Source organism: Pseudomonas moraviensis subsp. stanleyae, from assembly GCF_036283065.1.
GTDB lineage: Bacteria > Pseudomonadota > Gammaproteobacteria > Pseudomonadales > Pseudomonadaceae > Aquipseudomonas > Aquipseudomonas stanleyae.
In genome coordinates, this window is the sequence record NZ_JAADJI010000004.1 from 402,146 (window position 1) to 505,137 (window position 102,992).

Consider the following 102,992-nt stretch of genomic DNA (forward strand, 5'->3'; position numbering starts at 1 on the left):
GCAGCATCAGAAAGCTGCCGCCGGGCAGTGGCTTGGCGAAAAGCTTGCTCACCGCAACTTCTCCGCGACACGCATGACAGCGCTTCGGGAACGTGGGTTGGCTTTCAGCTCGGCGTCGGAGGCCGTCTGCGCTTTGCCGTGGATTTTGATTTTCGGTTCGAAGGCGACATGGCGAACCGGCAGATTGCGCGGCAGGTTGTCGGCTTCGCCTTTCACCAGTTTGCGCATGAACAGTTTGACGATGCGGTCTTCCAGCGAGTGGAAACTGATCACCACCAGACGGCCGCCGATTTCCAGCGCTTCCAGCGCGGCGTCGAGGCCGGCCTCGAGGTCGCCCAATTCATTGTTGACGTGAATGCGCAGACCCTGGAACGCACGGGTGGCCGGGTTCTTGCCCTTTTCCCAGGCCGGGTTGGCGACTTTCAGTACTTCGGCCAGATCCGCGGTGCGCTCGAACGGCTTGATGTCACGACGCTCGGCGACGGCACGGGCCATGCGCCCGGAGAAACGTTCTTCGCCGTATTCCTTGAACACCCGGGCGATTTCTTCCACCGGCGCGGTATTGACGAATTCGGCAGCGCTGATGCCACGGGACGGGTCCATGCGCATGTCCAGCGGCCCGTCATTGAGGAAACTGAAGCCGCGCTCAGCGTCGTCGAGCTGCGGCGAAGACACGCCGAGGTCGAGCAGAATGCCGCTGACCTTGCCGGTCAGGCCTTGCTCGGCAACCACCGAACCGAGCTCGGCAAAGCTGCGCTGCACAACGACAAAGCGGCCGTCTTCGGCCGCTAGCGTTTGCCCGGTGGCAATCGCTTGAGGATCCTTGTCGAACCCGATGAGTCGACCGTCCGGCCCGAGCTGGCTGAGGATCAACCGGCTGTGCCCGCCACGCCCGAACGTGCCGTCCAGATAGCAGCCATCAGGACGTACGGCGAGAGCCTCGACGGCTTCGTCAAGCAGTACGGTGATGTGGTTAAAGCCGCTATCAATAGTCACAGGATCAAATCACGCAGTTCATCAGGCATCGCGCCCGGTTGTTGAATAGCAGCAAGGTCAGCGGCAGACACCGCGTTCCATGCATCCTCGTCCCACAATTGGAACTTGTTCAGTTGGCCGACCAGCATTGCGCGCTTGTCCAGCTTGGCGTACTCGCGCAAACGCGGCGGAACCAGAAAACGTCCACTGCCATCGAGTTCGAGGTCGACGGCATTACCAATCAATAAACGTTGCAGGCGACGGTTCTCTTCGCGAAGCGAAGGAAGCGCGCGCAACTTGGTTTCAATAATTTCCCACTCATCGAGCGGGTAGACACACAGACACGGATCAACGGCATCAATGGTCACGATCAACTGGCCGGAACTACGCGAATCGAGCTCGTCACGGTACCGGCTCGGCATGGCGAGACGGCCCTTTGCATCGAGACTGATAGCGTTAGCTCCGCGAAACACGTCAGCGTTTCTCCAATTTTTATCGTTTTGAGCTCAAAAAACCCACTTCATGCCACTTTCCGCCACTTGCGCACACTATAGGAATGCGCCCACCACACCGTCAAGGCGCGGATTAAAGGAAAAGCCTTACAGAACGGAGATTTAGCGACGTAAAAGGAGGCTCAACGAGAATCTGACGTGAAGTTTCGACCAATAACTTGATGCAGCACTGAAAGCTGCGCTCGAAAGTTAAAGTAGTTTGTTAAGAGTAAGATTTTTTCGGTATTACAAATGCGCTTCGGCTGTTGATTGAAGCAGGGTGGGAAAAGGCTATTACCGCGTTTGCCGCTGCCGGAATTTCAGACCAGGCCGGCTGATATTACACAGCCGCGTCTTCTTTGTTTCAAGGAGGGAAAGAAAAAGGTGGAGAGTCGATCTGTAAGCCGGGTTCTGTCTTGAACAGTCATTCGTCTACGATGGCCATCACTGGACATCTTTAGCAACCTACCCGGTCCCAGCGCGGGCCACGCCTTGGGACCCTATTTGGTCTTGCTCCAAGTGGGGTTTACCTAGCCACGAACTGTTGCCAGACGTGCGGTGCGCTCTTACCGCACCTTTTCACCCTTACCGGCGCTTGCGCGCTTAGGCGGTTATTTTCTGTGGCACTTTCCGTAGGCTCACGCCTCCCAGGCATTACCTGGCACTTCGCCCTATGGAGCCCGGACTTTCCTCCCCCCCCTAATTTTCATAGAGGGCAGCGACTGTCCGATCGACTCTCCGCCGCGAAGGTTAACGGCAGAGCGCCGGAAGAACAAGCGCTAAAACCCTCAAGAGCGCCATGGGCGACGGCTTACACGCCTTTCTGTTTATCCAGCGCCACTTGATACAGCACGTTTTTGCGCTCGCCAGTGATCTGCGCTGCCAGTGCGGCGGCGCGCTTGAGCGGCATTTCTTCCAGAAGCAGATCGAGGATGCGCATGGCTTCGCTGCTGACCGCGTCTTCCGACTCCGGCGCGGTCCACCCAGCCACCAGCACCACGCACTCGCCGCGCTGCTGATTGCTGTCGGACTCGACGAATGCACGCAGCTCGCTGAGCGGCAGGCCTTTGAGGGTTTCGAAGGTCTTGGTGATTTCCCGCGCCAGCAAAGCCTGACGCTCGCCGCCAAACACCGCTTCCATATCCTGCAGGCATTCGAGAATGCGATGCGGCGCCTCATAGAAGATCAACGTGCGCGGTTCCTCTTTGACCGCTTCCAGGCGCGCCTTGCGCCCGACCGACTTGGCCGGCAGGAAACCTTCGAAGATAAAACGGTCGGACGGCAATCCCGCCGCCGACAGCGCCGCGATCAAAGCGCAGGCACCTGGCACTGGCACTACGTTGATGCCGGCCGCACGGGCCTGACGGACCAGGTGATAACCCGGATCGGAGATCAGCGGCGTGCCGGCATCGGAAATCAGCGCCACGTTGTCGCCCGCCAGCAACCGGGTAATAAAGCGGCTACCCTCATCCCGTTCGTTGTGTTCGTGACACGCGGCCAGCGGCGTGCCAATGCCGAAGTGCTGCATCAGGCGCGCCGAGTGCCGTGTGTCTTCCGCCGCAATCAACGCCACTTCACGGAGGATCTTCAGGGCCCGGGCGCTGATGTCGTCCAGGTTGCCGATGGGCGTCGCCACCACATAAAGCGAGCCAGCAGCGGAATTCAAAGGACCTGGAGCAGTCAAAGCGCACACCTCGTGATCGGTAAAAGCGGCCATTGTAGCGCGTCACGAGGCTGGCGATGCGCTCCAGCCGAACGCGGTTTTTCCCACGGTTGTGCGCTTGCGCAACATTTACCCCAGCTAAATTGATCGATTCACGCCAGTAACATCGCGCCCCGGCCAGTGCTTGGGTACAATTCCACGCTAATTTGATCGAGTATCAGGAACACTTACATGATCGCTTGCCTGCGGCTGTTCACTGCCCTCTGCCTCGCTGCCTTATTGGCCGCGTGTGCCAGCTCCCCTTCCTCCAGCCTTGGCGAACTTCCACGGACTCCGGACGCCAGCATCGAGCAACTGCTCGAACAGGCTGCCCAGGCTAAAACCCCGGAACAAGCCGCCCTGTTGCGCCTGAGCGCAGCAGACCAGGCTTATCGCCAAGGCAATGCCGGCCAGTCCGCGCAAATCCTGCAACAAGTGCCGGTTGAGCAACTCAAGCCAGGCCAGCAGATTTTCGCCAACACGCTGTCCGCCGAACTGGCCATGACCCGCAATCAGCCGAAAGCTGCGCTGACTGCCCTGAGTCATCCAAGCTTGCAGAAGCTCGGTGAAATGCCAGAAGAGCAGCAAGTGCGCACCGGCACCGTTCACGCCCGCGCCCTTGAAGCCGATGGCCAGACACTGGCCGCTGCCCGCGAGCGCGTGTTCATCGCGCCGATGCTGGAAGGCGAAGCCGCGAGCAAGAACAACGAAGCGATCTGGACCCTGATCGCCTCGCTGCCAACCGATCAACTGCAACCCAACACCACCGACGATCTCGGCGGCTGGATGGCGCTGGCGCAAGCGGTGAAAACCGCCGGCACGCTGGAACAGCAGCAAGCCGCGATCGATAACTGGCGCGCGCAAAATCCAAAGCATCCGGCCGCAATCAACCTGCCGCTGCCGCTGACCAAGCTCAAGGAACTGGCCAGCCAGCCACTGAGCAAAATTGCCCTGCTGCTGCCACAGGACGGCCAGTTGGCGTCGGTCGGCAAAGCGCTGCGTGAAGGCTTCATGGCCGCGCACTATCAGGCGCAACAGGCCGGGCAGAACCCACCTGCCATCGAGTTCTACGACAGCTCGAAGCTGACCTCGATGGACGAGTTCTATCGCAAGGCCCAGGCTGACGGCGTGCAACTGGTGGTCGGCCCGCTGGAAAAACCACTGGTCAAGCAACTGAGCACTCGCCCGCAACTGCCGATCACCACCCTGGCGCTGAATTACAGCGAAGGCGAGCAAGGTCCGGCGCAATTGTTCCAGTTCGGGCTGGCGGCTGAAGACGAAGCTCGCGAAGTTTCCCGTCGCGCCCGTGCCGACGGCCTGCATCGCGCCGCGATCATGGTGCCGAAGGGCGAATGGGGCGATCGCGTTCTGCGCGCCTTCAGCCAGGACTGGCAAGCCAACGGCGGCAGCATCGTTGCCACCGAGCGTGTCGATCAGCCAGTGCAACTGGCCCAGCAGATTGCCGACATGTTCCAGCTGCGTCAGAGCGAAGCCCGCGCCAAGAGCCTGCAAAATGTTGCTGGCACCAATGTCGCCGCGCAGCCGTCGCGTCGGCAGGACATCGAATTCATCTTCCTGGCCGCTACGCCGCAACAGGCCCAGCAGATCAAGCCGACCCTGAACTTCCAGTACGCCGGTGACGTTCCTGTCTACGCAACTTCCCATGTGTACAGCGCCAGCGGCGACGTCAACCAGTACAACGACATGAACGGCATTCGCTTCTGCGAAACCCCTTGGCTGCTGGAAACCAGCGATCCGCTGCGCCAGCAAGTGGCTGCGCAATGGCCGCAAGCCAACGGCAGCCTCGGTCGCCTGTACGCCATGGGCGCCGACGCCTATCGACTCGCCCCACGTCTGGGCCAGCTCAAGGCCCTGCCGGACAGCCGCATCGAAGGTCAGTCGGGCAGCCTCGGCATGACCCAGACCCAGCGCGTCGTACGTCAGTTGCCTTGGGCGCAGTTCGTCAGCGGTCAGGTGCAGCGCCTGCCGGACACCCCGCGCTGATGCCCGACAGGTCACGCTCGCAAAGCGGCAAGGATGCCGAGCGCCAGGCGCTCGAACATCTGCAACAACAGGGGCTGCGCCTGCTGGCGCAGAACTGGTTATGCAAACGCGGCGAGCTTGATCTGGTCATGCTTGATGGCGATACAGTAGTATTCGTTGAAGTTCGCTACAGAAAAAACACTCAATGGGGTGGCGCGCTCGCCAGTATCGACGAGCGCAAGCAGCAGAAACTGATCTTTGCAGCACAGTATTTTCTTCAGCGCGAGTCGCGTTGGGCCAATTCCCCCTGCCGCTTCGATGTGGTGGCGATCGACAGCCACCCGAATCAGCTGAACTGGTTGCAGAATGCTTTCGACAGTTGATCGCCTGCACCCTGCCCTGTTTTCGTCCGACACATTTTGCTCTTTGCTTTGCCGGCTGCACATTCACGTGCCGAACAGCCGCGCCACTTAAGGTCACACAGATGGACATGCAATCCCGAATTCGCCAGCTTTTCCAGGCCAGTATCGACACCAAGCAACAGGCGATGGACGTACTTGCACCGCACATCGAGCAAGCCAGCCAGATCATGGTCAACGCCCTGCTCAACGAAGGCAAAATGCTCTCGTGCGGCAACGGTGGCTCGGCCGGCGACGCCCAGCATTTTTCCTCGGAGCTGCTCAACCGCTTCGAGCGCGAGCGTCCGAGCCTGCCGGCGATTGCGCTGACCACCGATACTTCGACGATCACTTCGATCGCCAACGACTACAGCTACAACGAAGTGTTCTCCAAACAGATACGCGCCCTCGGTCAGCCGGGCGATGTGTTGCTGGCGATTTCGACCAGCGGCAACTCGGCGAACATTATTCAAGCGATCCAGGCCGCACATGATCGCGAAATGATTGTCGTAGCTTTGACCGGACGCGATGGCGGCGGCATGGCGTCGCTGCTGTTGCCCGAGGACGTCGAGATTCGCGTACCGGCCAACGTCACTGCACGTATTCAGGAAGTCCACTTGCTGGCGATCCATTGCCTTTGCGATCTGATCGACAGCCAACTGTTCGGGAGTGAAGAATGACCCCTAATCGCCTTGGCCTTCTGGCCTTGACCCTGTGCCTCGGCATCAGCGGCTGCACCTCGGTGGTGAATGCCAGCCGTGAAGCGCCGATCGAAGATGACCGTGGCACGCGCACCTTCGGCAGCAAGATCGACGACTCGCTGATCGAAACCAAAGTGGGCGTGAACATCGCCAAGGCCGACCCGGCCCTGGACAACGATTCGCACATCGTCGTCACCAGCTTCAACGGCGTGGTCCTGCTCGCCGGCCAGACTCCGCGCGAAGACCTCAAGGCCAAAGCCGAACAGGCCGCCGCCAACGTCCAGCGCGTGAAGAAAGTGCACAACGAACTGCAAGTGCTGCAACCGTCCTCCCTGCTCGCTCGCCAGAACGACGCGTGGCTGACCACCAAGATCAAGACCCAGATGCTCACCGACGCCAGCATCCCCGGCTCGCGCATCAAGGTCGTGACCGAGAACGGCATCGTCTACCTGCTGGGCCTGCTGACCAAACAGGAAGCCACTCAGGCAACCAATCTGGTTCAAGGTGTGTCCGGCGTGCAGAAAATCGTGAAGCTGTTCGAATACATCGACTGACCGCAAACGTCAGGCATAAAAAAGGCGATCCATCCGGATCGCCTTTTTTTATTTCACAACCTTCAAACTTGGCCGGCCACTTGGGCGCGGTGGCTCGCTGCCCGGTGGCGGCGTGTCGTCATCCGGATCGATGTCTTCCTCGTCATCCATCGGCAACTCGAGGTCAAACACCATGCCCTGACCGTTCTCCCGGGCATAGATGCCCAGAATCGCGCTGATCGGCACGTAGAGACTGTGCGGAACACCGCCGAAGCGGCCCTCGAACGTCACCACGTCGTTGTCCATGTGCAGATGACGCACGGCACTCGGCGAGATGTTCAGGACGATCTGGCCGTCACTGGCAAAGCCTTGTGGCACCTGCACCGCCGGGTACTCGGAGTTGACCAGCATGTGTGGGGTGCAATCGTTATCCACAATCCACTCGTAGAGCGCGCGGACCAGATAAGGTCGACTGGAGTTCATAGCGGCTCCTTAAGCCTTAGCGCATATCGCGTTCGACACCAGACAGACTCGCCTGGAAAGCCTCACGCGCAAACTGACGCTCCATATAATCAAGCAGCGGCTTGGCCGGCCGCGGCAGTTCAATACCCAGAATCGGCAAACGCCAGAGTATGGGTAATAGGCAGCAATCCACCAGACTTTGTTCCTCACTGAGGAAGAACGGCTTGTCGGCGAACAGCGGCGAAACGCCGGTCAGGCTTTCGCGCAATTCCTTGCGCGCAACGACCCGTGCGGGCTCTTTGCTCTTGGGATCCAGAATCAGATCCACCAAACCGCACCAGTCCCGCTGAATCCGGTGGATCAGCAGACGGCTATTGGCCCGCGCCACCGGATAAACCGGCATCAGCGGCGGGTGCGGGTAACGCTCATCCAGATACTCCATCACCACGGTCGACTCCCACAACGCCAGGTCACGATCGACCAGCGTCGGCAGACTGCCGTAAGGGTTCACCTCAATCAGTTTAGGCGGCTGGCGGCCCGCTTCCACGTAAATGATTTCGGCGCTGACACCCTTCTCTGCAAGCACGATGCGCACTCGGTGGGAATAGTGGTCGGCGGGGTCGGAGTAACAGGCCAACCGATTGGTCACGCCCATGGCGATCCTCCTCGCTTGTTGAATTTGTCGGAACCGGAAAAACGCGCGCGCCCAGAGGGCACCTCCCGCAGGGTCTGACTGAGCAGACCCTGCCTTAGCGGAGGCGCCCTTGGGCGCGCGCGATTAACAGCAATGCTTGAAGCGTATCAGTGCACGTCTTTCCAGTATTCACGCTTGAGCAGGTAGGCGAACACAAAGAAGAACGCCAGGTACAGCAAGACATAAGTACCGATGCGCTGATGTTGCAGCTTAACCGGGTTAGCCGAGTAAGCCAGGAAGGTTACCAGATTCTTGACCTTCTCATCGAACTGCTCTTCGTTCAGAGCACCGGTCTTCGGCACGATGGTCAACTGATCGCACGCTTCATGGGTCAGCGGCGTGCCGGTCAGCGGATCGTATTGCTTCTTGCCGTCCTCGACGATCTGCACCTGCTTGCAGCCGACGACCTGACGACCTTGCAGGCCGACCAGCACGTTAGGCATGCCGACGTTCGGGAAGACCTTGTTGTTCACGCCCCATGGACGCGCTTTATCTTCATAGAACGACTTCAGGTAACCATAGAGCCAGTCGGTGCCGCGCACCCGCGCTACGAGCGTGAGATCCGGTGGCGCTGCGCCGAACCAGGTCTTGGCGTCGGCCGGCTGCATGCCGATGTTCATGTGGTCGCCGATCTTGGCACCGGTGAACACCAGCTTCTCCAGCATCAGCTCGTGCGGGATGCCGAGGTCATCGGCGACGCGCTCGTAACGCTGGAACTTGGCACTGTGGCAACCCATGCAATAGTTGGCGAAAGTCCGCGCACCATCCTGCAGGGCGGCTTTGTCGGAGACGTCGATATCGACATGTTCCAGTTCCGGACCATGACCCTCGGCAGCAAAAACCAGGGAAGGCAGCGCAGCAAAAATCAGAGCAAGAAATAACTTTTTCATCAGCCAGTCACCCTTTCCGGAACCGGTTTGGTCTTCTCGAGCCGGGTGTAGAACGGCATCAGAATGAAGTAGGCGAAATACAGGAAGGTGCAGACCTGCGACAACAACGTGCGGCCCGGCGTTGGCGCAAGAACACCGAGAACGCCGAGAATCACGAAGGAAATACAGAACACCACCAGCCAGATTTTGCTCAGCCAGCCTTTGTAGCGCATCGACTTCACCGGGCTGCGATCCAGCCACGGCAGTACGAACAGCACCGCAATCGCTGCGCCCATGGCGATAACACCCAACAGCTTGTCCGGCACCGCGCGCAGGATTGCGTAGAACGGTGTGAAGTACCAAACCGGAGCAATATGCTCTGGAGTCTTGAACGGGTTGGCCGGCTCGAAGTTCGGTTTTTCGAGGAAGTAACCGCCCATTTCCGGGAAGAAGAACACAATGAAGCAGAAGATGAACAGGAATACCACAACGCCGACAATGTCCTTCACCGTGTAATACGGATGGAACGCGATGCCGTCCAGCGGGATGCCGTTTTCGTCTTTGTGCTTCTTGATATCGACGCCGTCAGGGTTGTTCGAACCGACTTCGTGCAGCGCCAGAATGTGCAACACCACCAGACCCAGAATCACGATCGGCAGCGCGACAACGTGCAAGGCGAAGAAGCGGTTCAGGGTGATTCCGGAGATCAGATAGTCACCACGAATCCACTGGGTCAGGTCATCGCCAATCAGCGGGATTGCCCCGAACAGCGAGATGATTACCTGGGCGCCCCAGTACGACATCTGGCCCCACGGCAGCAGGTAACCCATGAAGGCTTCGGCCATCAACGCCAGGTAAATCAGCATGCCGAATACCCAGACCAGCTCGCGCGGTTTTTGGTACGAGCCATAAAGCAGGCCGCGGAACATGTGCAGATAAACCACGATGAAAAACGCCGAAGCACCGGTCGAGTGCAGCAGACGCAGGATCGAGCCGTACTCGACGTCGCGCATGATGTATTCAACGGAGGCAAACGCCTCTTCCGCCGACGGCGTGTAGCTCATCGTCAGCCAGACACCGGTGACTATCTGGTTGACCAGGACCAGCAGCGCCAGAGAGCCAAAGAAATAGAAGAAATTGAAGTTTTTTGGTGCGTAATACTTGCTGAGATGGTCTTCCCACATCTTGGTTGCAGGAAAGCGCGCATCAACCCAATCCATGAACTTGCTCATCACGCTTTCTCCGTATCGACGCCAATGACAATCAGGTCATCGGTCTCATAGGAATGCGGGGGAACTGGCAGGTTCAAAGGCGCAGGTTGCGACTTGTAGACGCGGCCAGCCAGATCGTAGTGGGAACCGTGGCACGGACAGAAATAGCCGCCTACCCAGTCTTTGCCCAGATCCGCAGGTGCCACTTCGGGACGGAAGGTCGGTGAGCAACCCAGGTGCGTACAAATCCCGATCAGCAGCAGAATTTCCGGCTTGATCGAGCGTACTTCAGGGTCGACATAAGTAGGTTGCGTGGAGTTTTTGGAGGTTGGATCGGAGAGTTGACCCTCGATCTTCTTGAGATTCCCCAGGATTTCCTCGGTACGGCGGACAATGAACACCGGCTGGCCGCGCCATTCAGCAATCATTTGCTGGCCTGGCTCGATTTTGCTGACATTCACTTTCACCGGTGCACCGGCGGCCTTCGCCTTGGCACTGGGAAACCATGACCCCACGAACGGGACCGCAGCCCCCACCGCTCCTGCAGCACCCACCACGGATGTGGCTGCCACCAAGAAGCGACGCCGGCCTGCATTCACGCCGTCATTGCTCATTCAGTCCTCTCCCATCAGCTTTTTTGGCCTGTTAAATCAGGCGTCTACTAAATAAATCAAATGTTACTTATAAAAATTTTGCCCGAATGGTAATGAAAACCCCCAATTCTGACAAGGTTAATTCCCCGGGGCTCACCCCCTCAAGCCTTGGAGTATAGGGGGTCTACGGCTGTGGCAAGTTGTCACAACGCAATTCTTTGATAAATCGCAGGCATAAAAAAACGCCCGCTTCCGTGAGGAGGCGGGCGTTCTTTTTTGAACGTGGAAGCGGAATTAACGCTTCGAGTACTGCGGACGCTTACGCGCTTTACGCAGACCAACTTTCTTACGTTCAACTTCACGGGCGTCGCGGGTAACGAAGCCAGCTTTGCGCAGAGCGCTACGCAGGGTTTCGTCGTAGTCCATCAGAGCGCGAGTGATGCCGTGGCGGATTGCGCCAGCCTGACCACTTACACCACCGCCGATCACGGTGACGTAGATGTCGAACTTCTCGACAGTCTCGGTCAGCTCCAGCGGCTGACGAACTACCATGCGGGCAGTTTCGCGGCCGAAGAAGTTATCCAGCGAACGGTTGTTGATGGAGATGTTACCAGTACCCGGACGCAGGAAAACGCGTGCGGTTGCGGTCTTGCGACGGCCAGTGCCGTAATTTTGAGTCGCCGACATAATGAACTATTCCGTTAAATCTTCAGTTCTTGGGGCTGCTGAGCAGTATGAGGGTGTGCAGCGCCCGCATAGACTTTCAGCTTACGGTACATGTCGCGACCCAGTGGGTTTTTAGGCAGCATGCCTTTAACCGCGGTCTCGATCACGCGCTCAGGGGCTTTGGCGATCAGCTTTTCAAAGTTGATCGACTTGATGCCGCCCGGGAAACCGGAGTGGGAGTAGTACATTTTGTCAGTGGTTTTAGCGCCGGTAACACGGATCTGCTCGGCGTTGATGACGACGATGTAGTCGCCGGTGTCAACGTGAGGAGTGTACTCAGGCTTGTGCTTGCCACGCAGACGGCTCGCGATTTCGGTGGCCAGACGACCCAGGGTCTGACCAGCAGCGTCGACGACAAACCAGTCGCGCTTTACTGTTTCCGGTTTAGCAGTAAAAGTTTTCATTCTTTATAGCCTCAGGGGCCGCCTGTAAATAAGACGGCGGATCTTACTGAATAGTGCGTACTTTGACAAGTCAAAGGCAGCCGGATACAGACGCTTTCGGGGGCTCGGGTCGGCGCGTCCGTTCAACGGCAAGATTCTTCGGCGGCGGCGCATCACTTCCACTGCAGAAAGAGGTCGGCAATTATGCAGATTGCGAAAAATTTTTCAACCTGCTTTTATGATTGTTTTGCCCAAGGAGCACCCGATGGACTATCGCCAGCTAGGCCGTACCGACCTGAACGTGAGTGCAATCTGCCTCGGCACCATGACCTGGGGCGAGCAAAACACTGAGGCTGAAGCCTTCGCCCAGATTGAACGGGCGAAAGAAGCGGGGATCAATTTCCTCGACACCGCCGAAATGTATCCGGTGCCGCCAAAAGCCGAAACCTACGCCACCACCGAGCGCTATATCGGCAATTACTTCAAGAGTCGCGGCGACCGTGCCGACTGGATCCTCGCCAGCAAGATCGCCGGTCCCGGCAACACCATCGATTACATCCGCGACAAGAACCTGCGCCACAACCGTCAGCACATCACCGAAGCGCTGGACGGCAGCCTCAAGCGCCTGCAGACCGATTACATCGATCTGTATCAACTGCACTGGCCGGAACGCAGCACCAACTTTTTCGGACAGTTGGGCTACAAGCACAAGATCGAAGCCAACCTGACGCCGCTGGAAGACACCCTCGAAGCCCTCGACGAACAAGTGAAGGCCGGCAAGATCCGCCATATCGGGCTGTCCAACGAGACGCCGTGGGGCACCATGCGCTTTCTCGCTCTGGCCGAAGCCCGTGGCTGGCCGCGTGCGGTGTCGATCCAGAACCCGTACAACCTGCTCAACCGCAGCTTCGAGGTGGGTCTGGCGGAGATCGCCATTCGCGAACAGTGCGGCCTGCTTGCCTATTCGCCACTGGCGTTCGGCTTCCTCTCCGGCAAGTACGAGGGCGGCGCCCGTCCACCGAAAGGCCGCCTGAGCCTCTACAGCCGCTTCAGCCGCTATTTCAACCCGCAATCGGAAGCGGCGTGCAGCCGTTACGTGGCCCTGGCCCGTGAACACGGTCTGGACCCAGCGCAAATGGCCCTGGCCTTCGTGACCCAGCAACCGTTTGTCACCAGCAACATCATTGGCGCGACGACGCTTGAGCAACTGGACAGCAACATTGCCAGTTTTGATCTGAAACTGTCTGATGAAGTGCTGGCCGGGATCGAGGCGATTCACAAGGATCATCCGAACCCTGCGCCTTGAATGACCGCTAGAAGCTTCGCGAGCAGGCTCGCTCCCACAGGTACGGTGATCCCCTGTGGGAGCGAGCCTGCTCGCGAAGAGGCCTGTCAGATTACCTCAACAGCGGAACGCGGAGCGTCCCCGGCGGCGTTCCCACGCAGAGCGTGGGAACGATCATCAGAGTGACCGCGCAATAATCTCCTTCATGATTTCATTGGTGCCGGCATAGATCCGCTGCACCCGTGCATCCGCCCACGCCCGGGCCACCGGGTATTCCCACATGAAGCCGTAGCCACCATGCAATTGCACGCACTCGTCGAGCACCTTGCATTGCAGGTCGGTACCCCAATACTTGGCCATCGCCGCCGTCGGCACATCGAGTTTGCCTTGCAGGTGCAGCTCCAGGCAGCGGTCGACGAAGACCCGGCCGATCTGGATCTCGGTAGCCATCTCGGCCAGTTTGAAGCGGGTGTTCTGGAAATCGGCAATCGCCTTGCCGAAGGCCTTGCGATCACGGGTGTAGTCCAGCGTCCATTGCAGTGCCGCCTCGGCCGAGGCCAGCCCGCCGATGGCCACGGTCAGGCGCTCCTGCGGTAACTCCTGCATCAGATAGGCGAAGCCGGCTCCCGCCTGTCCGAGAAGGTTTTCCTTCGGCACACGTACATCCTGGAAGAACAATTCCGAAGTGTCCTGCGCTTTCATGCCGACCTTCTCCAGGCGCTTGCCCTTTTCGAAGCCCGGCGTGTTCGCCTCCACCAGAAACAGGCTGGTGCCTTTGGCGCCAGCCTTCGGATCAGTCTTGGCGACCACGATGACCAGGTCAGCCAGAAAGCCATTGGTGATAAAGGTTTTCGAGCCGTTGATCACGTATTCGTCACCGTCCAGCACCGCCGTGGTTTTCACCCCTTGCAGGTCAGAACCGGCGCCAGGCTCGGTCATGGCAATCGCCGTGACCATTTCGCCCGAGACCAGTTTCGGCAAGTACCTGTGCTTCAGCGCTTCGCTGCCGTAATGCAGGATGTACGGCGCGACGATGTCCGAATGCAGGGAAAAGCCGATGCCGGTCAGGCCCAGGCGCCCGACTTCTTCAATCACCACGGCGCTGTACAAAAAATCCGCGCCCAGCCCGCCGTACTCCTCCGGCAGATGCGAGCAAAGCATCCCCGCCTCCCCCGCCTTGTTCCACAGCGCGCGATCGATGTGCCCCTGCTTCTCCCACTGCGCGTGATAGGGCACGGCCTCTTTTTCGAGGAACGTTCGTACGCTTTCGCGGAACAATTCGTGCTCGGAGCTGAACAGGGTTCTGGGGATCATGCGGCACCTTTCTTTGTTGTTGGAGGGATACGGCTCACAGAGACTAAGCCCGACTCCTGCTACGGGACACTGGACACATCCGACAAAAAATAAGACGATCCAGCCGTCTGGTGACCACTTTCCCTTATAAAAACAAAACAAAAGTTGAATTATGTCCAAGCACGTCTCCCCGCCATTGCGGCGCGTCAGCATCCTGGCCATCGACCGGGTTTTCGCTTACACCCTCATGCAGGCCAAGGATTTTTTCCATGTGGCCAGCCTGCGCTACGGCAAACAACTGGGCCATGGCCTGACACCGGCGTTCGAAACGCGCCTGGTCAGCCCCGATGGCAAACCGGTGAAAAGCTTCAGCGACGTGGTCATGCCGGTCGACGGCGGCCTGGAAAACGCCGATGTGATCATCCTCCCGGCGTTCTGGGACGATTTCGACACGCTGTGCAGCCGCTATCCGCAAATCCTGCCGTGGCTGCGCGAACAGCATGCGCGCGGCGCGGTGTTGTGCGGCGAAGCCACCGGGGTGTTCTGGCTCGCCGAGGCCGGGCTGCTCAATGGCAAGGAGGCGACCACCTACTGGCGCTTCTTCAATGCCTTCGCCGAGCGCTTCCCCAAGGTCTATCTGAATCAGGACAAACACCTGACCGATGCCGATAACCTCTACTGCGCCGGCGGCACCACCTCGGCTTGTGACCTCTACATCTATCTGATCGAACGCTTCTGCGGCTCGAACGTGGCGCAAGCCGTGGCCCGCGACATCCTTTACGAGGTGCAGCGCAGCTATTCGCCGGGGCGTATCGGGTTCGGCGGGCAGAAGCTGCATCAGGACGTGATCATCCTGCAGATCCAGCACTGGCTCGAAGAGCATTTCGCCGACAAGTTCCGCTTCGAGGACGTCGCCCGTGAACACGGCATGAGCATCCGCAATTTCATGCGCCGCTTCCAGACCGCGACCGGCGACAAGCCGCTGCACTACTTGCAGCGCCTGCGCATCGAGACCGCCAAGGGCTTGCTTTCGGGCACGCGCAAGAGCATCAAGACCATCAGTTATGAGGTCGGTTACGACGATGCGAGCTTCTTTGCGAGGTTGTTCCGACAGCACACGGAGTTGTCGCCGAATCAGTATCGGCAGCAGTTTCAGCAGGCTGCGTAAACTCAACTGCGCAATCCAATGTGGGAGCGAGCCTGCTCGCGAATACGTACTTACCCTCAACATTGACGTTGCTGACACTGCGCTATCGCGAGCAGGCTCGCTCCCACAGGGAAAAACCTCAGCGCACAAAAAAAGGGCCTGCAATCGCAGGCCCTTTTTTTTACCGAAATTCCACTTAAGGCTTGTGCGCCCGCGACAGAAACTCGTGGGATTGCATCTCCAGCAATCGGCTCAGCGTGCGCTGGAATTCAAACGTCAGACGGCCGCCGGTGTACAGATCCTTCAGCTCGACTTCGGCAGAAATGATCAGCTTGACGTTGCGATCGTAGAACTCGTCGACCATGTTGATGAAGCGACGGGCGATGTCGTCGGTGGTGACGCTCATCTGCTCGACGCCGCTGAGCAGCACCGCGTGGAAGATCTTGCCCAGTTCGATGTAGTCGTTCTGGCTGCGCGGGCCGTCGCACAGTTCGCGGAAGTCGAACCAGGCCACGTCATCACAGGTACGCAGCGCACGGATCTCGCGGTTCTCGATGATCAGTACGTCATTTTCGACCGCGGCGGTGCACTCCGGCGTCAGTGCCTTGAAGCTTTTGCGCAGGCTTTCGTGGGCGGCTTCGTCGAGCGGATAGTGGAACAGCTCGGCTTGCTCGAGGTGACGCAGACGATAATCGACGCCGCTGTCGACGTTGACGATCTCGGTGTTCTGCTTGATCAGCGCAATGGCCGGCAGGAAGCGCGCGCGTTGCAGGCCATCCTTGTACAGGCCATCCGGCACGATGTTCGAGGTCGCGACCAGGGTCACGCCGTTCTTGAACAGCTCTTCCATCAACGTGCCGAGGATCATCGCGTCGGTGATGTCGGAGACGAAGAATTCATCGAAGCAGATCACCCGCGACTCGGCCGCGAAGCGCTTGGCGATGATGGTCAGCGGGTTCTTTTCGCCGCCCAGGGTCTTCATTTCTTCGTGCACACGCTTCATGAAGCGGTGGAAGTGCGTGCGGGTCTTTTCCTTGAACGGCAGCGCTTCGAAGAAAGTGTCGACCAGGTAAGTCTTGCCGCGACCGACGCCGCCCCAGAAATACAGGCCCTTGACCGGTGCCTGATCCTTTTTGCCAAACAGCTTGCCGAGGAAGCCCGGCTTGTTCTGGTCGGCGGCGATCAAGTCGTCGTACAGACGCTGCAAGTGACGCACAGCAGTTTCCTGCGCGGCGTCATGGAAGAAGTCCGGGCGTTTCAGATCAGCTTGATATCGTTCTAGGGGCGTCATAATTCGTTAGCAAGGCAACAAAAACGGGCCGTCACTGTAGCGACGGCCTGTGGGAATGGCAATCGGCCCTTGGTCGGGTCGTGCCGCCGATCAGTCCTGAGCCGGGGTCAGCGCGACGCGCAATGCCGCGATGGCGGCGTCTCGCGCGGCAGCATCGGCGAAGGCCGGGCTGTCGCCCACGCACTCACCAGCCAGCCAGACGCTGAAGCTCAGGTCTTCAGTGCGTACGTCCAGCGGTTCGCCGGACTGCAACTGTTTGGTCGCCTGCCCGGCGGTTTTGCCGTCGGCGAAGTTGCGCGACAGCAGCAATTGCTCGCCATCGGCCGCCAGCAGACGGAAACGGAAACTGCCGTCGTCCTCGCGGAAGCTGACGAAACGCGCGGCTTTCGCGGCTTTCTTCTTGGTGGTCGCAGCGACCTGAACCTGATTGACGAAAGAACGCAGGCCAACGGCTTCACGCAACTCGTTGAGGAACGGCGTGGCCACGGCACGGGCCTTCTTCGCACCAATCTGCAGGATGTCTTCCAGGTCCGCCGGACGCTCGATCAACTGGTGATACTTCTCGCGCGCCTCGCCCAGCTCGTTGTCGAGCAACTGGAACAGACGATTCTTCGCCTCGCCCCAGCCCAGACCACCGAGCAGTTCGCTGCGGAACTCGTCAGCCTGCGCCGGGGTGGCGAAGGCCTGGAACAGAGTGAACAGGTGCGAGTTGTCCGGATCTTTCGCTTCGCCCGGGGCCTTGGAGTCGGTGACGATCCGCGAGATCGCGTCCTTCATCTCTTTGGCGCTGGAGAACAACGGGATGGTGTTGTCGTAGCTCTTCGACATCTTGCGACCGTCGAGGCCTGGCAAGGTCGCCACGCTTTCTTCGATCAGCGCCTCGGGCATGGTGAAGAATTCTTTGCCCTGACCGAACAGATGGTTGAAACGCTGGCCGATGTCGCGGGCCATTTCCACGTGCTGAATCTGATCGCGACCGACCGGCACCTTGTGCGCGTTGAACATCAGGATGTCCGCGGCCATCAGTACCGGATAGCTGTAGAGGCCCATGGTGATACCGGCATCCGGGTCTTCACCCGTCTCAACGTTCTTGTCCACCGAGGCCTTGTAGGCGTGCGCGCGGTTGAGCAGGCCCTTGGCCGCGACGCAAGTCAGCAGCCAGGTCAGCTCGGGGATTTCCGGGATGTCGGACTGGCGGTAGAAGGTTACGCGATCGACATCGAGGCCACCGGCCAGCCACGTCGCGGCGATTTCCAGACGCGAGCGCTGGATGCGCAGCGGGTCATCGCATTTGATCAGGGCATGGTAATCGGCCAGGAAGTAGAACGAATCGGCCTGGCTGTCGCGGCTGGCGAGGATTGCCGGGCGGATCGCGCCAGCGTAGTTGCCCAGATGCGGCGTGCCGGTGGTGGTGATGCCGGTGAGAATGCGGGTACGGTTGGTCATGGGTAATCGCTTGTCAGACTGCAATCAATTCGAGAGACGCGGCAGCAGCAGATCCTTGAGATCGGTCAGCTTGCCGTGAAAAAAGTGTCCGCATTCTGCCACTTTCAGCAGCTCATGGGGGCGCTGGAGTTGTTCGGACCATTGGTAAACCAGTTGCGGATCGATGACTTCGTCGGTTTCCGGCTGGATCACGGTCAACGCGCCGTGCTGCGGCAGGTGATCCTGCTCGCCCAGACGCATCACCGCCGGCGCGACCATGAACAGATGCTCAAGCTGCACGCCCTGGGCTTCGAGACGGCCGCCGAGACTTGCTGCAACAAATCCGCCGAAGGAGAAACCGAACAGGGTCAGCGGCAGGTGCGGGTGTTTTTCGCGCAGCCATGCGGCGGCGGCCTGGGCATCATCGACTTCACCCGTGCCCATATCGTGCGTGCCCTGGCTGGCGCCGACGCCGCGATAGTTGAAGCGCAAGGTGATCAGGCCTGCGTCGCGCGCGGTGCGCTGCAGGGTCGAGACGACCTTGTTGAGCATGGTGCCGCCCTGCACCGGGTTCGGATGGCAGATCAGCGCGATGCCGCGCGGCTGCTCGTTATCCAGGTAAAGGCTTTCCAATTGACCCACCGGGCCATCAATCACTACAGGGGTTTCACGCATCAGCAAGGGAGGAACTCCGTGACCTCGAATCGGGTCGACTCGTCTAGCAAATTGTCTGTGCCAATCTATTGCGAGTGAATCGCGGTATACAGCGCAGGTTCGAGCCGTTAACGTAAAGCAAAGCCGTTTATAGAGGAAGGACTCGTGGAACACTCGCTCTTAGTTTGGTTGTTACCGACTCTTGCCCTGGTTGTGGGTGTCGCCATTGGATTCCTGATCGCGCGCGTTGCGCCGAACGCCGCACCGAGCCGTACGCAGCGTCAACTGGATGATATCCAGGAGCGTTTCGACAGTTACCAGAACGAAGTGGTCACCCACTTCAACAGCACCGCGATGCTGGTCAAGAAGCTCACTCAGAGCTATCAGGAAGTGCAGGATCATCTCGCTGAGGGCGCCAATCGTCTGGCCCTGGACGAGCAGACCCGCCAGCGTCTGATCGCCGCCCTGCACGCCGACGCGGCGCAGGCACCACGCGAACGCCTGACGCCACCGCGCGATCAGGAGCCGCCGCGTGACTATGCACCGAAGAATCCGAACTCGCCGGGCATGCTCGATGAGCATTACGGTTTGAAGAAGTAAGCGGTCTTCGCTGCAAACAAAAAGCCCCCGGACAGTGATGTGTCCGGGGGCTTTTTTGTATCTGGATCTTCGGTGCCTGTGCCGGCCTCTTCGCGAGCAGGCTCGCTCCCACAGGGGGAATGCATTTCAAATGTGGGAGCGAGCCTGCTCGCGAAAGGGTCCCCACCGATGACATAAAAAAATGCCCGATCACAAGACCGGGCATTTCTTCATCCAGGCAATCGCTTACGGATACTGCTGCACCGTACCCGGCTGTTGCTGCTGACCACCATACTGCTGGCCCGGAATCGCCTTCAGGTTGACTTCGACCCGGCGGTTCTGCGCGCGGCCATTGACGTCACCGTTGCTGGCAATCGGGTTATCCGGACCGGCGCCACGAGCCGACAGGTTGGCACCGCTGACGCCTTGCGAGGTCAGGTAGGTTGCCACGCTCTGCGCACGACGCTGGGACAGGTCCATGTTGTGCTGGCGGCTACCGGTGCTGTCGGTGTAACCGACGATTTCGATCTGGTTCTGGTTGAACTCTTTCAGCGAGTTGGCCAGGTTGTTCAGCGGTTGATAGAAGCTGGACGCGATGTTTGCCGAATCGGTGGCAAAAGTGATGTTGCCCGGCATGATCAGCTTGATCTGATCGCCCTGACGCTGCACTTCAACGCCGGTGTTGGCCATGCTCGCGCGCAGTTTCTTTTCCTGCTGGTCGGCGTAATAGCCGTAGCCGGCGGCGGAGGCACCGACGACAGCAGCGCCGATCAAGGCGCCCTTGCCACGGTTGTCGTGGCCGATGGCGGCACCGGCGAGAGCGCCTGCCAGCGCACCGAGGCCACCGTATTTGGCGGTTTTGCTCATGCCTTGCGAGCCACCGTCGGCCTGACCCTGATTGTCATACGGGTTGGGCGAGGCGCAGCCGGACAGCACGGCCACGGCAGTAGCGACAATAATCAAACGACGCGTGGTGAACATGGAGAGCTCCTGGTTTTTTTGCATTCTGTGGTGCAGTGGCCACTGATCAACCAATGGACCTGCGCGGGCGTTGGATCATGACAATGCGCAAAAATTCCGCCGCACACCCGTGACAAAAAATTCAGGCACGCACAAACGGGTTCTCGCGCATCTCATCACCCAGACGCGTATCCGGGCCGTGCCCGGTGACAACCGTCGCGTCTTCGTCCAGCGTGTACAGCCGCTGCTTGATCGAACGCACGATGGTCGCCTGATCGCCGCCCCACAAATCCGTACGCCCTACCCCGCGACGAAACAACGTGTCGCCGGCTATCAACAGCTTAGCCTCGGAAAACCAAAAGCTCATGGAGCCTGGCGTATGCCCCGGCGTATGCAGTGCCACGCCGCAGCCGCAGGCCAGTTCTTCGTCATCGCTCAACCATCGATCTGGCGACGGCACCGGCGTGTACGGCACGCCGAACATCTGGCATTGCATCTCCAGATTGTCCCAGAGGAACTGGTCTTCCTTGTGCAGATGCAGGGTCGCACCGGTTTTCTCCTTCATCTGCCCCGAGGCGAGAAAGTGATCGAGATGAGCGTGGGTATGGATGATGCTGACGACTTTCAGGCCATGGGCATCAAGTCGCGCCATGATCAGGTCGGGATTGCCGCCCGGATCGACGACGATGGCTTTTTTTGTGATTGGGTCGCCGATGATCGTGCAGTTGCACTGCAACGGGCCGACGGGGAAGGTATCGCGGATAAGCGCAGGGCTTGGCGTGGTCATGGAAAATCCTGGACAAGGGTCAACATTGTTGGCAACGGCCGATAGCAAATTTTACCGTTGCTAAAGCAATAACCCCAACGCCTTTGCCCGCGCCACTGCCTGGGTACGCCGCTCGACGCCCAGCTTGCTGTTGATATGGCTGGCGTGGGTTTTCACGGTGTGCAGCGAGATGAACAACTGCTCGCTGATTTCCTGATTGGAACAGCCCTGAGCGATCAGGCGCAGTACGGCCAGTTCACGGCTGCTGAGTTGTTCGGTCGCTGAGCTTTCCATTGTCGGGCGCGGTGCCGCAGCCGGGAAATGCGTGAGCAATTGCTGGCTCACGGCGTTGCCAGTGGTTGCCTGCAACTGGCCTCGCAGCCAGTCGGCATGGCTTTTGAGCAGTGCATCGAAAGGTTGATAGACCCCGCCGGCAGCAGCTTCCAGCGCCAGATTCAAGGTTTTGCGCGCTTCGGGCTCGCGTCCACTCGCCAGTAGCAGCGCCACCTTCTGCGTCAACGCCATTACGCTGAGCAACTGCCGCCCGGTCTGCTGGCCGTTTTCATGCAACACGTTCAATCGCCCTTCGGCGAGCATCGGTTGCCCCTGAATCAAATCGAGCAGCGCCTGTTGCAGTTCCACATGCAGCGGCAGCTGTGGATGAAACTCCGGCGGTGCGGCCGCGTGTTCGCCGGTGTAGGTCTGGCCCAATCGTGCGAGCCATGCCTCGGCGAGATCGATGCGGCCCTGGGCCAGCCATAGTTCGCATTTGACCAGGGTGATCATCGCCAGATAGTAGATCGGCGGCACGTCCCAGATGTGCATCAGGCGTTCGGCTTCGGCGAGTTCGGCGAAGGCCTTGGCGAACTCACCACTGGCCCCGTCCAGGCGAGCGATCACGCAGTGGCCGATCAGCACGCTGATGTCGCGACAGGCCCGCGCCTCGCCAATCCCGGCGAGCAGACGTACGCGTGCGGCCTGCGGCTGCAAACGCATCGCCAGCAGAAAACCTTCGTACAGCGTCAGCCGCGCGCGTACGGCGTACAGTCGTTGCGGCGACAGGCCACGCAAGCGTTCCAGACCCTGATGCACTTCATCCAGCGCACGCAGAATCTCGCCCCGCGATTGCAGAACCCGCGCCCTGTCGTAATGCGCCAGTGCTTCGAATAATGGATTGCCGACCCGTTGCGCCAGCTCGAGGGATTCACGGTTCAGCCCACGGGCGCGCCACAGATCGCCGTCGGCGATCGCCAGATTGGACAAGGTCGACAGGCACATCAGCCGCTGGCCATAACGCTTGGCCGGCAGGCTCTCCAGCGCCTCGCTGCAATAGCGCAAGGTCAGTTCGCGATGGCCGCGTCCGCGAGCGATGATCCCGCTCAGCGCCAGCCACTGCGCCAGCATGGATTTCTGCGCCGTGGCTGAAGGTGCTGGCAGGAAGCGGCTCAAATGGCTGGCCAATTCTTCAGCGGCGTCGAGCTGACAGGCCAGGCCCAGTGCCCAGCTGTACAGCACGATCAGCCGTGGCGTGCTGATCAGCAGGCTGTCGGGCAAATCCATTTTCCAACGCAGCAGCATGCCGACGTTCTGCTCGGCGAGCAGCTGTTCTTCGGACAGGTTCTGCACCAGGTTCGCCGCGACATCGAGATGCCCTGCACGCAGGGCCTGCTCCACCGCTTCGTCGAGCAAGCCCTGTGCGTTGAACCAGCGGCAGGCGCGCAAATGCAGGGTGGCGGTGGGCACCATCGCCTGGGCGATCGGCCGGCTGCGCAACAAGTCGGAGAACAAATGGTGATAGCGGTACCAGTGACCGTGCTCGTCCAGCGGCACCAGAAACACCTGATGGGCAAGCAGAAAGCGCAGGATTTCCGCGCTGTCATGGGCTTCGCGCACAGCGTCGCACAGTTCGCTGCAAAAGCGTTCCTGCGGGGCGGTTTCGTAGAGGAAGGATTGCACCTCGGCTGGCAGGCAATCGATGACTTCTTCGAGCAGGTAGTCGCGTATCAGCCCTTCTCCGCCGTTCAGCGCTTGCGGCAGTGCAGCATCGCCGCCCGCCTCGGCTGCCGCCAACAGCCAGAAGCGCAGGCCGGCGACCCAGCCTTCGCTGCGCTGGATCAGGTTTTCCAGTGCTTCGCCGCGCAGTGAGCTGCTGTGGCGATCGAGCAGGGTCAGGGCTTCGTCGTGGGTCAGGCGCAAATCCTGTTCGTGCAGCTCGAGCAACTGCCGCGACAGGCGCAGACGCGCCAGATGCCAGTCCGGGCGCTGCCGACTGGTGACCATCACCAGCAAGCCATCGGGCAAATGATTGAGGAAGAATTGCAGACAACGATCCAGCACCGGCCCTTGGGCGAGGTGGTAGTCGTCGAGCACCAGCAGCAGCGGTGCAGCAGGATCGAGATGCAGCACCAGCTCATCGAGCAGACCGTCGAGCCACTCTTCGAAAGCAAACGGCTGATGACGCTGACGCATTTTCAACAGGCCGAGGGCACCAGCGCCCAAGGCCGGAAAATAATCTTGCAGACCTTCAAGCAAGCGCTCAAGAAAACGTCCGGGATCACTGTCACGCGGACTCAAACCCAACCATAGACTTTGCCAGTGCGCCGGCAGACTCTGACAGAACTCCACCGCCAGCGAGCTCTTGCCGAACCCCGCCGGGGCGCTCACCAGCAGCAACCGACCACCGAGCCCGGCCTGCAGACGCTGGCAAAGGCGTGGCCGCAAGACATAGCCATCAGGCAGCGGCGGGCGGAAAAAACGCCCGTCCAGTGCTGCGACGGTGATGCTTGCGGGACCCGGAAGTGGGGACAGATCAGTCATGGCCGGCTCTTGTTCGAAGGCGATTGGCGGCGTTGCAGATGTCCGCAGCCTAGCCTTAAACGAAGAGGTAATGAAGGTAGCTGCTACAAATGGCTACAAAAAGCCTGCATCCACTACGACCCTCCCCTGTAGGAGCTGCCGAAGGCTGCGATCTTTTGATCTCGCTTTTGCTGTTACAAAGGCAAAGTCAAAAGATCGCAGCCTTCGTCAGCTCCTACATGAGTGGTGCGGCGTAAACCCGCACGCAAAAAAACGCCCCGAACCGGCCGGGGCGTTTTCATGAGGATGCGGCCTCGGTTTACCCAGGTTTAGCGCACACCGTCCTGACGCAGAGCGGCCGGGGTGAAGTCGCTGGTGGTGGCGGTGAAGCCGAAGTCATAGGCCTGCTTCTCTTCGTTCTTCATGCCCAGTGCCAGATAACGGCCGGACTGCAGGTCGTAGAGGGTTTCGAGGGCGTACCACGGCACTTGCTTGTCGTAGTAGTTCTCGGCATGCGCCTCGGCTACGCGCCACAGTTGGCCACGACCGTCGTAGTGGTCGATCACCGCGGCTTGCCAGGTGTCCTCGTCAATGTAGAAGTCACGCTTGGCGTAGATGTGGCGCTGACCTTCCTTCAGGGTCGCGGTGACATGCCAGACGCGGCGCAGCTCGTAACGTGCCAGGTCCTGGTTGATGTGACCGGCCTTGATGATGTCCGAGTACTTCAGTTTCGGATCGTCGAGCTTGTAGCTGTCGGAGGCGATGTACATCTCTTTCTTGCCTTCGAGCTTCCAGTCGTAACGATCCGGCGCACCGTTGTACATGTCGAGGTTGTCGGAAGTACGCAGACCGTCGGCGGCAGTACCCGGGCCGTCATACGACACTTGCGGTGCACGACGCACCCGACGCTGACCGGCGTTGTAGACCCACGCCGAACGCGGCTCTTTCACTTGGTCCAGGGTTTCGTGCACCAACAGTACGCCACCGGCCAGCCGCGCCGGCGCGGTCACTTTCTGCTTGAAGTAGAACAGGATGTTGCCCGGGTTCGCCGGATCGTAGTCTTTCATCTTGTCGCGGAACACGAACTGATCCTGGAAGTACACCAGGCTGTACGAGCCGTTCGGTTGCGGAGTGGCCTGGGTCACCAGACGGGTCACGCTGCCGCCGCGATAGCGGGTGATGTGGTTCCAGATCACTTCCACACCGGTTTTCGGGATCGGAAACGGCACGGCGGTATCAAAGTTTTCCAGACCGTTGCCGCCCGATACCAGGTTGGTGCTGGTGGCGTTTTTCTTGATGGCGGCGAATACGTCATCCGGCACGGTGGCACCGCGGTGGGACGGATAGACCGGCATCTTGAAGGTTTCCGGGTAGCGCTTGAACATCGCGTACTGGCCCGGGGCAAGCTTGTCCTTGTACTTGTCTACGTCCTTGGCGGTGATGGTGAACAGCGGCTGCTCACTGGCGTAAGGGTTGGACAGGAAGCCCTTGCTGTCGACGCTGCCGGCATTTTTCGGCAGCGGTTTCCACGCGGGGATCGAACCGTCGGCGTTACCGGCCATTTCCGCGCCCATCGGCGTGAGGCTCTTGCCCAGTTTATCCGCTTCGGCAGCAGGCACCGCCGCCATGACACTGGTCGCCAGCAGCGACAGGCCCAGAACACCGGCGTGGAACAGACTCTTTGTTATTTTCATAAATTCGTTCGTCCTGAAATACAGTGCTTAGAAGTTCACGCCGAAGCTGAGCGCCACGAAGTCGCGGTCATCCACGGTGGTGTACTTGCCGTCGAAGAAATTGGTGTAGGCCAGGCTCGCGGTGTAGGTGTTCTGGTACTCGGCATCGACGCCCAGGCTGACCGCTTTGCGACCTTCCTCGAAGTTGCCGCCAGGGCCTGGCGAGTAACCGCTGACGTCGTGGGACCAGGCCACGTTCGGCTTGAGGTTCACACCGGCAAACACGTCGTTGTATTCCCAGATTGCCCGGCCACGGTAGCCCCACGACATCGAAGTGGTGAAACCGTCGTTCTCGCAATTGCGGCTGCGGTTGTTCTGCGGCGAACCAGGACCGGCGCCGTTGATGGTGCTGTTGTTGAGGATGTTGGCACAGGTGTCGATACCGCCAGTGGCCGGCAACTCACCCGGACCGTAGACCGGATCGCGGCCATAACGCTTGTCGGAGCGGCTTTCCAGGCCACCGACATAGGTCGCGCCGACTTCACCGACGAGGGTCAGACGGCTGGCGCCCATGACCTGATCGAAGAAGTGCGTGAAGGTGGTTTGCAGTTGGGTGATTTCCTTGCGCTCATAGCCGTGCAGGTCCTGACCCGGTACGCCAGTGAGCAGCGAAGCGTTGGTCAGCGCGCCGCCCAATGGGCGTACGCCGGCAAACAGGATGTCGGTGGAATTCAGTTGCACCGGCGCGTTCGGACGGTAGCTGATCTCACCGCTCCACGCCGTACCGGTAGGCAGGGTGGTGGAGAAGCTCAGACCGTAGAGACGAATGTCTTCCGGGTATTCGATGAAGTAATTGGAGTTGCCCGCGACCAGCAGCGGTGCGAGCGCGGCGAACGGCCCCGGCAGCGCGGCGGCGGTGTTGTACACCGATTGCGGTGCACCGGTGGCGCTGAAGATCGGCGCACGGCTGTGGTAGTTCATGAAGTAGGCGCCGAACTCGGTATCGAGTGGCTCGAACATGTATTTGAGGGACGCGCCCCACTGCCCGCTGTCGCGCGCGTCACGGTCCGGACCACGGCGCACCAGCACGCCCTCTTCGTCAACGTTCACACCGTTGGCGGCCAACGGCCCCAAAGCAATGGCCGGAATCTGCGAACGCTTGTTCAGCACGCGCAGATTGTTGTCGCAACCATCGGCAACGATGTCCGGCTGAGAGAAGAAGGTGCCGCAGTTGTCGACAACGGTCTGGTCCCATTCCAGTTGATAGAACGCTTCTGCCGAAAGGTTATCGGTGAGGCTCTGGGACACGTAGAACATGTTGACCGGAATCAGGCCTTCCTTGATCTCGGCGCCCGGACGACGGAACGCGGAGACGTCGATCGGGTTGATCGAGTTGATGCCGCCGCCGATGAAGGTACTTTCACCCCAGCTCACTACCTGCTTGCCCAGACGCACGGAGCCCGGCTGATCGGCGATCGCGTAGTTGTGGTAGACGAAGGCGTCGAGGATCTGCCCGCCGGAGGACTTGGCGCCCTCTTTGCGGTTGCTGTCGCTGATGTCCTTGAACTGGCGGCTCTCGTCCTTCAGTTCGAAGTCGTACCAGTATTTGCCACGGACGAACACGCCGGTGTCGCCGTATTTCAGTTCAAGGTCATGGATACCCTTGAAGATCTTCGAGAAGGTTTCGCCGCTCTTGAAGTTGGCGTGACCGTCATCGGAGGTCTGGGACAGGCCATGGCCGCCGTTGTTGACGCCGATGAGGTTCTTGTTCGGGCTCTGCGTGGACCAACTGGCACCGATCGACAGGGACGAGTCGAACTGCCCTTCGATTTCACCGACGTTGAAACTGACGCCGAATGCAGGCCCGGCGAGCGAGGAGGCAAGACTGACTGCCAGAGGCAGTTTCGCCCGGCGCCAGAACTGGTTTGCTGAGGTCATCGACGCTACTCCATGTGCATTATTGTTATGGCAGTGAGTACTTTTAAAAACGCTGTGGAGGACCGGGCGCCAGGGCTGCCCGAAATCGTTCCAGAGTTGCTCGCCCCGATCAGTGCGTGTGCTCCGTTTTCAAAAAGTCCTTGAGCGGACTATAGCCAGCGGGTGGTAGTGCTTGATCCCTCTAAAGTGTGATTTGCAGCCGCCAACCACTCTGGAACAGTCCTTTCGCCAGTCCGACACAAGTCGGCACGGCAAGGATGGCTGATTTTTTAGATTTCACAAGCCAAGCGCTTGCTTGGTGTGTCTGGCGCGCCGGTTTCGGCGCGCCACCGGGTACTCAAAGAGTCGAAAGAAAGGTGCTGTTGTTGGCCTGCCATTCGGTGATGTCGAGGCGGATGCGCTTCTTGTCGAGCTTGCCGACACTGGTCTTGGGAATTTCGGTAACAAGGGCGATCTGACTGGGAATCGCCCACTTGCTCAGGTGCCCGAGCTCGACGAATGGCTTGAGGTGTTCCTTCAGTTCCCGTGCGCCGATCACCTGCCCTTCGCGCACCACCAGCAAGGCAAACGGACGCTCGCCCCACTGCGGGTCGGCAATGCCCACCACTGCTACTTCGCGTACCGCCGCATGGCGGCTGATCAGGTCTTCGAGGTCGAGAGAGGAGATCCACTCGCCGCCGGTCTTGATCACATCCTTGATGCGATCACGAATATCGATCACGCCCATGCTGTCGAGCGTGGCGACGTCCCCGGTGTGCAGCCAGCCGCCGGCCCAGAGCTCGGCGCCCTTCTGCGGCTCGTTGAAATAACCTTCGGTCAGCCACGGCGCGCGCAGCACCAGTTCGCCCTGGGTCTCGCCGTCGGCCGGGAGGAAGTTGCCCTCGCCGTCGACAATCGCCGCTTCGACCAATGGCCCCGGCACCCCGGCCTTGATCCGATACGTGGTGCGCTCGTCTTCAGTCCCGGCCATCAATTCATCGTTAAGGTGCGCGCAGGACACCAGCGGCCCGGTTTCCGACATGCCGTACGCTGCGGTCAGCTGAATGCCGCGCGCCTTGGCGTTTTCATACAGGCTGCGATTGAGCGCGCTGCCGCCGATGACGATTTTCCAGCCGCCGAAGTCGGCACCCTGCGCGGCTTTGGCGTTGAGCAGCATCTGCAAAATGGTCGGCACGCAGTGGGAAAAGGTGACCTTCTCCTTGCGCCACAACTCCACCAGATACTCCGGATCGTAACGCCCCGGATAGACCTGCTTGAGCCCGAGCATGGTCGCCACGTACGGCAAACCCCAGGCGTGAACGTGGAACATCGGCGTGATCGGCATGTACACATCGTTGGTGCCGAGCAGGCGCACGCTGTCGATCGAACCCATGATCGTCGCCACGCCGATGGTGTGCAGCACCAGTTGCCGATGGGTGAAATACACGCCTTTCGGGTTGCCGGTGGTGCCCGTAGTGTAGAACGTGGTGGCGACCGAATTTTCGTCGAAGTCCTGGAAGTCGTATTGCGCACTCGCAGCGGCCAGCAGTTGCTCGTATTCGCCGACGAGGTTGGGCAGCTCTGCGGTTTTCTCCGGGAGATCGGTCAGCAGCAGGGTTTTTTCGACCGTAGTCAGTTGCGGCGCGATGGCCTGGTAGAGCCCGACGAACTCGCTGTTGACCAGCACGAAGCGGTCCTCGGCGTGGTTCATGGTGTAAAGGATCTGCTCCGGCGACAGGCGCACGTTGATCGTATGAATCACCGCGCCAATCATTGGAATGGCAAACATGCATTCCAGGTAACGGTGGCTGTCCCAGTCCATCACCGCCACGGTGTCACCGGCCTTCACCCCGGCAGCCGTGAGCACGTTGGCCAGCCGCGCAACGCGTTCTATCAGGGTCGGATAGCTGTAGCGCAACTGGTCGCGGTAGATGATTTCGCGGGTTTTCTCGTAACGGGCGCCGGACATCAGCAGCCGTTTGATCAGCAATGGATACTGGTAGGCCCCATCGGCCGGCGGAATGACCCGAGTCTGCAACATAAGAATCCCTTTTCTGACTGCACGGTGTTGGCTGAGAGATTCGTACTCTAGTGCGCCTGCATGACAGTCAAATCAGCCAAAGGAATGATTTGCAGAGCCGTGCAAATGCTAGCTTTGCGCCAGCATCTCGGGCTGATGTGAAAGAAAACACGACCTGTGGGAGCGAGCCTGCTCGCGAAGGCGTCAGGTCAGTCGACATCTTTGGTGACTGGCCGAGAGCTTTCGCGAGCAGGCTCGCTCCCACAGTTGATCGCCGCCAGTTCTTAGTGCATCTCGGTGAATGCGATTTTCACGCCGAGAGCAATCAGCACCGCGCCCATGGTGCGGTCGAACCAGTGGCCCATGCGGGCGAAGCCGGCGCGCACGCGTTGTTGGCTGAACAGCATCGCCACCAGGCAGAACCAGATGGCCGTCGCCACCGCCAGGTAAACGCCGTAACCGGCCTGCACGGTCAGCGGTGTGTGCGGGTTGATCACCACGGTGAACAGCGAGAGGAAAAACAGCGTGGCTTTCGGGTTCAGGCCGTTGGTGACGAAGCCCGAGGTAAACGCGCCACGCGCAGTGCGCACGCCGGCTTCCTTGTGCAGATCATCGGTGACGGTTTTCGCCGGTTGCGCGCGCAAGGCCTTGAAGCCGATGTACAGCAAGTAAGCCGCTGCTGCCCACTTCAACGCGTTGAACAGCACGATCGATTGCGACACGATCAGACCGATACCGAGCAACGAATAGCCGACATGCAGGAAAATCGCCGAGCCCACGCCCAGCGCGGTCCAAGTGCCGGCGCGACGCCCATGGGTCACGCTCTCGCGCACCACCACGGCAAAGTCCGGCCCGGGGCTGGCGACGGCGAGCAGATGGATCAGCGCAACGGTCAAGAACTCGGTCCAGTACATGGGGGCTCCTCGGGATTTGAATGTCCAAATTGGGCTCACTTGCCGAATGCTTTCCCTGTGGGAGCGAGCCTGCTCGCGAAAGCGCTGAGTCAGCCAACAGAGATGTTGAATGGGCCAGAGCTTTCGCGAGCAGGCTCGCTCCCACAAATGTTCAAGGCATCTCGGCGTCGAGTAACCAATTGTTTCATCTGGTAGGCTCGGCAGAGTACGCCCTCCGCTCACAGCACAAAAGGTACAGTTGATGACGAACACGCGCCGCGCGGTATTCCTTGATCACCCTTCGCTGGATCTCGGCGATCTGGACCTCGGTCCGTTGCGTGAATGCTTCAGTGATCTGCAACTGTTCGCCCAGACTTCGCCGGAACAGGTCAGCGAACGCCTGCAAGGCGCCAGCGTAGCGATCACCAATAAAGTCGTGATCGATGCGGCCGCGATGGCTGCCAATCCGCAACTGAAACTGATCCTGATCAGCGCCACCGGCACCAACAATGTCGACCTCACTGCCGCGCGCGCCCACGGCATCACCGTGTGCAATTGCCAGGCATACGGCACCCCGTCGGTGGCGCAACACACGATCATGCTGTTGCTCAACCTCGCCACGCGCCTGGCCGACTATCAGAAAGCTGTGGGCGCAGGCCGCTGGCAACAGGCGAAACAGTTCTGCCTGCTCGACTACCCGATCGTCGAACTGCAAGGCAAAACCCTCGGCCTGCTTGGGCATGGCGAACTCGGTGGCGCCGTGGCGCGGTTGGCCGAAGCGTTCGGCATGCGCGTGTTGCTCGGGCAGATTCCCGGGCGCCCGGCGCGGCCGGATCGCTTGCCACTGGAGCAACTGCTGCCACAGATCGACGCACTCACCCTGCACTGCCCGCTCAACGAGCACACCCGGCATTTCATCGGTGCCCACGAACTGGCGTCGATGAAGCCCGGTGCGTTCGTGGTCAATACCGCTCGCGGCGGCCTGATCGATGAGCAGGCGCTGGCCGACGCCTTGCGCAGTGGTCACCTCGGTGGCGCGGCCACCGATGTGTTGAGTGTCGAGCCCCCAACCCAGGGCAATCCGCTGCTCGCCGCCGATATTCCGCGCCTGATCGTCACGCCGCACAACGCCTGGGGCAGTCGCGAGGCACGCCAGCGTATCGTCGGCCAACTGAGCGAAAACGCCCAGGCGTTCTTCAGCGGTGAGGCGCTGCGAGTCGTCAGTTGATAAACTGCGGCACTTTTTTCCAAGGAGCAGTTATGGATCCGCGCAGTGAAGTACTGCTTCGTCAGGCCGAGTTATTCCAGGGTTCGCTGCTGTTGGCCGGCCTGCCCGCCGACGATTTGCTCGGGCGTCTGCCCAACGCGTTCGGCTGGTGCTGGCACGCGGGCGATCAAGCCGCACTGGACGCACGTTTCGAAGGCCGCAGCCAGTTCGGCGTGAATGTCCCGGAGCGCGAATTCGACAGCGCTGTGGTGTTTCTGCCCAAGTCCAAGGACCTCACCGACTACATTCTCAACGCCGTGGCGTCGCGTCTGGCCGGGCGCGAGGTGTTTCTGGTCGGGGAAAAACGCAGCGGCATCGAAGGCGCCTCCAAACAGCTCAATCCGTTCGGCAAACCGCGCAAACTCGACAGCGCTCGTCACTGTCAGCTCTGGCAAGTCACCGTGGCCAATGCGCCGGAAGCGAAATCCCTGGAAAGCCTGGCGCAGACTTACGAACTGCCGCTGGCCGAAGGGCCGTTGAAAGTCATCAGCCTGCCGGGCGTGTTCAGCCACGGTCGGCTGGATCGCGGCAGCGCCCTGCTGCTGGAGCATCTGGACAAACTGCCGAGCGGTCATCTGCTCGATTTCGGTTGCGGCGCCGGCGTGCTCGGGGCTGCGGTGAAACGTCGCTATCCGCACAATCAGGTCACGTTGCTGGATGTCGACGCGTTCGCCGCCGCCAGCAGCCGTCTGACCCTGGCCGCCAACGGCCTGGAAGCGGAAGTGTTGACCGGTGACGGCATCGACGCCGCGCCGATGGGTTTGAGCGCGATCCTGAGCAATCCGCCGTTCCATGTCGGCGTGCACACCGATTATTTCGCCACCGAGAATCTGCTGCGAAAAGCGGCGAAACATCTGAAAAACGGTGGCGAACTTCGTCTCGTGGCGAATAGCTTCCTAAAGTATCAACCACTGATCGAGGAGCACCTGGGTGTGTGTGCGATCAAGGCTGAAGGCAATGGTTTCCGGATTTATCGGGCCAAGCGCGGTTGAAAATTTGTTCTTGCCCAATCGGATTTGCCTAGGCAGAATCCGCTCCGTCCTAGGGGAGTAGTCTCCCACGAGCGCCAAGCTCGTCCGGCATACGTCAACATACTTGATCCTCAGATCATGGCGTATGCGACCCAAGCGTCCGCACCAGACGGATCGCAGGGTTTGACAAGACCTATGACACGCACACCTTACCCGGGGCGGGAAGGCTGTACGTGTCATAGCCGTGTCGACCCGCCCCTTAGGAAATCCCTGATGCTGGACTCGTTACTCGTTCCCACCGCAATCGTTGCCTTGGCCGAAATCGGCGACAAGACGCAACTGCTCGCGCTGATTCTCGCCGCTCGCTTCCGCAAACCCTGGCCGATCATTGCCGGGATTGTCGCCGCGACCCTGGCCAACCACGCAGCAGCCGGTGCGGTAGGTGCCTGGTTCGGCAGTTTCTTCTCCGACGCCGTCCTGCACTGGATCCTTGCCGCCAGCTTCGCTGCTACGGCACTGTGGACCCTGGTCCCAGACAAAATGGATGACGACGAAGCCAGCACGGCGCGCAAGTTCGGGCCGTTCCTGACCACGCTGATCGCGTTCTTCCTCGCGGAAATCGGCGACAAAACGCAGATCGCCACGGTGATGCTCGCCGCGCAATACCCGGAACTGTGGCTGGTGATTATCGGCACCACCGTGGGCATGCTGATTGCCAACGTGCCGGTGGTACTGGCGGGCAACTTTGCCGCAGACAAACTGCCGCTGACCCTGATCCGCCGCCTCGCGGCTTCGGCGTTCATGATTCTGGCTATTGTTGCGGTTTATAAAGCGATGCAGAGCAGTGGATGGGTTTGAAGCAGCTTCAAGCTTCAAGCTTCAAGCTGCAAGCTGCAAGCTGCAAGCCCAGCGAGTCTGCTTTGACTTGTAGCTTGCCGCTTGAAGCTTGTAACTGCTCTATTCAGGACTTCGGCGCTTTTTCGTACAGTGGCATCACCTTCGGAATCGCTGCCTGCAACGCGGCGATCCGGCTGCTCGAGGCCGGGTGAGTGCTCATGAATTCAGGTGGCGCGCCCTCGGACGCCTTGCTCATCTTGTCCCACAGGGTGATCGCCGCGTTCGGGTTGTAACCGGCGCGGGCGGCCAGTTCCAGGCCGATCAGGTCAGCTTCGTTTTCGTTGGCGCGGCTGTTGGGCAAGGTCATGCCGTAGTTGGCCACGGTGTCGGCCAGCGCCAGGCTGTCCTGACCCAGACCGAACAAGGCACCGGCGCCCTGCTTGGCCATTTCCATGCCATAGGCCTTGGACATCGCCTCACGACCGTGCTCGCGCAGGGCGTGGGCGATTTCATGGCCCATGACCGCGGCAATTTCATCGTCGGTGAGTTTCAGGCTGTCGATCAGCCCGGTGTAGAAAATGATCTTGCCGCCAGGACCGCAATTGGCGTTGAGCTCATCGCTCTTGATCAGATTGACTTCCCATTGCCACTGCGCTGCGTCCGGGCGGAAGGTCGGCGCCTGGGCGATCAAACGGTTGGCGATAGTCTGCACGCGCTTGGCTTCCGGGCTGGTCTTGTCCAGCACACCTTTGCTCGACGCCTCGCCGACGGTCTTCTGATACGACTGCGCGTACATCTGGTCGACCTCTTGCGAGGACAGCATGCTGAACATGTACTGCTTGCGCTCCACGCCGACGGCACCGCCGCTGGTGGTGTTGACCGACTGACAACCGGCCAGCAGCAGCGCTGCGCTCAAAGCACTTACCTTTAATGTCTTGTTCATTCAAAAGCTCCCTGAAAACCTGAGGCGTATCCTAGGCGGCTAAACGTATTGGCGCCAGATACAACGGACGCATTGCGTGTAAATTCAGCTATGGCCGCAAGACGCGGTGGAAATTCCTCAACGCGCATTGAATCCGCCGTGTACCGATCCAGCAGCGACATCGCGCGGCGATTCCGACCAACGTCTCTCATGGCCCCGCACACTCCGCCGATAAATCCCTCGCAGATTGTCCTCTTGCGTGCGGAGCTCCCATGAAGTTCAAGTCGATCCAGTTTTCCGTCGCCGCCCTGGCCGGCGCCATCGTTCTCAGCGTGGTCGCGGCGCTGGTGCTGTACGCGCTGTTCTCCGGGGCTCGCACTCAAGAAATGGTGCAACAGCGTACCCAGGCGCAGTTCGAGCAAGTGATCGAGCAGCGCCTGACCTCGCTGGCGCAGACCCAGGTCAGCCAGATCCAGCGCGAACTCGAAGCGCCGCTGCTGATCGCCGGCGGCCTGGTTCGCGTCAATGCTCTGCTCGGCACGCCAGGCACCGATGGCCAGCCGCGCCTGAGCGTCAGCCGCGAACAGTTGATCAGCCTGATCAAGGAAAACGTCGAAAAGAATCCGAAGATTCTCGGCACCTACATCGGCTGGGAGAAAAATGCGCTGGACCACAATGACGCGGCCTACATCGGCAGCGCCGTGGTCGGCATCGATCCGGCCAACGGGCGCTTCCTGCCGTGGTGGTTCCGCAATACCGACGGCAGCCTGGGCGTGGACAAACTGGCCGATGTCGACGATCAGAAAACCCTGTCCACGGGCGTGCGCGCCAGCGAGTACTACCTCTGCTCGAAAGAGACGAAGAAACCCTGCGTGATCGACCCGGCACCCTACAAGGTCGGCGACAAGATCGTCATGCTCGCCTCGTTCATCGAACCAATCATGGTCAACGGCGCGTTCCAGGGCATCGTCGGCGCCGACCTCTCGGTGAACTTCATTCAGGACATGCTCCTCGCCGCCAACCAGAAGCTTTACAGCGGGGCCGGTGAAATGGCGCTGGTCGGCGGCAACGGGCGGATCGTTGCCTATACCAAGGATTCCAGCAAATTCGGCGAAAAGGTCAGCGACATCCTCGACGCCGAACAAACCAGCAACCTCGCCAATCTGAAGCGCGACGAGGTGACCTACTCGGTGAATCAGGCCAAGGGTCGCATTGAGTTGTACCTGCCGTTCGGCATCGGCCAGACCGACGCGCGCTGGACGCTGATGCTGCAATTGCCGCTGAATGCGGTGATGGCTGATCTGCAAAACCTCCAGGCCGACCTCGATGCCCAGCGCAAATCCGACACTTTCGGCATGGCCATGGTCGGTCTGGTCATCGCCGGCATCGGCCTGCTGGTGATCTGGCTGGTGGGTCACGGCATTGCCCGGCCACTCAAGCAAATGGTCGCCATGCTCGATGACATCGCTCAGGGCGAAGGCGATCTGACCCGGCGTTTGAGCAGTGACCGCAGCGATGAACTGGGTTCGATTGCCAAAGGCTTCAACACCTTCCTCGCCAAGTTGCAGGCGATGATTACGCAAGTGGTGACCTCGGTGCAGAGCGTCAGCGATTCCTCGGAACACACCGCCGACATCGCCATCCGCACCAACATCGGCGTGCAGAAACAAATGGCCGAGATCGATCAGGTGGCGACAGCGGTGCAGGAAATGACCGCCACCGCCCAGGACGTCGCACGCAACGCCACCCAAGCGGCACAAGCGGCAAGCCACGCCGATCAGGCCGCCAGCCAGGGCATGCAGATCGTCCGCGACACATCGAATTCGATCGGCGTACTGGCGGTGGAAATCGGCAAGGCTGTCGAGGTTGTGCAGACGCTGGCCAAGGACAGCGAAAACATCAACGCCATCCTCACCGCCATTCGCGGGATCGCCGAACAGACCAACCTGCTGGCACTGAACGCGGCGATCGAAGCTGCACGGGCCGGCGAGCAGGGTCGCGGTTTTGCTGTGGTCGCCGATGAAGTGCGCAATCTGGCGCAGAAAACCCAGAAAGCCACTGAAGAAATCCAGGCGATGATCCAGCAGTTGCAACAGGGTACCCGCGATGTGGTGCGGGTGATGGAAGACAGCCAGAACCGCACCGACGAAAGTGTTCAGCACGCGGCGAAAGCGGCCGAGGCGCTGGAGACGATTACCCAGGCGGTGTCGGTGATCAACGACATGAACACGCAGATTGCCAGTGCGGCGGAAGAGCAAAGTGCAGTGGCCGATGACATCAACCGCAACGTGATCAATATCGGTCAGGTGGCGAATGAAGTGGCGGGCGGTGCGGATGAGTCGAGTTCGGCGAGCGCCGGGTTGACCAAACTGGCGGAACAGCAGCGGCGGTTGATCAACCAGTTCAAGGTCTGAAAGATCAAGAGCCCCTCACCCTAGCCCTCTCCCGGAGGGAGAGGGGACCGATTGGGGGATGCTTCAAAAGTCCGTTGACCCGCAGGTCCTCGCTGAATCCATAATCGGCTGGTTCTTTCAGGTCGATGTCTGACGCGAGACACCTCGGTCGGCCCCTCTCCCTCCGGTACATACACTCCCGGAGGGAGAGGGGACCGATTGGGGGATGCTTCAAAAGTCCGTCGACCCGCAGGTCCTCGCTGAATCCATAATCGACTGGTTCTTTCAGGTCGATGTCTGACGCGAGACACCTCGGTCGGCCCCCTCTCCCTCCGGGAGAGGGCTGGGGTGAGGGGCTTTTGATCTAAATGCCTTAAGCCGGGGTCAGGCACTCCGGCCCATTGAGCTTCGGATCATTCACCAGATTCGCCAGCACCCGCTCGCGCAATGCCGCCGGCTCACTGGCGAGCAGCCCCTGCAACACATGCAGCGGCGTTTCGGGATCGAGCCAGGCAGCCTGCCCGGCCTCATCAAGAATCAACGGCCGCCGCTGGCTCGCCGCCGACTGAGTGATCACCGCCGTGCTCAGCCAGACCTGCTCCTGCACCGGATACGCTTCCCAGATCGCCGCGAAAAACAGCGATGAGCCCTCCCCCGGCGTCAGCCAATACGGGCGCTTGCGCTGGGTGCCGCGCCATTCGTAAAAGCCGTTGGCCGGCAACAGGCACCGCCGCAGACGCAAAGCCTCGCGAAACATCGGTTGTTCAGCCACGGTTTCGGCGCGGGCATGGGCCGGGGTCTTCGACAGATCGGTCAGCCACGGCGGCGTCAGGCCCCAGCGTGCACGGGCCAAGGTGCGCTGGCCGTCTTCGTCGGCACGCAGCATCAACACCGAATCATTGGGGGAAATGTTCCACTGCGCCTGCTGATCGGCGGGAAAACCTGGCAGGGCCGCGAAGTCGCGGTTCCAGCGAAACAGGGCATAGCGTCCACACATGGGGCAACACGACTCTTGATCAAACGAACGTCAGCCTAACAGACCAGCGTCCCGGGGAAGCTCTCCGGTTCGTCGCCGGGCAGCGGCAGCGCGGCATTGTACGCGGTGATCAGTTCACGGGCGTATTCGGCCTGATCGTTGTCCACCGACAACCCGAGCAGGCCGAAGATCGGCAGTTCCCCCGTACCGCCCACCAGATCACGGCCGATCAGGTGCGCCTCGATTCCTTCATTGGCGAGCATGCCCTTGAGCATCTCGCCTTCCATCAGGTTCGCCGGTTCGTAGATGCGCTGCATACGCGGCCCTCACTCGTTTTCGCTGAAGACTTCGAGAAACCAGTCCTCACCGTGCACCTGCAGGACGAATTTGATCGGTCGGCAGCACACTTGGCAATCCTCGATATAAGTCTGATCGCCGCCGGACAGATCAACGGAAGTCTCAATCGTTTCCCCGCAATATGGACAATCATACTCAGCGGTTTCCAGCATCGCGGTCTCCCCAGTGACTTGTGCGTATAATCGCCGGTCTATTTGCAGGGCTATTTTTGTCTGACTACTTTTCAGACCGTGCCCCGCGGGTTTTCGATCAAAACCTTTACTTACCCTAGCCGTTTCCAACAAGAGAGCATGATGGGCGAATTCGATGCCATCCGACCTTACGACGACAGCGAAGTACCTGCGGTACTGGCAAGGCTGCTCGGCGACAAGGCGTTTCTAGATATCCTCACCCACTTCCGCTTCCCGCGTTTTGCCGGTGCCTTCGGCTGGATGCTCAAACCTCTTATAGCCCATCGGCTGCGTCGTGAGTTTGCCGACGTGAATTCCGTGGCTACCTTACAGGACAAAGTCGAGTTCTACGTCGACCACACCATCGAGCGCGCCACCGACGGCGTGACGTATACCGGTGTCGAGCAATTCAAGTCCGGCAGCGCCTACCTGTTCATCGCCAACCACCGTGACATCGTCATGGACCCGGCCTTCGTCAACTACGCCGTGTACCACGCCGGTCTGCCGACGCCGCGCATCGCGATCGGCGACAACCTGCTGCAAAAGCCGTTTGTCAGCGACCTGATGCGTTTGAACAAGAGCTTCATCGTCCACCGTTCGATCACCGGCCGGCGCGAAAAAATGGCTGCATATCAACTGCTGTCGGCCTACATCAACCATTCGATCCGCAACGATTGCGCGTCGATCTGGATTGCTCAGGCTGAAGGTCGGGCGAAGGATGGCGACGACCGTACCGAGTCGGCGATCCTCAAGATGTTCCACATGAGCCGCAAGGACGAGCCGTTCGGCGAAGTGATCCGTTCGTTGAACGTGACGCCAGTGTCGATCAGCTATGAGTACGACCCGTGCGATCAGGCCAAGGCCCGCGAGCTGTATATCCGCGCCACCACCGGCACCTACGCCAAGGCGCCGGGCGAAGATGACGTGAGCATTGCCAAGGGCATCACCGGCTACAAGGGCCGGGTCCACGTGAACTTTGCCGCGCCGATCACCGAGGTGTTCGAGGACACCAAGCAATTGGCGTTCGAGATGGACAAGCAGATTCTCGGCGGCTACCGGTTGTTCCCGGTGCATTACCTGGCGTACGCGCAGTGGGCGGATGCCGATCCGCAACTGAACGTGCCGAAGGCGGCGGAGGTGTTCCCGGCCGACGAACTGGCCAAGGCGCAGGATGAATGGCAAAGCCGACTGGACGCCTGCCCCGCCGAGCATCGTCCGTATCTGGTGCTGCAATATGCGACGCCGGTGCGCAATCAGTATCGGGTCAAGGCTGGGTTGCCGCTGTAGTTTTTCAGAGCAAGATCAAAAGATCGCAGCCTGCGGCAGCTCCTACACGGGAATGATGTACATCCTGCAGGAGCTGCCGAAGGCTCGGGCCGCGATCGGACGATCATTTGCTTTTAAAAGCGGGTGCTGATCCAGGAAACGATCAGGGCCAGGCCCAGGCAGGCAAAACCGAAGCGATAGAAAAATCGGTTCATGCGCAACGTCGCCCAATCCAGCATCGGCTCGGCATTTGGCTGCGCCTGGCGCTGGGCGGCAAGGCTGGCCTGCGCGCGTTGCTCACGGCGGCGGGTCGCGTGCAGCAGCCAACTGCCCGGAAAGGCCAGGAGCAAGGCCAGCAGGTTGATCAATTTGGCGGGATGGGCGGTAAACAGCGTCATCAAGTGCAGCGACATCACAGACCTCGAACTTAACCGGTGTGGCAGACGCCAGACCGACGACCGCGGCGCGGATTCTACCCAAACCCTGGCGACCTGCCCCAGCCTTTGCGACAAATAACCTGACAATCGACCGATGGCTGCCCTGTGTCATGCCATCGTCACGTGGATGCTTCACCCTGCGCGCCTCGAAACCCGAATGGAATGCGACATGCTGCACGCGGAAAACCAGGATCGCCTGTACCTCATCACCCCATACGACGACCAGCAAAGTCTGGTTGGCAGCCTTGCCTTCAATGTTCAGGATCGCCATTGGCTGGTGTATTGCGCGCTGGGCGGGCATCAGCATGCGGATTTGCCCGAGACCGATTTGCTGACCGGAGTGAGCGTGCTCGATTTCTATTCCCAGGCTGCCTGAAAAAGCAAAAGCACCCTCACCCTAGCCCTCTCCCAGAGGGAGAGGGAACTGACCGAGTTGTTTGGTCGAGGTCCATCGACCTGAAAGCCCGAGGTGAAGGTAGATCTCAAGAACAACGCAAATCGGCTTCCTTTCCCCCTCGCCCCCTTGGGGGAGAGGGAACTGACAGAGTTGTTTGGTCGAGGTGCATCGCCCTGAAAGCCCGAGGTGAATGTAGATCTCAAGAACAACGCAAATCGGCTCCCTTTCCCCCTCGCCCCCTTGGGGGAGAGGGAACTGACAGAGTTGTTTGGTCGAGGTACATCGCCCTGAAAGCCCGAGGTGAATGTAGATCTCAAGAACAACGCAAATCGGCTCCCTTTCCCCCTCGCCCCCTTGGGGGAGAGGGAACTGACAGAGTTGTTTGGTCGAGGTGCATCGCCCTGAAATATCAAGCCGAACTCAAATTCTGAAAAGCCCCCGATCGGCTCCCTTCCCCCTCGCCCCCTTGGGGGAGAGGGCTGGGGTGAGGGGGATCGATGTCTCATACGACAAAAATTCCAGACCTGACACCCACAAAAAAGCCCGCAACCATCACTGGCCCCGGGCTTTTTCACATTCGCTGCAAACTTACTCAGCGAGCACCTGACCCACAGTCGGGTCCTTGAACAGACGCGTCAACGCATCGCTCAATACATCGCTGACCAGCTTGGTATTGGTTTCCTGATTCGGCGCCATGCCGAAGCGCTGGTCCAGCGAAGCGCCATAACGGCCGCTGTAGCGACGGTTGGCATTCTGCACGTCGGAGCGGAACGTCGCGCCGATGGTCGCTTCAGTCACGTACATGCCTTCTTTCGGCGACTGGTATTTCAGCTCGGCCAGGGTCACGGTCAGTTGCGGCGCGTTGGGAGCGTTGGTGGTCGGGGTGAAGCCGAGCAGACGCACGGCGGCTTCGGCCTGGGCTTGCAGCTTGGGCAGGATCTGCTCGCGCTGCACGGTGATGGCGCTGGTTTCCGGGTAAAGACCGCCACGGGTACCGAGGGTTGGCGACGGACGACCGTCGACCACACGCACTATCACTGGCTGGCCGCGACCGACCGCTGGCAGTTGCGTGGTCAGCTTCGGCTCCGGATTCAGTTGTTGCGGGCTGTGGGCGCAGCCGGCCAGGGTCAAACCGGCGACAGTGATCAAACCGAACAACAGGCGTTGCAACATGCTCTTCTCTCCAGAATCAGGCACAAACAGGCCGGCAGTATAGCGGTGGGCCACTGTGCGTAACCAGCGCCGCACAATGAATACTGAAACGTCTGACAAACCGCGCCGAAAGCGGTTCCTGTCACACACTCTTCATCGTCCATACACCGCGGCGTCACGCCCCGCCCGCAAGCTTCAAGGCAGTCCTCCTTCAAGGAATTCTGCCATGCGTTATCTGATCTCGCTGTTCGCACCACGCCCGCTGCATCGCAGCTTCGCCCTGCTCGACCGCAACGGCCATTGCCAGGCTTTCAAGCAGTGCAGTCTGCAACCGATGGGCGACGGCTGGGTGGAAATCGAAGAAATCCGCCTGACCTGGTTGAACCAGCCGCTGCCCGCCAGCGCCCGGGTCGTACCGCGACAAATGCGCGCACGGGGTCAGGTGCAGTTGAGCATCTGACCGGATGCCTAATAAAAGTCATTAAACACGAGCAACTGCGCGCATTTCTTCGCTACAATCTCCCCCCGATTATAAGGACGTCTCCTGATCGGGCCCCGCAGCAGCGTCATTGCGCACGCATTGACATCAAAATCGCCCACAGAGAGCCGCCCACACAGATCGAGTGAAGTTGGCGCGCTTGCCTGTTCTTCCGGCAAAACCCCGCTTTTCGCGAATCTGCAGAGCTGTCATTCGCTCGGCCACCGCGTTGTTTTGCCCTAGCGGGCAGGTGCCAGGCCAAGGCAGCCCTTTTTGAGGTTCACGTCTTCAAAAGAGCGTGAAAAAAACGGGTTTTCACAACTTCACAAGAGTGTGGCGAGCAAATGAATAGTTTTGCGTCTGAACATGCACCATTAGCGTCTGAAACAGCCCAACGACACAGGACCGGGTATACCTCGAACATCGGAGCCTGAAGCCTGTCCGCTACGGATTTGGTTGCACGAAAACGGATGTCTCGACCATAAGTCGAATTGCCAGCCCTGGGCGAAAATGCGTTCATTGAATGCTTGAAACCAGGCCGCACGCATCCGTCGAAGTTGCGAAAAATTGCGAAGATTCGGACATGGCCAACCTGACCACGGATCGCCCGGGCCCACTGACCTGCCCTGGAACGCCTGGCAGCCATGCCGACAATTTGGTGCTGCAGATTTGGGAGACGCGTTAAATGGCGCATAACGAAGCAGTCGACGTAGTTCTGGTAGGGGCCGGCATCATGAGTGCCACCCTGGCCGTACTGCTCAAAGAGCTCGACCCCGCGATCAAGCTGGAAGTCGTCGAGCTGATGGATTCCGGTGCTGCCGAGAGTTCCAATCCATGGAACAACGCCGGTACCGGCCACGCCGGCCTGTGCGAGCTGAACTACACGCCGCAGGCCGCCGACGGCAGCGTCGACATCAAGAAAGCCGTGCACATCAACACCCAGTTCGAGGTGTCGAAGCAGTTCTGGTCGTACCTGACCAAAAAAGGCACGTTCGGCTCGTGCAAATCCTTCATCAGCCCGGTGCCGCACCTGAGTTTCGTTCAGGGCGAAAGCGGTGTGTCGTTCCTCAAGGAACGCTTCAATGTCCTGAGCAAGCACCACGCGTTTGCCGACATGGAATACACCGAAGACAAGGGCAAGATGGCCGAGTGGATGCCGCTGATGATGCCGGGCCGCTCGCCAGACGAAGTCCTCGCCGCGACCCGCGTGATGAACGGCACCGACGTCAACTTTGGCGCCCTGACCAACCAGTTGCTCAAGCACTTGAGCAGCGCCCCGGACACCCAGGTCAAATACTGCAAGCGCGTGACTGGCCTCAAGCGTAACGGCGCCGGCTGGACCGTCAGCATCAAGGACGTCAACAACGGCAACACTCGCGAAGTCGACGCCAAATTCGTCTTCCTTGGCGCCGGTGGCGCGGCACTGCCGTTGCTGCAGGCTTCGGGCATCGAAGAAAGCAAAGGCTTCGGCGGCTTTCCGATCAGCGGCCAGTGGCTGCGTTGCGATAACCCGGAAGTGGTCAAGCACCACCAGGCCAAGGTCTACAGCCAGGCGGCCGTGGGTTCGCCACCGATGTCGGTGCCGCACCTCGACACCCGCGTAGTCGACGGCAAGAAATCCCTGTTGTTCGGGCCATACGCCGGTTTCACCACCAAGTTCCTCAAGCACGGCTCCTTCATGGACCTGCCGATGTCGGTGCGCGCCGGCAACATCGGGCCGATGCTGGCGGTGGCGAAAAACAACATGGACCTGACCAAGTACCTGGTCAGCGAAGTGATGCAATCGATGGAACAGCGTCTGGAATCCCTGCGCCGTTTCTACCCGCAGGCGAAAGCCGAAGACTGGCGCCTGGAAGTGGCCGGCCAACGGGTGCAGATCATCAAGAAGGACCCGAAAAAGGGCGGCATTCTGCAATTCGGTACCGAACTGGTCGCGGCGAAAGACGGCTCCCTCGCTGCTCTGCTCGGCGCATCGCCAGGCGCGTCGGTGACCGTTTCGATCATGCTCGAGCTGATCGAGAAGTGCTTCCCGGCCAAGGCTTCCGGCGAGTGGGCAAGCAAACTGGCGGAAATCTTCCCGGCCCGTGAAAAGGTTCTGGAAACCGATGCTGCGCTGTATCGCAAGATCAACACGCAGAACAACATCGCCCTGGAACTGGTTGAAGAAAGCAGCGAGACGCCAAGCTTTGCTTGATCTGGCGGCATAAAAAACGCCCCGTACTCAGTGAGTGCGGGGCGTTTTTTTATACCCGAAATTTGAAACCTGACCTCTGTGGCGAGGGAGCTTGCTCCCGCTGGGGTGCGCAGCGGCCCCGACATCTTGTGAGCGCTGCGCACTCAAGCGGGAGCAAGCTCCCTCGCCACTGGGATGGCGCTAGGCGCGGTATTTCTCAACAAGCTCAATGTATTCCGGGGCATTACGCTGATCCTTGATGTGATCAACAAAAGTCTGGCCCTGCTCATCCTTGCCATCAACGTCATAACCAGCCTCGACGAAGAACCCCAGAAAACGCTCGAAATCATCGATGCGCAAACCACGATAAGCCTTGATCAGTTTGTGCATCGACGGCGAAGTGGCGTCGACCGGCTCAAAATCGAGGAACAGCTTGATCTGCTCATCGCCGATCTCGTCACCAATCACTTGTTTCTTATCTTTACGCATTGCCGACTCCAGCTCGCAGACATGACACGGGGCGGGCAGTTTACCCCTGCCCGACCGCCCGGCTCAACGCGGACGAATCGCCCCGGTGTGCAAATCGGCCCAGATATGGCCGTTGGCGTAACTGAGGAACTGCACATATACCGTGTCGTTGCGCAGCAGATCCATCACCACGCGGTATTGCGCCAATGGATAGAACAGCGTCAGGGTTCTGCTTTTTTCGTCGTAGGCCGGCTTTTTCAGGCTTTTGCTTTCGCCGTCGAAACTCACCAGCACCTGGCTGATGGTCGCGCCCTTGTTCAACGACTTGCCCTTGAGACGGATCAACAAGGATGAAGTGACCGGAATCGGCTGCTGATTGGACTGACGCTGCGCACCGAGCACCACCGAATACTCGCTGACCTGCATGAGTTGCTGCTGCTCGGGCTCGGCATCGCGCACGGTCAGATCGTCCGGCGGCAGGAATTGGCTGTGCATCGGCGCGGCGGACAGTGGCAGGCTGAGGGACAGCAACAGGGCGGCGAGACTGCAAATCAAGAAGCGCATGACAGACTCCGGAGGGCGGGGCCGGGCACTCTAGCATGGGTGTCGCGGAAGCGATCAGCACACACAAAACGACTGTGGGAGCGAGCCTGCTCGCGAAAGCGTCGTGTCAGTCAACATTAATGAAACTGACACATCGCATTCGCGAGCAGGCTCGCTCCCACAGGAGGCAGTGCAGGGCCCTTACATGCCTTTAACGGCGTAGATCCCGTTGGCATTGCGCCAGTAGCCCTTGTAGTCCATGCCATAACCGAAGATGTAACGGTCGATGCACGGCAGGCCGACGAAATCGGCTTTCAGGTCAGGACGCGCCTTGCGGTCGTGATCCTTGTCGATCAGCACGGCGGTGTGCACTTTGCGCGCGCCGGCGTGTTTGCAGAAGTCGATGATCGCGCCCAGGGTGTGACCTTCGTCGAGGATGTCGTCGATGATCAGCACGTCACGGTCGATGAACGAGACTTCCGGCTTGGCTTTCCAGAACAGGTCGCCGCCGCTGGTTTCGTTGCGATAACGGGTCGCGTGCAGGTAGGACGCTTCCAGCGGGAATTGCAGATGGGTCAGCAGTTTGCCGGAGAAGATCAGGCCGCCGTTCATCACGCAGAACACCACCGGATTGCTGTCAGCCAGTTGTTCGTTGATTTGTGCACCGACGCGGGCGATGGCCGCCTCGACTTCAGACTCGGTGTACAGGCAGTCAGCCTCTCGCATGATTTGACGGATATGCTCGAGATCAGCGGACATGGCGCTCTCCAGGGGTTGGCGGGTGGGGGGCATGGTTGCGAAAAGCGGGCAAAGGTACGCATCTCGCAGGACCGAATCAAGCTCTTATGGACTAACGTACAGAATGTCCTATAGGACATCACCCTCGGATAGATTAATCTAGGCCGGTTTTTTTGCCCGCCGCCGGAGCCTTTCCCATGCCCATCCTCGAGATCCGCCATCCGCTGATCCGTCACAAACTCGGCCTGATGCGCCGCGCTGACATCAGCACCAAGAATTTCCGCGAGCTCGCTCAGGAAGTCGGCGCCCTGTTGACCTATGAAGCCACCAAAGATCTGCCGCTCGAATCCTACGACATTGCCGGCTGGTGCGGCACCGTGTCGGTGGAGAAGATCGCCGGCAAGAAGATCACCGTCGTGCCGATCCTGCGTGCCGGTATCGGCATGCTCGAAGGCGTGCTCAGCCTGATTCCGGGCGCCAAGGTCTCCGCTGTGGGTGTGGCCCGCAATGAAGAAACCCTGCAAGCGCACACCTATCTGGAAAAACTGGTACCGGAAATCGACGAACGCCTGGCGATGATCATCGACCCGATGCTCGCCACCGGCAGCTCCATGGTTGCCACCATCGACCTGCTGAAGAAGGCCGGTTGCCGCGACATCCGCGCCATGGTGCTGGTCGCCGCGCCGGAAGGCATCGCCGCCGTAGAACAGGCGCACCCGGACGTGACCATCTACACCGCGTCCATCGATGAGCGCTTGAACGAGCACGGCTACATCATTCCTGGGCTTGGCGACGCCGGTGACAAGATCTTCGGCACCAAGCAGAAGGACGCGTGACCATGCAGCAAGAGTTCAACGATCCGCTCTGGCGCACGGTGCTGTCCGGCGCGCAGATGCTGTTCGTGGCTTTCGGCGCTCTGGTGCTGATGCCACTGATCACGGGCCTGGACCCGAACGTGGCACTGTTTACCGCAGGTCTGGGGACGATCCTGTTCCAGATCGTCACCGGGCGTCAGGTGCCGGTGTTCCTGGCGTCGAGCTTCGCTTTCATCACGCCGATCATCCTCGCCAAGGGCCAGTTCGGCCTCGCCGCGACCATGGGCGGAGTGATGGCGGCCGGTTTCGTCTACACCTTCCTCGGCCTGGCCGTAAAGATCAAAGGCACAGGATTCATTGACCGTCTGCTGCCACCGGTGGTGATCGGTCCGGTGATCATTTCCATCGGCCTGGCCATGGCGCCGATTGCCGCGAACATGGCGATGGGCAAGGCCGGCGACGGCACCGAGCTGATCCACTATCAGACGGCGATGATGATTTCCATGCCGGCGCTGCTGACCACGTTAATCGTGGCAGTGTTCGGTAAGGGCATCTTTCGTCTGGTGCCGATCATTTCCGGGGTGCTGGTGGGATTTGCCATGTCGTTCTATTTCGGCGTGGTCGACACCGCGAAAATTGCTGCAGCGCCCTGGTTCGCCCTGCCGCACTTCACCGCGCCGGAGTTCAACTGGCAGGCAATCCTGTTCATCGTCCCGGTGGCGCTGGCACCGGCGATCGAGCACATCGGCGGCGTGATTGCCGTGGGTAGCGTGACCGGTCGCGACTACCTGAAGAAGCCGGGCCTGCATCGCACCCTGCTCGGTGACGGCATCGCCACCACTGCCGCCGGCCTGTTCGGTGGCCCGCCCAACACCACTTACGCCGAAGTCACCGGCGCGGTGATGCTGACCAAGAACTACAACCCGAAAATCATGACCTGGGCGGCGATCTTCGCCATCACCCTGGCGTTTATCGGCAAGTTCGGCGCGCTGCTGCAAAGCATTCCGGTGCCAGTGATGGGCGGGATTCTGTGCCTGTTGTTCGGTTCGATCGCAGCGGTGGGGATGAACACCCTGATCCGCCACAAGATCGACCTGGGCGAAGCGCGCAATCTGGTGATCGTCTCGGTGACGCTGGTGTTCGGCATCGGCGGTGTGCTGGTCGGTACCGGCACTGGCCCTGATGACTTCGGCCTCAAAGGCATCGCGCTGTGCGCGGTGGTGGCGATTGCGCTGAACCTGATCCTGCCGGGTAATGACGGCTGGAAGAACAAGAAGGCGGATGAGCCGCTGATTTAAGGCTTTTAGATCTCATCGCCTGACATATAGCATTCGCGAGCAGGCTCGCTCCCACAGGTTGGAATGCATTTACCCTGTGGGGGCGAGCCTGCTCGCGAAGCTCTTGGCTTTTAGAGGGCCAGCGGCGCTCTTTCGCAGAGCGTGGCCAAGGCCTTGGCCCATTGCGGGTCGTCATTGAGGCACGGCACCAGCACCAACTCCTCGCCCCCCGCTTCGCGGAACTGTTCCTTGCCGCGATCGCCGATCTCTTCCAGTGTCTCGATGCAGTCGGCGACGAACGCCGGGCACATCACCAGAATCTTTTTCACCCCGCTTTTGGCCAGTTCATCCAGCCGCGCTTCGGTGTACGGCTCGATCCATTTCGCCCGGCCCAGGCGCGACTGGAACGACACCGACCATTTGCCGTCGGCCAGGCCCATGCTTTTGGCGAAGGCAGCGGCGGTGCGGAAACACTGCGCGCGATAACAGGTTGCCAATACCGCTGGCGAGGCAGTCTGGCAGCAATCGGCGCCCTTGAGGCAGTGCTTGCCCGTCGGGTCGAGTTTGCTCAGATGCCGCTCCGGCAAGCCGTGAAAGCTCATCAGCAGGTGATCGTAGTCCTGCTGCAGATGCGGCCGTGCACTGGCAGCGAGTGCTTCGATGTATTCCGGCTGATCGTAGAACGGTTGCAGGATCGACAACTGCACGTCGAGTTTCTTCTCGCGCAGCACGCGTCGGGCTTCTTCGATCACCGTGGTCGTGGTGCTGTCGGCGAACTGCGGATACAGCGGCGCCAGCGTGATTTTCCTGTGCCCGGCCTGCACCAGCCGCAGCAGGCAGGTCTCGATCGACGGCTCGCCATAACGCATCGCCAGATCCACCGGACCGTGTTTCCACGTTCGGGTCATCTGCTCCTGCAAGCGGCGGCTGAGCACCACCAGCGGCGAGCCCTCCTCCCACCAGATCGACGCATAGGCATGGGCTGATTGCTCGGGACGCTTGATCAGGATCAGCGACACCAGCAGCCGCCGCAGCGGCCACGGCAGATCGATCACGTACGGGTCCATCAGAAATTGATTGAGGTAGCTGCGCACATCGGCCACCGAGGTGGAGGCCGGAGAGCCCAGGTTGACCAGAAGCAAAGCGTGATCGGTCATGCAACGTCCTATTTCAGAGGCGGCTGGAGAGATCATCCAGGGCCGCGCGTAAATCCGTAAAGCGGAAAACGAACCCCGCTTCCAGCAAGCGTGCCGGCGTCGCGCGCTGGCCGCCGAGCAATAACAGTGACAACTCGCCGAGCATGACTTTCAGGGCCAGGGTCGGCATCGGCATGAACACCGGGCGGTGCAATACGCTGCCCAGGGTCTTGGCAAATTCGCGGTTGCGCACAGGTTTCGGCGCGCAGGCATTATAAGGACCGCTCGCCTGATTCCGGTGCAGAAGAAAATCAATCAGGGCGATTTGATCGTCGATGTGAATCCACGGCATCCACTGCCGACCATTGCCCAACGGCCCGCCCAGTCCAAGCTTGTACGGCAGCAACAGCCGCGACAAAAAGCCGCCCTCGCCCGACAGCACCAGACCGGTTCGCACCAGCACCACGCGGATGCCAAGGTTCTCGGCGCGCAGCGCGGTTTCTTCCCAGGCAATGCACAACTGACTGGCGAAGTCGTCGATGCCGGGCGGCGAATCCTCCGTCAACTCGCGCTCGCCACCGTCGCCATACCAGCCGATCGCCGAGCCGGAAATCAGCAGCGGCGGTTTCTGCGCGCGAGTTTCCAGCCACGCCAGCAAAGTCTCTGTCAGCGTGATGCGGCTGCTCCACAGCAACGCCTTGCGTCGATGGGTCCAGGGGCGATCGGCAATCGGTGCGCCGGCAAGATTGACGATCGCATCCAGCGGCTCTTCGCCGAGGTCTTCCAGACGCGCAATCCCGCGCACTTGCGGGCCGCAGATCTGCGTGACCTTTTCCGCGCGGCGACTCCACACCGTCAGGCGATGGCCCTGCTCCAGCCAGTGTCGGCAGAGCTGACGTCCGATCAAACCAGTACCGCCGGTCAGCAATATGTGCATGACATCTTCCTCGCGTGGCGTTTAACCCGGATCACTAGTCTATTTTTATAGGCAGGGATCTTTTCTATCGGGCAGGCTCTATGGTTTAACAATAGGCCAAGCTGTCAGAACGAGAACGCTAGAAGTTATACCAAAAAACAGAATTGTACAGGTTTCATCGACCGCGTAGTCTGTACAGAAAGGTAAACGAGGCCCCTATGACTGTACCTATCGCAATCATTGGCACCGGCATCGCCGGGCTCTCCGCCGCCCAGGCTCTGACAGAGACCGGGCATACCGTCCAACTGTTCGATAAAAGCCGCGGCAGCGGCGGGCGCATGTCAAGCAAGCGCAGCGACGCTGGCTCGCTGGACATGGGCGCGCAATACTTCACCGCGCGCGACCGGCGCTTCGTAACCGAGGTGCAGCGCTGGCAGAGCCGGGGCTGGGCCGCCGAGTGGACGCCGCAGCTGTACACCTTCCAGGGAGGGCAACTGAACCTGTCGCCGGACGAACAGACCCGCTGGGTCGGCACGCCGAGGATGAGCGCCATCACACGTGGCCTGCTCGATGGTCTGGATGTGCAGTTCGCCTGCCGCATCACCGAAGTCTATCGCGGTGAAGAACACTGGCATCTGCAGGACGCCGACGGCTGCACCCACGGCCCCTTCAGCCATGTGGTGATCGCCACGCCGGCCCCGCAAGCCACCGCGCTGCTCGCCGCCGCGCCGAAACTCGCCGGCGTCGCTGCCGGAGTAAAAATGGAGCCGACCTGGGCCGTCGCCCTCGCCTTCGAAACCCCGCTGGATACGCCGATCGAAGGTTGTTTCGTGCAGGACAGCCCGCTCGACTGGCTGGCGCGCAACCGCAGCAAACCCGGGCGCGACACCACCCTCGACACCTGGGTGCTGCATGCCACCAGCGCCTGGAGCCGACAGCACATTGATCTGTCCAAGGAAGCGGTGATCGAGCATCTGCACGGCGCTTTCGCCGAACTGCTGCACAGTGCCATGCCTGCGCCGACCTTCAGCCTCGCCCACCGCTGGCTCTACGCGCGCCCCGCGACCGGCCACGAATGGACCACGCTGGCCGACGCCGATCTGGGTTTGTATGCCTGTGGCGACTGGTGTCTGTCGGGTCGCGTCGAAGGCGCCTGGCTGAGCGGTCAGGAGGCTGCACGTCGCTTGCACGAACACCTGCAATGAACCGCATCAATCCGCGCAAATTGCTGCTGTCGAAATGGACAGCAGCCCACCCGCAAAACCGCGAGAAACATTTTCTGGTCACCGAACTGATCCGCGACGAGGAAGGTACGGTGCTGGAGGTTGAATTGCAGGCGGTGCTGACCCAGCGCAGCGAGCGACTGGATTGGCAGGTACTGAAAGACAGCGAGCACTGGTTACTCGGCTGGAAATAGATTTCCCTTGTGGGAGCGAGCCTGCTCGCGAAAGCGCTGTATCAGATACGGATTCCTCTACTGACCCACCGCTTTCGCGAGCAGGCTCGCTCCCACAGATTCAGCGTTGTAGAAAAATCTTATACAAATCATTTGACTTGTACATCCATCGATCTATGCTGAGGAAAAGTTGTACAGCGATAATTCTCTGTACAGGTATAGATTCGAGGTGCTCATGTCTACAGCTTCCCTGTCCAAGCCGAAGATCGCCATCAGCGCCTGCCTGTTGGGCGAAGAAGTGCGCTACAACGGTGGGCACAAGGAATCGCGGCTGTGCAGCCGTACCCTCGCCGAATATTTCGATTTCGTTCCGCTGTGTCCGGAAGTCGCCATCGGCATGGGCATCCCCCGTGAGCCGATCCGGCTGGTGGGCGACCCGGAGCAACCCGAGGCCGTCGGCACCGTCGACCGGTCCATCAATGTCACCAAACCACTGGCCGAATACGGCGAGAAAATGGCCGGCGAGCTGCGGGACCTTTCCGGCTATATCTTCATGCAGCAATCGCCATCCTGCGGACTGGAGCGGGTCAAGGTCTATCACGCCAATGGTGCTCCGGTGAACGGCGGCGGACGCGGCATTTATGCGCAGGCGTTCTGCGCACAACATCCTGACCTGCCGGTGGAAGAAGCCGGGCGCCTCAACGATCCGGTGCTGCGGGAAAACTTCATCACCCGCGTGCTCGCCTACAGCGCCTGGCAGCAAGTACTCGCTGAGGGCCTGAGCCGCCGCGCCCTCACCGAATTTCACTCGCGCTACAAATACCTGCTGATGGCGCACAACCCGCTGCAATACAAAACCCTGGGCAAATTGCTCGGCAACATGGCCGACAGCGATCCGGCCGAACTCGGCCCACGCTACTTCAGCGAACTGATGGCCGCGCTGAAGAAATGCGCCACTCGCGGCACTCACTGCAATGTGCTGCTGCACCTCAGCGGATATTTGAAACAATCGCTGAGCGCCGAAGACAAACAGGAAATGCAGCAGATCATCGGCCAGTACCGCCAGGGCATTGTGCCGCTGGTGGTGCCTCTGACGCTGCTCAAGCACCACTTTCGCCTCCATCCGGACCCGTACATCGCGCAGCAGGTTTACCTGCAGCCGCATCCGGAAAACCTCAGTCTGCGAAACTCGATCTGATGAACGATAAAACCGACAGCAGCGCCCAGGAAGACCTCGGCGCCGACTTCAAGAAAGCCCTTGACGAGGGCTGGTTGCCGATCCGCGAAGTCGCGCGGCAGACCGGCGTCAACGCCATTACTTTGCGTGCGTGGGAACGTCGCTATGGGTTGGTGGTGCCCCAGCGCACGCCCAAGGGCCATCGGCTCTACAGCGCTGAACATGTGCAGCGGATCATGGCCATCCTCACCTGGCTCAACCGTGGGGTGGCGGTCAGCCAGGTCAAGCCACTGCTCGACGCGCCGCAGGCTTTCACCGAAACCGTGGAGAACGACTGGCAGCGTCTGCGCCAGACATTGCTGTCGGCAGTCACCGCGCTCAATGAGCGCACGCTGGATGACAGCGTCAATCAGGCCATCGCCCTGTATCCGCCACGGACCTTGTGCGAGCAGTTGCTGATGCCACTGCTGGCCGAGCTCGAACAGCGCTGGCAAGGCCAGTTCGGCGCGCAGATGGAGCGGACGTTTTTCTATTCCTGGCTGCGCAGCAAATTCGGTGCACGCATCTACCATAACAACCGCCAGCTGCATTCGGCGCCGCTGCTGTTGATCAATCATTCCGACCTGCCGCTGGAACCGCATCTGTGGCTGTGCGCGTGGCTGATCAGCAGTGCCGATTGCCCGGTACAAGTCTTCGACTGGCCGCTGCCGGCCGGTGAACTGGCGCTGACCGTCGAGCATCTGCAAGCCCGTGGCGTGCTGCTGTATTCGAGCAAAGCCATGCAACTGGCACAGTTGCCGAAGCTGTTGGCGAACGTCAATTGCCCGACCTTGATTGCCGGCCCTGCAGTGCACATCCATCACGCCGAGCTGTCAGCACGCACCGCCCAAACCACCGATCTGTTCCTGGCCGAAGATCCGCTTGCAGCCCATCAGGCGCTGCTCGAGCGCGGATTGATTTGATGACGGGTTTAATCACATGCAACTGATCTGGCTGCGCAGCGACCTGCGCCAACATGACAACACTGCCCTCGCGGCCGCCGCAGCGCGCGGCCCGACGGTGGCGGTGTATCTGTTGAGCCCGCAGCAGTGGCTCGAACACGACGATGCGCCGTGCAAGGTGGATTTCTGGTTGCGCAACCTGCGCGAACTGAGCCAGAGCCTCGGCGCGCTGAATATTCCGTTGTTGATTCGCAGCGCGCCGCACTGGGACCAGGCGCCGGCAAAGTTGCTCAAGCTCTGTCGACAACTGAAGATCGAAGCAGTGCACGTCAACGAGGAATACGGTGTTCACGAGAGCCGCCGCGATGAGGCAGTCGCCGAGACGTTGCGGGCCGAGGGCATCGAGTTCCACAGCTATCTGGATCAGTTGCTGTTCAAACCTGGCACGGTGCTGACCAAGACCGGCACCTACTTCCAGGTGTTCAGTCAGTTCCGCAAAGTCTGCTATGAACGTCTGCACCGCTCGATGCCGGCGCTGGTCAAGGCACCGGGCAAACAGGCCGCGCTGGATATCGCCAGCGATGAAATTCCGGAAACGGTCAAAGGCTTCGCCACGCCGAGCGAATCCCTGCGTGCATTGTGGCCGGCCGGTGAGCAAGAGGCGCGACGCCGACTCGACACCTTCACCGATGCGCAGATCGATTACTACCGCAGCGAACGCGACTTCCCGGCCAAACCCGGCACCAGCCAATTGTCGGCGTACCTCGCCGCCGGGGTGATCTCGCCACGCCAGTGCCTGCACGCCGCACTGCAAAGCAATCAGGGCGAGTTCGAAAGCGGCAAGGTCGGCGCAGTCACCTGGATCAACGAGCTGCTCTGGCGCGAATTCTACAAACATATTCTGGTCGGCTATCCACGCGTCTCGCGGCATCGCGCCTTTCGCCCGGAAACCGAAGCCCTGGCCTGGCGCGATGCGCCGGAGGAACTCAAGGCCTGGCAGGAAGCTCGCACAGGCCTGCCGATCATCGACGCGGCGATGCGCCAATTGCTCGAAACCGGCTGGATGCACAATCGCCTGCGCATGGTCGTGGCGATGTTCCTGACCAAAAACCTGCTGATCGACTGGCGCGAAGGCGAACGCTTTTTCATGCGCCACCTGATCGATGGCGACCTGGCGGCGAACAACGGCGGCTGGCAGTGGAGTTCGTCAACCGGCACCGACTCGGCGCCCTACTTCCGCATTTTCAATCCGCTCAGCCAGTCGGAAAAATTCGACGCCGAGGGCGTGTTCATCAAGCACTGGTTGCCGGAACTGGCCGGACTCAACAAGAAAGAAGTGCACAACCCGGCGAGCGCTGGCGGGCTGTTCGGCGTGGCGGATTATCCGGCGCCGATCGTCAACCTCAGCGCCTCACGCGAGCGTGCGCTGACGGCGTTCAAGAACCTGCCTTCGCGCCAGCCCGTTGGAGGCAGCGATGAGTGAATTCCTGCGCAGCTTCGCCCGCGAGTTTTCCGGGCTGAACAAAGACAATCTGCATCGCTTGGGCGAGCTGTACAGCGACGACATTCATTTCACCGACCCGCTGCATGAAGTTCAGGGCCTGGCGCAACTGCAGGATTACTTCAGTGAGCTGTACGCCAACGTCAGCGATCTGCGTTTCGATTTTCACGGTTTCGACCAGATCGGCACAGGCGAAGGTTATCTGCGCTGGGTCATGAGTTATCGCCACCCGCGTCTGGCCAAGGGCCGGGAAATCCGGGTTGGCGGCTGTTCGCACCTGCTCTGGCGCGACAAGGTTTATCGCCATCGGGATTATTTCGATGCCGGGGCGCTGCTGTATGAACACTTGCCAGTATTGGGCCGGGTAATTGCCTGGCTGAAAAGGAGAATGGGATGAGTGGTACACCTGCACGGCGGTATTGGTTGACCGGCGCCAGCAGTGGCATCGGTGCAGCATTGTGCGAGGACATTCTGAAAAGCGGCGCGCATCTGGCGGTCAGCTCGCGCTCGACGGCGCCGCTGAAAGTCTTGTCCCAGCGTTACCCGGGACAGGTACTGGTGGTGCCCGGCGATCTGACCAACAGTCAGACCGTGCGCGAGATCGGTGAGCAGATCAGCGCGGCCTGGGGCTCGCTGGACAGCGTGATTCTCAACGCCGGCACCTGTGAATATGTCGATGCACGCCAGTTCGATTCGTCGATCATCGAGCACGTGGTGCGCACCAATCTGCTCGCCAGCAGCTATTGCATCGAAGCCGCCCTGCCGCTGCTGCGCAAAGGCACCACGCCACATCTGGTCGGCATGGCCAGTTCGGTGACCTACCTGCCGCTGCCACGGGCTGAAGCCTACGGCGCGTCGAAGGCCGGGCTGCGTTATCTGTTCGAGTCGCTGCGCATCGATCTGGCGGACGAAGGCATTGACGTCACTATCATCAGTCCGGGTTTTGTCGAAACGCCGCTGACCGAGAAGAACGATTTCCCGATGCCGCTGAGCTGGCCCGCGGATAAAGCGGCGCGGCACATCTTCGCCAAACTCAAGGACCGTCCGCTGGAAATTGCTTTCCCGGGGCTGTTCATGGCGGCGCTGTGGCCGCTGTCGAAACTGCCGGCCCGTGCGCAACTGGCGATCGGCAAACGCATGGTGCGCAAGAATCCACCGCAGCGGGACCCGCTATGAAAATCGCCGTGATTGGCAGCGGTATCGCCGGGCTCACCTGCGCCTACTTGCTGAACCGTCGTCATGACATCACCGTGTTCGAAGCGAGTGACTGGGTCGGCGGCCATACCCACACTGTGCCGGTCAGCGTGGCCGGGCAGTCGTTTGCGATCGACACCGGGTTCATCGTATTCAACGACTGGACCTACCCGAATTTCATTCGCTTGCTCAACCAGCTCGGCGTGACCTTCAAGCCAACCGAAATGAGCTTCTCGGTGACCGATCCGGACACTGGCGTGGAGTACAACGGCAACAACCTCAACAGCCTGTTCGCCCAGCGCAGCAATCTGTTGTCGCCGGGGTTCTGGGGCATGCTGCGCGACATTCTGCGCTTCAACAAACAAGCCCAGCGCGACCTGATGGAACTGCGCATCGCCGCCGACACCACCCTCGACGATTACCTCAAGGCTGGCGGCTACGGCGAGCGTTTCATCCTGCATTACATCGTGCCGATGGGCGCGGCGATCTGGTCGATGCCGATGGCGGAAATGCTCAATTTCCCCCTGCAGTTTTTCCTGCGCTTTTTCAAGAATCATGGCCTGCTGTCGGTCAGCGATCGGCCGCAGTGGCAGGTCGTTGAGGGCGGCTCCAGTGCCTATATCGTGCCACTGACTGCCTCATTCAATGACAGGATTCGCCTGAACTGCCCGGTCAAGCGCGTCGAGCGCAATCAACACGGTGTGGTTATCCACAGCCCGGCCGGGCTCGAACATTTCGACAAGGTGGTGTTTGCCTGTCACAGCGATCAGGCGCTGAAACTGCTCGCCAACCCCAGCGATGCCGAGCGCTCGGTTCTTGGCGCCCTGCTCTACGCCGACAACGATGTCGTGCTGCACACCGACACGGGCCTGCTGCCAACGCGCAAACTGGCCTGGGCCAGCTGGAACTATCGCCTCGGCGGCGCCGGTCATACTCGCGCGGCGGTCACCTACAACATGAACATCCTGCAGGGCATCGAGAGCGACACTACATTCTGCGTCAGCCTAAACCAGACTGCCGGCATCACCCCGGACAAAGTGCTGGCTCGCTACACCTACGCCCATCCGCAATACACTTTGGCTGCCGCAGCGGCGCAAAACCGCTGGGGCGAACTCGACGGCGAGCAGCACACGCATTATTGCGGCGCCTACTGGGCCAACGGTTTCCATGAAGATGGCGTAGTCAGCGGTTTGCGCGTGGCCGCCGCGTTCGGTGAAACCCTGTGAACAGTGCTCTCTACAGCGGCGTGATCGGCCATCGACGTTTTGCGCCGCGCCGCCATGAGTTCCGCTATCGCATCGGTTTGCTCTATCTCGACCTGAGCGAACAGAACGACGTACTGGCCCTGTCGCCACTGGCCGGGCGCAGCCGCTTTGCGCCGTTCTCGTTTCGTGAGACCGATTACCTGAAAGCCTTCACTGGAAAGGGCATGCGTTTGATCGATGCCGTGCGTCAGCAGGTCGGCGCGGCCATCGGTCACGAGCCACAAGGCGCGGTGTGCCTGCTGACCCAGCCGCGCAGTTGGGGGCTGTCATTCAATCCGGTGAGCTTCTTTTATTGCCATGAAGCCGACGGGCAACTCGCGGCGATCGTCTGTGAAGTCACCAACACGCCGTGGCGCGAGCGTTATCACTACGTGCTGCCGGCGCAGACACCGACCAGTCTGGTGGATTTTCATCAACATTTCGCCGTGGCCAAGGCCTTTCACGTCTCGCCGTTCCTGCCCCGCGACCTCGAATACCGCATGAGTTTCAGCCCGGCCGCGCAAAGCCTCGGCGTGCACATGGCCGACTGGCAGGGCAGCGAAAAACTGTTCGACGCCACGCTCAACCTGCGTCGCGAACCGCTCGATCGGCGCAGCCTGCACCGCTACCTGCGGCGCTTCCCGTGGATGACCGCAAAAACCGCTTTGGCGATTTATTGGCAAGCGCTGCGACTGCTGCTCAAGCGCGCGCCGATCTTCGCCCATCAGCCTGCCGACGGCAGCTTCCAAACCGCCACCGTGCCTCCGAAGGAGCCGCACCATGAAATCCTCTAGCCTGCCGCTCGGTCGCTTCAGCACCAACGGCTTGACCGGCTCGCTGCTGCGCCGTGGCGTGTTGCGCCAGTTGGCTCAGTTCAAACACGGACAATTGATGGTCGTCGAGGATGGCGAACAAATGCTCTTTGGTACTCCGGGCAGCGCCTTGCTCGGCGAAGTGCATGTGCTCGATCCGGCGCTATGGGGCATGGTCGCCGGCAACGGCTCGATCGGTGCTGGCGAAGCATTCATTCACGGCTATTGGAGCTCGCCGGACCTGACTGCTGTGGTGCGCGTATTCGTCAGCAATCTAGAGGTGCTCGATGCCATGGAGGGTGGCCTGGCGCGACTCGGCCGGCCCTTCGTGCAAGGCCTGCACTGGCTCAATCGCAACACGCGCAAGGGCTCACAGAAAAACATCGCCGCGCATTACGACCTCGGCAATGAACTGTTCGAACAGTTTCTTGACCCGACCATGATGTATTCCGCCGCCCAGTTCCTTTCGCCGAGCGACACCCTGGAACAGGCGCAATTGAACAAACTCGAACGCATCTGCCAGAAACTCGCGCTCAAGCCCAGCGATCACCTGCTGGAAATCGGCACCGGTTGGGGCAGCATGGCGCTGTATGCGGCGCAGCATTATGGCTGCCGCGTGACCACCACGACCCTGTCAAAAGAGCAGTTCGCCTTCACCGCCAAACGCATCGAACAACTCGGCTTGCAGGATCGCATCACCCTGCTGCTCAAGGACTACCGCGACCTCAGCGGCGAGTACGACAAACTGGTGTCGATCGAGATGATCGAAGCGGTCGGCCATCGGTTCCTGCCGACCTATTTCAAGCAATGCGCACAGCTGCTCAAGAGCAACGGCCTGATGCTGTTGCAGGCGATCACCATTCGCGAGCAACGCTACGAACAGGCCAAGCGCAGCGTCGACTTTATCCAGCGCTACATCTTCCCCGGCGGCGCCCTGCCCTCGGTGCACAAGATGCTCGATGTGGTCAGCCGCGAGACCGACATGAACCTGCTTCACATGGAAGATTTCGGACTGCACTACGCCAGGACGCTGCGCCTGTGGCATGAGAATTTTCGCCTCGCCCACGGTCGCCTGAACGAATTGGGCTACGACGATTACTTCCTGCGTTTGTGGGAGTTCTACCTGTGCTATTGCGAGGGCGGGTTCCTCGAACGCACCATCGGCACCGCGCAATTGCTGCTGGCGAAACCGGCGGCGATGACCGCGCCGCTGCTCGGTCGCTTCGATGCTTGAGCGCGTCGCCAATGCCGTGCTGTTTCAGCTCGGCTGGCTGGCCTGCGTAATCGGCGGCAACAGTTTGTGGCTGTTGCTTGCACTGACGGCGCTGGTGATTCATCTGCGCTGGATCAGCAGTTGGGCGGCGGAAGGTCGGCTGATTCTGTCCGTGGTGATTGTCGGAACAGCGGTGGATAGCGTTTTGCGTTACCTCGGCGTGTTCCGCTTTGAAGATGCTGCACCGTTGATTCCGTTATGGCTGATGCTGCTTTGGGCGCTGCTCGCCACCACATTGCGTCATTGTCTGGCCTGGAGCGCACGGCCATGGTGGTTGACCAGCGGACTTGGCGCGGTGGGCGGCGCGTTGTCGTACTACGGTGGCGGTCGCCTGGCCGGCGTGCAATTTCCCTACGGCGAGGCGGCGACGCTGATCGTCATCGGCGTGCTCTGGGCCGGGCTGTTTCCGCTGCTGCACCTGATGGCGCGACGGCTGGCGCCGTGAGCGTCCGTCAGCGCTTTCACACCCACAGCGATCACTGCCTTACACTGGCGCCATGAAAACCATCCCCCACACCCAAATCGCCGAACCGGCGGTCACCTGCTCGACCTGCGCCGCGTGCTGCTGCCAGCTCGAAGTGATGCTGATCACCGACACCGGCGTGCCTGATCGCTTTATCGATACCGATGAATGGGGCGGTGAAGTGATGCTGCGTCTGGACGACGGCTGGTGCGCGGCGCTGGATCGCGACAGCATGATGTGCACGATCTATGAACGGCGACCGTTGATCTGCCGCGAGTTTGAAATGGGCGCACCGGAGTGCATTGAAGAGCGCCGGGGTATTGCAACAGCCTACCGCTGATTTCTTTGACGGCGCAGAAACAACTGTGGGAGCGAGCCTGCTCGCGAAGGCGGTGTGTCAGCCACCATTTGAATTGACTGACACTCAGCATTCGCGAGCAGGCTCGCTCCCACATTGGTCCGCGTAGCGGCGTGTTACAGCGGCATTGTGTAATGCAGCGCGTAGCTTTCTACACCATCGTTGTCGCTGGACAGGCCGGCGTTGGAGTAGTGCGTGGCACGGATGCCGACTTCGTGGCCGCCATTGAAGCGCAGGCCGAAACCGATGCGGTCTTCGAACTGGAAGGAACCGCCCAGTTTGTTGCTTTCGTATTCGGTGTTGGAGAAGAACGCCGCGCCGATACCCGCTTCAACGTACGGTTTCACCGACTGGCCGGCAAACTCGTAAACGAAGACAGGCGAGAACGACAGGCTGTTGTTGCTGGAAGTCTTGTCACCTTCCCAATACGTGTAGGCACCGCTCCAGTAGCCGGTCAGGCGACCCACGTCGCTCTGCAGCCAGCTCTTGTCCCAGTCGAAATTCATCCCTAAGCGATACGTCATTGTCGAATCGCTGGTACCGCCGACGGCGAATTCAACGCCAGCGGCTTGTGCAGAAATGCTTTGCCCCATCAGTGCGGCCGCAATCGCGGCCAAGCAGAATAGTCGCTTCACTTTGAAACTTCCTTTTCCGGAACGATCGTTTGGTTTTTAGTTGCTGCTGTCGCTATAGAAATCTGCGCTTGGTCAGAAGTTCAGCGTATTTCGAGTTATTTCACATTTTTTTTACAAGTCGAAGTTTTGCACATTCGACGCAGTTTGGCCCAGCAGCGGTAGGATTTTTCTGAGAGATTGCGGATCACCGCTGGTCCAGAACTTCACCGGCAGACTCGGACCCTGCGCCAGCAGATCGCGTTCGCCGAGCAACCGTTGCAGTTGTCGGGCCACGGCGGCTCCAGTATCGATCAGGCTGACATCGTCGGCGATCATTGATCGTAGTAGCGGTTTGAGGAAAGGATAATGTGTGCAACCGAGGATGATCGTATCGCAGCCCTGAGCCAGTAAAGGCGTAACGTAACCCTGCAGCAAACTGCGCAATTCGGCGCTGTGCAGGTCGCCACTTTCAATCAGCTCGACCAGCCCCGGGCAGGGCTGAGTGATGACTTTTACGTCAGCCGCAAAGCGATCGAGCAACGCGGCGAACTTGGCACTCTGCAAGGTGCCGGTCGTGGCAAGCACGCCGACCACGCCACTACGGGTCGCCGCTGCGGCCGGTTTGACCGCCGGTTCCATGCCGACAATCGGCCAGTCGGGGAAGTCGCGACGCAGATCGGCAACACCGGCCACCGTCGCGGTATTGCATGCCAGCACCAAAGCCTTGGCACCCTGCTCGCGAAAAAATCCGGCCATTACACTGCAACGCTGGCGAATGAATTCCGGGGTCTTTTCGCCGTAGGGAATGTGCCCACAATCGGCGACGTAGAGTAGCGACTCATTGGGCAGCAAACGCTGGATTTCCGCGAGGACCGACAAGCCGCCGACCCCGGAATCGAACACGCCGATCGGCGCCTCACCCATGGTGCGCGCCACACACGCTGCAGCCCGGATCGCGCTTGACCCGCAGCTCACGGAAGCGTGAGCCCAAGGCATCGATCAGCAACAGTCGGCCCACCAGCGGCTCACCAAAGCCGACCAGCACCTTCAACGCTTCCAGCGCCTGCAGGCTGCCAACCAGGCCAACCAGCGGCCCGACCACGCCGGCCTCGCTGCAGGTCAGTTCGGCTTCGCTGCCGTGGCCGTACAGACAGTGGTAGCAAGGACTCTCGGCACGCCGTGGGTCGAACACCGACAACTGCCCTTCCAGGCGAATCGCCGCGCCGCTGACCAATGGCTTGCGCGCAATGACACAGGCGGCGTTGACCGCCTCACGCGTAGAAAAGTTGTCCGAGCAATCGAGCACCAGATCCACCGCCGCCACCGCTGCGGCGAGGGAATCCTCGTCCAGCGCCCGTCGGTGCGCGATCAATTGAATCTCGGGATTGATCGCGCCCAGGCGCTTGAGCGCCGAGTCGACTTTGCTCATTCCGACACTGTCGCTGTCGTGAATGATCTGCCGTTGCAGGTTGGTCAGATCGACCGTGTCGAAATCCGCCAGATGCAACTCGCCGACGCCCGCTGCCGCCAGATACAACGCCACCGGTGCGCCAAGCCCGCCGAGGCCGACGATCAGCACGCGGCTGGCCTTGAGCTTCAGTTGCCCGTTGATATCGATGTGTTGCAGCAGAATCTGCCGGCTGTAGCGCAGCAATTCCTGATCATTCAGCACGGCAGGCGCCCCAGACTGATGCGTTGATGGCCGCCCAGGTCGGTGCGGCTGTGGACTTCTTCAAAGCCACGAGTCAGCAGTAGATCCCGCACGGCTTCGGCCTGATCATAGCCGTGTTCGAGCATCAGCCAACCAGCGCTTTCCAGATGATCGGGAGCTTGCGCAACAATCAGGCGCAAATCGTCGAGGCCGTCCTCACCGGCGACCAAAGCACTGGCCGGCTCGAAACGCACATCGCCCTCGACCAGATGCGGATCGGCGGCGGCAATGTACGGCGGGTTGCTGATGATCAATTGAAAGCGCTGGCCTTCAAGTGCGCTGAACCAATGGCTGCTCAGCACTACGGTGTTGTTCAGGTGCAGACGCTGGCGATTGCGCTCGGCCAGGGCCACGGCTTCGAGCACGCGATCGACGGCGGTGACTTTCCACGCCGGGCGCTCGCTGGCCAAAGCCAACGCAATGGCGCCACTGCCAGTACCGAGATCGAGGACCTTGGCCGGGGTTGCCGGCAGCAGCTCAAGGGCTGCCTCTACCAGAAGTTCAGTATCGGGACGCGGAATCAGCGTGTGCGGCGCGACTTCCAGATCAAGTTTCCAGAAGCCCTGCTGGCCGAGAATGTAGGCCACCGGCTCGCCGCTACGGCGGCGTTGCAGGTACTCGGCAAAGGTCAGCGCAGCCTCGCTCGGCACGATGCGCTCGGGCCAGGTGTGCAGGAAGCTGCGCGACTTGCCCAGTGCGGCGGCGAGGAGCAGCTCAGCGTCCAGACGCGCGGTGGGCGAGTCAGGCAACTCGGCGGCGCGCAACAGGCTGGCGATGATGGTCATTTATTCACCTATCGCTGCGAGTTGGTCAGCCTGATATTCAGCCAGCAATGGCTCGATCACGGCTTCAACGCCACCGGCGAGAATTTCATCCAGCGAATACAGGGTCAGGTTGACGCGGTGGTCGGTGACCCGGCCCTGAGCGTAGTTGTAGGTGCGGATGCGCTCGGAACGGTCGCCGGAACCGACCAGCAATTTACGCTCACTGGCGATCGCATTGGCCGCCGCAGCGGTTTGCTGATCGTTGAGCTTGGCCGACAACCAGGCCATCGCCCGGGCACGGTTCTTGTGCTGGGAACGTTCTTCCTGGCATTCGACGACGGTGCCGGTCGGTATGTGGGTGATGCGGATCGCCGAGTCGGTGGTATTGACGTGCTGACCACCGGCCCCGGAGGAACGGAATGTGTCGACGCGCAAATCCGCCGGGTTGATCTCGATGGCCTCACGCTCGTCCGGCTCGGGCAACACCGCCACGGTGCAGGCCGAAGTGTGGATCCGGCCCTGGGACTCGGTGGCGGGGACGCGCTGCACGCGGTGCGCGCCGGACTCGAATTTCAGCTTGCCGTAAACGTTGTCACCTTCAATCCGCGCGATGACTTCTTTATAGCCACCGTGTTCGCCTTCGTTTTCCGAAAGGATCTCGACGCGCCAGCCACGCCGCTCGGCATAACGCGAATACATGCGGAACAGGTCACCGGAGAAGATCGCCGCCTCGTCGCCCCCGGTGCCGGCGCGGATTTCGAGGAAGACGTTGCGCCCGTCGTTCGGATCTTTCGGCAGCAACATGCGCTGCAGGTCGGATTCCAGCGTGATCAGCAATTCCCTGGCTTCGCGGACTTCTTCCACGGCCATTTCGCGCATGTCCGGGTCGCTGTCCTTGAGCAGCGCCTGCGCGCCTTCAAGATCGCTTTGTACGCCGAGGAGCTTTTTATACGCAGCCACTACAGGCTCGAGTTCGGCGTATTCCTTGGAGTACGCACGGAATTTGGCCTGATCGGCAATGACTTCGCCGTCGCCGAGCAGCGCGGTCAGTTCCTCGAAACGGTCCTGGAGAATGTCCAGCTTGTTGAGCAGTGACGCTTTCATTGCGGTTTTTTATCCGAAAAACTATCCGGTGAGCCCTCAAGGGCAAAGAGTTCCTGGGCCATGGCCAGCGCATCGAGGCGGCCTTCGGCAGACAGCTTTTTCAACTGCACGCTGGGCGCATGCAAGAGTTTGTTGGTCAGGCCACGGGCCAGCTGCCCGAGCACGTCTTCGGCGTTGCCGCCGTTGGCCAGCAGACGCAGGGCCTTTTGCAATTCTTCGTCACGCAGGCGTTCGCTCTGTTGACGATAGGCCTTGAGCACATCGACCGCCGCCAGTTCGCGCAGGCGCACCATGAAATCGTCGGCGCCGACCGAGACCATCTCCTCCGCCGCTTGCGCTGCGCCCTGACGGCTCTTGAGGTTCTCGGCGACCACTTCGTGGAGATCGTCGACGCTGTACAGGTAAACGTCGTCGAGTTCGCCGACTTCCGGCTCGATATCGCGCGGTACCGCGATGTCGACCATGAAGATCGGCTTATGCTTGCGCAGCTTCAGCGCACTTTCCACCGCACCCTTGCCGAGAATCGGCAACTGGCTGGCGGTGGAACTGATGACGATGTCGCTGCGCACCAGCTCCGCCGGAATATCCGAGAGCAGCACCGCGTGGGCGCCAAACTGCTCGGCCAACTGACTGGCGCGCTCCAGCGTACGGTTGGCAACGACGATGCGCTTGACCCCCAGCTCATGCAAATGGCGCGCGACCAGCGTAATCGTCTCGCCGGCGCCGATCAGCAGCGCCTGGCTGCGTTGCAGATCGCTGAAAATCTGTTTGGCCAGGCTGACGGCGGCAAACGCCACCGACACCGGGTTCTCGCCAATCGCAGTGTCGGTACGCACCTGCTTGGCGGCATTGAAGGTCGCCTGAAACAGCCGCCCCAGCAGCGGGCCGATGGTGCCGGCCTCGCGGGCCACAGCGTAGGCCGATTTCATCTGGCCGAGAATCTGTGGTTCGCCGAGCACCAGCGAGTCGAGCCCGGAGGCAACGCGCATCATGTGACGAACGGCGGCATCGTCTTCATGCACATAGGCACTGGCGCGCAGTTCGTCCAGGCTCAAGTGGTGATAATCGGCCAGCCAGCGCAGCACGACATCGGCCGAGAGCTGATCCTGTTCTATATAAAGCTCACTGCGATTGCAGGTGGAGAGGATCGCGGCTTCGCGGCTGTCGGTCAGTCGGCAGAGCTGCTGCAAGGCCTCAACCAGCTGCTCAGGGGTAAAGGCCACGCGCTCGCGGACGTCTACTGAAGCAGTCTTGTGGTTAATACCGAGTGCAAGGAAGGCCATTCAAGGTCGCTGGTGGTGACGTGAAGCCGGCAATTGTCCTACTTCGAAAGATTCAGAACAACTACCGCTGACTATTGTCCCAATCGTCAGCCCCTATAATGGCCACAATTGAGTCTCGGTTATGTTTGACCGAAGGCTTGTGTCATGATGATCCGACCGCAGGTTAGTCGTCCTCTTCCTATATGAATAGATCTTCCGCGTTGCTCCTCGCTTTTGTCTTCCTCAGCGGCTGCCAGGCCATGGCGCCCGTTGCGCCGGACGGCACCCCGCCGGTCGAGGACACCACGCCCGCGCCTGAAAAACCCAAGGTTTACAGCTCGTTCAGCGAGGAAACCGTGTTCAGCCTGCTGAGCGCCGAACTCGCCGGCCAGCGCAATCGTTTCGACATTGCCCTGGACAACTACGTGACCCAGGCCATCAATACCCAGGATCCGGGCGTCTCCGAGCGTGCCTTTCGCATCGCCGAATATCTGGGCGCCGATCAACCGGCCCTCGACACCGCGCTGATCTGGGCGCGCAACGCGCCGGACGATCTCGAAGCGCAACGCGCCGCCGCCGTGCAACTGGCCCGCGCCGGGCGTTACGACGACTCCATGGTCTACATGGAAAAAGTCCTGCAGGGCAAGGGCGACACCCATTTCGATTTCCTCGCGCTGTCGGCCGCCGACACCGATCAGGAAACGCGCAACGGTCTGATGAAAAGCTTCGACCGCTTGCTGCAGCGTCACCCGAACAACAATCAGCTGATTTTCGGCAAGGCTCTGCTGTTGCAGCAGGACGGCGACAACCAGGGCGCACTGACCCTGCTGGAAGACCACCCGCCGGAAGATGGCGAGATCGCACCGATCCTGCTGCGTGCACGCCTGCTGCAATTGCTCAACCGTGGCGACGAAGCGCTGCCGCTGTTGCAGAAAAGCATCCGGAAATACCCGGAAGACAAACGCCTGCGCCTGACTTACGCGCGAATGCTGGTCGAACAGGACCGCATGGACGACGCCAAGGCCGAGTTCTCCACACTCGTTCAGCAATACCCGGAAGACGATGAACTGCGTTATTCGCTGGCGCTGGTATGCCTGGAAGCCAAGGCGTGGGACGAGGCCAAGGGTTATCTGGAAGACCTGATCGCCCGCGAAAGCCACGTCGATTCGGCGCACCTGAATCTCGGCCGAATTGCCGAAGAGCGCAACGACCCGCAAGGCGCGCTCATCGAATACGCCCAGGTTGGCCCGGGCAACGACTATCTGCCAGCACAACTGCGCCAGGCCGACATCCTCATGAGCAACGGCAAGACCGCCGAGGCGCAGAGCAAACTGGCGGCCGAGCGTGACGAGCAGCCCGATTACGCGATCCAGCTGTATCTGATCGAATCGGAAAGCCTGTCGGCCAACAAACAGGACGACAAGGCCTGGAAAGTCTTGCAGCTAGCGCTGCAGAAATACCCGGACGATCTCAATCTGCTTTACACCCGCGCCATGCTCGCGGAAAAACGCAATGACCTGGCGCAGATGGAAAAAGACCTGCGCCTGATCATCAAGCGCGACCCCGACAATGCCATGGCGTTGAATGCGCTGGGCTACACCCTGTCCGACCGCACCACGCGTTACGCCGAAGCGAAAACGCTGATCGAGCAGGCGCACCAGATCAACCCGGAAGACCCGGCAGTTCTCGACAGCCTCGGCTGGGTCAATTACCGCCTGGGCAACCTGGACGACGCGGAGAAATATTTGCGCCAGGCGCTCGAGCGCTTCCCTGACCACGAAGTCGCCGCGCACCTGGGCGAAGTGCTCTGGGCCAAGGGCAACCAACGCGAAGCCAAACAAGTGTGGGGCAAGTTCCTCAAGGATCAGCCCGACAGCACCATTCTGCGCAGCACCATCAAGCGCCTGACCGGATCCGAGACTCTTTAACCCATGTTTTTGCGCCACGTTATTGTTTTCAGCTTCATCGCCCTGCTCGCCGGCTGCTCGGGTTTCGGCACTCGCGAATCGGTCGAGGGCCACGGCAGCCCGGCCCAATGGGCGGCAAATAAACAGCAATTGACCGGCCTCGATGGCTGGCAGATCGACGGCAAGATCGGCATCCGCGCACCGAAAGATTCCGGCAGTGGCACGCTGTTCTGGTTGCAGCGCCAGGACTACTACGACATTCGCCTGTCCGGCCCGCTGGGTCGTGGCGCGGCACGCCTGACCGGGCGTCCGGGCAAGGTCTCGCTGGAAGTCGCCAATCAGGGCCGCTACGAATCGCAATCGCCAGAAGCCCTGCTCGAAGAACAGCTCGGCTGGAAATTGCCGGTATCCAATCTGGCCTGGTGGGTCCGCGGCCTGCCGGCTCCGGAGAGCAAAAGTCGCCTGAACCTGGACGCCGACAGCCGTTTGGCCAGTCTTGAGCAGGATGGCTGGAAAGTCGAATACACCGCCTACACCGAACAGAATGGTTATTGGCTGCCCGAACGCATCAAGCTGCACGGCACCGACCTCGACGTGACGCTGGTGATCAAGACCTGGCAACCGCGCAAGTTGGGGCAATAAAGCATGACCGCTGCACGCCTGACCCTGCCCTCGCCGGCCAAACTCAATCTGATGCTGCATATTCTTGGTCGCCGTGAAGACGGTTATCACGAACTGCAGACGCTGTTTCAGTTCCTCGATTACGGCGATGAAATCACTTTCGCCGTGCGTGATGACGGCGTGATTCAACTGCACACCGAGTTCCCCGGTGTGCCCCACGACAGCAACCTGATCGTGCGTGCGGCGAAAATGCTGCAGCAGCAATCCGGCTGCGCGCTCGGCATCGATATCTGGATCGACAAAATCCTGCCCATGGGCGGCGGTATCGGCGGCGGCAGCTCGAATGCGGCGACGACTTTGCTCGGCCTCAACCATCTCTGGCAGTTGGGCTGGGATGAAGATCGTCTGGCGGCGCTGGGCTTGTCACTCGGTGCCGACGTGCCGGTTTTCGTCCGTGGCCACGCGGCGTTTGCCGAGGGCGTCGGCGAGAAACTGACCCGGGTCGACCCCGAAGAACCGTGGTATCTGGTACTCGTGCCGCAAGTCTCTGTTAGTACGGCAGAAATTTTTTCCGATCCTTTGTTGACACGTAACACACCGCCCATTAAAGTGCGCCCCGTTCCCGAGGGAAACAGTCGAAATGACTGCTTGCCGGTGGTTGCAAGGCGTTATCCAGAGGTACGTAACGCATTGGATTTGTTAGGTAAATTTACCGAAGCAAAGCTCACCGGAACTGGAAGTTGTGTGTTTGGGGGCTTCCCAAGCAAAGCTGAAGCTGATAAAGTCTCGGCCCTTCTGACAGAGACCCTTACAGGGTTTGTAGCGAAAGGAAGCAACGTTTCGATGTTGCATCGCAAGCTGCAAAGTCTGCTCTAAAGGAATCAAGTGCCCGGCACTTGAAAGCAACAGATACAGGGGCGTCGCCAAGCGGTAAGGCAGCAGGTTTTGATCCTGCCATGCGTTGGTTCGAATCCAGCCGCCCCTGCCATTTTCTCTACTCATCCAGGTTACCCTCAGCCTCTAGGTACTGCGCGTGTCCAAGATGATGGTCTTTACGGGGAATGCCAACCCCGATCTGGCTCGGCGTGTCGTACGTCAGCTGCATATCCCTCTCGGTGACATCTCTGTCGGCAAGTTTTCCGACGGCGAAATCACAGCCGAGATCAATGAAAACGTTCGCGGTAAAGACGTCTTCATTATTCAGCCGACCTGCGCTCCGACCAACGATAACCTGATGGAACTGGTAGTGATGGCTGATGCCTTCCGCCGCTCCTCGGCTACTCGTATCACTGCTGTTATTCCTTATTTTGGTTATGCCCGTCAGGATCGCCGTCCGCGTTCCGCACGTGTGGCCATCAGCGCGAAAGTCGTCGCTGACATGCTTACCGTAGTCGGCATCGACCGTGTTCTCACGGTTGATCTGCATGCTGACCAGATTCAGGGCTTCTTCGATATTCCGGTAGATAACATCTACGGCTCCCCGGTTCTGGTGGATGACATTGAAGATCAGCGCTTCGAAAACCTGATGATCGTGTCCCCGGACATTGGTGGCGTCGTGCGTGCACGTGCTGTTGCCAAATCCCTGGGCGTCGATCTCGGGATCATCGACAAACGCCGTGAGAAAGCCAATCACTCTGAAGTGATGCATATCATCGGTGATGTCGAAGGGCGTACCTGTATTCTCGTCGATGACATGGTCGATACCGCCGGCACCCTGTGCCATGCGGCCAAGGCCTTGAAAGAGCATGGCGCAGCCAAGGTCTTTGCCTACTGCACACACCCTGTGCTGTCGGGCCGGGCCATCGAGAATATCGAAAATTCCGTGCTGGACGAGCTGGTGGTCACTAACACCATCCCGCTGTCCGCTGCAGCACAAGCCTGTGCACGTATCCGTCAACTGGATATCGCACCGGTTGTTGCCGAAGCGGTTCGCCGCATCAGCAATGAAGAATCGATCAGCGCGATGTTCCGTTAAGGGCCCAGCCCTTCACGAAATGTCTCGTTGACGAAAAGCGCCCCGCCCCGGCATTCCTGTCGGGGCGGGGCTTTTTTGCCCATACCGTGTTCGGCGCTGGTCGCAAACGCCACTCGGTCATGGCTATTTTGGAGATGCAAAATGAACGATTTTACTCTGAATGCTGAAGTGCGTTCCGACCTGGGGAAAGGTGCGAGCCGCCGCCTGCGTCGTCTCGCCGCCCTGGTTCCAGCTGTTGTTTACGGTGGCGACAAAGCCCCTGAATCCATCAGCATGCTGGCCAAAGAAGTTGCCAAACTGCTCGAAAACGAAGCGGCTTACAGCCACATCATCGAGCTGAACGTTGGTGGCACCAAGCAGAACGTCATCATCAAGGCTCTGCAGCGTCACCCGGCCAAAGGCCACGTGATGCACGCTGACTTCGTACGCGTAGTTGCCGGCCAGAAACTGACCGCCATCGTGCCTGTGCACTTTGTTGGCGAAGAAGCTCCAGTCAAGAAAGGCGGCGAAGTTTCGCACGTTGTTGCTGAAATCGAAGTGACCTGCCTGCCAAAAGACCTGCCTGAGTTCATCGAAGTCGACCTGTCGAAAGCAGAAATCGGCACCATCATTCACCTGTCGGACCTCAAAGCTCCTAAAGGTGTTGAGTTCGTTGCTCTGGCACACGGCGATGACAAGGCTGTTGCCAACGTCCACGCTCCACGTGTTGCTGCAGAACCTACCGAAGAAGGCGCAGCAGAGTAATTCACTCTGTCATGCCGGAGTGAGCAAGTAACATCGCGGACTGGAACGTAGCGAGAAAGCGGGCGAGAACGCGGAGTTTACATCCATGGTAAATGAGCATTTTTCGTCCACTTTCGCCGCTTTCCCTGATCGCGGCGATGTTATCCACCACTCCAAGGAAGGGCCCCTATCGTGACTGCCATCAAACTGATCGTTGGCCTGGGAAATCCAGGCGCTGAATACGAACAGACCCGGCATAACGCAGGGGCCCTTTTTGTTGAGCGCATCGCCCACGCACAGAATGTGAATCTTGTGGCCGATCGCAAATATTTCGGCCTGACCGGGCGCTATTCGCATCAAGGTCAGGATGTTCGTCTGCTGATTCCCACCACCTACATGAACCGCAGCGGCCAGGCCGTGGCGGCACTCGCCGGTTTCTTCCGCATCAAGCCTGAAGAAATCCTCGTGGCGCATGACGAACTCGATCTGCCTCCGGGCGTTGCCAAGCTCAAGCAGGGCGGCGGCCATGGCGGTCACAACGGGTTGCGCGACATCATTGCGCAACTGGGCAATCAGAACACGTTCTACCGCCTGCGGCTTGGCATTGGCCACCCGGGCGTGGCCAGTATGGTTTCAAATTTCGTCCTGGGTCGTGCGCCACGCGCCGAACAGGAAAAACTCGATGCCAGCATCGACTTTGCCCTCGGCGTGCTGCCGGATATCCTCGCCGGTGAATGGAACCGCGCGATGAAAAACCTGCACAGCCAGAAGGCCTGACTTTTACCCGAGGGGAAACACCATGGGATTCAATTGCGGCATCGTCGGCCTGCCTAACGTCGGCAAGTCCACCCTGTTCAACGCCCTGACCAAATCCGGTATCGCGGCCGAGAACTTCCCCTTCTGCACCATCGAGCCGAACAGCGGCATCGTGCCGATGCCGGATCCGCGTCTGGAAGCACTGGCAGCCATCGTCAATCCGAAACGCATCCTGCCGACTACCATGGAGTTCGTCGACATCGCCGGCCTCGTCGCTGGCGCCTCGAAAGGTGAAGGCCTGGGCAACAAGTTCCTGGCCAACATCCGCGAAACCGACGCTATCGCTCACGTCGTGCGCTGCTTCGAAGACGACAACGTGATCCACGTTTCCAACAGCGTCGACCCGAAACGCGATATCGAAATCATCGACCTGGAACTGATCTTCGCCGACCTCGACAGCTGCGAAAAGCAACTGCAGAAAGTCGCGCGCAACGCCAAGGGCGGTGACAAGGACGCTGTGGTTCAGAAGGCTCTGCTCGAGCAACTGATCGCGCACTTCACCGAAGCCAAGCCGGCACGCAGCCTGATGAAGAACATGAGCGCTGACGAAAAGGCAGTGATCAAGGGCTTCCACCTGCTGACCACCAAACCGGTCATGTACATCGCCAACGTCGCTGAAGACGGTTTCGAGAACAACCCGCACCTGGATGTGGTCAAGGCCATCGCCGAAGAAGAAGGCGCCATGGTGGTTCCGGTCTGCAACAAGATCGAAGCGGAAATCGCCGAGCTCGATGACGGCGAAGAGAAGGACATGTTCCTCGAGGCCCTGGGCCTGGAAGAGCCTGGCCTGAACCGCGTGATCCGCGCCGGCTACGAAATGCTCCACCTGCAGACTTACTTCACCGCCGGTGTGGAAGAAGTCCGCGCCTGGACCGTCAAGGTCGGCGCCACCGCACCACAGGCCGCTGGCGTGATTCACACCGACTTCGAAAAAGGCTTCATCCGCGCCGAAGTCATCGCCTATAACGATTTCATCCAGTACAAGGGCGAAGCCGGTACCAAAGAAGCCGGCAAATGGCGCCTGGAAGGCAAGGATTACATCGTCAAGGACGGCGACGTGATGCACTTCCGCTTCAACGTCTGAGCAACAGCCGCACACGAAAAAGCCGCGTTTGATACGCGGCTTTTTTGTTCCTGAAATTTCAGTGACTGAGGATATTTCCCTGTGGGAGCGAGCCTGCTCGCGAATGCGCCGTGTCAGCTAAGCATTCGTCAACTGACACACCCATTCGCGAGCAGGCTCGCTCCCACAGTTCGATTCGTCTGTTCAAGCTTATTTGGTACGCGGTAAAAAGATCGCCAATACACCAAACAACGGCAGAAACGAGCACAGGAAGTACACATACTCAATCCCGTGCACATCCGCCAGATGCCCGAGCAGCGCCGCGCCGATCCCGCCGAAACCGAACATCAGGCCGAAGAAAATCCCGGCGATCATCCCGACATTGCCCGGCACCAGTTCCTGCGCGTACACCACGATCGCCGAGAATGCCGAGGCCAGAATGAAGCCGATCACCACGCTGAGAATGCTGGTCCAGAACAGATCGACATGCGGCAGGATCAAGGTGAACGGCGCGACGCCGAGGATGGAAAACCAGATCACTGCCTTGCGCCCGATCTTGTCGCCAATCGGCCCACCGAAGAACGTCCCCGCCGCCACTGCGCCGAGGAAAAGGAACAGGTGCAATTGCGAGCTGGCCACCGACAGGTCGAACTTCTCGATCAGGTAGAAGGTGAAGTAGCTGGTGAAACTGGCCATGTAGAAATACTTGGAGAACACCAGCAGCCCCAGCACCACCAGCGCACTGGTTACCCTGCCCTTCGACAGACCGTGCGTCGCCGCTTGGCCGGCCTTGAGCTTGAACAGGTTGAGGTGATTGGCGTACCAGCGACTGATGCGGTACAGCACGAACAGCGCAAACACCGCGAACAGACCGAACCACGCCACATTGCCTTGGCCGAACGGGATGATGATCGCCGCCGCCAGCAACGGGCCGAACGCGGAACCGGCATTGCCGCCGACCTGGAACGTCGATTGCGCCAGACCAAAGCGCCCGCCGGAGGCCAGCCGCGCAACGCGCGAAGCTTCCGGGTGAAAGGTCGATGAGCCAATGCCGATCAGCGCCGCTGCCAGCAGAATCAATGGGAAGCTGCCGACCACCGACATCATCAGAATGCCGATCAAGGTACACACCGTGCCCGCCGGTAACAGCCACGGTTTCGGGTGGCGATCAGTGTGATAACCGACCCACGGCTGCAACAACGACGCGGTCAATTGGAAGGTCAAGGTGATCAGGCCGACTTGGGTAAAACTCAGACCGTAGTTGGCTTTGAGCATCGGGTAAATCGACGGCAGCACCGACTGGATCAGGTCGTTGATCAAATGCGCCAGCGCCACCGCGCCGATGATGCGCATCACCAGTGGACTGCTTTGAGGAGCAGCGGTCGCCGAGGCAGCGGCGGTCTGAACGTTGCTGATAGCCATGGAAATTTCCGGACAGCAGATGGGTGCCCGCAGGCAGGTGCGTCAATGTGCCATTTTTCGGTGCGTCAGCGCTATCCCCTTAGCCAGCTAACTAAGTGATTGACGACACACCACCATGTAGGAGCTGCCGAAGGCTGCGATCTTTTGATCTTTCTTTTAACAATCAAAGGCAAAAGATCGCAGCCTTCGGCAGCTCCTACAGGGGGCCGTTCATGGCGAAAGTGATAGCGCAACGCCATGGTCTGAATCTTGCCTTGCTTCTGCCCTTGAACACGATCGCCTTACAAAGGCGCTCGACAATGGGAAGTTTCGCTACAGAGCCGGCCTACAGAGCGGGCGAGGGTGAACTTTCGAGGCCTTTTAGAGGGCACAGGTCGTGGGCGAACAGCTCGCGGCGCACGCCAATGGTGCGTGGTGTCCAGAGGAGTCATGAGGCATGCAGGCTTTCCTTTCACCGGGGATCAAATTGCTGGGGCGGTTTGGCTTCGCGGGTAAATTCCAGTTGTTGTTTCTGCTGTTCATTCTGCCGCTGGCCGGCAGCCTGTTGATGATCGGCCATGACTACCGCGAGAAGCTCAATCTGATCGCCGGCGAACGCGCCGGCGTGGGTCAATTGCTTGCACTGGATGCGCTGGACAACCTGCTCGCCGCGCAACGCGACCGCGCTGCCCGCTGGCGCGCCACCGAGACCAATCGTCAACCGACACCGGCCACCCTCGCCGCCATGGCCGCGTTCGACGGTGTGCAACCGGCGGTGCTGCAAGCCACAACGGAGCTGGGCAATGCGCTGAACCAGCAAGGCGCCGAGGGCGAGATCCTTGCGCGCTATCAGGCGCTGCAAGCCGCGCTCAATGGCCTGGATTCGAAAAGCCTCAGCAGCGTCGGTTGGTGGCCGGACGGTTATGACCGTTTCACCAACGCCCTGGGCGCGCTGCAAGCCTTGCGCGAGCAGATCGTCATGGACAATCGCCTGACCCTCGCGCCGTGGCTGGAAACCTACCTGCTGACGCAGATTTCCACGCAACACGCTCCGGACCTGATCGAGCGGGTCGGCCGGCTCGCCGCAGTCGGCCAGGCCTCGGTCGTCTCCGGCCAGTTCACCCTGCAGAGCCGCTTGCAATTGCGCGACCTGCGCAGCCGTATCGGCGACGCTCGCGAGCAACTGGTGAAAACCGCCGGCCTGCTGGAGGCGCGTCTGCCAGCCGAGCTGCAAGCCTGGGCCGGGCAATATCACGACAGCCTGAAACACCTCGACAGCGGCCTGAAAGTCCTCGACGACGGCGTGTTCGGTGGCAGCATCAACCTCAAGCCGGAAGACTTCGAACGCAGCCTGGACTCGCTGCTCAGCAACCTCGCGGCCCTGCGCCAGCAATCCCTGTTGGCGCTGGATCAGCGGCTCGATGCCTATTACAGCTCGGCGATCCGCCAGTTCATCGTCGTCGCGGCGATTTTCGGGTGCCTGCTGTTGGCGGCGTTGTACCTGTTCGTTTGCCTGCAAGCCTCGATCCGCCGCAGCGCCAGCGGCATCACCCTGCTCGCCGAAGCGTTGCGCGACGGTAACCTGAGCCTGCAAGTGCCGGTGGTGGGTCGCGATGAGCTGGCAGCGATCAGCACCGCGCTCAACGTCGCCGTGGTGCAACTGCGCAGCAGCATGCTCGGTGTCGACCACGAAACCTCGCAGTTGAGCAACGCGGTACGCAGCCTCAACCAACACTCCAGCGGCGCCCTGAGCGAAGTCGAGGCGCAGCAGTTGCAGATCAGCCAGATCGCCGCGGCCGCCACGCAATTGGCCGCGACCTCGCAAGGCGTCGCGCAGAGTTGCGAACAGGCCTCCGGCAGCGCCCAGCACACCCGGCGCATCGCCGCCGACAGCAGCCGCGACAGCCAGCGCACCACGGCAAGCATTCAGCAGCTCAATCAGCGCCTGAACGACACCGCCGCCGCACTCGGCCGGGTCAGCGAGCAAGGCCAGCAGATTCAACTGGTCGTGGACACCATCCGTGGCGTCGCCGAGCAGACCAACCTGCTCGCACTCAACGCTGCCATCGAAGCCGCCCGCGCTGGCGAACAGGGTCGCGGCTTTGCCGTGGTCGCCGACGAGGTGCGCAGCCTCTCGCAACGCACGCAATCGTCCACCGCGCAAATCGCCGGCACCGTCGACAGCTTGCGCGCGACGGTCAACGAAGCGGTGAGCCTGATGGAAGCCGCCTGCGGCCAGGCGCAATCGGACGCCGAAGCGGTCACCGGACTTGGCGAACGCCTGGGCGAAATCGCCAGCGCCGTACAAAGTGTCACCGACACCTTGGCGCAAATCGCCACGGCAGTCGAAGAACAGGCCAGTACCGCCGACGAAGTCAGCGGCAATATCCAGCAGGTCGATCAGGCAGCGGTGCGTTTGCTCGAAGGCGCACGCGCCGTGAACCTCGCGGCGGACACCTTGAGCCAGGGTAGCGAGGCCCTGAGCGCCAATACCGCCAGATTCCAACTGCGCTGACGCCCTCCCCGGCCCCGATTTTCGGGGCCCGAGGATAAGCGGTTGAAAACAGGAAGAAATATTTTCGATTTACGCTTGACGCTTTGCCATTTCAGGGGAATAATGCGCGCCACTTGGCTACATAGCTCAGTTGGTTAGAGCATAGCATTCATAATGCTGGGGTCCGGGGTTCAAGTCCCTGTGTAGCCACCAAGTACTAAAAACGGCTTACCGAAAGGTAGGCCGTTTTTTTATGCCTGCAATAATCCCCCTCCGGTTCCCCACCTACAGAAGGTCTATCTTCAGCCCTTTCGATTGGATCAGTGGGCTCGCAGCCGCTCATCCGTCAGACTTTCTTACTGTTTGCACTTCGCCTTTTTTCACGTAAGCCAAATATCAAATTCAAGATAATGCCTTCCTCACAACCAGGCTTTTAGCCAGGTAACAGGCCCCGGCCGCCATAAAATTCAAGATAATCAAAAGCGCTATTTGAGAAAAAACGCCGCTATCCCTGGAGGGTTAGCGGCGTTTTTCCTACGCAACTGGCGTTGCGGCTGTACTTGGACGATTCATCTATTCCGTTGTAATCACCAGACACCCTTTCATCACACGCACTTTGACGTTCTCGTTCACCTCGAATCCTGCCTGCCGTAACCACAGGCCGCGCAGTCTGATCCAGGGTACGGGTTTGGCGAGGCTGTAGGATTTTTCCTTTGTGTGGACGGGGTAAAAATCAGCGGCGATTTTCAGCCGGCGTTCAGTGATGGGGGTTGATGTCGTATGATTGGTTTTAGCCATGGTTCAGCTCCTTCTAAGCTGCTTTGTGGTTAGCGGGGCCAGGGTGTTCGCGCACCTTGGTTCCGCGTTCTTTGGGTTACTTCAAACTTCTGTTTCTTCGTTGCTCGTTTTGGTCCCTGCCTGTGCGATCAGGGCGTCGAGCATCTGCGCAATTACCTTTTGTTGGACCTTCGAAAGCTCATTGATGGACTGCAGCCGTCGATACCACGTCGAGGTCAAGCTGCGTCTGGGCGTCTCCGTGTACGAGGGAACCCCGAGCAGGTCTTCAACGGGAACGCGAAGCGCAAATGCCATCTTCACCAGTGTCGTGACCGGCATGCTGCGCGTGCCCTCCTCGTAGCCCTGAAAGGTTTGCCTGGAAAGACCTAAAGCCCGTGCAAACCGAGTCTGTGTGATCTCGTGCACTGTGCGTAAGTGAGCAATGCGACTGCCCAGCGCCACCAGAAAATCGCGGTCCTCATTGGAAATGCTCATGACAATGGCCGACTGAAAATAAAATCGAATGGCAACGGACTCATCCTCTTCATCTGATATCCATCCTGGAAAAACTACAGAAAACATCCTCAGGCAGCGGCGCGTAGGTTGTCGACCTGAATAATCTGTAAGAGAAATCCGGCGTAATCCGCCATTCAAACGAAAAGACTACAGCCGCGACCGACGACAATTTCGCCTGAACCAGGCGCAAAACCGCTGGACTGAGATAGCCCTGTAGGAAGCAGGCTCTGCTCACGTAAGAACTGGATTTTTCATTACGTCAAGCACCCGCCCCTCTCTCCCCGAATTGCCCTTCGGCCGACAAGCTCCCCTTGGCTCGATTAAACGCCATACAGGGAGTGGGCATGCCTCAATACAAATACCTTCTCGACGATGACTGGTTATTAAATCCGTATAGCGGTGGCAGGGCCTGGTTTACTTTGCTTCCACCGAAAGCGCCGGAGCCGGTGTACATCGAGAAGGATGAGTGGCCTGCGCCCAAGCCACGCGAAGACAGGGTATTTGCCAAGTCCTGCACGCCGGACAACTGGTGTCGCACGGATGCCGGCACCGCCAAGGAGCCAGCCAGCAACTTCGGCAAGATCATGGTCGCCGGCGCCATGCTCATGCCATCCGCTAGTACCGCGATCGCGACGGCAATAGGCGCCGACCTGGCTTTGGGGCGGCTGGCCGGCGGCGGGATTTTGCAACAGCGCCTGAACTGGGCCATCCGTGGCGCCGGCGGGCCGGCCAGCGTGTTTGTGCTGGGAATGCTGCCGAGCAAAATGGCCGACGGCACGCTTCACACCGACGAAGAACTACGCCGCATGAGCCGCGCCACCACGCGCGTGCGCTTCCAGTTTCGTCGTGATGCCGAAGGCGTCGTGCGGGTTTACGGTATCCATTCCGGCGCCTCGGGCGACGACGCCGTACGCACGGTGAACGTCAAGTGGAACGCCGACAAGACCGCCATGGAGGCCAAGCTCAACGGCATCACCATTCTCTGGACGCCGCAACGCGGGCCGCTGGGGTCGATGCCTCCGCTGGTGTATCCCGACCACGGTGAGGCACTCGACCCGATCCTCGTCCACCCGATCCCGGAGAACACCGATAGCCAGATTGAGGGTCTGCCGGGCGAGGATGTAACAGCCGAGGACTGTATTCTGGTGTTCCCGGCGGACACCGGGCTGAAGTCGTTGTATGTGGTTTATTCGAGGCCGGCGAGGCAGACGCCGGGGATCGTTACGGGGGTGGGGGAGGATGTGCCGGGGATATGGCTTGCGGGTGCTGGGACTGGAATTGGTGTGCCGATTCCTACTCGGATCGCGGATAAGCTCAGGGGGAGGGAGTTTTCGAGTTTTGATGCATTCAGAAAAGCGCTTTGGACTGAGGTGGTGAATGATCCAGATTTGCGCAGCCAATTCATCCCGGACAATATTGAACGGATGCAGAATGGAAATGCACCAAAGGCCCGCTACAGGGATTCAAATGGCGGAAGAGGCTCCTTCGAAATTCATCATGTAGATCCAATTTCGAAAGGCGGCAAGGTTTATCACGTAGACAACTTGCGAATCAACACGCCAAAAAACCATGCAGATATTCATCGGAAATAATTGAATGAAAAGCCGCCTTTCTGACTATACCGAAGCAGAGTTTCTAAGCTTCTTGCAAGAAATTCGAGCCGCCAACAAAAACGCTCCCGATGAAATTCTCGACCCGCTACTTAGCCACTTTTGTAGCGTTACGGGACATCCAGATGGAACGGATCTGATCTACTACCCAGAAGATGGGGCAGACAACACCAATGAAGGAATCATCGAAACAGTGAAAAAGTGGCGCAAAGACAACGAGTTGCCAGGTTTTAAGTCGTAACTCCGTTCACATCAATAATGAGATGACGACCTGAACGATCCTTTTATCAAAATCAGCTTTTCGCACTACACCGAGGCCGAATTCGTCGCGCTGCTACAAGAGCTCGCGAAAGAGGATGAAGAAGCTGAAAACGATGATCGTGCTGATTTACTGTTGGCACACTTCGAGACTATCAGCGAGCATCCAGCAGGATCCGACTTGATCTACTACCCGGAGCCTGGTGCTGATAATTCCCCTGCGGGGGTAATGCAAAGTGTCAGGGAATGGCGAGCAGCACAGGGATTGCCGGGGTTCAAAGACTCTTGATAAGTCGAGTCGTTGAGGATTCGAGCAACCGGATCAACGCTGGCTTTCACGACTTACATACGGCTCAACACATCCAAGATTTGTGCAGGAGATACGCAATGGCAAACGAAACTCCCGGTTACACGGAGAAGTATTTTTCGGGTCTCTTAGAAAGAATATTTGCTGCCAATCGAAATGGTACGCCTGAAGTCGTGCTGGCGGATATGTTGGATAACTTCTGTGAACTGGCCGAGCATCCCGCCGGCACCGATCTGATTTATTGGCCCGAAGATGAAACCCAATGCACTCCGGAAGGCATCACGGCAACTGTTAAAAAGTGGCGGGCTGATCATGGTCTACCCGGTTTCAAGCAATAAGTTTCTGGCTCACTAACCCTGCACTACTCCCGAGAATATCGGACCGCCTGACCCACCGCTTTCGCGAGTAGGCTCGCTCCCACAAGGGCATCGTTTTCGGCCGATCGATTGGCGCGGCCGCTCAGCGGGAGGGCTGTAATCCCCACGCGGTTTGCACCCCGTCCGCCCGCTCGATAAAGTCCCTCAAGACTTCTACCCCACGGACGGAGAGCCCGCGTGTTTCCAGCCCAGCCCTTGAAGCGCTTTCGCCTGCCAGCTTTGACACTGCTTGTCAGCGCTCTGACCCTCACCGCATGCAACGCCCCGCCCTCTTCTTCCTTGCCGCTGGCACCGGAAGCCGCCTCCGGCTATCGCACTGATCTGCAAACCCGACACGCCAATAAACACATGGCCGCTGCTGCCAATCCGCTCGCGGCCGAAGCCGGGCGGGAGATGTTGCGTCAGGGCGGTTCGGCAATTGATGCGGCGATTGCGATGCAGGCAGTGTTGACGCTGGTTGAGCCGCAGTCTTCCGGCATCGGTGGCGGGGCGATGATTGTGTTGTGGGATGGCAAGCAGGTGCGCACCTATGACGGCCGCGAAACCGCGCCGGCCGGGGCCACCGAGAAGCTGTTCCTGAAGGCTGATGGTAAACCGATGGCCTTTACGCAAGCACAGATCGGCGGGCGCTCGGTGGGTACGCCCGGGGTATTACGCGCGCTGGAGCTGGCGCATCGACAACATGGTCGCCTGCCGTGGGCGAAGTTGTTTGAGCCGGCGATCGAAATGGCCGAGCAAGGCTTTGCGATTTCCCCGCGCCTGCATTCGCTGCTGACCGCCGACCCACTGATACGCCAGTCGCCAGACATGGCCGCCTACTTCCTCAATGACGATGGCAGCGTCAAAGCCGTCGGCACGCGCCTGCAGAACCCGAAGTTGGCCGCCGTGCTCAAACGCATCGCCAACGAAGGGGCCGACGCGCTGTACAAAGGCCCGATCGCCGAAGAAATCGTCGCCAAGGTTCAACAGCACGCCAACCCCGGCAGCCTGTCGCTGAACGATTTGCAGCGTTATCAGGCCAAGGAGCGCGCGCCGCTGTGTACCGACTACAAGCGCTGGCAGGTCTGCGGCATGCCGCCACCATCGTCGGGCGGGATCGCCGTGGCGCAGATTCTCGGCACGTTGCAGGCGCTGGAGACTCGCGATCCACGCCTGTCGCTGACCCCGCTCAAACCGGTGAAAAGCAATAAGCCGGCCGGCATTGAACCGGCGCCGCAAGCGGTGCATCTGATCGCCGAGGCCGAACGTCTGGCCTATGCCGACCGTGCGCAATACGTCGCCGACACTGACTTCGTCCCGGTGCCCGTCAAAGGGCTGCTAGATCCAGCCTACCTGGCCAGCCGCGCCAGCCTGATCGGCGAGCGCAGCATGGGCAGCGCTAAACCCGGCACACCCCCGGGCGTGCAGGTGGCCTACGCACCGGATCGCTCGCCGTTGCGCATCTCGACTTCGCAAGTGGTCGCGGTGGATGATCTCGGCGGCGCCGTGTCGATGACCACCACCATCGAAGCCGCGTTCGGCTCGCACTTGATGGTTCAGGGTTTTCTGCTCAACAACCAGATGACCGACTTCTCGTTCATCCCCGAGGAGAACGGGCAGAAAGTCGCCAACCGCGTCGAACCGGGCAAACGCCCACGTTCGTCGATGGCGCCGACACTGATCTTCGATCGCGACAGCGGTGAATTCGTCGCCACGGTCGGCTCCCCCGGCGGCTCGCAAATCATCGAATACGTCGCCAAAACCACCATCGGCCTGCTCGACTGGAACCTCGACGCGCAAAGCGCGATCAATTTGCCCAACTTCGGCAGCCGCAACGGCCCGACCGAACTGGAACAGGGGCAGTTCAGCCCGGCGCTGATTCAGGCACTAAGAGACAAAGGCCACACGGTCAGTGAAATCGACATGACCAGCGGCACCCAAGCGATCGTTCGGGTGAAGGATGCACAGGGTAAAGCGACATTAACGGGTGGTGCCGATCCTCGGCGTGAGGGAGAAGCGTTGGGGGATTGAGTATTACGAAGTGAGCAGAAAAGGCTTACCGGGAGGTAGACCTTTTTTTGCGCACAGCGATTGCTCTCATTGATCAGCGATTCGCCACCAAGTGCACCCCAAACAACAAATAGCACCCACCCGCCAGCCGATCCAGCCACTGGCGTGACCGCTCGTAGACACTGGCAATCCGGCGGCTGGCGAAGAACAGTGCGACGCTGCAATACCAGCTGAACGACAGCGTGGCCATGGTCAGCACGGCCAGCGCCAGCAGGAGCGGCGGTACGTGGGCCGGCATGGCAGTGGCGAAGATGGTGGCGACGAACAGCGCGGATTTCGGGTTGGTCATGTTGCCGAGGAAACCGCGAGCGTAGACGCCGAAATAAGTCTGCCGGGGCGCAGCCGGTGCACCGGGGGCAACCGTAGCCTTGCGCTTGAATTGCTTCAGCCCCAGATAAATCAGGTAGCAACCGCCGGCAATCTTGAACCCCAGATAGAGCGTCGGCGCGGCGCTGAACAAGGTCTTGATTCCAAGCCCGCCAGCGAGCCCCCACAGCACCGTGCCGGTAGCCACGCCCAGCGCAGCCACCACGCCATGTCGGCGCGAGTGACTGGCCGCGAGTTGCGCGATGTTGAAGAAATTCGGCCCGGGCGTGACCACCGCCACTGTCCACAACAGCGCCAGCGACAGCAAAGGGGCAAGATAACCGGCAACAGAAACGTCCATGAGCGTTGCGCCTGACAGGTGAAATGAGACGTCTACCTTGCTACATCCGCTGACGCTTTTCCATCAACACCAGTTAAACCCCGAGCGTCTTGCCGTCCACGCCGTCACCAATCTTCAGGAAATGCCCACCCGCAACGTGATGCAGCGTGCGTAATCTGTCCTGCCCTTCGAAATGCCAGCGCCCACCGCTGAACACACGCTCGTCCGCCTGGGCGGCGATGACTTCAGCCAGGAACAGGTCGTACTGCTCGTGATTGCGCGGTTCAGGCAGCAGACGGCATTCGAGCCAGGCCACACAGCCTTCCAGCAGCGGCGCTTCAACCTGTTCGCCGGCAAAGGTGTGCAGGCCGTACGCCTGAAATTTGTCCTGTCCCTGGTTGCGGGTGATTTCCAGGCCGGAGGTGTTGCCGACGGTTTGCACGATATCGGCCTGGTTGACGCACGGCACGTTCAGCACAAAGGTGCCGGAGGCTTCGAGCAACTGGCGGGTCCAGGTGGATTTGTCGAGGACGACGGCGACTTTCGGTGGCTCGAAATCCAACGGCATGGCCCAGGCGGCGGCCATGATGTTGCGCTCGCCGTCGTGAGCGGCACTGACCAGCACGGTCGGCCCGTGATTGAGCAGGCGATAGGCTTTGTTCAGGGGTACCGGAAGGCGGTGGGAGGCGCTCATGGGATCTGCTCCGGGGGAAAAGGAGCCGATTGTAGCGCCCGCCCCGAAAGATCTGTTGGTGAAAACTGTAGGAGCTGCGGAACGCTGCGATCTTTTGATCCTGGCTTTGATTCTTGAATTCAAATCAAAAGATCGCAGCCTCGTTTCACTCGTCAGCTCCTACAGGGGGCGGCGTGCAGATCAGTGAGAGAGCTGATTGGCAAACTGCCCCACCGCATCCACCACTTTCTGCGCGCCGTCCTGAATCTCGACGATCACCGTGCCCGCCTCCGCCGCCAGCGCCAGGCCTTGTTCAGCCTGAAGCTTGCCGTCGGTCATCAGCGCCACGGCGCTGCGAGCCATTTCCTGGTTCTGCCGTACCACGCCGACGATTTCATCGGTCGCCTGGCTGGTGCGCGAGGCCAGTTGCCGGACTTCATCCGCGACCACCGCAAAACCGCGGCCCTGTTCGCCGGCACGGGCGGCTTCGATGGCAGCGTTGAGCGCCAGCAGGTTGGTCTGTTCGGCAATTCCGCTGATGGTTTTGACGATGGTGCCGATCACCAGCGACTGCTCGTTCAGCGCCTCGATACCTTCGCCAGCGGCTTGCATGTGCCGTGACAGGTCACGCATCACGTTGACCGCTTCGGTGACCACCGTGGTGCCACGTTGCGCGGTGCTGTCGGTCTGTTGCGAGGTGCTGTAAGCGATGCTGGCCGCGTCGGCTACCGCCTGCTCGCGGTTGACCTGATCGGTGATCACCGTTGCGAACTTCACCACTTTGTACAATTTGTCGTTGGCATCGACCACCGGGTTGTAGGACGCCTCCAGCCACACCGTACGACCATGGCTGTCGATCCGCTTGAAGCGACCAGCGACGAACTCACCGCTGTTCAGGCGCCGCCAGAAATTCTGGTATTCGGCGCTGTTGTACTCTTCCGGGGCGCAGAACGTGCGGTGATGTTTGCCTTTAATCTGCGCCAGGCTGTAACCCATGCCGTTGAGGAAGCGATCATTGGCGCTGAGTACATTGCCGTTGAGGTCGAATTCGATCACGGCGGTGGAGCGGACCAGTGCACCGATGAGGTTTTCGTGCTCGCGTGAAGCTTCGATAGTGCGGGTCAGGTCGCTGGCGTAGAAGGAGATGTGTCTGATCCGGCCATCGGAGGCGCGGACAGGCTGCACGATCGAACGCAGCCACGCCTCGCCACCATTGCCGCGCAACAGGCGCACGGCTCCGGCGAAGTGCTCGCCACGGCTCATGGAGTTTTTGAAGCGCTGGTGGAATTCGTCGGTTTTGACGTGGGCCGGGACGATGTCTTCGATTGCCCGACCGATCAAGTCCTGACTCTTGTAGAACATTTCATTGAGAAAATTCTGGTTGACCGAACGAATCCGCCCGTCGGGCTCAAGGGTCAGCGCGAGCATTTCGCTTTCCAGGCTTTCCTTCACTTGTACAAGGCTGGAGAGTTCTTCACGGAGAGCGGCCAGCTCTTGCTTCAAGCGATTATTGAACATGGGAAAGCACCGATGGCAGGGTAGTAAGCGGATACAACCTAGCCATCGGCCTGGCGGAGTTTTTCTGAAGCGGGCTCACGACCCGTCAGTCGAAAATAGTCCGGCGCTTGCGGCTCAGGCAGCGCCGGCAACCTGACACGGTCCGGTACGCGGCATGCGCGCAGCGAAATACGCCGCCGTTAAAATCCCCACCGCGCCCATCACTGCACAGAAGATCACGCAGACCCACGGGCTCCACGGCATCAGACCGATCAGCAACAGCGGCGTGATACTCGCCCAGGCGGCGTAGGCAATGTTGTAGGTGAAGGAAATGCCCGACACGCGAATCCGCGCCGGGAACAATCCGACCATCACCGAAGGCACCGCCCCCACCACACCGCAGGCAAGACCTGCGATCGCATAGGCGATGCCGATCCAACGCCCGCCCATGATCAGACAGCCATACAACACGCCAATGCCCAGCGGCAGCAACAGGCTGTAGAGCATGACCGTGCGCCAGGCGCCGATACGGTCGACGAGCAGCCCGGCGATCACGCAGCCAATGTTGAGAAAGACGATGCCCAAGGCACTGAGGCCGAAGGTGTGGCTGGCGGTCATGCCGAAGGTTTTCTGCATCATGGTCGGGGTGATGACCACGAACACCACCACCGCCGAGGTCAGCACACAGGTGAGCAGCATGGCCGGCAGCATGGCCAGACGATGCTCACGCAACACTGTGCGCAACGGCAGCTCGACCCGCGCCTCGCGTTGCGCTTCCATGGCCATGAACACCGGGGTTTCGCTGAGCCAGCGGCGCAGATAAACGCCCACCACACCGAATACCCCACCGAGCAGAAACGGATAGCGCCAGGCGTAATCGAGAATTTCCGCAGGGGTAAACACTTGCGCGACGAAGGTCGCGGTGAGTGCGCCGATCAGGTACCCGAAGGTCAGGCCAGCCTGCAAAAATCCGAGGGCGTAACCGCGATGCCCGATAGGGGCGTGCTCGGCGACGAACACCCAGGCACTCGGCACTTCGCCGCCCACCGCTGCGCCTTGCAGGATGCGCAGCGCCAGCAACAGCAAGGGTGCGAAATAACCGATCTGTGCGTAGGTCGGCATGATCCCGATCAGCAGGCACGGCAGCGCCATCATCAGGATGCTCAGGCTGAAGACTTTTTTGCGCCCGAGTCTGTCGGCGAAATGCGCCATCAGGATCCCGCCCAGCGGCCGCGCCAGATAACCGGTGACGAAAATCCCGAAGCTTTGCAGCAGACGCAGCCACTCGGGCATTTCCGGGGGGAAGAACAGCTGGCTGAGGGTCAGCGCGAAGAATACGAAAATGATGAAATCGTAGATTTCCAGCGCCCCGCCGAGCGCCGCAAGGCCGAGGGTCTTGTAGTCGGCACGGCTGAACGGCGCCGGTCGGGCTGGAGAATTGGCAGTCATGACAAAGAACTCAGGCATCGGCAAAAACCAAGGCGCCCATGGTCTACGCAAATGCGTGGATCGACAACCCGTCAGACCATAGTCTCGGTTTGCGAAAACCTGCTCAACAAAAGGGCTGCGCTTGATTTACTGTTAGTACCTGTCCAAGGGACCACGCCAACACCGAACAGCCGTCCATGTGGGAGCGAGCCTGCTCGCGAAAGCGTCAGCCCAGCCAACTTCAATGTTGAATGTGCCGACCTCTTCGCGAGCAGGCTCGCTCCCACAGGGATCTGTGTGTTGTCGAGATCGGCGAGTGTTCCCGCAGACCACAATAACCATAAAAATCCGAGGTACATCCCGTGGCCGTTGATATCGAAGATAGCCGCTCCGCGCGCTTTGCCCTGCGCTGTTCCAGTTTTGCCGAACGCTGGTTTCCCGATTCCTGGGTATTCGCCGCGCTGGCGGTAATCATCGTCGCCCTGGCCACCCTGGCCATGGGCGCCAAACCCACCGCTGCGGCGATGGCCTTCGGTGATGGCTTCTGGAGTCTGATCCCGTTCACCATGCAAATGGCCTTCGTAGTGATCGGAGGCTACGTCGTCGCCAGCTCACCGCCCGCGGTCAAGCTGATCGACAAACTGGCCCGCATCCCGAAGAACGGCCGTTCCGCCGTGGCTTGGGTGGCATTGATTTCGATGGTTGCGTCCTTGCTCAACTGGGGTCTGTCGCTGGTGTTCGGCGGATTGCTGGTCCGCGCCCTCGCCCGCCGTACCGATCTGAAAATGGATTACCGCGCCGCCGGTGCCGCTGCGTACCTGGGTCTCGGCGCAGTGTGGGCGCTGGGCTTGTCATCCTCGGCCGCACAGCTGCAGGCCAACCCCGGCAGCCTGCCGCCGTCGATCCTGTCGATCACCGGCGTGATTCCGTTCACCGAAACGATTTTCCTCTGGCAGTCCGGGGTCATGCTGCTCGCGCTGATCGTGATCTCTATCATCATCGCTTACGCCACCGCGCCCGGGCCGAACTCGGCGCGCGACGCCAAGGCCTGCGGCATCGACCCCGCCTTCAACCTGCCACCGTTGCAACCGCGCACGCGGCCAGGGGAATGGCTGGAGCACAGTCCGCTGCTGATCATCCTGCTGGTGCTGTTGGCGGCAGGATGGCTGTTCCATGAGTTCTCGACCAAACCGGCGATCACCGCGATTTCCGGCCTGAACACCTACAACTTTCTGTTCATCATGCTCGGCGCGCTGTTGCACTGGCGCCCGCGCAGCTTCCTCGATGCCGTGGCCCGTGCGGTGCCGACCACCACTGGCGTGTTGATCCAGTTCCCGCTGTACGGCTCGATCGCCGCGCTGATGACCACAGTCAAAGGCGCCGACGCGCAAACCCTCGCGCACCACATTTCGACCTTCTTCGTCAGCATCGCCTCGCATGACACCTATGCGCTGCTGATGGGCGTGTACTCGGCGATTCTCGGGTTCTTCATCCCGTCCGGCGGCGGCAAATGGATCATCGAAGCGCCCTACGTCATGCAAGTCGCCAACGACCTGCAATACCACCTCGGCTGGGCCGTGCAGATCTACAACGCGGCGGAAGCATTGCCGAACCTGATCAACCCGTTCTACATGCTGCCACTGCTGGGCGTGCTCGGGTTGAAAGCGCGGGACCTGATCGGTTTTTCGTTCGTGCAACTGCTGGTGCACACGCCGCTGGTGCTGCTGTTGCTGTGGGCGCTTGGGACGACATTGGCGTATACGCCTCCGGTGATGCCGTAGGTAGACTTTAATACGCCTGTCTGCGGACAGGCGTATTCAACCTTGAGCGGTCGGAAGGGACTTCAACAGTGCAGGCAACGCAACCTGAACGGTTTCCCAGACAACGTCCAGATTGATATCGAAATAACCGTGAGCAATTCGATTACGCATCCCACGCATGCTGCGCCACGGCACCTGCGCGTTTTCAACAGTGAGCTCAGGGTAACGATCCATGATCTTGGTCGCTGCCTCTCCAATGATGATCAGGCTCATGATCACCGCTTGTTGCGTTCTCTTATCTTCAGCGAATTCATCTTTGTTCAGGCCCTCGACGAAGATAAGCGCATCGCTCGCGGCCTGACGAATATGTTCAAGATAATCATCTCGCCGGTTCTCTTTCATACGGGTCGCGCCTGATCAAGCACCTGCTGACGAAATTTCACTGGCAGGTCGCCGGGGGTCAGCACCTCGACCGCAACACCCAGCAGGTCTTCAAGCTCAACCTGAAGTCCGCCCAGATCAAAAAGCGTCGTGCCGGGCAGCGGGTCAACCAGCAGATCGAGATCGCTACCGTCCAGATCCGTCCCCAGCAATGCTGAACCAAATACACGCGGGTTGGCCACACGAAAGCGCCCGATCACTTCGCGGACGGCGGACCTTTGCATGTCGAGAGCAGTAGAAGGCTTCATGACTCACCCTTGGAAAATTCGATGTCGCTGCAGTCTAGCAGTGCGGACGCGCACCAGGCAGCGTGCTTGTTGGCACAGCCGTAACAATATGTGCGCTGCTTGGGTAATACCGCATTCAGGCAAGAATCCACACTCAACCGCTTTTCTGTCAAACACCACTGATCCACTATGAAGCGCCCCCAAATCGGGGGGAACCCACGCTGAAAAGGATCTGAGCATGCTCAAACTAGCAGGACTTACCCTCACCGCGCTCACGCTAAGCGCAGCCGCCCACGCCGATGTCGATCTGAAACTGGGCAGCACCGAGCGCGTCACGCGGCTCTTCGCCTACCCCAACAATTGCAGCGTGATCTGCTTCCGTAACTGGACGCTGGAGCAGACCGTCGCTCACTACCTGAGTCAAAGCGTGCAGCGCGATGGTTACGCCGATGCCAAGGTGTTGGTGAAAACCGATAACAATCAGCTCTACGCCGAGATCACCGGAGTGCCCGACGGCTACGACAAACCGCTGTCGGCGTTGCTCGACGCCGGGGATCTGGCTTATGCCGGCGCCAGCAAGCTCAATGCCGACGGCAAATGGGCCTATAGCTGGTATCTGTTCCTGCCGTTGGGCATGGCCCTAGAAAATCGTAAAAGCGTCGAGCTGCTGCACTTCCCGCCCGATTACTCGCTGACGCAGGCGCAGGACTATCTGCGCTCGAACACCACCGATCGCTGGGCGACTTTGCTGACTGATAACGGCATCCCCGCCGGGCAGACGCCGGCTTATCAGACCATCATCGACATCGCCCCGATCGCCGCGCCGTCCAATGCCGGCGGTGATCTGGAGGACGTCTACGACTATTTCAAGGATTACCAGACCACACTGGTCAAGCAGTTCAGCCAGACCGCCAGCGGCACGACGCTGCCAATGGTTGCGTTCGGTGCGCCGGTGCGTAACTGGATCAAGGAGCAGTACGGACCGACGGTGGGCGTGCTCGGGCTGGCGAGCATCAGTCCGAGCGAAGGAGTGAATGTGCCGGTGCTCGGCTCGAATCACCCGAGCTATATCTGGTACGTCGCCGATCCGAAGAGCTATACCGGCGACGATGCCCAGGCCAAGGCAGACGCGGCGGGCTTGAAAGTCATGGGCCAAGACTTGAGCGCCGCCTGCTGGCAGGCTGGGATGGGGAGCAAACCGGGTAGTAATGCGCAGGCCACGCTGAACAGCTGCATGCAGACATGGCAGGTGACACAAAAGGTCAAAACCTGCGAGTTGTTCTATACCTCGATCCGCGACCTCAGCGCTGAACAAGCCGCCGCCAAGTGCGCTACGCCCGCAGTCAAGACACAACTGCAACAGCTGAAAGCGCCACTGCCTGCGGCCGCCGTACCCGCACCGGCTCTGTAACCGTTGCCGGAGCAACCCCGTGTCAGCCAATGCTGACGCGGGATAACGGCGATCACGCCTGTCAGGTTTGACAGTAGACCTTGTGTGGCAATTGCGCGACGCTTGGATCCAATCATGCGTCGCCAGGCGAGGCATGGGCACAACCCGGAGGCAATACCTACCAACAAGGATCGTTATGAACAATCAAGCCATGGGCGGCCATCCGCCACGCGACACCGAAGGCATTTACCCTTTCGCCAGACTCCCCGTGCGTCTGGGCTTTCCATCCTGCGACGACTTTCAGATCATCCACAACGAACACGGCATGGCCACAGCGGTGGTCGCGCGCCGCGAGTTTCTGCGAATCAGTCGTATGTGTCGGGTTTCCGGGCAATTACTGCCCTATCGCGGTAGACAGACCCGTCAGCTGCAAACCGGCATCCACGTTTACGACCCACGCTTTTGCGGAGCGCTGGAACACGCCTGCGACCCGAATGTATTTCTCGACATGAGCGAGTTGTGGCTGTGGGCGTTGAAAGATATCCACAGCGGTGAGCGCCTGAGCATCGATTACGCGTCGACCGAAGACAAACTGCTGCGCCAGTTCGCCTGCGATTGCGGCTCGCCACGCTGCCGTGGGTGGATCACCGGTTACGATGAACCACCCACGCCTGAAGGCCAGCGCTTTTTACAGCGCTGGCGTCATGCAGGCCGGGGCTGAACGCCGCAGTTACGGCGCGCCGACCGGACGCAAGCGGTATTGCGGCGGCAGTTGCTCGAAACCGCTGATGGTGGTGTTCAGACTTTTCCAGCGGCCGTCCTTGATGCCGTAGATGCAGCCGTGGATCGACAGCGGCTGCCCGCGGTGCCAGGCATTCTGGATGATGCTGGTGTGCGCAACGTTGGCCACTTGCTGGATCACGTTGAGTTCGCACATGCGATCGACCTGCTCTTCCTCGGTCGCCAGCTTGGCCAGTTCTTCGCGCTTCTCGTAATACAGGTCGCGGATCGAACGCAGCCAGCCATCGATCAGGCCGAACTGGCGATCCTGCATCGACGCACGCACGCCGCCGCAGCCGTAGTGGCCGGTGACGAGGATGTGTTTGACCTTGAGCACGTCAACCGCGTACTGGATCACCGACAGGCAGTTGAGGTCGGTGTGCAGCACGACGTTGGCCACGTTTCGGTGCACGAACAGATCACCCGGGAGCATACCGACGATTTCGTTGGCCGGTACACGCGCATCGGAGCAGCCGATCCATAGATATTCCGGAGTCTGCTGGCGCGCCAGTTTGGCGAAGAAATCCGGGTCTTCCTTGGTGATCGCGTCAGCCCAACGCTCGTTGTTATCAATCAGGTCTTGTAGATCATGCATGGATAAGGCCTCAAGAAAGATGCGCAGGTTTGATAGACGACCACCCGTCGAAGTCACGCCGCCAGCGCAAAGTGTTTCCGTTGGAATTCTCGCGCGCCCGGTGAGTCCACCTAGTAAGGCCCACAGTACGAGGATTTGCCATGACTGATTCACGACGCCCTTATGATGCGGTGCAACCTGAGCCCATCGATGATAACGAAGACCGCATGGGTTCGGTGCACGAGCTGGATTTCGACGACGAAGAGCCCAGCGCGAAGATCGGTGATGAGCTGCCCGAGCGCGAACGCGAACAACTGATGCCGGATGAACGGGTGCGCGAGGCTGGCATGACCGGTGCTTCGGTGGATGATCATCAGCCGACTGACGATGACCTCAGCCCGGAAACGTTGATTCGCGAGGATGGTGCGCGCGATGCCGAGGAGGTCGGCGAAGGCAAACCGGCGGATTGGGATTTGAGCGAGGTCGATGAAAACGAAATCGGCGGCGGTGACGGACTGGATGAAGCAGAACTGGCGGATCTGGATCCGTTGGATGGCAAGCGCTGATCAGCTGATTTGAAAGTCGCTCCCTGTAGGAGCTGCCGAAGGCTGCGATCTTTTGATCTTGCTTTGGATCTTACAAAAACAAGATCAAAAGATCGCAGCCTTCGGCTGCTCCTACCAGGCCTCAGTCAACAAGTGTACAAGCCATCACCACCGCATCCTCACGCCCACCCACCGCCGGATAATAATCCCGCCGCCGGCCAATCTCGTTGAAGCCATAACGCTCGTACAATTTGAAAGCCGCCGTATTACTGTCACGCACTTCCAGAAAACATTCCCGAGCCTCAGCCTTGTAGGCAATCGACATCAGGTGCTCAAGTAGCGTCAACCCCAACCCACGCCCCTGATTTTCCGGTTTGACCGTGATGTTGAGCAGGTGCGCCTCATCAAGAATGATCTGCACCACACCATGGCCAACCTGCTGCTGCCCTTCGAACATCAGCCAGATCTGGTATTTGCCCAGGCCATCGAGAAAGATGCCCCGGGTCCACGGATGGCTGTACGCGGCATATTCGATCTTCAGCACAGCATCCAGGTCCGCCTCGGTCATCGGGCGAAAGGTTACAGCCTCACTCATCGGATTGTTTCCAGCGCGCCATCAGCCGACGCATGGCTTGCCACACAGCGGCCTTGCGCTGTGGCTCTTCCATTAACAGTTCCAGACCGGGAATCGCCCAGGCCAGGCCCAGACCTTCGATCTGCAGTTCACTATTGAACGCTTCGGCGTCCGCTTCGCCAGCAAACTTCACCGCCGGCAAGCCAATCAGCCACAAACAGGCGCAGGGCGCCGCTTCCATCTGCACCGAGAGGAAACCCTGCACGAAGTCGCGCGCCGCTTCCGGGCCCTGATCCAGCGTGCCGCGATTGAGCCACGGCCAGCGCACCGGCTCGCCGACGATCTGCGGCGCATCCGGCAGACCGGCGGCGCGCAGCATGTCCTTGAGCAGCAGGTAGGCTGGATCGCGACTTTGAAACGCGTCGCCTGTGGGTAACTCGACCAGCAGCAGGCACCGTCCGGCACGCAGCAGTTGCAGGGCGAAACGCGGCGGAGGCACGGGCGCAGGCTTGACCACCACCGGCGTCTCGTCGACTTCTTCCACCGGTTTGGCGCCGTTGCGGGTGCTCGCAAGCGACGGACGCGGCACTTCGATTTTCGGCCGCTCGGCCGGGCGCGCGGCAGGCTGCGCCGGTGCTTGGGCCTGAGGCGCCGGCGCAACCGGAACCTCAAGCTCAGGCTCGGGCATCTCCAGCAGCTCGGGCCGCGACGGTGCGGCAAATGGCAGTTCGGTGCGCGGCAACCAGTTGACCACCTGCATGGCGTTCAGATAGGCGCGGCGGCGGGACTCGATAAGCAAAGGTCGGCCACTTGTGGATAACGGAAAGTGCGCTGATTCTACCGCCCTTCGCACAAGATCGCTCGCTGTTGATCGACAGCCCGCGCTGCGCCGGGCCGCTGCGCTTTGAGCAAAGAATGCGACAGCCCGTCCCGAGAGTGAATCGCCACGCCTGTGATGCAGTACAATCGCCGCTTTTAATCGCCAACCAGCCGGCCATTCCGATGATCGAACCCAAGCGCGTCTTGCGCGCCCTCGCTGAACACTGGGCACTTCTGGAGCCACTGTGCGAGCACTTCGACCAAGGCACCCTGAGCCTCAACGAACTGCGCACGCAACTGGCCGCCCAACAACTCGACAGCACGCCGCAGGACATCACCAGCCTGCTCGACGTGTGGATTCGCCTCGATATTCTGGTTCCGGTGGCGAAAAGCCCGAACCGTTTCGAGCTCAACGCGCAGATCCACGACTTCCTCGCTTACCTGCGCCGCGAACACCGCCTCGGCCTGTGCCTGGAAATCGAAGCCTACCTGCGGCATCTCGAGCGCCTGGCCGGTTATATCCAGGACGCTTTCGAGGTTCGCGACGGCAACGACCTGGCGCGCCAGTTGCGCTTGCTCGACATGCGCGTGCGCGACGTACTGAAGAAACTCGACAACGACGAACAGGCGCTGGTGGCCGTGGCCGAACGCGCGAAAACCAGCGACCGGCAGATTCCGTTGCGTCAGCGTTACGCCGAAGTACTGGCGACGTGGGACGAATACGTCGAGCCGATGATCGATCTGGTCAACGCCGACGGCGCCTTCGAACAAGGCGTGCGCAAGGTCGAAACCGTGCTGCTGAAGATGCTCAGCGAACAGCAGCGCCTCGGCCATCTGGTCGATGACGACATGCTCCTGCGCACCCACGCGCGCATCCTCGAGATGCAGACCAGTGCGCAATTGACCCTGCGCCATGCCCGCGAACTGCTGCTGCCGTTGCGTGAAGAAGCGCGTCGGCACAATGCCGTCACTCGCGGCGCCGCACTGGCGCTGGCAGCGATCCGGCGCAAAGGCATCGACGCCGTGCCGCAAGCCGCAATGCCGCTGTTCACCCGCCCACAGAGCACCTTCCTTGGCAGCGCCAGTCAGGTCGAAGCCTACGTTTATGCGCTGGCGCGTTTCGAGCCGAAACCGGCGCGCTTCCCCAAGGCGCACAAAACCCAGAAGGTGGGCGACGCTCCACGTGCACCGCGTACCGTGCGCGAGATGGTCGACCGCTGCGAAGAATCGCTGCCGATGCCGGATCTCATGACCTGGCTGCTGGAACAGGAACCGGACGGCGCGACCGACGAATTGCTTTACTGGTTCTCGCGCCTTTCGCGGGAAAAACGCTTCAAGCGCGAGCGTCTGGAACGCCGCGAATACCACACTCACGAGCACCAGGTCAGCCTGCGCTCCTTCGCCCTGCTCTCGGCCAGCGATACCGCCGCCGAGGATTCTGCGAGCATCCCCCATGCATCTTGATCTATCCGAACTGTCGCAACTGGCGCCGATCTTCCGCGAGTTGTTCAAGGGTTACCACGTCAGCCGCCGCGATCCTGAGCTGTACGCGCAACTGTCGAACTTCCAGGACCAGTACCGCACGCTGTTCAAGGCGCTGGGTTTTGAACTGGTCTGCGACACCCGTGGTTTCTACTATTTCGTGCCGGACATGGCCGCCGCCGCGGTGAACAAGACTGCCCAGCGTCTGGCGCTGTTCACCTTCATCCTCGTCGAACATCTGGCCGATCAGGGCCGCGACCCGATCGCCGTGCTCGATGGCGGCAGCCTCGGCCGCGAAGAGTTGCCGTCGTTGCTGGATAAATACCGCGACCTGTTCATTCAGGCCGAGGTGCAGACCGTTGAAGAACTCGAAGAAAAGATCATGCGCCGCATGACCCAGCTCGGTTTTGCCGGCGAAGAAAACGGTGTCTACCGCTTCCTGCCGCCGATGCATCGCTTCCTTGATGTGTGCCTGTCGGTGCAACAGGACCGCGATCTGGCGGCCAGTGTGCACAGCGTATTGCCGCTGCCGGCACCGGTGCTGATCGACGAAGAAGCCGAAGCGAAATTCCTCGAAACCGACGATCCACTGGATTTGAGCGAGTTTGAAGAAGAAAGCGAAGAAGACGCACTGGCCCGCGCCATTGCCGAAGAACAGGAGTCCGACGCATGAGCCAGGAACGCTACGGCATCCGCCGCTTTGCCCTTTTGAACACCGCCGGTTACAGCCTCGGCCTGTTCCCGCTGGAAGAACCGCTGTCGGTCTACGGCGCGAACAACCTCGGTAAATCGGCGTCGATCAACGCTTTGCAGTTCCCGATTCTGGCGCGCATGTCGGACATGAGTTTCGGCAAGTACAGCCTCGAACAATCGCGGCGTTTCTATTTCGCTTCCGACACCAGTTACATCCTCGTCGAAGTCAACCTGCCCCACGGCCCGCACGTGATCGGCGTGGTCGGCCGCGGCCCGGGCGGCGGTTTCGGTCACCAGTTCTTCGCCTATGCCGGCAAGCTCGATCTGGCGCATTACCAGAAAAACGACACCTGTCTGCGCCAGAAAGAACTATTCAGCAATCTCGAGAAAGAAGGCCTGAAAGCCTACGAACTCAAGCCCGACGAACTGCGCCGTTTGCTGGTCGGCGGTCACACGTCGATCCCGCTCGACCTGACGCTGATCCCGCTGCGCTCCACCAGCGAGCAGAGCCTGAAGACCTTCCGCGCGCTGTTCATTAACCTGCTGCACATGCGCGAAATCACCGCGGCCAAGCTCAAGCAACTGTTCCTCGATGCCTTCGAGCACAGCCTGCGCTCCGGCAGCGTCGATTACATCGCCGCCTGCGAAGAAGCTTTCCGCGATGTGCGGCGCATGGAGCAGGATTACAACTCGCTCGTTGCGGCCGGCCCACTGGTTGAAGCATTGGCCAACGGCGTGAAACAGCGCGATGTGCTGCGCGGCAAACTGCATCGCCTCTCGCCGCTGCTCGATTCCCTGCTCGGCACCTGGTCGGATTACGCCACTGCGCGCAAGGAAGAGCTGACCATCCAGGCTGAGCACTACCGTCGCGAGCAGGACGATCTGCAAAACGATCAGCGCGGCGGCACGCAGGAACTGATGCGGCTGGAACGAGAAATTTCCGGGATCCAGCGCTGGCTTGGCGAGTTGTCGGTGCTGAAGAACCGCTTCGCTCTGGTCGATGACGTCAAAGTACTCGAGCAACAATTGCTCGCCGCCAAGGATGCCCACGACGAACTCGCCGGTGCGCTGGCACAGTCGCGGCAGTTCAGTGCCGAGGATCTGGAAGAGCGTCTGCGCGATCTGGAAAAACGCCTGAAGTCGGTGAAGCAGCAACTCGATCATGCCGACAACAACAGCTACGCCCGCCTGCGCGAAGAGTTTTCGCAACAGGACGTCGAGCGCCTGATGCGGCTGTTCAACAGCGCCCTGTTCAGCCTGCCGCTGGGCGAACATGGCATCACCCTCGACGAGAACGGCGAGTGGGTCAAATCGGTTGAGCTGATTCTCGATGGCTTCAAAGGCGAGCGCTTCGAAGTGCCGGGCCTGTCGATCGACATCTCGCACATCGAGCCGCCCGCCCTGCAAGCGCTGGCCGACCGCGCCGCGTTGCGCGATCAGAAAGAGCGTCTGGAAAAAGAGCTCAAGCAACTGAAAACCCAGCAAGCCGTGGCCGCCGACCGCGCTGCGAGCAAGACCCAGACCGAAGCGCTGTACCAGCAGGTGCTGGACGCACAGAAGGCGTTGGAAGATTTCCGTCGCACCCAGACGCTGAGCGCCGAAGAAGGCGACAAGCTCGAGCAACTGGCGCAAATGGAAGCCGCGCAGGACGAACTCAAGCGCTCCAGCGATGCCTTCACCGAGCGCGTCCAGCAACTGTCGGCCAAGCTGCAATTGGTCGGCCGGCAGATTGCAGACATGGAAGCCAAGCAACGCACGCTCGACGATGCCTTGCGCCGTCGTCAGTTGTTGCCGGCGGATCTGCCGTTCGGCACGCCGTTCATGGATCCGGTCGACGACTCGATGGACAACCTGCTGCCATTGCTCAACGACTATCAGGACAGCTGGCAGGGCTTGCTGCGTGCCGATGGCCAGATCGAAGCGCTGTACGCGCAGGTGCGCCTCAAAGGTGTGGCCAAGTTCGACAGCGAAGACGACATGGAGCGCCGTCTGTCACTGCTGATCAACGCTTACGCGCACCGCACCGACGAAGCCCTGACCTTGGGCAAGGCGCGGCGCGCGGCGGTCACCGACATCGCCCGCACCCTGCGCAACATCCGCAGTGACTACGACAGCCTCGAGCACCAGCTGGCGCTGTTCAACCGCGAGATCAACAAGCGTCAGGTTTCCAACCTGCAGAGCTTCCGCATCGTGCTAGCGCCGAACAAGGAAGCCCTCAAGCACATCGACCAGATCATCCACAGCGCCGGCCAATACGAGGAAGGCGAAACCCTGTCGGTGTTCGACCTGAGCCAGAGTGCCGAGCAGGACAACAAGAACGAAGAGGCCAAGGAATACCTGGCGCGGCTAGTGGCGGCGAACCACAACCAGCTCGGTCTCAAGGACTTGTTCGAACTGGCCTTCGAGATCACCAAGGTCAATGGCCAACCGGTCATCCACACCGACATCGACGGCGCGGCCTCCAACGGCACGACCATGACCATCAAGGCGCTGACCAACATGTATCTGTTGCTGCACTTGATGGATCGCGATCTGGCCGGCCGCGTGCGTCTGCCGTACTACCTCGACGAGGCGGCGGACATCGACGAAAAGAACCAGGCGGCGTTGCTGGAAACCAGTCTGCAACTGGGCTTCGTGCCGATCCTCGCGAGCGTGAAACCGCAAGTTTGCGCCAGTGTCGCGATCGACCTGGAAGGCGGCAGCGGCCCGGCAGGCATCTACATTGATGAAGCGGACTGGAAGTACATCCGCCGCCATGATGTGGTGAAGGCCACGCTGAATGTGCAGGCGGATGAGCCGGAGCTGGATGCGGTTTGATCGGCTTTAACTGAAGGCAATAAAAAGGGCCGCGATCTGATGGGATCGCGGCCCTTTTTTATGGTTTGGATTTTGTGGCGATTTGCCTGGCCCCTTCGCGAGCAGGCTCGCTCCCACAGTTGGAATGCGTTTCCCCTGTGGGAGCGAGCCTGCTCGCGAAGACGTCTTAACAGACGCCACTATTTACCAAGCTGAATCTTCGGCGCCCAGGTCAGCCATTCATCCTCGAACTTGTCGAACAATGGGAACGTCTGCTCGGACCGCGCCGGATTGCCCATGCGCTCGCCCTCCGGTGTGGCGAAGGCAATGCCGCCCTGAATCAGCGTTTCCAGCGACTCGGTTCGCACCGTCACGCCTTTGAACAACCCGTAATCGAAGCCCACGCCGCTGGTGTTCCAGAAGCGGCTGCCGCTGCGCACCAGTGGTGCGTACTTCGGCTCGATCAGAATGTGCACCAACACACGGTCGGCCGTCTGGCCCAACTCGTAACCGGTCACCTTGCCGACCGTGATTTCACGGTAGGTCACTGGCACGCCCGGCTTGAGCGAACCGCGACGTGCAGCGCTCAACACCAGACTCAGACCCGCTTCCTGCTTGCTGACTTCCGGCGCCTCGGCCAAGGCAACGAAGTTCTTCTGCGGCCCGAGATTTTTCGCTGCCGGCTGGACTTCGATGTATTTACCGGTGACCAGCGTTTCCAGATTCTGCGTCTTGATCAGCCCCAGTTCCGGCTTGACCACCCAGAACTGACTGCCGACCCGGGCGATCTTCTCCGGCACTTCGGTGATGCGAGCGGTGAGGATCACAGACTGCATGTCGTCGGTCAGATCCACGCTCTCGATCTTGCCGACATCCAGCCCCTTGAAACGCACCGGCGTGCCGCTGCTCAAACCGTCGGCGCGATCGACCTTGATGGTCACAACTGCACCTTTCTTGTTCGCCTCGTCGTGATCGGCGAACAGACGGAAGCGCGGGATGCGCTTCTTCAAAGGCGCATTGGCCTGCGGAGTTTCGAACGCAATACCGCCGGCCATCAGGGTTTGCAACGATTCACTCTTCACCTGAATCCCGCCGGTCAAGCCTCCGGTCAGAGTGATGCCGCTGACGTTCCAGAAGCGCGTCGAGGCGTTGACGAGGTTTTCGTATTCCTTCTCGATGTGCACGCCGATGACCAGTTGCTTCTTGGTTCGGGAGAACTGGTAGCTCTGCACCGAACCGACCTTGACCTGCTTGTACAGGATCGGACTGCCAACATCGATCGAGCCCAGCGAGTCGGTGAACAACACCAGATGCAGGCCCGGCGAACGCAGATCCAGCGGCGGGGCTTTCGGGCGCGCCTCGAACTCGCGTTTCGGCGCAGCGCCTTTGTCACCCGGACGCACGGCGATGTAGTTACCTTTCACCAGCGCTTCCAGGCCAGTGATACCGGCCAGGGAAATCGATGGTTTGACCACCCAGAACTGCGTGCCCTCTACCAGGTAGTCCTCAGCCAGCGGATCCAGAGTCAGCTCGGCGGTGGCGCTATTCAAGTCCGGATCGACTTTCAGTGCTTTCAGGTTGCCGACCTGAATGCCCTTGTACATTACCGGCGTGCGACCAGCCTGCAGGCCTTCGAAATCGCTGAGTTTGACTTTCACGCGAATCCCGGCAGCGGCGGCGTCGAAATCTTCGTAGAGACGGAACGGCAGGCTCGGGTCAGTCGGCGGACTGTCCTTGCGATTCTCCGGCGTGGCGAAGGCGATACCCCCGGCGACGATGCTGGCCAGGGATTCGCTGCGCACTTTCACGCCGGACAGGTTGGCGTCGATGCTGATGCCGCTGGCGTTCCAGAAACGCGTGTGTTTGCGCACCAGCTTGGCGTAGGTCGGCTCGATGAACACCTTCAGTTCAACAGTGCTCTGGTCTTCGGAAAGCACGTAGCTTTTCACCTGGCCGACTTTGATCTGCTTGTAGAACACCGGGCTGCCGCGATTCAACGAGCCGAGGCGATCGGCTTTTATAGTCAGGTGCAGACCAGGCTTGGCGTCGGACAGCGGCGGCTCTTCGGCGAGTGCCTTAAACTTGCGCACGGGCTCGCCTTCACCGGGACTGATCGCCACATAGTTACCCGAAACCAAGGTTTCCAGGCCGGTTATACCGGCCAGGGTCACGCTCGGTTTGACCAGCCAGAATCGTGTGCTGGTCTTCAGGTACTGCTCGACGTCCTTGTTCATTTCGATGGTGGCGATCACGCCTTTGGAGTTGCCTTCATCGTCGAGCTTGAGCGTCTTGACCTTGCCAACCGGCATGCCTTTGTAGACCACCTCAGTCTTGTTGGCCTGGATTCCTTCACCACTTTCAAAACGCACCTGTATTTCGATGCCGGTTTCCGACCAGGCACGCCAGCCGAGCCAGCCGCCGATGATCAGCGCAATCAGGGGCAGTACCCAAATGGCCGACCAGTTCGAAGCCGGTCGGGTTTTCGCTACAGGCAAATCAGTCATGGTCGTCGTCCGACTCCGTGTTATCCCAAATCAGTCGGGGATCGAAAGTTACTGCGGCGAGCATCGTCAGAATCACCACAGAGGCGAAGGCGACGGCGCCCAAGTTGGCTTCGACACTGGCTATCCGGCCGAAGTTGACGACCGCCACGAGAATGGCGATCACGAAAATATCGAGCATCGACCAGCGGCCAATGAACTCGATGAAACGGTACATCCAGATACGCTGACGGGCCGACAATGGCTGCCGGCGCTGTACCGAAAACAGCAACAGCGCGATGCCGACCAGTTTGAAAGTCGGCACCAGAATACTGGCAATGAACACCACGGCCGCGATCGGAATCATGCCGTGCTGCACCAGCTGAATCACGCCGGACATGATGGTACTTGGATCACCCTGGCCCAGAGAGCTGACCGTCATGATCGGCAGGACGTTCGCCGGGATATAGATGATGGCTGCCGTGATCAACAGCGCCCAGGTTCGGGTCAGGCTGTTCGGTCGACGAGCGTGAACCTGCGCACCGCAGCGGGTGCAGTTCTGCTCGTCAGCTTCAGCTTCCTGTCTGTTCAGCTCGTGGCATTCGGTGCATACCAGAATGCCCGCATCAATCGCCCGCATGGGCATCCTCTCCTGATAATGCCTGCCAGATCTGATGCGGTGACATCACCACTTCCAGCCAGACTTGCACCAATAACAAGCCAATGAAACATGCCAGCCCGAGGCCGACGGTGATCGCTGCCATATCTGCCAGCTTCACGATCGCGACGAGGACGCCCATGAGGTAGACCTCGAGCATGCCCCAGTCTCTGAGGTGGTGGTAAATACGGTAGAGCAGCAAGCCATAACCGCGGCCGACATTGAAGCGAATCGTCAGTAGTACAAACAGCTGACACAGCAACTTGAGCAACGGTATCGCCATACTGCAGAGGAAGACGACAATCGACACTCCTTGCATGTCGGTATTGAACAGACCGACCACGCCACTCCACACCGTATCCTGTGACGATTGCCCGAGGATATTGAGTTGCATGATGGGTAAAAAGTTTGCCGGTACGTAAAGTAATAACGCGGCAATCACCAAGGCGAGGCTGCGCTGCACCACGTTATGGCGGTGCGCATATAACTCGTAGCCGCAGCGCGGGCAGAGAGCTTTCTCACCATGGGCAAGTGTCGGCTTGCGCATCAGCAGGTCGCACTCGTGACAGGCTATCAAGTCTTCCAGCGGTAAATCTGACAGCCCAGGGGCGTCAACCGATTCTGACATACAGGCTCTGACTCCGAAAAAGATGGGGCTATTCTAGTGTTCTGCTTCGAAAATAACTGTGCAATTTTGTTCGCCGTAACTATG

The 102,992-nt window shown here is 60.1% G+C and carries 103 protein-coding genes, 2 tRNA genes, 1 other RNA gene, 1 pseudogene and 1 riboswitch (1 of these 108 cut by a window edge); of the genes and pseudogenes, 51 read left to right on the top strand and 56 right to left on the bottom strand.

Features of this window, described 5'->3' with window-relative positions; all coding sequences use genetic code 11:
* The 5 genes from ftsL to rsmI all read right to left on the bottom strand — a co-directional run.
* Window positions 1-52, bottom strand: the 5' end (the start) of a protein-coding gene (ftsL, locus tag GXB78_RS09220) for a cell division protein FtsL (protein ID WP_016773269.1). 242 nt of this gene lie to the left of the window's left edge; 52 of the gene's 294 nt are visible here — the first part of the coding sequence; it begins with the start codon at window positions 50-52; its stop codon lies off the left edge, out of view.
* A complete protein-coding gene (gene rsmH / locus GXB78_RS09225) occupies window positions 49-996 on the bottom strand; it encodes a 16S rRNA (cytosine(1402)-N(4))-methyltransferase RsmH (RefSeq protein WP_408005117.1) in 948 nt (315 codons plus the stop codon). The genes ftsL and rsmH overlap by 4 nt, the downstream gene beginning before the upstream one ends.
* Window positions 993-1,448: a division/cell wall cluster transcriptional repressor MraZ gene (gene mraZ, locus GXB78_RS09230; protein WP_007917012.1), complete on the bottom strand. Its 456-nt coding sequence runs from the start codon at window positions 1,446-1,448 to the stop codon at window positions 993-995. The genes rsmH and mraZ overlap by 4 nt, the downstream gene beginning before the upstream one ends.
* A 402-nt stretch (window positions 1,449-1,850) precedes the next feature.
* An RNA gene (gene rnpB, locus GXB78_RS09235) (RNase P RNA component class A) lies at window positions 1,851-2,204 on the bottom strand.
* A gap of 73 nt (window positions 2,205-2,277) precedes the next feature.
* A complete protein-coding gene (gene rsmI, locus GXB78_RS09240) occupies window positions 2,278-3,183 on the bottom strand; it encodes a 16S rRNA (cytidine(1402)-2'-O)-methyltransferase (RefSeq protein WP_016773267.1) in 906 nt (301 codons plus the stop codon).
* Window positions 3,184-3,360: 177 nt separating this feature from the next.
* Here rsmI and GXB78_RS09245 point away from each other — a divergent pair, with 177 nt between their 5' ends.
* The 4 genes from GXB78_RS09245 (at window position 3,361) to GXB78_RS09260 (ending at window position 6,804) form a co-directional block, all read left to right on the top strand.
* Window positions 3,361-5,172, top strand: a complete 1,812-nt coding sequence (locus GXB78_RS09245) for a penicillin-binding protein activator (protein ID WP_329515171.1) — start codon at window positions 3,361-3,363, stop codon at window positions 5,170-5,172.
* Window positions 5,172-5,534 carry a YraN family protein gene (locus tag GXB78_RS09250; protein WP_016773265.1) on the top strand — a complete coding sequence of 121 codons (363 nt, stop codon included), beginning with the start codon at window positions 5,172-5,174 and terminating at the stop codon, window positions 5,532-5,534. The genes GXB78_RS09245 and GXB78_RS09250 overlap by 1 nt, the downstream gene beginning before the upstream one ends.
* 101 nt (window positions 5,535-5,635) lie before the next feature.
* Complete coding sequence (locus tag GXB78_RS09255; protein WP_008082788.1) at window positions 5,636-6,229, top strand: phosphoheptose isomerase; 594 nt, start codon at window positions 5,636-5,638, stop codon at window positions 6,227-6,229.
* Window positions 6,226-6,804, top strand: coding sequence for a BON domain-containing protein (locus tag GXB78_RS09260; RefSeq protein ID WP_186530432.1), 579 nt, complete (start codon window positions 6,226-6,228; stop codon window positions 6,802-6,804). The genes GXB78_RS09255 and GXB78_RS09260 overlap by 4 nt, the downstream gene beginning before the upstream one ends.
* Before the next feature lie 48 nt (window positions 6,805-6,852).
* Here GXB78_RS09260 and GXB78_RS09265 read toward each other — a convergent pair whose 3' ends face one another.
* The 7 genes from GXB78_RS09265 to rplM all read right to left on the bottom strand — a co-directional run bounded on the left by GXB78_RS09265 (window position 6,853) and on the right by rplM (window position 11,742).
* Window positions 6,853-7,266: a ClpXP protease specificity-enhancing factor gene (locus GXB78_RS09265; RefSeq protein ID WP_253495792.1), complete on the bottom strand. Its 414-nt coding sequence runs from the start codon at window positions 7,264-7,266 to the stop codon at window positions 6,853-6,855.
* A gap of 16 nt (window positions 7,267-7,282) precedes the next feature.
* A complete protein-coding gene (locus GXB78_RS09270; RefSeq protein ID WP_329515172.1) occupies window positions 7,283-7,900 on the bottom strand; it encodes a glutathione S-transferase N-terminal domain-containing protein in 618 nt (205 codons plus the stop codon).
* Window positions 7,901-8,046: 146 nt separating this feature from the next.
* On the bottom strand, window positions 8,047-8,829 hold the full coding sequence (locus tag GXB78_RS09275; RefSeq protein WP_329515173.1) for a cytochrome c1: 783 nt from the start codon (window positions 8,827-8,829) through the stop codon (window positions 8,047-8,049).
* On the bottom strand, window positions 8,829-10,040 hold the full coding sequence (locus tag GXB78_RS09280) for a cytochrome b (protein ID WP_186548989.1): 1,212 nt from the start codon (window positions 10,038-10,040) through the stop codon (window positions 8,829-8,831). Before GXB78_RS09280 ends, GXB78_RS09275 begins: the two co-directional genes overlap by 1 nt.
* Entirely contained in the window at window positions 10,040-10,633 is a 594-nt protein-coding gene (petA, locus tag GXB78_RS09285) for a ubiquinol-cytochrome c reductase iron-sulfur subunit (RefSeq protein ID WP_007917031.1), read from the bottom strand. Before petA ends, GXB78_RS09280 begins: the two co-directional genes overlap by 1 nt.
* A gap of 273 nt (window positions 10,634-10,906) precedes the next feature.
* A complete protein-coding gene (gene rpsI, locus GXB78_RS09290; protein ID WP_003228056.1) occupies window positions 10,907-11,299 on the bottom strand; it encodes a 30S ribosomal protein S9 in 393 nt (130 codons plus the stop codon).
* Window positions 11,300-11,313: 14 nt separating this feature from the next.
* Window positions 11,314-11,742, bottom strand: coding sequence for a 50S ribosomal protein L13 (gene rplM, locus GXB78_RS09295; protein WP_003228062.1), 429 nt, complete (start codon window positions 11,740-11,742; stop codon window positions 11,314-11,316).
* Window positions 11,743-11,986: 244 nt separating this feature from the next.
* On the opposite strand from rplM, the gene GXB78_RS09300 reads away from it, so the two are divergent.
* Window positions 11,987-13,027 carry an NADP(H)-dependent aldo-keto reductase gene (locus GXB78_RS09300; RefSeq protein ID WP_039761359.1) on the top strand — a complete coding sequence of 347 codons (1,041 nt, stop codon included), beginning with the start codon at window positions 11,987-11,989 and terminating at the stop codon, window positions 13,025-13,027.
* Window positions 13,028-13,183: 156 nt separating this feature from the next.
* On the opposite strand, the gene GXB78_RS09305 is transcribed toward GXB78_RS09300, so the two are convergent.
* A complete protein-coding gene (locus tag GXB78_RS09305) occupies window positions 13,184-14,320 on the bottom strand; it encodes an acyl-CoA dehydrogenase family protein (RefSeq protein ID WP_329515174.1) in 1,137 nt (378 codons plus the stop codon).
* A 250-nt stretch (window positions 14,321-14,570) separates the two neighbouring features.
* Between GXB78_RS09305 and GXB78_RS09310 the strand changes: the two genes are divergently transcribed.
* The gene (locus GXB78_RS09310; protein ID WP_165839204.1) at window positions 14,571-15,467 is read left to right on the top strand and encodes a GlxA family transcriptional regulator; all 897 of its coding nucleotides are present in this window, start codon (window positions 14,571-14,573) and stop codon (window positions 15,465-15,467) included.
* Window positions 15,468-15,642: 175 nt separating this feature from the next.
* Here the strand turns inward: GXB78_RS09310 and zapE are convergent, their stop codons facing one another.
* The 3 genes from zapE to GXB78_RS09325 all read right to left on the bottom strand — a co-directional run bounded on the left by zapE (window position 15,643) and on the right by GXB78_RS09325 (window position 18,837).
* Window positions 15,643-16,737 carry a cell division protein ZapE gene (gene zapE, locus GXB78_RS09315; RefSeq protein ID WP_039761353.1) on the bottom strand — a complete coding sequence of 365 codons (1,095 nt, stop codon included), beginning with the start codon at window positions 16,735-16,737 and terminating at the stop codon, window positions 15,643-15,645.
* Window positions 16,738-16,827: 90 nt separating this feature from the next.
* Window positions 16,828-18,183 carry a tryptophan--tRNA ligase gene (locus GXB78_RS09320; RefSeq protein WP_329515175.1) on the bottom strand — a complete coding sequence of 452 codons (1,356 nt, stop codon included), beginning with the start codon at window positions 18,181-18,183 and terminating at the stop codon, window positions 16,828-16,830.
* Between the two features lie 24 nt (window positions 18,184-18,207).
* On the bottom strand, window positions 18,208-18,837 hold the full coding sequence (locus GXB78_RS09325) for an alpha/beta hydrolase (protein ID WP_329515176.1): 630 nt from the start codon (window positions 18,835-18,837) through the stop codon (window positions 18,208-18,210).
* Window positions 18,838-18,981: 144 nt separating this feature from the next.
* Between GXB78_RS09325 and GXB78_RS09330 the strand changes: the two genes are divergently transcribed.
* Window positions 18,982-19,416, top strand: coding sequence for a YhcB family protein (locus GXB78_RS09330; protein WP_042609742.1), 435 nt, complete (start codon window positions 18,982-18,984; stop codon window positions 19,414-19,416).
* A gap of 225 nt (window positions 19,417-19,641) precedes the next feature.
* Here GXB78_RS09330 and GXB78_RS09335 read toward each other — a convergent pair whose 3' ends face one another.
* From GXB78_RS09335 to GXB78_RS09365, 7 genes are all read right to left on the bottom strand, one after another.
* Window positions 19,642-20,376, bottom strand: coding sequence for an OmpA family protein (locus tag GXB78_RS09335; RefSeq protein WP_016773250.1), 735 nt, complete (start codon window positions 20,374-20,376; stop codon window positions 19,642-19,644).
* Window positions 20,377-20,497: 121 nt separating this feature from the next.
* Complete coding sequence (locus GXB78_RS09340; RefSeq protein ID WP_329515177.1) at window positions 20,498-21,142, bottom strand: MBL fold metallo-hydrolase; 645 nt, start codon at window positions 21,140-21,142, stop codon at window positions 20,498-20,500.
* A gap of 60 nt (window positions 21,143-21,202) precedes the next feature.
* Entirely contained in the window at window positions 21,203-23,938 is a 2,736-nt protein-coding gene (locus GXB78_RS09345; RefSeq protein ID WP_329515178.1) for a LuxR C-terminal-related transcriptional regulator, read from the bottom strand.
* 308 nt (window positions 23,939-24,246) lie between these two features.
* Window positions 24,247-25,611 carry a DUF1329 domain-containing protein gene (locus tag GXB78_RS09350; protein ID WP_123444177.1) on the bottom strand — a complete coding sequence of 455 codons (1,365 nt, stop codon included), beginning with the start codon at window positions 25,609-25,611 and terminating at the stop codon, window positions 24,247-24,249.
* Window positions 25,612-25,638: 27 nt separating this feature from the next.
* Complete coding sequence (locus tag GXB78_RS09355) at window positions 25,639-27,528, bottom strand: DUF1302 domain-containing protein (RefSeq protein WP_329515179.1); 1,890 nt, start codon at window positions 27,526-27,528, stop codon at window positions 25,639-25,641.
* 337 nt (window positions 27,529-27,865) lie between these two features.
* The gene (locus GXB78_RS09360; protein WP_329515180.1) at window positions 27,866-29,548 is read right to left on the bottom strand and encodes a fatty acid--CoA ligase; all 1,683 of its coding nucleotides are present in this window, start codon (window positions 29,546-29,548) and stop codon (window positions 27,866-27,868) included.
* Between the two features lie 263 nt (window positions 29,549-29,811).
* Entirely contained in the window at window positions 29,812-30,441 is a 630-nt protein-coding gene (locus GXB78_RS09365) for a LysE family translocator (protein ID WP_329515181.1), read from the bottom strand.
* Between the two features lie 241 nt (window positions 30,442-30,682).
* On the opposite strand from GXB78_RS09365, the gene GXB78_RS09370 reads away from it, so the two are divergent.
* The 3 genes from GXB78_RS09370 to GXB78_RS09380 all read left to right on the top strand — a co-directional run bounded on the left by GXB78_RS09370 (window position 30,683) and on the right by GXB78_RS09380 (window position 33,516).
* Window positions 30,683-31,648 carry a 2-hydroxyacid dehydrogenase gene (locus GXB78_RS09370; protein ID WP_329515182.1) on the top strand — a complete coding sequence of 322 codons (966 nt, stop codon included), beginning with the start codon at window positions 30,683-30,685 and terminating at the stop codon, window positions 31,646-31,648.
* 32 nt (window positions 31,649-31,680) lie between these two features.
* Window positions 31,681-32,679 carry a class I SAM-dependent methyltransferase gene (locus GXB78_RS09375; protein ID WP_056790248.1) on the top strand — a complete coding sequence of 333 codons (999 nt, stop codon included), beginning with the start codon at window positions 31,681-31,683 and terminating at the stop codon, window positions 32,677-32,679.
* Between the two features lie 39 nt (window positions 32,680-32,718).
* Window positions 32,719-32,843, top strand: a riboswitch (yybP-ykoY riboswitch).
* Between the two features lie 88 nt (window positions 32,844-32,931).
* The gene (locus GXB78_RS09380; protein WP_042609731.1) at window positions 32,932-33,516 is read left to right on the top strand and encodes a TMEM165/GDT1 family protein; all 585 of its coding nucleotides are present in this window, start codon (window positions 32,932-32,934) and stop codon (window positions 33,514-33,516) included.
* Window positions 33,517-33,619: 103 nt separating this feature from the next.
* Here the strand turns inward: GXB78_RS09380 and GXB78_RS09385 are convergent, their stop codons facing one another.
* The gene (locus GXB78_RS09385; protein ID WP_329515183.1) at window positions 33,620-34,438 is read right to left on the bottom strand and encodes a M48 family metallopeptidase; all 819 of its coding nucleotides are present in this window, start codon (window positions 34,436-34,438) and stop codon (window positions 33,620-33,622) included.
* A 251-nt stretch (window positions 34,439-34,689) separates the two neighbouring features.
* On the opposite strand from GXB78_RS09385, the gene GXB78_RS28295 reads away from it, so the two are divergent.
* Window positions 34,690-36,831, top strand: a complete 2,142-nt coding sequence (locus GXB78_RS28295) for a methyl-accepting chemotaxis protein (RefSeq protein WP_329515184.1) — start codon at window positions 34,690-34,692, stop codon at window positions 36,829-36,831.
* A 352-nt stretch (window positions 36,832-37,183) separates the two neighbouring features.
* Here the strand turns inward: GXB78_RS28295 and GXB78_RS09395 are convergent, their stop codons facing one another.
* The 3 genes from GXB78_RS09395 to GXB78_RS09405 are packed head-to-tail and all read right to left on the bottom strand — an operon-like array spanning window position 37,184 to window position 38,295.
* Complete coding sequence (locus GXB78_RS09395) at window positions 37,184-37,807, bottom strand: SOS response-associated peptidase (protein ID WP_039761324.1); 624 nt, start codon at window positions 37,805-37,807, stop codon at window positions 37,184-37,186.
* A gap of 35 nt (window positions 37,808-37,842) precedes the next feature.
* Window positions 37,843-38,103: a putative signal transducing protein gene (locus GXB78_RS09400; protein WP_042609728.1), complete on the bottom strand. Its 261-nt coding sequence runs from the start codon at window positions 38,101-38,103 to the stop codon at window positions 37,843-37,845.
* A gap of 9 nt (window positions 38,104-38,112) precedes the next feature.
* Window positions 38,113-38,295 carry a CPXCG motif-containing cysteine-rich protein gene (locus GXB78_RS09405; RefSeq protein ID WP_329515185.1) on the bottom strand — a complete coding sequence of 61 codons (183 nt, stop codon included), beginning with the start codon at window positions 38,293-38,295 and terminating at the stop codon, window positions 38,113-38,115.
* A 141-nt stretch (window positions 38,296-38,436) separates the two neighbouring features.
* Here GXB78_RS09405 and GXB78_RS09410 point away from each other — a divergent pair, with 141 nt between their 5' ends.
* Window positions 38,437-39,600 carry a 1-acyl-sn-glycerol-3-phosphate acyltransferase gene (locus GXB78_RS09410; RefSeq protein ID WP_329515186.1) on the top strand — a complete coding sequence of 388 codons (1,164 nt, stop codon included), beginning with the start codon at window positions 38,437-38,439 and terminating at the stop codon, window positions 39,598-39,600.
* A 113-nt stretch (window positions 39,601-39,713) separates the two neighbouring features.
* Here GXB78_RS09410 and GXB78_RS09415 read toward each other — a convergent pair whose 3' ends face one another.
* On the bottom strand, window positions 39,714-39,992 hold the full coding sequence (locus GXB78_RS09415) for a hypothetical protein (RefSeq protein WP_016770663.1): 279 nt from the start codon (window positions 39,990-39,992) through the stop codon (window positions 39,714-39,716).
* Window positions 39,993-40,185: 193 nt separating this feature from the next.
* On the opposite strand from GXB78_RS09415, the gene GXB78_RS09420 reads away from it, so the two are divergent.
* On the top strand, window positions 40,186-40,392 hold the full coding sequence (locus GXB78_RS09420; protein ID WP_016770662.1) for a hypothetical protein: 207 nt from the start codon (window positions 40,186-40,188) through the stop codon (window positions 40,390-40,392).
* 609 nt (window positions 40,393-41,001) lie between these two features.
* On the opposite strand, the gene GXB78_RS09425 is transcribed toward GXB78_RS09420, so the two are convergent.
* Window positions 41,002-41,586 carry a YajG family lipoprotein gene (locus GXB78_RS09425; protein WP_024014276.1) on the bottom strand — a complete coding sequence of 195 codons (585 nt, stop codon included), beginning with the start codon at window positions 41,584-41,586 and terminating at the stop codon, window positions 41,002-41,004.
* Window positions 41,587-41,791: 205 nt separating this feature from the next.
* Between GXB78_RS09425 and GXB78_RS09430 the strand changes: the two genes are divergently transcribed.
* Together GXB78_RS09430 and mqo are read left to right on the top strand one after the other, a co-directional pair.
* Entirely contained in the window at window positions 41,792-42,025 is a 234-nt protein-coding gene (locus tag GXB78_RS09430) for a hypothetical protein (protein WP_039761314.1), read from the top strand.
* Window positions 42,026-42,728: 703 nt separating this feature from the next.
* Complete coding sequence (gene mqo, locus GXB78_RS09435) at window positions 42,729-44,237, top strand: malate dehydrogenase (quinone) (RefSeq protein ID WP_024014277.1); 1,509 nt, start codon at window positions 42,729-42,731, stop codon at window positions 44,235-44,237.
* A 180-nt stretch (window positions 44,238-44,417) separates the two neighbouring features.
* Here mqo and GXB78_RS09440 read toward each other — a convergent pair whose 3' ends face one another.
* From GXB78_RS09440 to GXB78_RS09450, 3 genes are all read right to left on the bottom strand, one after another.
* Window positions 44,418-44,705 carry a PA4642 family protein gene (locus GXB78_RS09440; protein WP_329515187.1) on the bottom strand — a complete coding sequence of 96 codons (288 nt, stop codon included), beginning with the start codon at window positions 44,703-44,705 and terminating at the stop codon, window positions 44,418-44,420.
* 63 nt (window positions 44,706-44,768) lie between these two features.
* The gene (locus GXB78_RS09445) at window positions 44,769-45,248 is read right to left on the bottom strand and encodes a hypothetical protein (RefSeq protein ID WP_329515188.1); all 480 of its coding nucleotides are present in this window, start codon (window positions 45,246-45,248) and stop codon (window positions 44,769-44,771) included.
* A gap of 180 nt (window positions 45,249-45,428) precedes the next feature.
* Entirely contained in the window at window positions 45,429-45,986 is a 558-nt protein-coding gene (locus GXB78_RS09450; protein ID WP_016773231.1) for a hypoxanthine-guanine phosphoribosyltransferase, read from the bottom strand.
* Window positions 45,987-46,162: 176 nt separating this feature from the next.
* Here GXB78_RS09450 and upp point away from each other — a divergent pair, with 176 nt between their 5' ends.
* A complete protein-coding gene (gene upp / locus GXB78_RS09455; RefSeq protein WP_024014279.1) occupies window positions 46,163-46,801 on the top strand; it encodes a uracil phosphoribosyltransferase in 639 nt (212 codons plus the stop codon).
* 2 nt (window positions 46,802-46,803) lie between these two features.
* Window positions 46,804-48,078, top strand: a complete 1,275-nt coding sequence (locus GXB78_RS09460) for a uracil-xanthine permease family protein (RefSeq protein ID WP_027612217.1) — start codon at window positions 46,804-46,806, stop codon at window positions 48,076-48,078.
* Between the two features lie 110 nt (window positions 48,079-48,188).
* On the opposite strand, the gene hemH is transcribed toward GXB78_RS09460, so the two are convergent.
* Both hemH and GXB78_RS09470 read right to left on the bottom strand, forming a co-directional pair.
* Window positions 48,189-49,214, bottom strand: a complete 1,026-nt coding sequence (gene hemH / locus GXB78_RS09465) for a ferrochelatase (protein WP_329515189.1) — start codon at window positions 49,212-49,214, stop codon at window positions 48,189-48,191.
* Between the two features lie 13 nt (window positions 49,215-49,227).
* The gene (locus GXB78_RS09470; RefSeq protein ID WP_329515190.1) at window positions 49,228-50,130 is read right to left on the bottom strand and encodes a TIGR01777 family oxidoreductase; all 903 of its coding nucleotides are present in this window, start codon (window positions 50,128-50,130) and stop codon (window positions 49,228-49,230) included.
* A gap of 197 nt (window positions 50,131-50,327) precedes the next feature.
* Here GXB78_RS09470 and GXB78_RS09475 point away from each other — a divergent pair, with 197 nt between their 5' ends.
* The 12 genes from GXB78_RS09475 to GXB78_RS09530 all read left to right on the top strand — a co-directional run bounded on the left by GXB78_RS09475 (window position 50,328) and on the right by GXB78_RS09530 (window position 60,450).
* A complete protein-coding gene (locus tag GXB78_RS09475) occupies window positions 50,328-51,314 on the top strand; it encodes an NAD(P)/FAD-dependent oxidoreductase (protein WP_329515191.1) in 987 nt (328 codons plus the stop codon).
* Window positions 51,311-51,526, top strand: a complete 216-nt coding sequence (locus tag GXB78_RS09480; RefSeq protein ID WP_076564097.1) for a TIGR02450 family Trp-rich protein — start codon at window positions 51,311-51,313, stop codon at window positions 51,524-51,526. Before GXB78_RS09475 ends, GXB78_RS09480 begins: the two co-directional genes overlap by 4 nt.
* Before the next feature lie 214 nt (window positions 51,527-51,740).
* Window positions 51,741-52,703 (top strand): YbgA family protein, encoded by a 963-nt coding sequence (locus GXB78_RS09485; protein WP_329515192.1) that lies wholly within the window; start codon window positions 51,741-51,743, stop codon window positions 52,701-52,703.
* A complete protein-coding gene (locus GXB78_RS09490) occupies window positions 52,703-53,644 on the top strand; it encodes a MerR family transcriptional regulator (RefSeq protein WP_329515193.1) in 942 nt (313 codons plus the stop codon). Before GXB78_RS09485 ends, GXB78_RS09490 begins: the two co-directional genes overlap by 1 nt.
* Window positions 53,645-53,660: 16 nt before the next feature.
* Window positions 53,661-55,106: a deoxyribodipyrimidine photo-lyase gene (phrB, locus tag GXB78_RS09495; protein ID WP_329515194.1), complete on the top strand. Its 1,446-nt coding sequence runs from the start codon at window positions 53,661-53,663 to the stop codon at window positions 55,104-55,106.
* Window positions 55,099-55,521 carry a nuclear transport factor 2 family protein gene (locus GXB78_RS09500; RefSeq protein ID WP_329515195.1) on the top strand — a complete coding sequence of 141 codons (423 nt, stop codon included), beginning with the start codon at window positions 55,099-55,101 and terminating at the stop codon, window positions 55,519-55,521. Before phrB ends, GXB78_RS09500 begins: the two co-directional genes overlap by 8 nt.
* Window positions 55,518-56,300, top strand: a complete 783-nt coding sequence (locus tag GXB78_RS09505; RefSeq protein WP_329515196.1) for an SDR family NAD(P)-dependent oxidoreductase — start codon at window positions 55,518-55,520, stop codon at window positions 56,298-56,300. The genes GXB78_RS09500 and GXB78_RS09505 overlap by 4 nt, the downstream gene beginning before the upstream one ends.
* Window positions 56,297-57,544: an NAD(P)/FAD-dependent oxidoreductase gene (locus tag GXB78_RS09510; protein ID WP_329515197.1), complete on the top strand. Its 1,248-nt coding sequence runs from the start codon at window positions 56,297-56,299 to the stop codon at window positions 57,542-57,544. Before GXB78_RS09505 ends, GXB78_RS09510 begins: the two co-directional genes overlap by 4 nt.
* Window positions 57,541-58,356 carry a DUF1365 domain-containing protein gene (locus tag GXB78_RS09515; RefSeq protein ID WP_329515198.1) on the top strand — a complete coding sequence of 272 codons (816 nt, stop codon included), beginning with the start codon at window positions 57,541-57,543 and terminating at the stop codon, window positions 58,354-58,356. Before GXB78_RS09510 ends, GXB78_RS09515 begins: the two co-directional genes overlap by 4 nt.
* On the top strand, window positions 58,343-59,608 hold the full coding sequence (locus tag GXB78_RS09520; protein WP_329515199.1) for a cyclopropane-fatty-acyl-phospholipid synthase family protein: 1,266 nt from the start codon (window positions 58,343-58,345) through the stop codon (window positions 59,606-59,608). Before GXB78_RS09515 ends, GXB78_RS09520 begins: the two co-directional genes overlap by 14 nt.
* A complete protein-coding gene (locus GXB78_RS09525) occupies window positions 59,601-60,092 on the top strand; it encodes a DUF2878 domain-containing protein (RefSeq protein ID WP_329515200.1) in 492 nt (163 codons plus the stop codon). Before GXB78_RS09520 ends, GXB78_RS09525 begins: the two co-directional genes overlap by 8 nt.
* A 52-nt stretch (window positions 60,093-60,144) precedes the next feature.
* Window positions 60,145-60,450 (top strand): YkgJ family cysteine cluster protein, encoded by a 306-nt coding sequence (locus tag GXB78_RS09530; protein ID WP_024014290.1) that lies wholly within the window; start codon window positions 60,145-60,147, stop codon window positions 60,448-60,450.
* A 134-nt stretch (window positions 60,451-60,584) separates the two neighbouring features.
* Here GXB78_RS09530 and GXB78_RS09535 read toward each other — a convergent pair whose 3' ends face one another.
* The 6 genes from GXB78_RS09535 to hemA form a co-directional block, all read right to left on the bottom strand.
* Window positions 60,585-61,103, bottom strand: a complete 519-nt coding sequence (locus GXB78_RS09535) for an acyloxyacyl hydrolase (RefSeq protein WP_024014291.1) — start codon at window positions 61,101-61,103, stop codon at window positions 60,585-60,587.
* Window positions 61,104-61,214: 111 nt separating this feature from the next.
* Window positions 61,215-62,006, bottom strand: a complete 792-nt coding sequence (gene murI, locus GXB78_RS09540; protein WP_329515201.1) for a glutamate racemase — start codon at window positions 62,004-62,006, stop codon at window positions 61,215-61,217.
* The gene (locus tag GXB78_RS09545) at window positions 61,999-62,754 is read right to left on the bottom strand and encodes a molybdopterin-synthase adenylyltransferase MoeB (protein WP_329515202.1); all 756 of its coding nucleotides are present in this window, start codon (window positions 62,752-62,754) and stop codon (window positions 61,999-62,001) included. Before GXB78_RS09545 ends, murI begins: the two co-directional genes overlap by 8 nt.
* Window positions 62,748-63,578: a peptide chain release factor N(5)-glutamine methyltransferase gene (prmC, locus tag GXB78_RS09550; protein ID WP_329515203.1), complete on the bottom strand. Its 831-nt coding sequence runs from the start codon at window positions 63,576-63,578 to the stop codon at window positions 62,748-62,750. Before prmC ends, GXB78_RS09545 begins: the two co-directional genes overlap by 7 nt.
* Entirely contained in the window at window positions 63,579-64,661 is a 1,083-nt protein-coding gene (gene prfA, locus GXB78_RS09555; RefSeq protein WP_329515204.1) for a peptide chain release factor 1, read from the bottom strand.
* Window positions 64,658-65,944: a glutamyl-tRNA reductase gene (gene hemA / locus GXB78_RS09560; protein ID WP_016773209.1), complete on the bottom strand. Its 1,287-nt coding sequence runs from the start codon at window positions 65,942-65,944 to the stop codon at window positions 64,658-64,660. The genes prfA and hemA overlap by 4 nt, the downstream gene beginning before the upstream one ends.
* A gap of 182 nt (window positions 65,945-66,126) precedes the next feature.
* On the opposite strand from hemA, the gene GXB78_RS09565 reads away from it, so the two are divergent.
* The 8 genes from GXB78_RS09565 (at window position 66,127) to ychF (ending at window position 73,049) form a co-directional block, all read left to right on the top strand.
* Window positions 66,127-67,851, top strand: a complete 1,725-nt coding sequence (locus tag GXB78_RS09565; protein WP_329515205.1) for a tetratricopeptide repeat protein — start codon at window positions 66,127-66,129, stop codon at window positions 67,849-67,851.
* Window positions 67,852-67,854: 3 nt separating this feature from the next.
* Entirely contained in the window at window positions 67,855-68,472 is a 618-nt protein-coding gene (lolB, locus tag GXB78_RS09570; protein ID WP_042609700.1) for a lipoprotein insertase outer membrane protein LolB, read from the top strand.
* 3 nt (window positions 68,473-68,475) lie between these two features.
* On the top strand, window positions 68,476-69,327 hold the full coding sequence (gene ispE / locus GXB78_RS09575) for a 4-(cytidine 5'-diphospho)-2-C-methyl-D-erythritol kinase (RefSeq protein WP_329515206.1): 852 nt from the start codon (window positions 68,476-68,478) through the stop codon (window positions 69,325-69,327).
* Between the two features lie 37 nt (window positions 69,328-69,364).
* Window positions 69,365-69,439, top strand: a tRNA-Gln gene (locus GXB78_RS09580).
* Window positions 69,440-69,484: 45 nt separating this feature from the next.
* A complete protein-coding gene (locus GXB78_RS09585; protein WP_003171603.1) occupies window positions 69,485-70,426 on the top strand; it encodes a ribose-phosphate pyrophosphokinase in 942 nt (313 codons plus the stop codon).
* Between the two features lie 141 nt (window positions 70,427-70,567).
* Entirely contained in the window at window positions 70,568-71,170 is a 603-nt protein-coding gene (locus GXB78_RS09590) for a 50S ribosomal protein L25/general stress protein Ctc (RefSeq protein ID WP_016773204.1), read from the top strand.
* Window positions 71,171-71,341: 171 nt separating this feature from the next.
* Complete coding sequence (gene pth / locus GXB78_RS09595) at window positions 71,342-71,926, top strand: aminoacyl-tRNA hydrolase (RefSeq protein WP_016773203.1); 585 nt, start codon at window positions 71,342-71,344, stop codon at window positions 71,924-71,926.
* Window positions 71,927-71,948: 22 nt separating this feature from the next.
* Window positions 71,949-73,049, top strand: a complete 1,101-nt coding sequence (gene ychF, locus GXB78_RS09600) for a redox-regulated ATPase YchF (RefSeq protein WP_103306068.1) — start codon at window positions 71,949-71,951, stop codon at window positions 73,047-73,049.
* A gap of 189 nt (window positions 73,050-73,238) precedes the next feature.
* On the opposite strand, the gene GXB78_RS09605 is transcribed toward ychF, so the two are convergent.
* Window positions 73,239-74,450 carry an MFS transporter gene (locus GXB78_RS09605; protein ID WP_329515207.1) on the bottom strand — a complete coding sequence of 404 codons (1,212 nt, stop codon included), beginning with the start codon at window positions 74,448-74,450 and terminating at the stop codon, window positions 73,239-73,241.
* A gap of 436 nt (window positions 74,451-74,886) precedes the next feature.
* Here GXB78_RS09605 and GXB78_RS09610 point away from each other — a divergent pair, with 436 nt between their 5' ends.
* Entirely contained in the window at window positions 74,887-76,944 is a 2,058-nt protein-coding gene (locus tag GXB78_RS09610) for a methyl-accepting chemotaxis protein (protein ID WP_329515208.1), read from the top strand.
* A 115-nt stretch (window positions 76,945-77,059) separates the two neighbouring features.
* A tRNA-Met gene (locus GXB78_RS09615) sits at window positions 77,060-77,136 on the top strand.
* A gap of 360 nt (window positions 77,137-77,496) precedes the next feature.
* On the opposite strand, the gene GXB78_RS09620 is transcribed toward GXB78_RS09615, so the two are convergent.
* Both GXB78_RS09620 and GXB78_RS09625 read right to left on the bottom strand, forming a co-directional pair.
* The gene (locus GXB78_RS09620) at window positions 77,497-77,721 is read right to left on the bottom strand and encodes a SymE family type I addiction module toxin (protein WP_329515209.1); all 225 of its coding nucleotides are present in this window, start codon (window positions 77,719-77,721) and stop codon (window positions 77,497-77,499) included.
* Window positions 77,722-77,802: 81 nt separating this feature from the next.
* Window positions 77,803-78,195, bottom strand: coding sequence for a helix-turn-helix domain-containing protein (locus tag GXB78_RS09625; protein ID WP_241664234.1), 393 nt, complete (start codon window positions 78,193-78,195; stop codon window positions 77,803-77,805).
* 365 nt (window positions 78,196-78,560) lie between these two features.
* On the opposite strand from GXB78_RS09625, the gene GXB78_RS09630 reads away from it, so the two are divergent.
* The 5 genes from GXB78_RS09630 to ggt all read left to right on the top strand — a co-directional run bounded on the left by GXB78_RS09630 (window position 78,561) and on the right by ggt (window position 82,778).
* Complete coding sequence (locus GXB78_RS09630; protein WP_329515210.1) at window positions 78,561-79,808, top strand: S-type pyocin domain-containing protein; 1,248 nt, start codon at window positions 78,561-78,563, stop codon at window positions 79,806-79,808.
* 4 nt (window positions 79,809-79,812) lie between these two features.
* Window positions 79,813-80,067, top strand: a complete 255-nt coding sequence (locus GXB78_RS09635) for a bacteriocin immunity protein (protein ID WP_329515211.1) — start codon at window positions 79,813-79,815, stop codon at window positions 80,065-80,067.
* Window positions 80,068-80,112: 45 nt separating this feature from the next.
* On the top strand, window positions 80,113-80,373 hold the full coding sequence (locus GXB78_RS09640; RefSeq protein WP_408005121.1) for a bacteriocin immunity protein: 261 nt from the start codon (window positions 80,113-80,115) through the stop codon (window positions 80,371-80,373).
* Window positions 80,374-80,471: 98 nt separating this feature from the next.
* Window positions 80,472-80,729 carry a bacteriocin immunity protein gene (locus GXB78_RS09645; protein WP_329515212.1) on the top strand — a complete coding sequence of 86 codons (258 nt, stop codon included), beginning with the start codon at window positions 80,472-80,474 and terminating at the stop codon, window positions 80,727-80,729.
* A gap of 216 nt (window positions 80,730-80,945) precedes the next feature.
* The gene (gene ggt / locus GXB78_RS09650) at window positions 80,946-82,778 is read left to right on the top strand and encodes a gamma-glutamyltransferase (RefSeq protein ID WP_329515213.1); all 1,833 of its coding nucleotides are present in this window, start codon (window positions 80,946-80,948) and stop codon (window positions 82,776-82,778) included.
* Between the two features lie 73 nt (window positions 82,779-82,851).
* On the opposite strand, the gene GXB78_RS09655 is transcribed toward ggt, so the two are convergent.
* The 5 genes and pseudogenes from GXB78_RS09655 to GXB78_RS09670 all read right to left on the bottom strand — a co-directional run bounded on the left by GXB78_RS09655 (window position 82,852) and on the right by GXB78_RS09670 (window position 87,082).
* Window positions 82,852-83,484, bottom strand: a complete 633-nt coding sequence (locus GXB78_RS09655) for a LysE family translocator (protein ID WP_329515214.1) — start codon at window positions 83,482-83,484, stop codon at window positions 82,852-82,854.
* A 73-nt stretch (window positions 83,485-83,557) separates the two neighbouring features.
* Window positions 83,558-84,157, bottom strand: a complete 600-nt coding sequence (locus GXB78_RS09660) for a flavin reductase family protein (RefSeq protein ID WP_329515215.1) — start codon at window positions 84,155-84,157, stop codon at window positions 83,558-83,560.
* 180 nt (window positions 84,158-84,337) lie between these two features.
* Window positions 84,338-84,898, bottom strand: coding sequence for a methyl-accepting chemotaxis protein (locus GXB78_RS28135; protein ID WP_371919905.1), 561 nt, complete (start codon window positions 84,896-84,898; stop codon window positions 84,338-84,340).
* Window positions 84,878-85,654: pseudogene (locus GXB78_RS28140) on the bottom strand (PAS domain-containing protein); the annotation flags it as partial. The pseudogene GXB78_RS28140 and the gene GXB78_RS28135, both read right to left, overlap by 21 nt.
* Window positions 85,655-85,768: 114 nt before the next feature.
* Entirely contained in the window at window positions 85,769-87,082 is a 1,314-nt protein-coding gene (locus GXB78_RS09670; protein ID WP_329515217.1) for an MFS transporter, read from the bottom strand.
* Window positions 87,083-87,423: 341 nt separating this feature from the next.
* On the opposite strand from GXB78_RS09670, the gene GXB78_RS09675 reads away from it, so the two are divergent.
* Window positions 87,424-88,842, top strand: a complete 1,419-nt coding sequence (locus GXB78_RS09675; RefSeq protein WP_329515218.1) for a short-chain fatty acid transporter — start codon at window positions 87,424-87,426, stop codon at window positions 88,840-88,842.
* A 36-nt stretch (window positions 88,843-88,878) separates the two neighbouring features.
* Here GXB78_RS09675 and GXB78_RS09680 read toward each other — a convergent pair whose 3' ends face one another.
* Together GXB78_RS09680 and GXB78_RS09685 are read right to left on the bottom strand one after the other, a co-directional pair.
* On the bottom strand, window positions 88,879-89,223 hold the full coding sequence (locus GXB78_RS09680) for a HepT-like ribonuclease domain-containing protein (protein WP_042609687.1): 345 nt from the start codon (window positions 89,221-89,223) through the stop codon (window positions 88,879-88,881).
* Complete coding sequence (locus tag GXB78_RS09685; RefSeq protein WP_042609686.1) at window positions 89,220-89,510, bottom strand: nucleotidyltransferase family protein; 291 nt, start codon at window positions 89,508-89,510, stop codon at window positions 89,220-89,222. The genes GXB78_RS09680 and GXB78_RS09685 overlap by 4 nt, the downstream gene beginning before the upstream one ends.
* 217 nt (window positions 89,511-89,727) lie before the next feature.
* On the opposite strand from GXB78_RS09685, the gene GXB78_RS09690 reads away from it, so the two are divergent.
* Window positions 89,728-90,900, top strand: a complete 1,173-nt coding sequence (locus tag GXB78_RS09690) for a hypothetical protein (protein ID WP_329515219.1) — start codon at window positions 89,728-89,730, stop codon at window positions 90,898-90,900.
* Window positions 90,901-91,075: 175 nt separating this feature from the next.
* Window positions 91,076-91,600, top strand: coding sequence for an SET domain-containing protein (locus GXB78_RS09695; protein WP_329515220.1), 525 nt, complete (start codon window positions 91,076-91,078; stop codon window positions 91,598-91,600).
* Between the two features lie 9 nt (window positions 91,601-91,609).
* Here GXB78_RS09695 and can read toward each other — a convergent pair whose 3' ends face one another.
* Window positions 91,610-92,254 carry a carbonate dehydratase gene (gene can / locus GXB78_RS09700; protein ID WP_039761245.1) on the bottom strand — a complete coding sequence of 215 codons (645 nt, stop codon included), beginning with the start codon at window positions 92,252-92,254 and terminating at the stop codon, window positions 91,610-91,612.
* Between the two features lie 140 nt (window positions 92,255-92,394).
* On the opposite strand from can, the gene GXB78_RS09705 reads away from it, so the two are divergent.
* Window positions 92,395-92,799: a serine kinase/phosphatase gene (locus GXB78_RS09705; RefSeq protein WP_329515221.1), complete on the top strand. Its 405-nt coding sequence runs from the start codon at window positions 92,395-92,397 to the stop codon at window positions 92,797-92,799.
* A 121-nt stretch (window positions 92,800-92,920) separates the two neighbouring features.
* On the opposite strand, the gene rimI is transcribed toward GXB78_RS09705, so the two are convergent.
* Complete coding sequence (rimI, locus tag GXB78_RS09710) at window positions 92,921-93,373, bottom strand: ribosomal protein S18-alanine N-acetyltransferase (protein WP_065616577.1); 453 nt, start codon at window positions 93,371-93,373, stop codon at window positions 92,921-92,923.
* Entirely contained in the window at window positions 93,366-94,112 is a 747-nt protein-coding gene (locus GXB78_RS09715) for an energy transducer TonB (RefSeq protein ID WP_329515234.1), read from the bottom strand. The genes rimI and GXB78_RS09715 overlap by 8 nt, the downstream gene beginning before the upstream one ends.
* Before the next feature lie 242 nt (window positions 94,113-94,354).
* Between GXB78_RS09715 and mksB the strand changes: the two genes are divergently transcribed.
* Genes mksB through mksF form a run of 3 tightly spaced genes read left to right on the top strand, consistent with a single transcriptional unit; the run spans window position 94,355 to window position 99,163 of the window.
* A complete protein-coding gene (gene mksB, locus GXB78_RS09720; protein ID WP_329515222.1) occupies window positions 94,355-95,635 on the top strand; it encodes an Mks condensin complex protein MksB in 1,281 nt (426 codons plus the stop codon).
* Window positions 95,625-96,326: an Mks condensin complex protein MksE gene (gene mksE, locus GXB78_RS09725; RefSeq protein ID WP_016773189.1), complete on the top strand. Its 702-nt coding sequence runs from the start codon at window positions 95,625-95,627 to the stop codon at window positions 96,324-96,326. The genes mksB and mksE overlap by 11 nt, the downstream gene beginning before the upstream one ends.
* Window positions 96,323-99,163: an Mks condensin complex protein MksF gene (mksF, locus tag GXB78_RS09730; RefSeq protein WP_039761238.1), complete on the top strand. Its 2,841-nt coding sequence runs from the start codon at window positions 96,323-96,325 to the stop codon at window positions 99,161-99,163. The genes mksE and mksF overlap by 4 nt, the downstream gene beginning before the upstream one ends.
* Window positions 99,164-99,342: 179 nt before the next feature.
* On the opposite strand, the gene GXB78_RS09735 is transcribed toward mksF, so the two are convergent.
* The 3 genes from GXB78_RS09735 to GXB78_RS09745 are packed head-to-tail and all read right to left on the bottom strand — an operon-like array spanning window position 99,343 to window position 102,908.
* Entirely contained in the window at window positions 99,343-101,646 is a 2,304-nt protein-coding gene (locus tag GXB78_RS09735; protein ID WP_329515223.1) for a PqiB family protein, read from the bottom strand.
* Window positions 101,639-102,262, bottom strand: a complete 624-nt coding sequence (locus GXB78_RS09740) for a paraquat-inducible protein A (RefSeq protein ID WP_329515224.1) — start codon at window positions 102,260-102,262, stop codon at window positions 101,639-101,641. The genes GXB78_RS09735 and GXB78_RS09740 overlap by 8 nt, the downstream gene beginning before the upstream one ends.
* Window positions 102,249-102,908 (bottom strand): paraquat-inducible protein A, encoded by a 660-nt coding sequence (locus tag GXB78_RS09745; protein WP_042609676.1) that lies wholly within the window; start codon window positions 102,906-102,908, stop codon window positions 102,249-102,251. The genes GXB78_RS09740 and GXB78_RS09745 overlap by 14 nt, the downstream gene beginning before the upstream one ends.
* Window positions 102,909-102,992 lie beyond the last annotated feature (84 nt).

Bases quoted from the DNA above. Each gene is read 5' to 3' on its own strand.
- GXB78_RS09265 (WP_253495792.1), bottom strand. From the start codon at position 7,266: ATGAACTCCAGTCGACCTTATCTGGTCCGCGCGCTCTACGAGTGGATT.
- GXB78_RS09505 (WP_329515196.1), top strand. From the start codon at position 55,518: ATGAGTGGTACACCTGCACGGCGGTATTGGTTGACCGGCGCCAGCAGT.
- ychF (WP_103306068.1), top strand. From the start codon at position 71,949: ATGGGATTCAATTGCGGCATCGTCGGCCTGCCTAACGTCGGCAAGTCC.
- GXB78_RS09255 (WP_008082788.1), top strand. From the start codon at position 5,636: ATGGACATGCAATCCCGAATTCGCCAGCTTTTCCAGGCCAGTATCGAC.
- phrB (WP_329515194.1), top strand. From the start codon at position 53,661: ATGCAACTGATCTGGCTGCGCAGCGACCTGCGCCAACATGACAACACT.
- GXB78_RS09425 (WP_024014276.1), bottom strand. From the start codon at position 41,586: ATGTTGCAACGCCTGTTGTTCGGTTTGATCACTGTCGCCGGTTTGACC.
- GXB78_RS09480 (WP_076564097.1), top strand. From the start codon at position 51,311: ATGAACCGCATCAATCCGCGCAAATTGCTGCTGTCGAAATGGACAGCA.
- GXB78_RS09715 (WP_329515234.1), bottom strand. From the start codon at position 94,112: ATGCAGGTGGTCAACTGGTTGCCGCGCACCGAACTGCCATTTGCCGCA.
- rsmI (WP_016773267.1), bottom strand. From the start codon at position 3,183: ATGGCCGCTTTTACCGATCACGAGGTGTGCGCTTTGACTGCTCCAGGT.
- GXB78_RS09360 (WP_329515180.1), bottom strand. From the start codon at position 29,548: ATGTTGCAGACTCGGGTCATTCCGCCGGCCGATGGGGCCTACCAGTAT.
- GXB78_RS28295 (WP_329515184.1), top strand. From the start codon at position 34,690: ATGAAGTTCAAGTCGATCCAGTTTTCCGTCGCCGCCCTGGCCGGCGCC.
- GXB78_RS09680 (WP_042609687.1), bottom strand. From the start codon at position 89,223: ATGAAAGAGAACCGGCGAGATGATTATCTTGAACATATTCGTCAGGCC.
- GXB78_RS09450 (WP_016773231.1), bottom strand. From the start codon at position 45,986: ATGTCCGCTGATCTCGAGCATATCCGTCAAATCATGCGAGAGGCTGAC.
- GXB78_RS09500 (WP_329515195.1), top strand. From the start codon at position 55,099: ATGAGTGAATTCCTGCGCAGCTTCGCCCGCGAGTTTTCCGGGCTGAAC.
- GXB78_RS09445 (WP_329515188.1), bottom strand. From the start codon at position 45,248: ATGCGCTTCTTGATTTGCAGTCTCGCCGCCCTGTTGCTGTCCCTCAGC.
- GXB78_RS09270 (WP_329515172.1), bottom strand. From the start codon at position 7,900: ATGGGCGTGACCAATCGGTTGGCCTGTTACTCCGACCCCGCCGACCAC.
- GXB78_RS09400 (WP_042609728.1), bottom strand. From the start codon at position 38,103: ATGCAGCGCATCTACGAACCGGCGAACCTGATGGAAGGCGAGATGCTC.
- GXB78_RS09440 (WP_329515187.1), bottom strand. From the start codon at position 44,705: ATGCGTAAAGATAAGAAACAAGTGATTGGTGACGAGATCGGCGATGAG.
- GXB78_RS09305 (WP_329515174.1), bottom strand. From the start codon at position 14,320: ATGATCCCCAGAACCCTGTTCAGCTCCGAGCACGAATTGTTCCGCGAA.
- mqo (WP_024014277.1), top strand. From the start codon at position 42,729: ATGGCGCATAACGAAGCAGTCGACGTAGTTCTGGTAGGGGCCGGCATC.
- GXB78_RS09525 (WP_329515200.1), top strand. From the start codon at position 59,601: ATGCTTGAGCGCGTCGCCAATGCCGTGCTGTTTCAGCTCGGCTGGCTG.
- GXB78_RS09370 (WP_329515182.1), top strand. From the start codon at position 30,683: ATGACGAACACGCGCCGCGCGGTATTCCTTGATCACCCTTCGCTGGAT.
- GXB78_RS09655 (WP_329515214.1), bottom strand. From the start codon at position 83,484: ATGGACGTTTCTGTTGCCGGTTATCTTGCCCCTTTGCTGTCGCTGGCG.
- GXB78_RS09350 (WP_123444177.1), bottom strand. From the start codon at position 25,611: ATGAAAATAACAAAGAGTCTGTTCCACGCCGGTGTTCTGGGCCTGTCG.
- GXB78_RS09250 (WP_016773265.1), top strand. From the start codon at position 5,172: ATGCCCGACAGGTCACGCTCGCAAAGCGGCAAGGATGCCGAGCGCCAG.
- GXB78_RS09625 (WP_241664234.1), bottom strand. From the start codon at position 78,195: ATGAGCATTTCCAATGAGGACCGCGATTTTCTGGTGGCGCTGGGCAGT.
- GXB78_RS09645 (WP_329515212.1), top strand. From the start codon at position 80,472: ATGGCAAACGAAACTCCCGGTTACACGGAGAAGTATTTTTCGGGTCTC.
- rimI (WP_065616577.1), bottom strand. From the start codon at position 93,373: ATGAGTGAGGCTGTAACCTTTCGCCCGATGACCGAGGCGGACCTGGAT.
- GXB78_RS09490 (WP_329515193.1), top strand. From the start codon at position 52,703: ATGAACGATAAAACCGACAGCAGCGCCCAGGAAGACCTCGGCGCCGAC.
- mksE (WP_016773189.1), top strand. From the start codon at position 95,625: ATGCATCTTGATCTATCCGAACTGTCGCAACTGGCGCCGATCTTCCGC.
- GXB78_RS09245 (WP_329515171.1), top strand. From the start codon at position 3,361: ATGATCGCTTGCCTGCGGCTGTTCACTGCCCTCTGCCTCGCTGCCTTA.
- GXB78_RS09620 (WP_329515209.1), bottom strand. From the start codon at position 77,721: ATGGCTAAAACCAATCATACGACATCAACCCCCATCACTGAACGCCGG.
- GXB78_RS09375 (WP_056790248.1), top strand. From the start codon at position 31,681: ATGGATCCGCGCAGTGAAGTACTGCTTCGTCAGGCCGAGTTATTCCAG.
- GXB78_RS09420 (WP_016770662.1), top strand. From the start codon at position 40,186: ATGCTGCACGCGGAAAACCAGGATCGCCTGTACCTCATCACCCCATAC.
- GXB78_RS09275 (WP_329515173.1), bottom strand. From the start codon at position 8,829: ATGAAAAAGTTATTTCTTGCTCTGATTTTTGCTGCGCTGCCTTCCCTG.
- GXB78_RS09380 (WP_042609731.1), top strand. From the start codon at position 32,932: ATGCTGGACTCGTTACTCGTTCCCACCGCAATCGTTGCCTTGGCCGAA.
- GXB78_RS09695 (WP_329515220.1), top strand. From the start codon at position 91,076: ATGAACAATCAAGCCATGGGCGGCCATCCGCCACGCGACACCGAAGGC.
- GXB78_RS09735 (WP_329515223.1), bottom strand. From the start codon at position 101,646: ATGACTGATTTGCCTGTAGCGAAAACCCGACCGGCTTCGAACTGGTCG.
- GXB78_RS09670 (WP_329515217.1), bottom strand. From the start codon at position 87,082: ATGACTGCCAATTCTCCAGCCCGACCGGCGCCGTTCAGCCGTGCCGAC.
- GXB78_RS09520 (WP_329515199.1), top strand. From the start codon at position 58,343: ATGAAATCCTCTAGCCTGCCGCTCGGTCGCTTCAGCACCAACGGCTTG.
- petA (WP_007917031.1), bottom strand. From the start codon at position 10,633: ATGAGCAATGACGGCGTGAATGCAGGCCGGCGTCGCTTCTTGGTGGCA.
- GXB78_RS09630 (WP_329515210.1), top strand. From the start codon at position 78,561: ATGCCTCAATACAAATACCTTCTCGACGATGACTGGTTATTAAATCCG.
- GXB78_RS09320 (WP_329515175.1), bottom strand. From the start codon at position 18,183: ATGACCAACCGTACCCGCATTCTCACCGGCATCACCACCACCGGCACG.
- GXB78_RS09460 (WP_027612217.1), top strand. From the start codon at position 46,804: ATGCAGCAAGAGTTCAACGATCCGCTCTGGCGCACGGTGCTGTCCGGC.
- GXB78_RS09590 (WP_016773204.1), top strand. From the start codon at position 70,568: ATGAACGATTTTACTCTGAATGCTGAAGTGCGTTCCGACCTGGGGAAA.
- GXB78_RS09415 (WP_016770663.1), bottom strand. From the start codon at position 39,992: ATGTCGCTGCACTTGATGACGCTGTTTACCGCCCATCCCGCCAAATTG.
- GXB78_RS09635 (WP_329515211.1), top strand. From the start codon at position 79,813: ATGAAAAGCCGCCTTTCTGACTATACCGAAGCAGAGTTTCTAAGCTTC.
- GXB78_RS09565 (WP_329515205.1), top strand. From the start codon at position 66,127: ATGAATAGATCTTCCGCGTTGCTCCTCGCTTTTGTCTTCCTCAGCGGC.
- ispE (WP_329515206.1), top strand. From the start codon at position 68,476: ATGACCGCTGCACGCCTGACCCTGCCCTCGCCGGCCAAACTCAATCTG.
- can (WP_039761245.1), bottom strand. From the start codon at position 92,254: ATGCATGATCTACAAGACCTGATTGATAACAACGAGCGTTGGGCTGAC.
- GXB78_RS09475 (WP_329515191.1), top strand. From the start codon at position 50,328: ATGACTGTACCTATCGCAATCATTGGCACCGGCATCGCCGGGCTCTCC.
- GXB78_RS09280 (WP_186548989.1), bottom strand. From the start codon at position 10,040: ATGAGCAAGTTCATGGATTGGGTTGATGCGCGCTTTCCTGCAACCAAG.
- GXB78_RS09335 (WP_016773250.1), bottom strand. From the start codon at position 20,376: ATGTTCACCACGCGTCGTTTGATTATTGTCGCTACTGCCGTGGCCGTG.
- GXB78_RS09355 (WP_329515179.1), bottom strand. From the start codon at position 27,528: ATGACCTCAGCAAACCAGTTCTGGCGCCGGGCGAAACTGCCTCTGGCA.
- GXB78_RS09430 (WP_039761314.1), top strand. From the start codon at position 41,792: ATGCGTTATCTGATCTCGCTGTTCGCACCACGCCCGCTGCATCGCAGC.
- GXB78_RS09325 (WP_329515176.1), bottom strand. From the start codon at position 18,837: ATGCGTGAAACCCCTGTAGTGATTGATGGCCCGGTGGGTCAATTGGAA.
- murI (WP_329515201.1), bottom strand. From the start codon at position 62,006: ATGGGTGAGGCGCCGATCGGCGTGTTCGATTCCGGGGTCGGCGGCTTG.
- GXB78_RS09705 (WP_329515221.1), top strand. From the start codon at position 92,395: ATGACTGATTCACGACGCCCTTATGATGCGGTGCAACCTGAGCCCATC.
- GXB78_RS09660 (WP_329515215.1), bottom strand. From the start codon at position 84,157: ATGAGCGCCTCCCACCGCCTTCCGGTACCCCTGAACAAAGCCTATCGC.
- GXB78_RS09610 (WP_329515208.1), top strand. From the start codon at position 74,887: ATGCAGGCTTTCCTTTCACCGGGGATCAAATTGCTGGGGCGGTTTGGC.
- GXB78_RS09365 (WP_329515181.1), bottom strand. From the start codon at position 30,441: ATGTACTGGACCGAGTTCTTGACCGTTGCGCTGATCCATCTGCTCGCC.
- upp (WP_024014279.1), top strand. From the start codon at position 46,163: ATGCCCATCCTCGAGATCCGCCATCCGCTGATCCGTCACAAACTCGGC.
- lolB (WP_042609700.1), top strand. From the start codon at position 67,855: ATGTTTTTGCGCCACGTTATTGTTTTCAGCTTCATCGCCCTGCTCGCC.
- zapE (WP_039761353.1), bottom strand. From the start codon at position 16,737: ATGACGCCCCTAGAACGATATCAAGCTGATCTGAAACGCCCGGACTTC.
- mksB (WP_329515222.1), top strand. From the start codon at position 94,355: ATGATCGAACCCAAGCGCGTCTTGCGCGCCCTCGCTGAACACTGGGCA.
- GXB78_RS09685 (WP_042609686.1), bottom strand. From the start codon at position 89,510: ATGAAGCCTTCTACTGCTCTCGACATGCAAAGGTCCGCCGTCCGCGAA.
- GXB78_RS09385 (WP_329515183.1), bottom strand. From the start codon at position 34,438: ATGAACAAGACATTAAAGGTAAGTGCTTTGAGCGCAGCGCTGCTGCTG.
- mksF (WP_039761238.1), top strand. From the start codon at position 96,323: ATGAGCCAGGAACGCTACGGCATCCGCCGCTTTGCCCTTTTGAACACC.
- GXB78_RS09260 (WP_186530432.1), top strand. From the start codon at position 6,226: ATGACCCCTAATCGCCTTGGCCTTCTGGCCTTGACCCTGTGCCTCGGC.
- GXB78_RS09740 (WP_329515224.1), bottom strand. From the start codon at position 102,262: ATGCGGGCGATTGATGCGGGCATTCTGGTATGCACCGAATGCCACGAG.
- hemH (WP_329515189.1), bottom strand. From the start codon at position 49,214: ATGACCGATCACGCTTTGCTTCTGGTCAACCTGGGCTCTCCGGCCTCC.
- GXB78_RS09300 (WP_039761359.1), top strand. From the start codon at position 11,987: ATGGACTATCGCCAGCTAGGCCGTACCGACCTGAACGTGAGTGCAATC.
- GXB78_RS09530 (WP_024014290.1), top strand. From the start codon at position 60,145: ATGAAAACCATCCCCCACACCCAAATCGCCGAACCGGCGGTCACCTGC.
- GXB78_RS09340 (WP_329515177.1), bottom strand. From the start codon at position 21,142: ATGACCACGCCAAGCCCTGCGCTTATCCGCGATACCTTCCCCGTCGGC.
- GXB78_RS09510 (WP_329515197.1), top strand. From the start codon at position 56,297: ATGAAAATCGCCGTGATTGGCAGCGGTATCGCCGGGCTCACCTGCGCC.
- GXB78_RS09605 (WP_329515207.1), bottom strand. From the start codon at position 74,450: ATGGCTATCAGCAACGTTCAGACCGCCGCTGCCTCGGCGACCGCTGCT.
- GXB78_RS09405 (WP_329515185.1), bottom strand. From the start codon at position 38,295: ATGCTGGAAACCGCTGAGTATGATTGTCCATATTGCGGGGAAACGATT.
- GXB78_RS09745 (WP_042609676.1), bottom strand. From the start codon at position 102,908: ATGTCAGAATCGGTTGACGCCCCTGGGCTGTCAGATTTACCGCTGGAA.
- GXB78_RS09485 (WP_329515192.1), top strand. From the start codon at position 51,741: ATGTCTACAGCTTCCCTGTCCAAGCCGAAGATCGCCATCAGCGCCTGC.
- GXB78_RS09690 (WP_329515219.1), top strand. From the start codon at position 89,728: ATGCTCAAACTAGCAGGACTTACCCTCACCGCGCTCACGCTAAGCGCA.
- GXB78_RS09395 (WP_039761324.1), bottom strand. From the start codon at position 37,807: ATGTGTGGACGCTATGCCCTGTTTCGCTGGAACCGCGACTTCGCGGCC.
- prfA (WP_329515204.1), bottom strand. From the start codon at position 64,661: ATGAAAGCGTCACTGCTCAACAAGCTGGACATTCTCCAGGACCGTTTC.
- GXB78_RS09345 (WP_329515178.1), bottom strand. From the start codon at position 23,938: ATGACTGATCTGTCCCCACTTCCGGGTCCCGCAAGCATCACCGTCGCA.
- rpsI (WP_003228056.1), bottom strand. From the start codon at position 11,299: ATGTCGGCGACTCAAAATTACGGCACTGGCCGTCGCAAGACCGCAACC.
- GXB78_RS09470 (WP_329515190.1), bottom strand. From the start codon at position 50,130: ATGCACATATTGCTGACCGGCGGTACTGGTTTGATCGGACGTCAGCTC.
- hemA (WP_016773209.1), bottom strand. From the start codon at position 65,944: ATGGCCTTCCTTGCACTCGGTATTAACCACAAGACTGCTTCAGTAGAC.
- GXB78_RS09410 (WP_329515186.1), top strand. From the start codon at position 38,437: ATGGGCGAATTCGATGCCATCCGACCTTACGACGACAGCGAAGTACCT.
- prmC (WP_329515203.1), bottom strand. From the start codon at position 63,578: ATGACCATCATCGCCAGCCTGTTGCGCGCCGCCGAGTTGCCTGACTCG.
- rplM (WP_003228062.1), bottom strand. From the start codon at position 11,742: ATGAAAACTTTTACTGCTAAACCGGAAACAGTAAAGCGCGACTGGTTT.